Origin of the sequence: Brenneria goodwinii, assembly GCF_002291445.1 — a bacterium.
Classification (GTDB): Bacteria; Pseudomonadota; Gammaproteobacteria; order Enterobacterales; family Enterobacteriaceae; genus Brenneria; species Brenneria goodwinii.
Map to the genome: position 1 here is coordinate 518,916 of NZ_CP014137.1, position 115,343 is coordinate 634,258.

The 115,343-nt window shown below is 54.5% G+C and carries 97 protein-coding genes, 1 tRNA gene, 1 pseudogene and 1 riboswitch (2 of these 100 cut by a window edge); of the genes and pseudogenes, 48 read left to right on the top strand and 51 right to left on the bottom strand.

The window, feature by feature from the left end; all coding sequences use genetic code 11:
* The 7 genes from ACN28R_RS02360 to gap all read left to right on the top strand — a co-directional run.
* On the top strand, positions 1-231 hold the 3' portion of the coding sequence (locus ACN28R_RS02360) for a M14 family metallopeptidase (protein WP_220701791.1). The gene continues 888 nt to the left of window position 1, outside the view; 231 of the gene's 1,119 nt are visible here — the last part of the coding sequence; the start codon falls outside the window, past its left edge; its stop codon occupies positions 229-231.
* A 266-nt stretch (positions 232-497) separates the two neighbouring features.
* Positions 498-1,169 (top strand): substrate-binding domain-containing protein, encoded by a 672-nt coding sequence (locus tag ACN28R_RS02365; protein ID WP_095833468.1) that lies wholly within the window; start codon positions 498-500, stop codon positions 1,167-1,169.
* Positions 1,170-1,222: 53 nt separating this feature from the next.
* Complete coding sequence (locus ACN28R_RS02370) at positions 1,223-1,537, top strand: UTRA domain-containing protein (protein WP_095833469.1); 315 nt, start codon at positions 1,223-1,225, stop codon at positions 1,535-1,537.
* 46 nt (positions 1,538-1,583) lie between these two features.
* Complete coding sequence (locus tag ACN28R_RS02375; RefSeq protein WP_095833470.1) at positions 1,584-2,819, top strand: aconitase X; 1,236 nt, start codon at positions 1,584-1,586, stop codon at positions 2,817-2,819.
* A 1-nt stretch (position 2,820) separates the two neighbouring features.
* A complete protein-coding gene (locus ACN28R_RS02380; protein WP_095833471.1) occupies positions 2,821-3,243 on the top strand; it encodes an aconitase X swivel domain-containing protein in 423 nt (140 codons plus the stop codon).
* Between the two features lie 206 nt (positions 3,244-3,449).
* The gene (locus tag ACN28R_RS02385) at positions 3,450-4,436 is read left to right on the top strand and encodes a GlxA family transcriptional regulator (RefSeq protein ID WP_095833472.1); all 987 of its coding nucleotides are present in this window, start codon (positions 3,450-3,452) and stop codon (positions 4,434-4,436) included.
* A 75-nt stretch (positions 4,437-4,511) separates the two neighbouring features.
* Complete coding sequence (gene gap, locus ACN28R_RS02390) at positions 4,512-5,522, top strand: type I glyceraldehyde-3-phosphate dehydrogenase (RefSeq protein ID WP_095833473.1); 1,011 nt, start codon at positions 4,512-4,514, stop codon at positions 5,520-5,522.
* A gap of 118 nt (positions 5,523-5,640) precedes the next feature.
* On the opposite strand, the gene ACN28R_RS02395 is transcribed toward gap, so the two are convergent.
* The 8 genes from ACN28R_RS02395 to ACN28R_RS02430 all read right to left on the bottom strand — a co-directional run bounded on the left by ACN28R_RS02395 (position 5,641) and on the right by ACN28R_RS02430 (position 17,824).
* Positions 5,641-6,654 (bottom strand): LacI family DNA-binding transcriptional regulator, encoded by a 1,014-nt coding sequence (locus tag ACN28R_RS02395; protein ID WP_095833474.1) that lies wholly within the window; start codon positions 6,652-6,654, stop codon positions 5,641-5,643.
* Positions 6,655-6,729: 75 nt separating this feature from the next.
* The gene (locus ACN28R_RS02400) at positions 6,730-8,193 is read right to left on the bottom strand and encodes an inositol monophosphatase family protein (protein ID WP_095833475.1); all 1,464 of its coding nucleotides are present in this window, start codon (positions 8,191-8,193) and stop codon (positions 6,730-6,732) included.
* A 668-nt stretch (positions 8,194-8,861) separates the two neighbouring features.
* A complete protein-coding gene (locus ACN28R_RS02405; protein ID WP_095833477.1) occupies positions 8,862-9,974 on the bottom strand; it encodes an ABC transporter substrate-binding protein in 1,113 nt (370 codons plus the stop codon).
* A 56-nt stretch (positions 9,975-10,030) separates the two neighbouring features.
* Entirely contained in the window at positions 10,031-11,110 is a 1,080-nt protein-coding gene (locus ACN28R_RS02410) for an ABC transporter ATP-binding protein (RefSeq protein WP_095833478.1), read from the bottom strand.
* Between the two features lies 1 nt (position 11,111).
* The gene (locus ACN28R_RS02415; protein WP_095833479.1) at positions 11,112-12,935 is read right to left on the bottom strand and encodes an ABC transporter permease; all 1,824 of its coding nucleotides are present in this window, start codon (positions 12,933-12,935) and stop codon (positions 11,112-11,114) included.
* Positions 12,936-13,576: 641 nt separating this feature from the next.
* Positions 13,577-15,076, bottom strand: coding sequence for an efflux transporter outer membrane subunit (locus ACN28R_RS02420; RefSeq protein ID WP_375153868.1), 1,500 nt, complete (start codon positions 15,074-15,076; stop codon positions 13,577-13,579).
* Positions 15,077-15,116: 40 nt separating this feature from the next.
* Positions 15,117-16,685, bottom strand: a complete 1,569-nt coding sequence (locus ACN28R_RS02425) for a DHA2 family efflux MFS transporter permease subunit (RefSeq protein WP_095833481.1) — start codon at positions 16,683-16,685, stop codon at positions 15,117-15,119.
* Positions 16,682-17,824: an HlyD family secretion protein gene (locus ACN28R_RS02430; protein WP_095833482.1), complete on the bottom strand. Its 1,143-nt coding sequence runs from the start codon at positions 17,822-17,824 to the stop codon at positions 16,682-16,684. The genes ACN28R_RS02425 and ACN28R_RS02430 overlap by 4 nt, the downstream gene beginning before the upstream one ends.
* Positions 17,825-18,446: 622 nt before the next feature.
* On the opposite strand from ACN28R_RS02430, the pseudogene tsuA reads away from it, so the two are divergent.
* The 3 genes and pseudogenes from tsuA to ACN28R_RS02445 all read left to right on the top strand — a co-directional run bounded on the left by tsuA (position 18,447) and on the right by ACN28R_RS02445 (position 20,796).
* Positions 18,447-19,501 (top strand): annotated as a pseudogene (gene tsuA / locus ACN28R_RS02435) (thiosulfate utilization transporter TsuA/YeeE).
* Between the two features lie 18 nt (positions 19,502-19,519).
* Positions 19,520-19,744 (top strand): thiosulfate utilization sulfurtransferase TsuB/YeeD, encoded by a 225-nt coding sequence (gene tsuB, locus ACN28R_RS02440; RefSeq protein WP_048637947.1) that lies wholly within the window; start codon positions 19,520-19,522, stop codon positions 19,742-19,744.
* Between the two features lie 278 nt (positions 19,745-20,022).
* Entirely contained in the window at positions 20,023-20,796 is a 774-nt protein-coding gene (locus tag ACN28R_RS02445; protein WP_048637948.1) for a DUF3750 domain-containing protein, read from the top strand.
* A 50-nt stretch (positions 20,797-20,846) separates the two neighbouring features.
* Here the strand turns inward: ACN28R_RS02445 and ACN28R_RS02450 are convergent, their stop codons facing one another.
* On the bottom strand, positions 20,847-21,425 hold the full coding sequence (locus ACN28R_RS02450) for a TetR/AcrR family transcriptional regulator (RefSeq protein WP_048637949.1): 579 nt from the start codon (positions 21,423-21,425) through the stop codon (positions 20,847-20,849).
* A gap of 175 nt (positions 21,426-21,600) precedes the next feature.
* On the opposite strand from ACN28R_RS02450, the gene ACN28R_RS02455 reads away from it, so the two are divergent.
* Entirely contained in the window at positions 21,601-22,062 is a 462-nt protein-coding gene (locus ACN28R_RS02455) for a hypothetical protein (protein WP_095833483.1), read from the top strand.
* A 193-nt stretch (positions 22,063-22,255) separates the two neighbouring features.
* Positions 22,256-23,065 (top strand): isocitrate lyase/PEP mutase family protein, encoded by an 810-nt coding sequence (locus ACN28R_RS02460; RefSeq protein ID WP_048637951.1) that lies wholly within the window; start codon positions 22,256-22,258, stop codon positions 23,063-23,065.
* A gap of 21 nt (positions 23,066-23,086) precedes the next feature.
* On the opposite strand, the gene ACN28R_RS02465 is transcribed toward ACN28R_RS02460, so the two are convergent.
* Positions 23,087-23,980 carry a LysR substrate-binding domain-containing protein gene (locus ACN28R_RS02465; protein WP_095833484.1) on the bottom strand — a complete coding sequence of 298 codons (894 nt, stop codon included), beginning with the start codon at positions 23,978-23,980 and terminating at the stop codon, positions 23,087-23,089.
* A 140-nt stretch (positions 23,981-24,120) separates the two neighbouring features.
* Here ACN28R_RS02465 and ACN28R_RS02470 point away from each other — a divergent pair, with 140 nt between their 5' ends.
* The gene (locus ACN28R_RS02470; RefSeq protein ID WP_095833485.1) at positions 24,121-25,494 is read left to right on the top strand and encodes an MFS transporter; all 1,374 of its coding nucleotides are present in this window, start codon (positions 24,121-24,123) and stop codon (positions 25,492-25,494) included.
* Between the two features lie 57 nt (positions 25,495-25,551).
* Here the strand turns inward: ACN28R_RS02470 and ACN28R_RS02475 are convergent, their stop codons facing one another.
* From ACN28R_RS02475 to ACN28R_RS02485, 3 genes are all read right to left on the bottom strand, one after another.
* Complete coding sequence (locus tag ACN28R_RS02475; RefSeq protein ID WP_220701766.1) at positions 25,552-25,821, bottom strand: alpha/beta fold hydrolase; 270 nt, start codon at positions 25,819-25,821, stop codon at positions 25,552-25,554.
* Positions 25,822-26,039: 218 nt separating this feature from the next.
* Entirely contained in the window at positions 26,040-26,405 is a 366-nt protein-coding gene (locus ACN28R_RS02480) for a hypothetical protein (protein ID WP_048637954.1), read from the bottom strand.
* A 156-nt stretch (positions 26,406-26,561) separates the two neighbouring features.
* Entirely contained in the window at positions 26,562-27,353 is a 792-nt protein-coding gene (locus ACN28R_RS02485; protein ID WP_095833486.1) for an NAD(P)H-dependent oxidoreductase, read from the bottom strand.
* Positions 27,354-27,442: 89 nt separating this feature from the next.
* On the opposite strand from ACN28R_RS02485, the gene ACN28R_RS02490 reads away from it, so the two are divergent.
* The 6 genes from ACN28R_RS02490 (at position 27,443) to ACN28R_RS02515 (ending at position 32,312) form a co-directional block, all read left to right on the top strand.
* On the top strand, positions 27,443-28,339 hold the full coding sequence (locus tag ACN28R_RS02490; protein WP_095833487.1) for a LysR family transcriptional regulator: 897 nt from the start codon (positions 27,443-27,445) through the stop codon (positions 28,337-28,339).
* A 250-nt stretch (positions 28,340-28,589) separates the two neighbouring features.
* Positions 28,590-28,916 (top strand): HMA2 domain-containing protein, encoded by a 327-nt coding sequence (locus tag ACN28R_RS02495; protein WP_048637957.1) that lies wholly within the window; start codon positions 28,590-28,592, stop codon positions 28,914-28,916.
* 17 nt (positions 28,917-28,933) lie between these two features.
* Positions 28,934-29,626, top strand: coding sequence for a YtxH domain-containing protein (locus ACN28R_RS02500; protein ID WP_095833488.1), 693 nt, complete (start codon positions 28,934-28,936; stop codon positions 29,624-29,626).
* Positions 29,610-29,924 (top strand): magnetosome protein MamC family protein, encoded by a 315-nt coding sequence (locus ACN28R_RS02505; RefSeq protein WP_095833489.1) that lies wholly within the window; start codon positions 29,610-29,612, stop codon positions 29,922-29,924. The genes ACN28R_RS02500 and ACN28R_RS02505 overlap by 17 nt, the downstream gene beginning before the upstream one ends.
* Positions 29,911-30,210 (top strand): YtxH domain-containing protein, encoded by a 300-nt coding sequence (locus tag ACN28R_RS02510; protein WP_048637960.1) that lies wholly within the window; start codon positions 29,911-29,913, stop codon positions 30,208-30,210. The genes ACN28R_RS02505 and ACN28R_RS02510 overlap by 14 nt, the downstream gene beginning before the upstream one ends.
* Positions 30,207-32,312: a heavy metal translocating P-type ATPase gene (locus ACN28R_RS02515; protein ID WP_236840174.1), complete on the top strand. Its 2,106-nt coding sequence runs from the start codon at positions 30,207-30,209 to the stop codon at positions 32,310-32,312. Before ACN28R_RS02510 ends, ACN28R_RS02515 begins: the two co-directional genes overlap by 4 nt.
* Positions 32,313-32,326: 14 nt before the next feature.
* On the opposite strand, the gene ACN28R_RS02520 is transcribed toward ACN28R_RS02515, so the two are convergent.
* Together ACN28R_RS02520 and ACN28R_RS02525 are read right to left on the bottom strand one after the other, a co-directional pair.
* Positions 32,327-33,352 carry a LacI family DNA-binding transcriptional regulator gene (locus ACN28R_RS02520; RefSeq protein ID WP_095833490.1) on the bottom strand — a complete coding sequence of 342 codons (1,026 nt, stop codon included), beginning with the start codon at positions 33,350-33,352 and terminating at the stop codon, positions 32,327-32,329.
* A 90-nt stretch (positions 33,353-33,442) separates the two neighbouring features.
* Positions 33,443-33,739: a hypothetical protein gene (locus ACN28R_RS02525; RefSeq protein WP_145957954.1), complete on the bottom strand. Its 297-nt coding sequence runs from the start codon at positions 33,737-33,739 to the stop codon at positions 33,443-33,445.
* A gap of 84 nt (positions 33,740-33,823) precedes the next feature.
* Between ACN28R_RS02525 and ACN28R_RS02530 the strand changes: the two genes are divergently transcribed.
* The 8 genes from ACN28R_RS02530 (at position 33,824) to thiD (ending at position 42,766) form a co-directional block, all read left to right on the top strand.
* The gene (locus ACN28R_RS02530) at positions 33,824-35,497 is read left to right on the top strand and encodes an ABC transporter substrate-binding protein (protein ID WP_095833491.1); all 1,674 of its coding nucleotides are present in this window, start codon (positions 33,824-33,826) and stop codon (positions 35,495-35,497) included.
* 282 nt (positions 35,498-35,779) lie between these two features.
* The gene (locus ACN28R_RS02535; protein WP_095835702.1) at positions 35,780-36,733 is read left to right on the top strand and encodes an ABC transporter permease; all 954 of its coding nucleotides are present in this window, start codon (positions 35,780-35,782) and stop codon (positions 36,731-36,733) included.
* 2 nt (positions 36,734-36,735) lie between these two features.
* Positions 36,736-37,626, top strand: coding sequence for an ABC transporter permease (locus ACN28R_RS02540; protein ID WP_095833492.1), 891 nt, complete (start codon positions 36,736-36,738; stop codon positions 37,624-37,626).
* A 2-nt stretch (positions 37,627-37,628) separates the two neighbouring features.
* Entirely contained in the window at positions 37,629-38,666 is a 1,038-nt protein-coding gene (locus ACN28R_RS02545) for an ABC transporter ATP-binding protein (RefSeq protein ID WP_095833493.1), read from the top strand.
* Positions 38,667-39,647: an ABC transporter ATP-binding protein gene (locus ACN28R_RS02550; protein WP_095833494.1), complete on the top strand. Its 981-nt coding sequence runs from the start codon at positions 38,667-38,669 to the stop codon at positions 39,645-39,647.
* Positions 39,648-39,680: 33 nt separating this feature from the next.
* The gene (locus tag ACN28R_RS02555) at positions 39,681-40,856 is read left to right on the top strand and encodes an amidase (RefSeq protein WP_095833495.1); all 1,176 of its coding nucleotides are present in this window, start codon (positions 39,681-39,683) and stop codon (positions 40,854-40,856) included.
* Positions 40,857-41,032: 176 nt separating this feature from the next.
* Positions 41,033-41,128: riboswitch (TPP riboswitch) on the top strand.
* Positions 41,129-41,168: 40 nt separating this feature from the next.
* Positions 41,169-41,963 (top strand): hydroxyethylthiazole kinase, encoded by a 795-nt coding sequence (thiM, locus tag ACN28R_RS02560; RefSeq protein WP_048639839.1) that lies wholly within the window; start codon positions 41,169-41,171, stop codon positions 41,961-41,963.
* Entirely contained in the window at positions 41,960-42,766 is an 807-nt protein-coding gene (thiD, locus tag ACN28R_RS02565; protein ID WP_095833496.1) for a bifunctional hydroxymethylpyrimidine kinase/phosphomethylpyrimidine kinase, read from the top strand. Before thiM ends, thiD begins: the two co-directional genes overlap by 4 nt.
* Before the next feature lie 209 nt (positions 42,767-42,975).
* On the opposite strand, the gene fbaB is transcribed toward thiD, so the two are convergent.
* Positions 42,976-44,025 carry a class I fructose-bisphosphate aldolase gene (gene fbaB, locus ACN28R_RS02570; RefSeq protein WP_048637965.1) on the bottom strand — a complete coding sequence of 350 codons (1,050 nt, stop codon included), beginning with the start codon at positions 44,023-44,025 and terminating at the stop codon, positions 42,976-42,978.
* Positions 44,026-44,564: 539 nt separating this feature from the next.
* Between fbaB and psiE the strand changes: the two genes are divergently transcribed.
* Positions 44,565-44,972: a phosphate-starvation-inducible protein PsiE gene (gene psiE, locus ACN28R_RS02575; protein ID WP_048637966.1), complete on the top strand. Its 408-nt coding sequence runs from the start codon at positions 44,565-44,567 to the stop codon at positions 44,970-44,972.
* A 72-nt stretch (positions 44,973-45,044) separates the two neighbouring features.
* On the opposite strand, the gene yegS is transcribed toward psiE, so the two are convergent.
* The 16 genes from yegS to idnO form a co-directional block, all read right to left on the bottom strand.
* A complete protein-coding gene (gene yegS / locus ACN28R_RS02580) occupies positions 45,045-45,944 on the bottom strand; it encodes a lipid kinase YegS (RefSeq protein ID WP_048637967.1) in 900 nt (299 codons plus the stop codon).
* A 478-nt stretch (positions 45,945-46,422) separates the two neighbouring features.
* Positions 46,423-47,787 (bottom strand): prephenate-dependent tRNA uridine(34) hydroxylase TrhP, encoded by a 1,365-nt coding sequence (gene trhP, locus ACN28R_RS02585; protein WP_095833497.1) that lies wholly within the window; start codon positions 47,785-47,787, stop codon positions 46,423-46,425.
* A 137-nt stretch (positions 47,788-47,924) separates the two neighbouring features.
* Entirely contained in the window at positions 47,925-48,887 is a 963-nt protein-coding gene (locus ACN28R_RS02590) for a glutathione S-transferase family protein (protein ID WP_095833498.1), read from the bottom strand.
* 158 nt (positions 48,888-49,045) lie between these two features.
* A complete protein-coding gene (locus ACN28R_RS02595) occupies positions 49,046-49,597 on the bottom strand; it encodes a GNAT family N-acetyltransferase (RefSeq protein WP_095833499.1) in 552 nt (183 codons plus the stop codon).
* A gap of 33 nt (positions 49,598-49,630) precedes the next feature.
* Entirely contained in the window at positions 49,631-49,903 is a 273-nt protein-coding gene (locus ACN28R_RS02600) for a hypothetical protein (protein WP_220701767.1), read from the bottom strand.
* 246 nt (positions 49,904-50,149) lie between these two features.
* On the bottom strand, positions 50,150-50,404 hold the full coding sequence (locus ACN28R_RS02605; protein ID WP_048637971.1) for a DUF7683 domain-containing protein: 255 nt from the start codon (positions 50,402-50,404) through the stop codon (positions 50,150-50,152).
* The gene (locus ACN28R_RS02610) at positions 50,401-51,903 is read right to left on the bottom strand and encodes an S-type pyocin domain-containing protein (RefSeq protein WP_095833501.1); all 1,503 of its coding nucleotides are present in this window, start codon (positions 51,901-51,903) and stop codon (positions 50,401-50,403) included. The genes ACN28R_RS02605 and ACN28R_RS02610 overlap by 4 nt, the downstream gene beginning before the upstream one ends.
* A gap of 211 nt (positions 51,904-52,114) precedes the next feature.
* Positions 52,115-52,837 carry an envelope stress response regulator BaeR gene (gene baeR / locus ACN28R_RS02615; protein WP_048637973.1) on the bottom strand — a complete coding sequence of 241 codons (723 nt, stop codon included), beginning with the start codon at positions 52,835-52,837 and terminating at the stop codon, positions 52,115-52,117.
* 13 nt (positions 52,838-52,850) lie between these two features.
* Positions 52,851-54,239 carry an envelope stress sensor histidine kinase BaeS gene (baeS, locus tag ACN28R_RS02620; protein ID WP_095833502.1) on the bottom strand — a complete coding sequence of 463 codons (1,389 nt, stop codon included), beginning with the start codon at positions 54,237-54,239 and terminating at the stop codon, positions 52,851-52,853.
* A 7-nt stretch (positions 54,240-54,246) separates the two neighbouring features.
* Positions 54,247-55,650 carry an MFS transporter gene (mdtD, locus tag ACN28R_RS02625; protein WP_048637975.1) on the bottom strand — a complete coding sequence of 468 codons (1,404 nt, stop codon included), beginning with the start codon at positions 55,648-55,650 and terminating at the stop codon, positions 54,247-54,249.
* A 115-nt stretch (positions 55,651-55,765) separates the two neighbouring features.
* On the bottom strand, positions 55,766-58,849 hold the full coding sequence (gene mdtC / locus ACN28R_RS02630) for a multidrug efflux RND transporter permease subunit MdtC (protein ID WP_095833503.1): 3,084 nt from the start codon (positions 58,847-58,849) through the stop codon (positions 55,766-55,768).
* The gene (locus ACN28R_RS02635; RefSeq protein ID WP_095833504.1) at positions 58,846-61,968 is read right to left on the bottom strand and encodes an MdtB/MuxB family multidrug efflux RND transporter permease subunit; all 3,123 of its coding nucleotides are present in this window, start codon (positions 61,966-61,968) and stop codon (positions 58,846-58,848) included. Before ACN28R_RS02635 ends, mdtC begins: the two co-directional genes overlap by 4 nt.
* Positions 61,968-63,197, bottom strand: a complete 1,230-nt coding sequence (locus tag ACN28R_RS02640; RefSeq protein ID WP_095833505.1) for an MdtA/MuxA family multidrug efflux RND transporter periplasmic adaptor subunit — start codon at positions 63,195-63,197, stop codon at positions 61,968-61,970. The genes ACN28R_RS02635 and ACN28R_RS02640 overlap by 1 nt, the downstream gene beginning before the upstream one ends.
* 353 nt (positions 63,198-63,550) lie before the next feature.
* Positions 63,551-64,024, bottom strand: a complete 474-nt coding sequence (locus ACN28R_RS02645) for a NanQ anomerase/TabA/YiaL family protein (protein ID WP_095833506.1) — start codon at positions 64,022-64,024, stop codon at positions 63,551-63,553.
* A 64-nt stretch (positions 64,025-64,088) separates the two neighbouring features.
* Positions 64,089-64,619, bottom strand: a complete 531-nt coding sequence (locus tag ACN28R_RS02650) for a gluconokinase (protein WP_095835703.1) — start codon at positions 64,617-64,619, stop codon at positions 64,089-64,091.
* Between the two features lie 34 nt (positions 64,620-64,653).
* The gene (gene idnO, locus ACN28R_RS02655; RefSeq protein ID WP_048637981.1) at positions 64,654-65,418 is read right to left on the bottom strand and encodes a gluconate 5-dehydrogenase; all 765 of its coding nucleotides are present in this window, start codon (positions 65,416-65,418) and stop codon (positions 64,654-64,656) included.
* Between the two features lie 680 nt (positions 65,419-66,098).
* On the opposite strand from idnO, the gene ACN28R_RS02660 reads away from it, so the two are divergent.
* The 3 genes from ACN28R_RS02660 (at position 66,099) to ACN28R_RS02670 (ending at position 69,177) form a co-directional block, all read left to right on the top strand.
* On the top strand, positions 66,099-67,046 hold the full coding sequence (locus tag ACN28R_RS02660) for a 2-hydroxyacid dehydrogenase (RefSeq protein ID WP_048637982.1): 948 nt from the start codon (positions 66,099-66,101) through the stop codon (positions 67,044-67,046).
* A 183-nt stretch (positions 67,047-67,229) separates the two neighbouring features.
* Positions 67,230-68,546 (top strand): MFS transporter, encoded by a 1,317-nt coding sequence (locus tag ACN28R_RS02665; protein WP_095833507.1) that lies wholly within the window; start codon positions 67,230-67,232, stop codon positions 68,544-68,546.
* Between the two features lie 121 nt (positions 68,547-68,667).
* Positions 68,668-69,177 carry a heme-degrading domain-containing protein gene (locus ACN28R_RS02670; RefSeq protein WP_095833508.1) on the top strand — a complete coding sequence of 170 codons (510 nt, stop codon included), beginning with the start codon at positions 68,668-68,670 and terminating at the stop codon, positions 69,175-69,177.
* Positions 69,178-69,235: 58 nt separating this feature from the next.
* Here ACN28R_RS02670 and ACN28R_RS02675 read toward each other — a convergent pair whose 3' ends face one another.
* Positions 69,236-70,426: a NupC/NupG family nucleoside CNT transporter gene (locus tag ACN28R_RS02675; RefSeq protein WP_048639840.1), complete on the bottom strand. Its 1,191-nt coding sequence runs from the start codon at positions 70,424-70,426 to the stop codon at positions 69,236-69,238.
* 366 nt (positions 70,427-70,792) lie between these two features.
* Between ACN28R_RS02675 and ACN28R_RS02680 the strand changes: the two genes are divergently transcribed.
* Positions 70,793-72,121, top strand: a complete 1,329-nt coding sequence (locus tag ACN28R_RS02680; protein WP_095833509.1) for a D-serine ammonia-lyase — start codon at positions 70,793-70,795, stop codon at positions 72,119-72,121.
* Between the two features lie 107 nt (positions 72,122-72,228).
* Here the strand turns inward: ACN28R_RS02680 and galR are convergent, their stop codons facing one another.
* On the bottom strand, positions 72,229-73,239 hold the full coding sequence (gene galR / locus ACN28R_RS02685) for an HTH-type transcriptional regulator GalR (RefSeq protein WP_095833510.1): 1,011 nt from the start codon (positions 73,237-73,239) through the stop codon (positions 72,229-72,231).
* Between the two features lie 323 nt (positions 73,240-73,562).
* On the opposite strand from galR, the gene galT reads away from it, so the two are divergent.
* From galT to ACN28R_RS02715, 6 genes are all read left to right on the top strand, one after another.
* Complete coding sequence (galT, locus tag ACN28R_RS02690; protein ID WP_095833511.1) at positions 73,563-74,603, top strand: galactose-1-phosphate uridylyltransferase; 1,041 nt, start codon at positions 73,563-73,565, stop codon at positions 74,601-74,603.
* Positions 74,604-74,612: 9 nt separating this feature from the next.
* Positions 74,613-75,782, top strand: coding sequence for a galactokinase (galK, locus tag ACN28R_RS02695; protein WP_095833512.1), 1,170 nt, complete (start codon positions 74,613-74,615; stop codon positions 75,780-75,782).
* Positions 75,783-76,021: 239 nt separating this feature from the next.
* Complete coding sequence (locus tag ACN28R_RS02700; RefSeq protein ID WP_236840175.1) at positions 76,022-78,622, top strand: type VI secretion system Vgr family protein; 2,601 nt, start codon at positions 76,022-76,024, stop codon at positions 78,620-78,622.
* Positions 78,622-80,088: a hypothetical protein gene (locus ACN28R_RS02705; protein ID WP_095833513.1), complete on the top strand. Its 1,467-nt coding sequence runs from the start codon at positions 78,622-78,624 to the stop codon at positions 80,086-80,088. The genes ACN28R_RS02700 and ACN28R_RS02705 overlap by 1 nt, the downstream gene beginning before the upstream one ends.
* A gap of 5 nt (positions 80,089-80,093) precedes the next feature.
* Positions 80,094-81,149, top strand: a complete 1,056-nt coding sequence (locus ACN28R_RS02710; protein WP_095833514.1) for a hypothetical protein — start codon at positions 80,094-80,096, stop codon at positions 81,147-81,149.
* Between the two features lie 7 nt (positions 81,150-81,156).
* Positions 81,157-82,215 carry a hypothetical protein gene (locus ACN28R_RS02715; protein ID WP_095833515.1) on the top strand — a complete coding sequence of 353 codons (1,059 nt, stop codon included), beginning with the start codon at positions 81,157-81,159 and terminating at the stop codon, positions 82,213-82,215.
* A 78-nt stretch (positions 82,216-82,293) separates the two neighbouring features.
* Here ACN28R_RS02715 and mgtE read toward each other — a convergent pair whose 3' ends face one another.
* From mgtE to ppk1, 4 genes are all read right to left on the bottom strand, one after another.
* A complete protein-coding gene (gene mgtE, locus ACN28R_RS02720) occupies positions 82,294-83,718 on the bottom strand; it encodes a magnesium transporter (protein WP_048637992.1) in 1,425 nt (474 codons plus the stop codon).
* Positions 83,719-84,152: 434 nt separating this feature from the next.
* On the bottom strand, positions 84,153-84,368 hold the full coding sequence (locus ACN28R_RS02725; RefSeq protein WP_072065851.1) for a YfgG family protein: 216 nt from the start codon (positions 84,366-84,368) through the stop codon (positions 84,153-84,155).
* Between the two features lie 231 nt (positions 84,369-84,599).
* Positions 84,600-86,132 (bottom strand): exopolyphosphatase, encoded by a 1,533-nt coding sequence (gene ppx / locus ACN28R_RS02730; RefSeq protein ID WP_095833516.1) that lies wholly within the window; start codon positions 86,130-86,132, stop codon positions 84,600-84,602.
* Complete coding sequence (gene ppk1, locus ACN28R_RS02735; protein WP_048637995.1) at positions 86,132-88,204, bottom strand: polyphosphate kinase 1; 2,073 nt, start codon at positions 88,202-88,204, stop codon at positions 86,132-86,134. The genes ppx and ppk1 overlap by 1 nt, the downstream gene beginning before the upstream one ends.
* Before the next feature lie 367 nt (positions 88,205-88,571).
* On the opposite strand from ppk1, the gene ACN28R_RS02740 reads away from it, so the two are divergent.
* The 4 genes from ACN28R_RS02740 (at position 88,572) to ACN28R_RS02755 (ending at position 93,792) form a co-directional block, all read left to right on the top strand.
* The gene (locus tag ACN28R_RS02740; RefSeq protein WP_095833517.1) at positions 88,572-90,737 is read left to right on the top strand and encodes an ABC transporter permease subunit; all 2,166 of its coding nucleotides are present in this window, start codon (positions 88,572-88,574) and stop codon (positions 90,735-90,737) included.
* The gene (pstA, locus tag ACN28R_RS02745; protein ID WP_095833518.1) at positions 90,734-92,389 is read left to right on the top strand and encodes a phosphate ABC transporter permease PstA; all 1,656 of its coding nucleotides are present in this window, start codon (positions 90,734-90,736) and stop codon (positions 92,387-92,389) included. The genes ACN28R_RS02740 and pstA overlap by 4 nt, the downstream gene beginning before the upstream one ends.
* 51 nt (positions 92,390-92,440) lie before the next feature.
* The gene (gene pstB / locus ACN28R_RS02750; RefSeq protein WP_372490455.1) at positions 92,441-93,220 is read left to right on the top strand and encodes a phosphate ABC transporter ATP-binding protein PstB; all 780 of its coding nucleotides are present in this window, start codon (positions 92,441-92,443) and stop codon (positions 93,218-93,220) included.
* A 134-nt stretch (positions 93,221-93,354) separates the two neighbouring features.
* A complete protein-coding gene (locus ACN28R_RS02755) occupies positions 93,355-93,792 on the top strand; it encodes a helix-turn-helix domain-containing protein (RefSeq protein ID WP_048637999.1) in 438 nt (145 codons plus the stop codon).
* 201 nt (positions 93,793-93,993) lie between these two features.
* On the opposite strand, the gene ACN28R_RS02760 is transcribed toward ACN28R_RS02755, so the two are convergent.
* The 6 genes from ACN28R_RS02760 to ppiB all read right to left on the bottom strand — a co-directional run bounded on the left by ACN28R_RS02760 (position 93,994) and on the right by ppiB (position 100,191).
* Positions 93,994-95,361 (bottom strand): L-serine ammonia-lyase, encoded by a 1,368-nt coding sequence (locus ACN28R_RS02760; RefSeq protein ID WP_048638000.1) that lies wholly within the window; start codon positions 95,359-95,361, stop codon positions 93,994-93,996.
* 69 nt (positions 95,362-95,430) lie between these two features.
* Positions 95,431-96,714, bottom strand: coding sequence for an HAAAP family serine/threonine permease (locus ACN28R_RS02765; protein ID WP_048638001.1), 1,284 nt, complete (start codon positions 96,712-96,714; stop codon positions 95,431-95,433).
* A 447-nt stretch (positions 96,715-97,161) separates the two neighbouring features.
* On the bottom strand, positions 97,162-98,232 hold the full coding sequence (gene purK, locus ACN28R_RS02770; protein WP_095833519.1) for a 5-(carboxyamino)imidazole ribonucleotide synthase: 1,071 nt from the start codon (positions 98,230-98,232) through the stop codon (positions 97,162-97,164).
* A complete protein-coding gene (gene purE, locus ACN28R_RS02775; protein ID WP_048638003.1) occupies positions 98,229-98,738 on the bottom strand; it encodes a 5-(carboxyamino)imidazole ribonucleotide mutase in 510 nt (169 codons plus the stop codon). Before purE ends, purK begins: the two co-directional genes overlap by 4 nt.
* 225 nt (positions 98,739-98,963) lie before the next feature.
* The gene (gene lpxH, locus ACN28R_RS02780) at positions 98,964-99,686 is read right to left on the bottom strand and encodes a UDP-2,3-diacylglucosamine diphosphatase (RefSeq protein ID WP_048638004.1); all 723 of its coding nucleotides are present in this window, start codon (positions 99,684-99,686) and stop codon (positions 98,964-98,966) included.
* A gap of 10 nt (positions 99,687-99,696) precedes the next feature.
* Positions 99,697-100,191: a peptidylprolyl isomerase B gene (gene ppiB, locus ACN28R_RS02785; RefSeq protein ID WP_048638005.1), complete on the bottom strand. Its 495-nt coding sequence runs from the start codon at positions 100,189-100,191 to the stop codon at positions 99,697-99,699.
* Between the two features lie 404 nt (positions 100,192-100,595).
* Here ppiB and ACN28R_RS02790 point away from each other — a divergent pair, with 404 nt between their 5' ends.
* Together ACN28R_RS02790 and cysS are read left to right on the top strand one after the other, a co-directional pair.
* Positions 100,596-101,015 (top strand): DoxX family protein, encoded by a 420-nt coding sequence (locus ACN28R_RS02790; protein WP_048638006.1) that lies wholly within the window; start codon positions 100,596-100,598, stop codon positions 101,013-101,015.
* A gap of 230 nt (positions 101,016-101,245) precedes the next feature.
* A complete protein-coding gene (gene cysS, locus ACN28R_RS02795; protein ID WP_095833520.1) occupies positions 101,246-102,631 on the top strand; it encodes a cysteine--tRNA ligase in 1,386 nt (461 codons plus the stop codon).
* 126 nt (positions 102,632-102,757) lie between these two features.
* Here cysS and ybcJ read toward each other — a convergent pair whose 3' ends face one another.
* From ybcJ to ACN28R_RS02810, 3 genes are all read right to left on the bottom strand, one after another.
* Entirely contained in the window at positions 102,758-102,970 is a 213-nt protein-coding gene (gene ybcJ, locus ACN28R_RS02800; protein WP_095833521.1) for a ribosome-associated protein YbcJ, read from the bottom strand.
* A 32-nt stretch (positions 102,971-103,002) separates the two neighbouring features.
* On the bottom strand, positions 103,003-103,869 hold the full coding sequence (gene folD, locus ACN28R_RS02805; protein WP_095833522.1) for a bifunctional methylenetetrahydrofolate dehydrogenase/methenyltetrahydrofolate cyclohydrolase FolD: 867 nt from the start codon (positions 103,867-103,869) through the stop codon (positions 103,003-103,005).
* A gap of 182 nt (positions 103,870-104,051) precedes the next feature.
* On the bottom strand, positions 104,052-105,329 hold the full coding sequence (locus ACN28R_RS02810) for a DUF1835 domain-containing protein (protein ID WP_095833523.1): 1,278 nt from the start codon (positions 105,327-105,329) through the stop codon (positions 104,052-104,054).
* 480 nt (positions 105,330-105,809) lie between these two features.
* On the opposite strand from ACN28R_RS02810, the gene ACN28R_RS02815 reads away from it, so the two are divergent.
* Both ACN28R_RS02815 and ACN28R_RS02820 read left to right on the top strand, forming a co-directional pair.
* Positions 105,810-106,847: a CAP-Gly protein gene (locus ACN28R_RS02815; protein ID WP_095833524.1), complete on the top strand. Its 1,038-nt coding sequence runs from the start codon at positions 105,810-105,812 to the stop codon at positions 106,845-106,847.
* Between the two features lie 482 nt (positions 106,848-107,329).
* Positions 107,330-107,650, top strand: coding sequence for a PTS lactose/cellobiose transporter subunit IIA (locus ACN28R_RS02820; RefSeq protein ID WP_048638012.1), 321 nt, complete (start codon positions 107,330-107,332; stop codon positions 107,648-107,650).
* Positions 107,651-107,907: 257 nt separating this feature from the next.
* Here the strand turns inward: ACN28R_RS02820 and ACN28R_RS02825 are convergent, their stop codons facing one another.
* On the bottom strand, positions 107,908-109,500 hold the full coding sequence (locus ACN28R_RS02825) for a methyl-accepting chemotaxis protein (RefSeq protein ID WP_048638013.1): 1,593 nt from the start codon (positions 109,498-109,500) through the stop codon (positions 107,908-107,910).
* Between the two features lie 781 nt (positions 109,501-110,281).
* On the opposite strand from ACN28R_RS02825, the gene ACN28R_RS02830 reads away from it, so the two are divergent.
* A complete protein-coding gene (locus ACN28R_RS02830; protein WP_095833525.1) occupies positions 110,282-110,959 on the top strand; it encodes an O-methyltransferase in 678 nt (225 codons plus the stop codon).
* 169 nt (positions 110,960-111,128) lie between these two features.
* On the opposite strand, the gene ACN28R_RS02835 is transcribed toward ACN28R_RS02830, so the two are convergent.
* Positions 111,129-111,205 (bottom strand) — tRNA-Arg (locus tag ACN28R_RS02835).
* 377 nt (positions 111,206-111,582) lie between these two features.
* Here ACN28R_RS02835 and ACN28R_RS02840 point away from each other — a divergent pair.
* Positions 111,583-114,027 (top strand): DUF3772 domain-containing protein, encoded by a 2,445-nt coding sequence (locus ACN28R_RS02840; RefSeq protein WP_095833526.1) that lies wholly within the window; start codon positions 111,583-111,585, stop codon positions 114,025-114,027.
* A gap of 213 nt (positions 114,028-114,240) precedes the next feature.
* Here ACN28R_RS02840 and ACN28R_RS02845 read toward each other — a convergent pair whose 3' ends face one another.
* Entirely contained in the window at positions 114,241-115,101 is an 861-nt protein-coding gene (locus tag ACN28R_RS02845; RefSeq protein WP_095833527.1) for a D-amino-acid transaminase, read from the bottom strand.
* Between the two features lie 42 nt (positions 115,102-115,143).
* Positions 115,144-115,343 carry the final stretch of an N-acetyl-D-Glu racemase DgcA gene (gene dgcA / locus ACN28R_RS02850; protein WP_095833528.1) on the bottom strand. Its footprint extends 781 nt past the window's final position, so only the last 200 of its 981 coding nucleotides appear in the window; its start codon lies off the right edge, out of view — the gene reads right to left on this strand; it ends in the stop codon at positions 115,144-115,146.

Genomic DNA, 115,343 nt, shown 5'->3' on the forward strand with positions numbered 1-115,343 from the left:
CAGATTGCCCTTTACGAAATTCATGCCGGCGAAACCGGTTTCCAAATTGTCAATGGCTTCCCCTGTTTGTGCTCCGTGGATGACCGGCATGATGTGCCCATGACGCTGATCACCGAGTATCCGGACGAAACGATTTACGGCGAGGATTTCATCGCCGGGCATACCGTACAGATGGAAACCGTCGTGGCGGCCTATAAGATATGGCAGACGCTGCAGGCGCATATCGCCTGAACTGAAACGTTTTGCCGTGAGCCGGCCGATTACGCCGTCCCTTGGCCGCGTTGCGAATAAGGAACACGTACCCGGCCTGCCGGCACAGGATCTTAATCACCGAATATGGCGTATGCCGATCAAAATAAGCCCGCATAATACAACTTGGCTGAATGGCGGCGAAATGTCTTAAAGGCCTTAATAAGTTTAGGTGAAAAAGATATTTCCCCCCGCGGTTGCCGCTCGATTATTGTCAGAACACCCATTGGTTCGCAACGAGCAGGCAAATGAGAAACGTCATCCCTAACAGATTGATCAAGCACGTCATTTTGCTGATGGCTGGCGCGTCACTATTGCTGTCGGCTTCCTTGGCATGGGCGGAAGGGCGGATTCGTATTGCTTACCAGTTTGGCATTAATGAATTGATGCTGCATGTCGCCAAGGATCAGCGACTGATAGAGAAGCGCGGCGAGGCGCAAGGGCTGAAAATCGACGTAGAGTGGGTGCAGCTTGCCGGCGGTTCGGAGGTCAGCGCGCATTTCGCTAACGCGCCTTTTCAGAACGAAGCGTTGAAACATCCCAATATTCATAAAGTTGTTGATTCATATGAGCTGTTTGGCGGCCCGCAGACCGGCATCGTGGTGATGGGCACGCAGAAATTTCATGATGAAAATCCTCAAACCTATATGGCCTTTCTGCATGCGCTGGAAGATGCGGCAGCGATCGTCAATTCCGATCGCAGCGCGGCCGCGTCGGCCTATCTGCGCAGTACCGGCTCCCGGCTCTCTCTTGCGCTGGTAGAAGAGGTGGTTGCAGATCCGAGCGTGACTTTTACCGTGGTGCCGGAAAACTCGCTGAAGCTGTTGCAGTTTTTACACCGGGTAGGGCAGATAAAACATAAGCCGAAATCCTGGCGTGATTACTTTTTTCCTGAAATCCACGACAGAGACGGCAGCTGATTCCCGATGTCGCGTTAACGCCCGTTTTCATCACTCCGCTTTGTCGCAACGCCATGATGAAGAGATCCGCCGCTATGCCATTCCAGGGAAAACCCTATCCGATGTATGAACAAATCGCCGCCGTATTGAAACGCGAAATCGCCGACATCAGCATCAGCCTGGTGCCGGCTAATCATAGGTACGCGACGCTGCTGGAATTGAAGCCGGGCACGCCCTTACTGTCGATGTATCGCACCTCCGGCCTGTCCAATAACCGCATCGCCGAACGTACCCAGTTTCTTATCCGTCCGGATGAGTACGAGTTTGTGTGGCAGGTCAGCGGGATGACCGCCTCAACGATGCGGCTGGCGCGGATTCGGCAACGTTGACGCCGGTTAGCGATCGCCATTGATATGACATAGAGAGACGCGCGTTATGGAATTAACCCACGATGAACAGGCCATGCTGAATGGTGAAAGCGGCCCGGTTTTGCAGGATGCGCTGAAGTTACAACTGGCGATTGGCGAGTTCTGGGGCGCCCGGCGTTTTGTCGCCGTGTCGAATGTACACATGATGGGGGATATTGAAGTATTGGGCGATGCCGGGAAAAACTTTCTTGAACGGGTGGCGGCGAGCGCGGCAAAAGCCATCTGCCCGACATCAACCAATGCCCGCTGCGTGGATTTCCGTCTGGCCGATCGGTTGCGCCAGGATCCGCGCGAAGTTGCTAAAGAGACGCAGGTGATCCGCCTGCTGCGCGATATGGAAATCACCACCGTCGATACCTGCATCAACTATCAAACTATATATCAGCCTCATTTCGGGGAACATATCGCCTGGGGCGATACCGGCACGGTGATTTACGCCAACTCGGTGCTGGGCGCCCGCAGTAATTTTGAAGCCGGGCCTGCCGCGCTGGCGGCGGCGCTGACCGGACGGACGGCGGAATACGGTTTTCATCTTGATGCGCACCGCAAGGGAAACCTGCAGGTGCAGATAGATTTTGCGCCGCAGGATCTGGCCGACTGGGGCGCGATCGGCAAAGTGGTGGGCGAAGCGAACCAGAACTATTTCACCGTTCCGGTTTTCACCGGCATTCAGCGCCGGATTTCATCGGATGAACTTAAGCATCTGGGGGCGTCGCTGGCGTCGTACGGATCGATGGGCATGTACCACATCGTCGGCATTACGCCGGAGGCCAGAACCATCGATGAGGCATTCGGCGGCAACCGGCCGGCACAGACGATACGCATCACCCGCCAGTGCATCGAGCGCGTCTACGACAGCTATGACGACGGCGGTCAGGCGCTGAATCTGGTGGTTTTTTCCGCCCCGCAGTTATCCGTGCATGAGATGAAATATTTGGCGGAGCTGTTTCGCGGCCGGCGGGTAAGGGCGGATACCCAGGTATTTATTACCACCAGCAATGGCGTCAGAAGCCATGCGGGCCAACTCGGCTATCTGCAAACGCTGGAAGAGGCCGGCGTGCTGATTTTGGAGGGCGTATGCTTTTATATCCTGCAAAATCTGCCGCAAATGCGTGAACAGAACGGCTGGCACAATATTGTCACCAACTCGGCCAAGCTGGCCAATATCATCAGAGCCCATAAGTTTAATTCCATTTTGCGCCGCACCAGGGAGTGCGTCGCTATCGCCACCGAGGGCGTTTGAGATGAACCAGCGGAATGTAATTAGCGTTAATCGCGCCTATGGACGGGTTGTGGAGGGGGAAGCGCTGATTTCCGCAGAGGGATTTAGCCCGCGTTACGATTTGGATCGCTGGAGCGGCGTGATAAGCCGGCCGGGACATGCGCTTGAAGGCATGAACATTCGCGACAAGATCCTCTTTTTCCCTAGCGCCAAGGGCGGAATTGCCGCCGGGTGGGCATTTTATGACATCAAGGCAAAGGGATTCGCGCCCAGAGCGTTGATTTTCGGCGTCACCAACCCGGTAATGGTGCAGGGCGCGATCTTTGCCGATATCACTATTACCGAAGGCTGGGATATCGATCCCGCCTCGGTGTTGACGACGGGGGACTGGGTGCGCGTCGATCCGCAAAAGCGCGCTATTACGGTTATCGGCAACCGGCGGTAACTCGCTTATTTCGCCGGGCGATGCTTGCCACGATCGTCTTGTGGTTGGCCGCGTTAAGTTCGATGTTATAACTGGCGTAATGTCGCTACGGCGACAGGCTATACCGTTGCTCATTCGCACAACCGCGCACGCAAAATGCGTCATTGCATTACTAGGCAAAGGATGGGTAGAATTGGCTTAATTTGTATTTTTATATATTTTAAGCCATGCACACCTTTTTAATCATTGTCCCCGACGGGGGAATGTTATTCGAAGCCGCGGGCGTCGCCGACATTTTGATGCAGGCGAACCGTTTGCAGCCGGCGGATATTCATCAGCCGCTCTACCAGGTGACGATCGCCACCACCCAACCTCATAAAGTGGTCCATGGAATGTCGGGGTTAAATCTTCTGGCGGATCAGCGTCTGTCGGATCTCGACCCTGGGATGCAGCGCGACACCATCATGATCACGGGCAGAGGCGTGACCGAGGAAGAGCGAGCCGATGTCGCGGCTTGGGTTCGCCAAGCCGCCCCTTACGCCAGACGTATCGTTTCCGTCTGTGGCGGCGCGTTACTGCTTGCGCAGACGGGGCTGCTTGATGGAAAACGCGCTACCACCCATTGGCGTTTGCTGGACACGTTGCAAACGGACTTCCCCAAGGTAAAAGTCGAAAGAGGGCCGATTTACGTTCAGGATGGATCGGTATGGACCTCCGCTGGGGTCAGTTCGGGCTTCGATCTTACTCTGGCGCTGGTCGAAAACGATTATGGTTTTCCTCTGGCGCGCGATGTGGCGCAAGATCTCGTCATGTTCCTGCGCAGGCCCGGCGGACAGTCTCAGTTCAGCCGTTACCTGCTCAATCAGGCCAAAAGGCCGGGGCCGATCCGTGACCTGCAGTTTTGGATCCTGGCGAATCTGGCCGACGATTTATCCGTCGACAAACTGGCCGAACGGATTGCCATGAGTCCGCGTAACTTCACGCGCGTGTTTACGCGTGAAGTGGGGACGCCGCCGGCCAGGTATGTGGAAGAGGTGCGTTTGGACGCGGCGCGCCAGCTTCTGGAGCAAAGCACGGATGGGATTGAGAAGGTTGCCGCCGCCGTCGGATTTGGCAGTAGCCTCAATCTACGCCGCGTTTTTGAAAGAAACCTACAGCTGACCCCGACGGAATACCGTGAGCGATTCCATGCGCGAAGTTTTGGCGTAAATTGATCTTTTTATGTCGTTTGCGCCATTGTTATCCTGAGCTAAATTTAGAGCATAGACGGATAACAAAGGAGTTCTGGTATGGTCAATGTAGGTATTAACGGGTTCGGAAGAATCGGTCGCAATGTTCTGCGCGCCGCTTTAGGAAACGATGATTTCCGGGTCGTCGCCATCAACGACTTAACGGATAGCAAGACCCTGGCTCATCTCCTGAAATACGATTCGCTTTCAGGCACCTTGCCGGCCAGCGTCGAAGCCGCCGAGGGCAAATTGATTATTGACGGCGAGCCGGTGCGGGTTTTCTCGGAAAGGGATCCCCGCGCGATCCCATGGCAAAGCGCCGGCGTCGATATCGTGATTGAGGCCACCGGGTTCTTCACCGACAAGGCTCAGGCTGAGGTGCATATCACCAAAGGGGGAGCTAAGCGCGTTATCATCTCCGCGCCGGGCAAGAACGACGATCTCACCGTGGTGATGGGCGTGAATCATGATAAATACGATCCACGCCATCATACCGTCGTCAGCAACGGCAGTTGTACCACTAATGGTCTGGCGCCCGCGGCTTTAGTCCTTCATCAGTCTTTCGGCATCGAATATGGTTTGATGAATACCACGCATGCTTATACCAATAGCCAGGCGCTGCACGATCAGCCGGAAAAGGATCTGCGCGGCGCCAGAGCTGCGGCGCTGTCAATCGTTCCTTATTCCAGCGGCGCCGCTAAGGCGATCGGTAAAGTTATTCCGGAATTGGATGGCCGCCTGACGGGGTATTCGTTAAGGGTTCCGGTGCCGGTGGTTTCCATCGTCGATTTGTCGGTGACGTTGAAGCGTGAAGTGACGGTGGATGAAGTCAATGCCGCCTTTCGTCGCGCATCCGAGTCAGGCCCACTGAAGGGGATTCTCGGTTATAGCGACGAGCCGCTGGTATCGAGCGATTACAAAGGCGATCCGCGTTCGTCGATTATTGACGGTCTGTCCACGCTGGTGATTGGCGGCAACATGGTCAAGATCCTCGCCTGGTATGACAACGAATGGGGTTTTTCCAACCGTCTTATCGATCTGGCGCTGTGGATGGAAAAAAAAGGATTGTAACGACTATTTCCCATTAGGTTTAACCGGGTTATTCAATCAGGCCGTTAATATCGGCGGCCATCGTTTTGCTCTGTAACTCGGCGTTCATCGGATATAGATTTCAATGCGCTGGATAGATTCATTCCGAATGCACCGTTTTACGCCATACCAGCGGCGCCTGAAATAGGCGTTTACCCGGCACGCGCGGCGTTGATGAGGGAAGCAGTAGCGCGATGATGGCGTTCGTCATATCAGCCAGCGGTTGGGAAAAGGTTGTCAGCTGATAGCCGACCCAGCCGGCCTGTTCGATGTCATCAAAACCGATGACGCAGATATCCTCGGGAATACGCAGACCAAACTCATGACGCGCAACATCGATAAAACCGCAGGCAATCAGGTCGGTCACGCAAAATACGCCGTCCGGCCGGTTTGGGTCCGCAAGCAGTTTCCGTGCGGCGGCGGCGCCGGTGGCATAACAGGTGGTTCCCGGACGGATTAATCGGCACGCTTGCTGGGCATGACCGGCGGCTTCGAGAAATTTCGTTTCCCGGATGACCATACTGGGCGATCGGTCGATGGAGGAAACGAGCGCGATGTGCCGACAACCCGCCTGGCGCAGCGTGTGATAAGCCTCCGCCATCGTCGAGGCGTAGTCGATCTCGATGTTGTCGGCGCCCGCAAACTGCCCCATACGGTTAATCAGTATGACCTGCTGACCGCTTTGCAGGCAGGTTTCAATCAGCGACGCCTGCGGCTTGCCCGAGAGTACAATGGTGGCGGCGGCGCGGTAGTTGAGAGTCTGACGCAGCGCGGCATCCGAGCTTTCTTCCCCGCCATCGGTATTGATTACCATGACCGCGCGCTGCGCCTGATGCAGACGCCGGGTGATCTGGTCAAGCAGACTTGCCTGGTAAGGGGCGCTGAGATTACCGCCGAGGATACATACCGGACGGCAAGCCTCTTTGGACAGGCCGCGCGCCAGGTGGTTAACGTGGTAGTTAAGCGCTTCGGCGGCGGCCAGCACTTTGCGGCGCGTTTCGGCCGACACGCTGCTGCCGGGGGTAAAGGTGCGCGAAACCGCCGAACGGGAAACTCCGGCCAGTCGCGCCACTTCCGCTGCGCTGGACATACTTTTACTCGGTAAAGAAGACATCCATTTATCTCTTTATCTATGGGTGACGGATCGCCGGCAAGGCCGGTTTCCCGGCTTGACCATCATCCTCTCTGGTTACCTGGTTTTGGGTTGAGCAACGCTCAAACCCGCCGCCCTTAATGCCTGTTCCATCTCAATGGCTCGCTGCGCCAGTGAAATCAGTTCCGGTTTTGGGGTTTCGTACCACTCATCCGGGTGCAACTGACGTTTATCCCGAATATGCGCGATAGCCGATGCTAATGTCGGATAGCGTTCCGGACATTCCAGATGCATGAATACGGCGACCAGCGCGACCGAGCGGCTGCGTCCGCCACGGCAGTTAACCAGAATATTGCCTCGTTCCCGATTGCGGTAAGAAGGCTTGTCGGGAATTTGCTGCAGCAGGGCGGAGCGCATCAGCTGATAGCCCGCATGCAGCATCGCCGGCGCATTTCCGCCGCCGTCGACCAGTCCGAGCTTGTAGTAGCGGATAGGGCCGGAACCGTGGTTGAGCAGGTGGGCGCCGATACCGGTTTCCGGGGAGGATACCCAGTCGATATCAAGATTGACGGCGCAGTTAATCACAGTCCTGATGTCATACCGCTCCAGCAGCGCCAAGTCGGTTACTCCGGCGCTGCCGCCGATATAGATATCCATGTCCCAGCCGGGAAAATCGGACGCTATCAGGCTGACCGCCGGGCGGTCGTAGCGCGGCGCGGCCGATTTGGCGTCGGTCTGTTCAGCTACAGGCGGGATATCATCGGCGGCGATCGGGATGCCCGTGGCGCGCGCCAACGCATCCGCTACGCCCGGCGCCGCCGCTAAAACCGGCCAGCCGTTGAAGATGCCTTCGCTATCGGTAGGGATGGGGCCGGTGCTGCCGCCGGCTTCGCGCACCAGCAGTAAACCCGCCAGACAGTCCCAGGCGTTCATATGCAATTCGGCGTAGCCGTCGGTACGGCCTTCCGCCACCCAGGCCAACGCCAGCGCGCCGGACGATCCGCGGCGCACGTTGGCGCCCTGGCTGAGTATCGCGGTCATCACGTCCAGATAGCGCCGCTGAGTCACGCGGGTTGACCAGCCCAGTTCGAAGGTGGCGTTACGTGCGTCGTCTGTGTTGGCGGTATGCAACGCCAGGCCGTTTTTCCGCGCGTAGCGGCCGCGACGCGCCATATATAATTCCTGGCTCGTTGGGTTGTAAATCGCGCCCAGTTCAGCGACGCCCTGACTGACGAACGCGATAGCGACGCAAAAGTGTTCGATGCCGCGCGCGAAATTGGCGGTGCCGTCGATCGGATCGACCACCCACAGGCTGGATGCGTCAGCGGTTTGGCTGCCGGTTTCCTCGCCCAGCAGGGCATCTTCAGGAAACGCATCGGCAATGTCCTGGCGGATCTGCTGTTCCACCAGCGTATCGGCTTCGGTCAGAAAGTCCTGGTGGCCTTTAAGCGAGAACTCACCCGGCTGACGCGAACGAAAATGTCGGAGCGCCGTATCGCCGGCGTCGAGAATAATGCGTTTTAACGCGGCCTCACGCCGCTCCAGGTTAATTTGAGTCAAGGTGTGCTCCTGATACGAAAATAATAAACAAGGCGGCAATCGCTCAGACTGCCGGCAAACCTTCTGGTTCTAACCCCACCCCAGCCCTCCCCCTGACAAGGGAGGGAGAAAACCAGACGTCTTTAATGCGTTAGCTCCTCCCCCTGACCGGGGCTGTCTCTTAGTCACATTTTATGCGGACTTGGAGATAGTTTCGTGCGCCACAATGCCGCTATTTTCATGCTGCCTCGCAGCACGCGCCCGACATAGGGGGCTCAGACGCCAGCCCCCTATGAACCCCGGCTTGCGGCTAAATTATGTCGCTGCGCGATGCCTTCGTCGGTATCAGGCTTAACGGACCGCTTGCGACACGGAATACTCGTCTCATCCCTGAGACTCGCCCTAACGGGCCAGCGCAAGCGCTGTTCAAAAACGCTCCCGGCGTTTTTGTCCGACGTGGCGCAAGCTTTCGCCGCGTCCGTGCGGCTCATCCTAAGCCTGCTATCTCCTCAGCATAATTTCTTACGCCGGATAACGGCAAACCCCGTCATAGCCCCTACATTTGTGTATAAGAGACAGCTGACAAGGGGGAGGCAGGGAGGGGGTTGCTAACGGCAAGGTTTCGCACGTTGTCAGCAAACGTTAACCTCGACCTTCCCGCATATCCCCGCCTACTGCCGCGGACTAGCCTATTTGTGGTAGCTCAGATTCCAAAGATCCTGCCAATCCTGGCGGCTCTGCCAGTCGGTTGTCGCCGTCGACGTTTTGTATACCATCAACTCATCACGGTATTTTTCAACGCCGGAGGCTTCATCCGCCGGCAGTTTTACCGTCTGGTTGGTGGACATCTTGCCGTCCACGCCCTGTGGCGCGATGCCTTCGGCGGTCATCAGGTAATGCATAAACAGCTTCGCGGCGTTCGGGCTATGGCTGCCGGTGGCGATAACCCCCATGCTGGGGTAATTCCAGCCGATGAACGGTTTCATGCCGTGGCAGAGGCCCAGTTTCATCCCGTTCTTGTTATCACGGAATTTCGCCGTGGAGACCAGACCGACGAAATCGCCTTTACCGTCCGGCGCGCCAATCGCTTCCGCGGCGTCGTTGTCGGAATGCGTCAGCAGCGGACTATTGGCCGCCAGCGCTTTCACGAACGCCGCCATCGCCGAGCTTTCATCGGTTTCCAGCGGTTTGCCGAATTCCTGTTGATAGGCATCGCGCACCCGTTGATCGTAGTTGGTGGCCATCTGATTGAACCAGTCCGTGTAGGCCGGCTTACTGGTGGGATCCTGCATGGCGACTTTGCCTCGCCACTTCGGTTCGGTCAGTTGCCAGATGTTGGTGATCGGGCAACTGCTGTAATGCGCGGTGTTATAGGCGAAAACATTCGGCGCCAGCACCACCGTCAGCGGATTTTGATAGTGGGCCGGGATATGGGCTTTTATATCGTCCGGCACCCAGCTTTGCACATACCCCTTGCTCAACAACTGCTCCATGCCGGCGGGCGCATCTTCTATTATCGCGACGTCGGCTTTGACGTTATGCGCCTGCGCCTCGCGGCTGATGATCTCGATGACCTGCGGCGCGTCGGCTTTAATACCGACCGCATTCACGCCGTATAGCTTGCTGAACTCTTTAGCCTGCTGGACGATCTTGCCGGTTGACGCGTAGACGGTGATCGGCGCTTCTTTTTTCGCTTGCGCAATCAGTGATTGCAGATCGAAGGACTCCGCCGCCTGTGCGCCGGCAGCACCGGCGGCGCACGTCGCGAGGATGACCAGGCTCGTTATCAATTTGCGGTTCATAACATTTCCTTGGGTTGCGAGTTTGGGGTGGTCTGAGTGAATGTTTATTGCCGCCGTCAGCGCATCGAGAGTTCCTGACGTTGCCCCTGCTGGTTGAAAAAATGCAGCGACGAGGCGGGCAACTGGCAGTGCACTTGCTGATGGGGCCGCCAGCGCGGGCGCAATTGCGTGGAGTGGAGCAGGCGATCGCCGTCTTTGATCAGTTCAATCACCCAACTGCCGCCGGTAGGCATGATGTTGTCGATAATCATCGGCACGCTGTCGGTCTGTGGCTGTTCGGATAGCGCGACTTCTTCAGGACGAATGCCGCAGACATGCATATTGTTGCGCAGGGAAAAACGCTGCTGAATATAGGCGGCCAACGCGCTGGACGGCTGATTGAGCGGGATCATGTTCAGCTTCGGCGTGCCGATAAACTCCGCGACAAATCGGTTGGCGGGCCTGGCGTAGATCTCGTCCGGCGTGCCGACCTGCTGTAAATGTCCGGCGCTCATAACGGCGATGGTGGTGGCGAGGGTCATCGCTTCCCATTGGTCGTGGCTGACGAAAACGATGGTGGTGCCGAAAGTCTCGTGCAGACGGCGCAGCTCCGCCCGCATTTCCAGGCGCAGGGTGGCATCAAGATTGGATAAGGGTTCGTCGAGCAGCAATACGCCGGGATTGACCGCCAGCATGCGGGCCAGCGCGACGCGCTGTTGCTGACCGCCCGAAAGCTGGGACGGATAGCGGGCGGCATACTCGGCGATGCGTAGTTTTTCCATCACATCCCGGCAACGCGCTATGCGTTCCACGGCCGAGACTTTTTGTAATCGCAGGCCAAAATCGACGTTCTGCTCGACCGTCATATGCGGCCACAGGGCGTAACTCTGAAATACCAGGCCGACGCGGCGCCGCTCCGGCGGAACATATGTCGCCCGGGCAACGGAATCCATCACCGTACCGCCAATGGCGATTTCGCCGCCGCTGGCGTGTTCAATACCGGCGATCATGCGCAGGATGGTGGTTTTACCGCAGCCGGATGGACCAAGCAGACACATAAACTCGCCGTCTTTGACCGTCAGGTTGATGGCGTCCACGGCCGGTTTCTGGCTGCCGGGGTAGGTTTTGCTCAGATTGGTTAAGGTAATCTCAGGCATATCAGTTCTCCAGGCCTTCAGCCAGACCGGTACCGGAAATCTTCTGGATCAGTACCGTTCCGGCCCATGAAATCAGCGCGATCATTAACACCACGGCGTTGGCCGCCTGCTGGTAGTTGTAATCAATCAAGCGCAGGGAATAGGTGGTGAGGACGTCAGTGGCGGGGATCGCCAGGATAATGAACAGGCTGACGCCTTTAATTCCTGAAATAAACGGCAGCAGAATGCCGGTAGTCAGCGGCGCCGCCTGAATGGGGATCACAATGCGTCCGATACGGGTAAACCAGCCGGCACCGGCGATCCGCGCGGCTTCTTCCGGCTCTTTGCCTAGCTGGGTCATGGCGGCGATGCCCGAACGGCTGGCATACGGCATTTTTTCCGCGATCAGCGCAATCACCAGTATCAGGGGCGTGCCATACAGCGCGGGCACCGGGCCGCGTGCGACCGCAAACAGAGACAGGAAGGCGGCGGCAAACGCAATGCCGGGAACCAGATAAGGCAGGAAGGTAATCTGGCGAAGAAATCCCCCGACCCAGCGGATAGAACAGCGCATCACCGCATAGCCGACCAGCAGGCCCAGCACGCCCGAAGCGAGTGAGGCGGAGCCGACGATAATGACGGTATTCCATACCGCGCGCCAGAAATCAGGGGTGATCAAAATCCCGTTGTGCAGGGCGACCGTATCCAGATTATGACCAATCCAGAAGTCAAAGGTGAAGTTATCGGCGCTAAAGCGGCCGGGCAGCTTCATGATGGTGGAAAAGAACAGGGTAAGCAGCGGAATAACCACGCCCAGCAGCACGAAAACAAGCGCGATGCCGGACGTGGCGAAACGCCAGCGGCCAAGCTGACGACGGCGATCCATCCCGCCTTTGCCGCTCACGGTTACGAAACGTTTGGCTTCGCGCAGCATGCGCATATCCAGCAGCAGCGTGATCATGCCCATCAGCATGATTACGGCGGCGATCACCGCGGCGACTCCGGTCTGGCGCGATCCCAGCGCGCGGTACAAACCGGTGGACAGCGTATCGAAGTGTACGGGTAAACCGAGGATATAGGGGATGGCGAACTCGCCGATGCAGTCGGCGAAAATCAGCAGGGCGGCCGACAGCAGGGCCGGACGGACCAACGGCACAACGATGCGAAACGCGATGATCTTACGCGATGCGCCGAGTACCCGCGCGCAGTCTTCCAACTGGGTATCCATTCTTTTCAGCGCGTTGCCCACGATCAGGATAACCAGCGGCGCATAGTGGAGCACCATAATCGACACAATCGGAAAGTAGCCATATGCCAGCCAGTCCGGGGTATGGAAGCCGAGCGTTTCCAGCCAGCCGGGTTGGCCGCCCACAGTATGGTTTTTAAAGAGGGTGGTCCAGGCCAGGGCGAAGGTCCAGGATGGCAGCATGAACGGCACAATCAACGCGGTGGCGAACCATTTCCGCCCGGCCATATCGGTACGGTTGACCAGCCAGGCCAGGGTGACGCCGATGACCAGTGCGCCGAATACGGTACTGGCCGCCAGCGCCAGGGTATTGATCAGCGGCGTCCACAGCAGCAGCTCTGACATGCGCGACGTCAGCGTGCGCAGCAGATAGTAGTCGGTAAAGGCGCCTTCGGCGGCGTGTACGCGCGCGCTATCGCCGTTTTGCACCACGATGGCGTCAAGCAGAATGGATAATACCGGCGCCAGAATAATCCAGGTGAACAGCAATATCAGCACGATACCGATGAGGTTCGCCGGCTCGTGGCGCGCGATGGCAAACCGGTGTCGTAGCCTGTACCACCATGAAGGTTCTACCTGGTTAATTGCTTCGGATGTCACGTGGCGTATCTCTTTTCTGGTTTCAAACAGAAAAGGACTATATCGGGGCTTTATTACGGTTCGGTGATCGCTTTGCACATATGTGCAATTATTTTTTTATTCGGTTTTGGGCTACTTGGACGCAGGAGAATTATCAGTATTTTGCGCCAATACCACGCGGCGGCGGAGTGAATCGATTACCCTCACCTGGTCTAACCCCCCTTGTCAGGGCAGTCTCTTAGTCACATATACTGTTAACGGTATATGTGAGTTCAGCGCTATTTCGTGCGCGAAAAGAAAGGGGTTTTTATGCCGCGTCGAAGCACGCGCCCGACGCAGGGCGCTCAGTCGCCGCAGCCCTGCGAACCCTGGCTATCGGCTGAAATTATGCCGCTTCGCGGTGCCTTCGGTGCCCATGACCGCTATTCGAGCCACCAGTGACGCGTTCCCGACGCGGCACTGGTTTTCGCAGCATCCCTGCTGCTCACTCGGCGGTCAAGTTCACCTCAGCATAATTTCTTACGCCGGGTTAAGGGAAAAATTCGTCATGACTCCCTGCATTTGTGACTAAGAGACAGCTTGTCAGGGGGAGGGGTTAACGATTAAAAACGCGGGGTTTTTCTCCCTCCCCTGTGAAGGGGAGATGCCGCCGCTCAGCCATTCTAGCTGACGGCCGGACCGAACACCGGATAGTCGGGCAACTGAACCTGCTGATAGGGTTCCCAGCCGCCGCCCAGCGCCTTATACAAGGCGACCAGATCCAGGCTGCACTGTACGCGCGCCAGCATAGCCTGCTGTTTCGCCTGCGAGAGTTGGCGCTGCGCGTCCAGCGCGTCGATAAACGACGACAGTCCCTTGCGGTAGCCGTCGGTGGCCAGTTCGAATGCGTTTTGCAACGCGGCGACGGTGCGATCGAGCTCTTCCACCTGTTGCTGATCGGTGCGGTAGCTGACTAGCGCGTTTTCCACATCTTGCAACGCGGTCAACACCGTCTGGCGATAGCCCAGCGCCGCGCTGGCCTGCTCCGCCCGCGCCAGCTTGACGCCGGAGACTAACCGGCCGCCCTGAAATATCGGGATCGAAACGGAAGGGCCGAAGCTATAGAAATGGCTGCTCCAGTTATCCAGATAGCTGGCGTCGGTATTACGCACGCCGAACTGACCGGTGAGCGACAGATCAGGGAACAGCTGCGCGATGGACACGCCGATATTGGCGGTCGCGGCATGCAGTTGTGCTTCCGCTTCACGCACGTCCGGCCTGCGTCTGGCCAGCATCGAAGGCACGCCTACCGGCACGGCTTTGGGCAGCGACGGCAGGGATTTATCCGCCGCCAGTTCGCCGTCAAGCGCGCCGGGAACCCGGCCGACCAGCACCGCCAGGCCGTTCATCGCCTGGCGTATCTGCGCCTGATACTGCGGCAGCTGCGCGCGTAGCGAACCGAGTTGGGCGCGGGCATTTTCCACGTCCATCTGCGGCGCCAGACCGTTGCGTTGCCGGCTTTGGGTCAGATCCAGCGTTTGTTGCGCGATCGCAATCTGGGCTTCAAGCGTCTGGCTGGTGGATTGCGCGCCGCGCAACTGCAGATAGGTTCTGGCGGCTTCCGCCTCTAATGAGACCAGCGCGTCATTACGGCTTTCAATCGATTGCTGCTGTTGGGCGTCCGCCATTTCAACCTGACGCCGGACTTTACCCCACAAATCCAGCTCCCAGACGGCGTCGAAGCTGCCCTGATACAGCCCGACCGGCTGGGTCAGACTATCGAGGGCCGAGTGCAGCTCTGGGGCGGATTGATCCACCTGGTTGTAGACATGGTGCGACTCCAGCAGCCCCTTAAGACCCAACTGCTGACGCTTTGCCGACGCGCCGCCGTCGACCGACGGCAGCCAGGCGCCGCGCGCCTGATTGAGCTGCTGACGCGAACCGGCAATACGCAGCACCGCCTGTTGCAGGGTCAGGTTGCCGGCGATGGCCCGCTCGATCAGGCTGTCGAGTTGCGGATCGTTAAACGATTTCCACCAGTTGGGGTCGGTGGCCGCCGCCAGCGGTTTTGACGCGCCGTCCGATGCGATGTCATTGAACTTGCCTGGCGTGGCGGGCGTTGGCGCTTGATAATCGGGCCCGACCGAACAGGCCGACAGCGTTAGTAAGGCCGCCATCAACATGCCGGATCGTGAATATGAAAATGACGGAGAAACCCTCATGTCAGTGTGCTCCTGCACTGCCCTTGCTCTTGATCGGCGCAAGCAGTAAACAAAAAGGAATAAGAAGCAGGGCGATAATACTCAGACCCTTGAAAACGTCGATGTAGGCAAGCATGCGCGCCTGAACGATCATCTCTTTATACATTTGGCCGGTGGCGAGGGTGACGGGGTCGCCCGCCATTGTGGAAAAGTCCCTGATCGCTTGCGCCCAGCGTTCAATCGTCTGGTTGAACGGTTCGTTCAGCGCGGACATGTTATGCACCATATTGGCGCTGTGCACCTGCTGTCGTTCGGTAAGCATCGCCGTGGACAGCGAAATGCCGATCGATCCCGCCACGTTGCGGCACATGGTGAACAGGGCCGAGGCATCTGCATTCAGCCGTCGCGGAATGGTGACGAACGCGATGGTGGTCAGCGGCACAAACAGGAAGCCGAGCCCGATGGTTTGCGCGCTGCGCATCAATACCAGCGTGGTGAAATCGATATTCGGTGCCAACTGGGACGAATAGACGAAAGAGGCGGCCAGCGTGGCGAAGGCGCTGGCGATCATCCAGCGCGTCTGCACCAGCGGCATGAGTTTTAACGCGATCGGGATCGTCAATACCACCAGTACGGCGCCCGGTGAAAGGATCATCCCCGACCAGGTGGCGGTGTAGCCTAAATCCTGCTGCGCCAACTGCGGGATCACCACCGCGCTGGCGTACAGGATCATCGCCATGCCCGCCATCAGCACGCTGGACGCCGCAAAGTTGCGGTCTTTCAGGCAGTAAAGATCCACCACCGGTTTTTTGGCGTACAGCAGCCAATAGACCGCCCCGACCAGACCAATGGCCGTCAGTACGGCGAAGGTGATAATAAAGTTGGAATGGAACCAGTCGTCATCTTCACCGCGATCGAGCATCACCTGCAGACAGCCCAGTCCGAGAGTCAGCAAGCCGATACCGATATAGTCGATGCTTAACTTACCCTTCGCCATCTTGCGTTCCCACGGCGGATCTTCAAGCAACTGGTAGATGGCCAGCACGCTGAAAATGCCGACCGGGATATTGATGAAGAACACCCAGCGCCAGCTATAGTTATCGGTGATCCAGCCGCCCAACGTCGGGCCGAGCACCGGGGCGACGATCACCGCGATCGCCGAGAGGCCGAATGCCTTGCCGCGATCTTCCGGTTTAAAATAATCCAGCAGCACCGACTGTTGCACCGGCTGCAGACCGCCGCCGAAAAAGCCCTGCATCACCCGGAACAGAATGATCTGCCACAGCTCCGTGGCGATGCCGCAAAGAAAGGAGCAGACGGTGAACATCACAATACAGATTAGAAAGAATTGCTTGCGGCCGAACACCCGGCTCAGAAATGCCGAAATGGGCAGCACAATGCCGTTGGCGACCAGATAAGAGGTCAGCACCCAGGTGGATTCGTCATAGCTGGAGGAGAGGGAACCGGCGACGTGCGGCAGGGCGACGTTAACGATGGTGGTGTCCAGGATTTCCATGAACACCGCAAGCGTAACCGTAATGGCCACCAGCCAGGGGTTGCCGGCCGGCCGCCAGCTCTGGCTCTGGCTCATTCCACCGTCACCCTGGGCTCAACCGACAGGCCCAACGGCAGCGGTTTATCCACGTCCAGTCCCTTATCGATGACAATTTTCACCGGCACGCGCTGCACGATTTTCACATAGTTACCGGTGGCGTTTTCGGCTGGGAAGGCGGAAAAACGCGAGCCAGACCCCATCTGAATACTGTCCACGTGGCCCTGTAATTTCATCTCCGGCCAGGCATCAACGGAGATGTCAACTTTGTCGCCCGGCCGCATCCGTTGCAATTGCGACTCTTTAAAGTTCGCGTTGATCCATACCGCCGGCGAAACCAGCGAGAACAGCGAACTGCCCGCCTGCACCAGGCTGCCGACCTGCACGTTACGCCGGGTGATAAAGCCGTCGTAAGGAGCGCGCACTTCGGTGTAGTCGAGGTTGAGATTCGCGGTATTAAGCTGCGCTTGCGCCTGTTGCACCTGCTGTTGACACGCTTCAACGGCGGTTTCCTGCTGGCGGATTTGCAACGCGATCTGCGAGGCGATCTCCACCTGCGCTTTGGCGTTTTCCAGTTCGGCCCGCGCGCTTCTTAACTGCGCGCTGGCCGCATCGATATTGCGTTGCGATGTGGCGCGTGGATCCACCCCCCGCTGCCGTTTGTCGTCCTCCTGCGCGTTGAGAAAATTGGCCTGCGCTTTCGCCAACTGAGCCAGCGCCTGATCTTTTTGCGCCGGATACTGAACCTTGGCAAGATCCAGCGCCGCCTGCGACTGATGTAGCTGCGCGATAGCCAGCCCCAACTGGGCCTGGGCCTGATCGCGCTGGGCGGTGTTGTCGCGCGGGTCGATCACCATTAACAGATCGCCCTGTTTCACGCGCTGGTTATCTTTCACCAACAGTTGGGTGACGTAGCCCGATGTTTTTGGCGCGATGGTAACCGCATCGGATTCGGTAAAGGCGTCGTCGGTGGTTTCAATGTTGCGCGTGGTCAGCCAGAACCATAGCGCCGCGATCAGCATAATCACCACCACTATCGCGAGGATAATCAGGGGTTTTTTGCCAGGACTTCGGCGTTCGGATGGTTCGTTGTCTGGATTATTTTGCTGCTGGTTGCCATCTTGATGACGCAGGTCATCCTCTGACGGTGAAATCGATTGATTAGCCATAGTTCTCATCGTTATACGACGGACTCAAGCCGAGTCCTCTAAATTAACGCTGCTATTTGAGACGGATAACTCATCCGGCATCACCAGGTATAACTGATTGCGGACTGATGTGACTTGTATAGCTTGCGCCGTCTTAATCTCTAATAGCGCTCAAACGCACCTTCCGGCTTTATCTCTCACCGATGGTATTTTCGACCATATGACTAACGGGCCGGTCAATCAAGGTATGACCAGGTAAATGACTGGTAAGAAAATGAAACGATAAACGGCAAAATGTTTTTCCCGAGTTCATTCGATATCACGGGTTTCGGGCGGTTTTATCGGCGCGTATCCGAGGCGGGAGTCCCGGCGCGCCGGTTATATGAAGCGGTAATGTCGGCCGCTTGCCGATAGGCATGAGATCGCGGGGGGATAGGGAAAATAACGACATGGTTTGTAACGGTATTCTTTATTCTCTTCGATCCAATGGCGCGTTGGTTTATATGCGATGACCACGTTGACCGTATGGCAGGAACGGGCGCGCACGGGTTAATGCCATTTCTCTATATATTATTTTTTTTGGTTATTTGCTGGATGGAAGGGAGAGGGGAATACTTTATCTTCCATATAGTTTGAATGCGATCGATTTACTATGCTGCAAATGATTTTCACCGGGCTGTTATGCGGCGCTCTGCTTGGCTTTGTCATGCAACGAGGCAGATTCTGCCTTACCGGCGGTTTTCGTGATATGTACATTGCCAAAAATAACCGTATTTTTTACGCCTTGTTAATCGCCATCTCTATTCAGAGCATCGGGGTTTTCGCCTTAATCGCCACAGGGCAGTTGAACTATGATGCCGGCGCTTTTCCCTGGTTTGGCACCATTGTGGGCGGTTATGTCTTCGGCATCGGCATTGTGATGGCCGGCGGTTGCGCCACCGGTACCTGGTATCGCGCCGGTGAAGGGCTGATCGGTAGTTGGATTGCGCTGTTTGCCTATATGCTTGCCAGCGCCGTTATGCGATCCGATCATCTGGCCGCGTTCAATCGGCAGATAAAGTCCCTGAGCACGGAGCATACTCTATCGCCGCTACGTTTGGCCTGTCGCCGTGGCCGTTTATCGCGCTGCTGGTCGTAGTGACCCTCTGGCTGGTGGCGAAAGAGCTGAAAAAACCGAAGCTGAAGATTGCTTCTTTGCCGCCGAAGAAGTCGGGCCTTGCGCATCTGTTATTTGAAAAACGCTGGCATCCGTTTGCCACCGCCGTTCTCATTGGCCTTATCGCGCTGCTCGCCTGGCCGCTCAGCGCCGCCACCGGACGTGTTTTCGGCTTAGGCATTACCGCGCCCAGCGCCAATATTCTGCAGTACCTGGTAGTGGGTGACGACAAGTTTCTCAATTGGGGCGTGTTCCTGGTGCTGGGGATTTTCCTCGGCGCGTTCATTGCCGCGAAAGGCAGCCGGGAGTTTCGTATCCGCGCCGCCGATGCCGCCACCTCGGTACGCAGTTTTATCGGCGGTATCCTGATGGGATTCGGCGCCAGCATTGCGGGCGGATGCTCTATCGGCAATGGTCTGGTGATGACCGCCATGATCACCTGGCAGGGCTGGGTTGGGCTAACGTTTATTATCCTGGGCGTATGGACCGCGTCATGGTATCTGTTTGTCCGTCCAAAACGCCAGACGCGCCTGCAAACCGTGTCTGTCTGATCAGTAATTGGGGTTGTTATGATTAAAAAACTTGATGTGGTAAACCAGGTCTGTCCGTTTCCGCTTATCGAAGCGCAGGCGGCGATGGCGGAATTGCAGTCCGGCGATGAATTGGTGATTGATTTCGACTGCACCCAGGCAACGGAGAGCATTCCGCTCTGGGCGGCGGAAGAGGGACATACCGTTTCCGATTATCAGCAGGTCGGCGACGCGCAATGGAGCATCACGGTGAAGAAAGGCTGATTCGGCTTTCATTCTCAATACAGTGAAAACAACGGGCTGTTGCGAACGCAATAGCCCGTTGTTGCATTGGCGAAGGCATAACCGCCGGCTCCATTCGGCGCGGCGTTGCGATCGCGCCATTTTTTGCCGGTATCTCTTTTCAATTGTTGTGATAGATTGAAAAAAATACGCTATTAAGTGATGGTATCAGGTAAAGGTTCCGACTACCGGCCCGGTGACGGGATTGAAATGGTTAACATCCTTCATTTTTATTTCTTTTCATTGGGTTAACTGAATATATGAGTTATATCAAGGCGCTGAGTATCGGGTTTATCTGTGTGCTGCTGCTATCGTTTTGGCAAAGTTATGCTAAAGCGACGCAGCGCGGAGAGGCATTAACCGGCCAGAGTTTTTGGCATGCCCGGCGTGATTCCGCGGGGATTGCGCCGGATCCGGTGAAATTTCGCCAGACCGCGATAGTGCAAGTCTATGCGGCGCCCACTTACGGCTGGCGCGGCCTGCTGGCGGTTCATCCCTGGATCATCTTCAAGAAGGCTGGCGAAACCCAATACAGCCGCTACGAGGTCACCCGCTGGGGCGACGATAATGTTATTCGCCGTAACCGTTCGATCCCCGATGGATACTGGTATGGCTCACGGCCTGAACTGCTGGCGGATCATCGCGGGGCCGAGGCCGAGGCGATGATCCCGCGGATTGAAGCCGCGATCAAAAGCTATCCCTATCCGCACACCTATCGCGTATGGCCCGGCCCAAACAGCAATACCTTTATTGCGCATATCGGCAGGGAAGTGCCGGCGTTGAAGCTGGATATGCCGGCTAACGCGATTGGTAAGGATTATCGGCCGTTAACGCGTCCGATTGGCTTACCCCCCTCCGGCAAAGGCGTGCAGCTATCGCTGCTGGGCGTGCTGGGTTTGACGCTGGGCGTGGAAGAGGGGATTGAGGTGAATGTCTTGGGGCTCAATGCGGGGGTGGATATTAAATCCCCGGCGTTGCGTTTACCCTTTATTGGCCGGCTTGGCAGCGACAATTTGAAAAAAGATGAGGGCTGACGGCGGTGTTTATCAAGCGCAGTGAATAGCCGCCGTCTGTCCATCCGCTCTCATGCCTTGTCCGCCAAAAGCAGTTGATCTAGTAACCCGGTTAGCCCTTCCTGTGTGGCGGCGAGCTGCTGTAGCTCAAGATATTCAAACCCGATCACCGCCGCATACAATATTTTCCCGAGCAAGATCGCGCGTTCATGGGAAAAACCGGCGCGAACAAATTGCGCGGTCAGATAATTCAGTCTCTCGGTATCAACTTCAAGCTGGGCTGCGGCGACGCGGCTGTTGGTGACCGACCATTGTCTGATCGCGCTTTCGGATCGTAGCCCTCCATCGGCGGCATTACGCAATCCCGCGATGATACGCACCAATTCCTGTAGACCCTCTTGCGGCGATTTTCCTGACAGAGCCACTGTCGCGATCACCTCTTCGTTCGCCCGCGCCCGCCAATAGGTCAGCATTGCGGTTTCAAAATCGGCAACGTCTTTGAAATGCCAGTAAAACGACCCCTTGGTTGTTCCGAGTTCGCGCGCCAGCGCTTCCGCCTTGAGAGCGGACGCGCCAGATCGGGATAGCGCCCGGAAGCCGGCCAATATCCAGTCTTCGCGCGCCAGTCTGATTTTCTTTTTCTGCGTCATGGCTCAAACCATACGCTGGCGTATTGACATTTTCAAGCCGGCGGGAGATACATACGCAACCGTATGGTTGTGGCATTGCCCGCGGTGGTTCGATCTTCGCCGTGTCGCACTGGACGCCATTTCTTGCTATATCGCCGTTGGCGTTATGGAGAATGAGATTTTCAGGAGAGGATCTATGGCCGATTTACGTGGAAATTCGACGCCTGTACCAGCCAAATATAATGCGTTATTGATCGTTGCCGCCGGGTTGAGCGCCATTGCCGCTGTGCTGCATGTCGTCATCATTATTGGCGGCGCGCCCTGGTATCGTTTTTTCGGTGCGGGAGAACGCATGGCGTCGGCCGCCGCCGCGGGACAGTGGTATCCGCCGTTGGTTACTGCGATCATCGCACTCATCCTGACGATTTGGGGGCTGTATGCGCTTTCCGGCGCTGGCGTTCTTCAAAAACTGCCAATGCTTAAACCTGCTCTGTGCGCCATTACGGCCGTCTATTTACTGCGCGGGCTGGCGATATTTCCGCGTCTGGTCATCGAGCCAGGCCAGATCGCGCTTTTCGATATCTGGAGTTCCCTTATTTGCCTGGTTTATGGCGCGGTCCATCTTTGCGGCCTTGTCCAGGTCTGGCGGCGGATTTGAGTTATTTCAACGTGCCGGCGGACCGGGAAAATGAGCCATAACTATCATGGCGCTATGATCAGTCGCCTCGCGGTAGGTCTGTTTTCCCTATGCTAAGCATTTTTACTTGCGAGCCGGGGGCTTTGCTTCTATTTTGAGCACCGAAGCATGCCGTTGTTAACATAGTAAATGTATTGGCTAACATGGAGGAGCAATGGAGAACGCCGGTAAGATTTTTCGACAGTTACATGAAGGCTCCCGCGCATTTATCATTCCCAATCCGTGGGATATTGGCACGGCTCGAATTCTGGCCGCGATGGGGTTTCAGGCATTGGCGACGACCAGTGCGGGTATGGCTTTCTCGATGGGCGTCAGGGAAGGGCGCGTTGAGTGGGAAAACGTGATAAAGCATTGCCAATCGCTGGTTGAGGCCACCCCGCTCCCTGTTTCGGCGGATCTTGAAAATGGGCTCGGCGACAGTCCTGAAAGCGCCGCCGAGACGATCCGGGTTGCCGCCGGCATTGGTCTTGCCGGATGCTCTCTGGAAGATTTTACCGGGAACGCCGAACACCCTATTTATGATTTCCAACTTGCGGTGGAGCGCATTCAGGCCGCCGCTGAAGCCTGTCGCCATTTATCGCATGACTTTGTGCTCACCGCACGCTGTGAAAATTATCTGTGGGGTAAACCGGACCTCGACGATACCCTCAGACGGCTACAGGCTTTTGAAAAAGCGGGGGCGGATGTGCTTTATGCGCCCGGCTTGCGCGATCTTGCTACTATCCGAACCGTATGCCAGTCACTCTCTAAACCGGTTAACGTCATTACCGGCATTCAAGGGGCAACGTTCAGCGTGGCTCAGTTAGAAGACGTGGGCGTGAAGCGCATCAGCGTCGGATCCGCTTTGGCTCGTCTTGTTTTGGGCACGTTTATCCGGGCGGCCGGGGAGATGAAAGCGGACGGTGATTTCTCATCTCTTGAAACGGCGGTAGGGTTTAGCGAAATCGAGCGTTACTTCCCTTAATGCCTATCGGGGCGCCAGGTTTTATACGGTTTCTTTCATTTTACTGAGCAGCCAGCTTCTCAGGCTGGCGATATCCTCCCGAACGGCATATTCCGGCAGAGTGACAAGATAGTAATTCGCACCGGGAAGCGCATGTGCAAACGGCGCGGTGAGAACGCCTTGCTGAATAAAGTCGTGGGCCAGCAGGCTGCTGACGATCGCGATGCCCTGACCGGCGACTACCGCCTGAATGGCATGGGTTTCATCAGTGAAGTGTAAGCCGGTTTCAATATTCAGATCGGCGGGGCCAAAGCGATTGCGCCAGTTCTCCCAGCTTGGCGAAAGCGCGGGGACATGGCGATTATCGACGTGAAACAGCGTTGCCGATGGCAAATCCCTAAGTTGTTCGATTGCCAGCATCGGGCTGGCGACCAGGATAAAGCGATCTTTATAAAGCAGCGTCGATGTTAATGTTTCCTCTTCTTCCTCACGGTAGCGGATTGCCGCATCCACCGTTTTTCTCGTCAAATCAATTCGTTCCACGCTGGTATGCAAGCGTAAATCGATATCTGGCAACGCCATCTTCAGTTCGGCCAGACGCGGCACCAGCCAGTGAGTAAGAAAGTTCGACGTAGTGGTGATGGTTAACGCCGGCGGCGCGGTATCGGCATGAATACTTACTATGGTGTCCTGTAGTTCGCTGAATACACGCTCTGTGGTGTGGAAAAGTTTTTCTCCGACGGAGGTTAACGTTACGCCTTTGGCGCTACGTTCGAACACTTTCGTCGCCAGTTGTTCTTCCAGTACGCGTATTTGATGGCTGATTGCCGTGGCGGTGACGCCAATCTCATCGGCAGCCAGTTTGAAGCTGCGATGAACGGCAACGGCATTGAAGGCTCTGAGCGCGCCTAACGGCGGCAGACGTTTCTTTTTCACGCTGAATTTATCTCATCTATGGATGAAATCAATGACTTTGAATCGGCTTTATCAATGGATATAAGCTGATTAAACGCTGTATCAATGATGAATTCAATTCATTGTTGATGGTTTGATTTTTTTCCGATGGATAGAGAGCTATGACAAATTGTATTCCAGAAGATGACAACCTTCTGCCGCGTTTATCACTCACGCTGATGGTGCTGTCGCTGGCGCAGTTTGTTATCGCGCTGGATTATTCGATTATTTATGTCGCATTGCCCAATATCGCCAGTAGCCTGCAATTGGCCGATGCGCATGCGCAATGGATCGTTTCCGCCTATGGGGTAATATTTGCCGGATTTCTGCTGGTGGGCGGTAGGCTCTGCGATGCGATTGGCGCTAAAAGCATGTTTATTTTTGCGTTTACGTTGTTCAGCCTGGCGTCGCTGCTGGGCGGGATGACCACCTCCGCCGCCGCGCTGATCGCCGCCCGTGGTATTCAGGGACTGGGGGCGGCGTTTCTGCAACCCGCCATTATCGCGTTGATTTCACACTATTTCAGTCCGGGACGTGAGAGGGCGAAGGCGTTAACCGTATGGAGTGCGGTGGGGGCCGCGGGATTGGTTGTCGGCGTCGTGCTGGGTGGACTCTTTACCCAGCTCAGTTGGCGGCTGGTGTTTTTGGTCAATGTGCCGATCGGGCTGATATGTATCTGGTCTGCTCGCCGCTATTTCCACGCTATCGTTCGCCCGGCGCAGCGCCAAAGACTACCGCTATGGTCATCACTATTGGGAACCCTGAGCGTACTCAGTATCGTGCTGGCGATGACATCGTTAGCCGATCATGGCCTTCACCATATCAATACCCATCGTTGGTTCGGTATGACCGCAATATCGCTATCACTGTTTCTACTCGGCGAGAAATACGGCAAACAACCGCTGGTCGGCCGGGGTGTAAGGCGATTGGTCTCGTTGCAGCGCGGCAGTCTCTCCAGCGCGTTATACATGGCCAGCGTGGGGACCGAACTCTTTCTGCTCACCTTACTGATGCAGGATCACTATGGCTACAGCGCGTTGCAGACCGGGCTGCTTTTCATCCCGTTGACGCTGATGATTATTGTCGGCAACGCCGTAGCTGGTAAGCTGTTTACGCGAATGGCGGCGCTTAGGGTGTTGCGCTGGGGATTTCTGCTTGGGGCCACAGGGTTATTGCTTATCGTTTTCTCCCTCGAAGAACAGATCGACTGGCTTTGGTTTATCCCCGGATTGTTACTGAGCGGCGTGGGGCATGGGATGATCTACACCGCCAAATTCGTTGTTGGCATGCATGAGGTGCCGGATGAGCAGCAGGGGATAGCCAGCGGACTGATGATTACGGCGCAGTACGCCAGCGGCGCGATTGCCCTCGCCTTGATGGTGATCGTTCTCAATCTTCATCCCGGTATGGCCGGCTTTCAATACGGTTTTGCCGCCTTGATCGGCTTTGCACTGCTGGGCGCGCTGCTGACGGAGGATATTGGTAAGAGCGTATGATCCCCGCAGCCATCGCGCCGGTTATTTCGCATTAGGCGTGACTGTTCTTGCGGATAGTCACTCCCGTTCATCGTCTTCGGGCATCAGAAATCGGCTGACGGCTGACAGAAACCGGCCTCTTCCGGCCTCGTCCCGATCGAGGTGGACGAAGTGCGTGGCCGCCGGGATGGTCAGCGTCTGTGCGTTGGGCGCTTCTTGCGCCAGCGCGTCGGCATCTTCCGGGCGGCTCCAGAAATCTCTCTCTGAGCGGATAATCAGCACCGGCATGGTAAGGCGTGACGCCTGCCACTGTTTGTTGCCTATCGCCAGTTCAAAGCTGTCGGCCATAGCGCCGGAAGGCGCTCTGAAGCCGGGCGGATCTCTGCGGTAAGCGGTGTCGTCCGACGCCAGCGCCGCATCGGCATAGGCCTGCGCGACCCGTTCACGCCCGCTTGTGGGGGAGGCACGAGTGAATTTATCTGCATGAATGAAGAGAGCTATTCACGCATCGACGGAAATAGTTCTATGGTTTCGTGGCGTTGAAATTTACCAACCAATTTGATTTATCAACGGGCCAGCACGCTCATCGCCGTGATAATCGGCCCGCCGACGGTGCGTTTTAATGCGCCGATGGCCAAACCTTTCAACAGCGTTTTGGCGCCCTGACGAATCGTACTATCGATGTAGTCTCTGTCTTTGGCAGCGCTCAGCCAGCCGAGCCGTTCAAATTTTTCCAGCAATTCACCGGCGGCGACTTTGCGGCTATCAAAACAGATAGCGACGGATCCGGCATAGAGACGATGGGTTATCTCTTGCACGCCATCCTGCAGATGCAATTCCCTGACGACCCGCGCTACCTGTTTGGGATTCCGCTGTATGTAGTCGGAGCGAACGCGAATACGATTCTGAGTCTGGTGCAGGTAAGGTTTCATGGCGACCTCTGATACGCGAATAACGATCTATATGCAAATAACAATGCGAACAATTTACGTTACCACTATCAGCTTGTCCACTTATCGGCGGTAGAGCGATCGTTTTTTGTGACCCGCCATCCCTGGCGGTCGCTCTTCGGGCCGTGCGGCGCGACGTCACTGACTTGCGGCGGGCGGAGAGGCATCGGCGATGTGAGCCATCAAACCCGTTTGGTTCGGCGCGACATGGCCGGCCAGCACATGGCGATCCTGATAGTCGCCGCCGTTCTGCGGACGGAATGCAACCGGTGCGTCCTCGAACAGCCGTTCCACTCGGCTGCGCCAGGCCGCAGCGGCTTCGGCCATGCCTTTGGCGTCGAGTCCCGCAGCCTTATAGACCGCGAAGGTGGGCAGTACCTGCATACCAGAAAAGAACAGCGTGCCGTGCGTGATGGGAAAAAGCAGTTGCTCTAATGGCCCGTTAATACCGCGAGGCGAGTAGTCGATCGCCGGCCCGCCGACAGAGACTGCCAGCAGCGCCCGCTTTCCTGCAAAGCCGCCCTCGCCGTAACGATAGGCGTTGCCGGCGCCTTGGTAGCCATAGGCCAGGCCGTAGGCCCACACCCTGTCCACCCAGCCCTTCATGATCGCCGGCATGCTGAACCACCATAGCGGGAAATGCAGGATCACCGCGTCGGCCGCCAGGAGCTTGCGTTGTTCATCCGCGACGTCGGGCGTCTGGCAACCGTTGGAGAACGCATGCTCCGACTCTTCAATGAAAGACAGGCGATCCTGATTGACCCGCTTAGGAAAGTCCTGGGCATCGAACACCGCCTTCCATCCCATGGCGTACAGATCAGATTGCATCACCTCGTGGCCCTGATCCTTCAGTACCTGGGAAGCGATCTCGGCCAGTTGATGCGTTACGGACGTCTGCTCGGGGTGAGCATGGACAAGAAGAATTTTCATGGCTGGTGTTCCATCAGTAAATTGATGGAGACACGATAGGTTGGCATTAGATATATTAGAAATGAATTTCTGAAATTTCTGGTATTGCCATGAATAATACCATGAGGCGTCTTGACCTGAATCTGCTCGTTACGCTTGACGCCTTGCTGATCGAGCACAACGTGACTCGCGCCGCCGAGCGCCTGCATCTTTCGCAGCCTACTGTGAGCGTGCAGCTTGCCCGGCTGCGCGAGTTTTTCGGCGATCCGCTGTTGCTGCCCGGTCCTCGCGGCATGCGGCCAACGGCCCGCGCCGACGAACTACGCGAACCGTTACGGCAGGCATTGGCCGCGGTGGAACAGGCGGTAGCCCCCTCCAATCATTTCGATCCGGCTCAGGCCACCCATACCTGGCGCGTTGCGGCCTTTGACTACGGCGAGTTTACGATCCTGCAGCCCGCATTGGCGGGGCTGCGCGCAGCTGCGCCAGGGACACGCCTGGCCATCGTCCAGAGCGTTCCTTCGCAAGTGGCGAGGAAAGCGGAGCAAGGAGACATCGATCTGGCCTTCCTCATTGGTTCCGAGGCGTCGCCAGATCTGCATCGCAGGTCGATGTTCACGGAACGTTATGTCTTGGCCGGCCGCGCTGGACATCCTCGTTTGACACGCCGTCCAAGCCTGGCGCAGTTCTGCAAGCTCGACCATGTCATTGTGTCGCCGGACGGCGGCGGATTTCATGGCGTTACGGATACGGAACTTGCCAAGCGGGGTATGACGCGCCGCGTCGTTTTATCCGTGCCGCATTTCCTATTTCTTGGCGCGGTACTGGCGAGCACCGATCTGGTAGCGATGGTGCCGTCCCGGTTAGTGCGCGGCAATACCGTGTTGCAAGTGGTCGAGCCGCCCCTCGACGTTCCCGGCTTCGAGATGCTCATGCTCTGGCCTGAGCGGGTTCATCGCGACCCTGCGCATCAATGGTTGCGGGAACGTATCGCAAGCTCGGTATAAACGCCAATATCGGGGTCATTTCGCCCAATCTCCCTCGTCCCCCGCCGCCGCAAGCGGCGTTTTTTTCCCGATCGTTTTTTTTTGCGCCGTACTTAACAAAACCCAAAGCCACTTGATGAACCGCAAAGAATCCCCCCTTCATCGGCTGATAATGACAGGGTTGTGTTTTTTTCTTGTCCGCCGTTAATTCTGGGCAGGTTTAACATCGGAATGGACGATGTCCGCCCCGATCGCAGATGTAGGAAGCAGCATGGAGTCAGAAGAGTTAAGCGGACTGATGATGTTACGTCGTTTTGTTACGGTGGAACATCACATACCGGGTCGTATACGTTTACGTTTCACTAACCGGTTGATTCCCAGTCTTGGCAAGGGAAAGCTGGAGAAACTTGAGGCGTTATGCCACCCCGACAATACGTTGCGCAGCTACAGTCTCAATACACATACCGGAAGTTTGCTGCTGGAATATGACGCGAAGCAAATCAATCCGGCGGTGCTGACGCAGCTTTTTGGCGCGGATGATATCGCGGCCCAGCACGCGTTGGAACAGCTGGTTCAGTCGCTCTCGCCGTCATCCTAATCATTAAGGAATTGAATATGAGCAATGATAATAGCAATTCAGCCAATCAGGGGGGCGCCTATTACCCGCCGTATGGCTACCCTTACTATCCGCCAGTTGCTCCGGCTCCAGAGGCCGCCGCCCCGCCTCAGCAACCGACAATGTACTGGCCGCAACCGCCGATGTGGTACCCGCCGCAGATGATGCCGGGCTTCCCGCCAATGGGATACCCTATGCCGCCTCAACCCGGTACGCCGCCACCGGCCATGACCCCTCCGCCATATCCCCATTCCCCCCATCACTCCCATGCGCAGCCGCAGCCCGTTTTTGACTGGAACAGCCAGGCGCAGAATATGGTGGAAAACATGATGGGCGAACAAGCCGGGATACTTAAAAACATCATCGGCACCATCGGCATGGATGATAAGGAGTTCTGGAAAGGCGCGATGATTGGCGCGGCGGCGACGCTGCTGTTAACCAATGAAAGCGTACGCAATATGCTGCTGCAAACCGTTGCCAGCACCGGTGATTTGCTCAAAACGGGGGGCGCCAAGGTTAAAGACGGCGTGAAAAGCGGCGCGGAAACGCTGAAAGAAACCGCGACCACCAGTTCGACGATTTTCCGTGATACGTTGAAAGCGGGAAAAGAGGGCTTCAATGAATCGGTGGAGCGTCATCGCCAGCAAGGACAGCCCGCAAGCGAGGAGCCGCAGAATGAGCAACAATCGTGACAGCCTGAGCCCGGTGAGCCGGGCGGTCATTGCCGGGGCGCTGGTCGGCACCACCGCGTCCTGTGTTGAGCAATGGCGTCGTTATCAGAATGGCGAGAAAACTCTGCATCAGACGGCGGCCGCCGTGGCGTGTGATGCGGCGAAAGGCGGTCTGGTGGGGGGCGCGGTAATGGCCGTCGCCAATGCCACCGCCGGCCGGCCGGTTTTGACCTTGCTGACGTTGTTGAGCGCCGGCGCCGCCGGTATCTACCTGATGGATGCGATTGGCAAAAAGGAGGCCGATGATGAAACAGCCTAATTATCCTTATGTTTATTACCCGTATTACACGCCTTATCCTCCGGCGGCGGCACCGCAGATGCCTTATCGCCAGACCAATGGCAGAGCGCACTTGATTACCGGCGTGGTTGCCGGCGCCGCCATCGCCTATTTGCTCAGCAACCGTGAAGTTCAGCAGGGCATCACGGCAACGGCCAGCAAAGCGTGGGGCACGGTGCGTGGCGAAGTGGAAGAGTTAAAAGAGCGGTTAGCCGATTTACAGGCTGAACTGGAATATTACCGTAACCGTGAAACGGATGCCGAGTGATCGCTCGTTTGCCTGAAACCATCACGTTGGTTCATCAACTGCCGGGGCGGGTACGTTTGCGCATACCGCAAATGCGACGCTACCCGCAAAGTTTGGCCTGGCTGAAACGTCAACTGCTCTCTTTTCGCGGCGTTAATGGCGTGCGCCTGCGTCCTGAAGCCTGTTCCGCGGTCATTACCTACGATCGTCAGCAGACCAAAAGTCAAACCCTGTTGCAGAAAGCGCTGGCGTTGGACTGGCAGGCAAGCACGCCGGGTGATTATGACGCGGAATATAGCCGCAGCGACAATCTGCTCAATCTTGGCGGTATCGTGCTGGCGCAGCTATTGCCCGGAAACTGGGCCGCGTTGCCCGCTTTGTTGCTTACCGCTCCCACGTTAGCCGAAGGTGCGGAAAGCCTAGCTCACGGCCAGTTGAAAGTGGACGTGCTGGACGCCATGGCGCTGGGCTTGTCCATGGCGCGGGGCGATCACCGCACGGCGATGATCACCCAGTCGCTGTTGACGTTGGGCGAGTATCTGGAGCAGGAAACCAGCCGTCATTCCGATGCGCTGCTGGCCGATCTGATGCAGCCCAGAGAACACCCGGTTTGGGTTGAACGGCAAGGGATGCGTGAAGAAATTCAGAGCGACGAATTGGTCAACGGCGATCTGATGCTGCTGGGGCCGGGGGACAATATTCCCGCCGATGGGACGGTTCTGCGCGGCGTAGGGCTGATTAATCAGTCATCGATGACCGGCGAAGGCGTACCGGTTCGCCGGGAGCGCGGCGCCTGGGTCTATGCCGGCACACAGGTGCAGGACGGCAATATCGTCGTTCGCGCCGATCGGGTTGGCGATGAATCCTCCACGGCCAATATCCGGCGTTTTATCAGTGAATCTCTGAGCCAGCGCAGTGAAACGCAGCGCGTGACGCAACAAATGGCCGATCGACGGGTCGCCATCACCATGGGCGTCGGCGCGGCGGTTTTCGCTTTAACCCGTGACTGGCAGCGCCTGGCCGCCGTCTTCCTGGTGGATTATTCTTGCGCCCTGAAACTGAGCACGCCCATCGCCTTTAAATCGATCATGAGCCGCGCGGCGCGCCAGGGACTCCTGCTGAAAGGCGGCAGGGCGATTGAACAGTTGGCCGCGGTCGATACGGTGGTGTTTGATAAAACCGGCACCCTGACGCATGGCGATATGCAGGTGACCGATGTCGTTAGTTTCGATCCGCAAAAGGCCTGGGCCGAGCGTTTGCTGGCGATAGCCGCGTCCGTCGAAGAACACAGCAATCATCCGTTGGCGAAAGCGGTGGTCGCGGCGGCGGCGCACCATGCGTTGCCGCATATTAATCATGGCGAAGTGGAATACGTTATTGCCCACGGTTTACAGTCCGAGATGGACGATCACCGCATGGTGGTGGGGAGCCGTCATTTCCTTAGTTGCCATTACCAGATTGATTTTTCCGAGTTTGAAGATGAGATCGACAGGCTGGAGTCGCAGGGTCGTCACCTGCTGTTTATCGGTCTGGATGAGCGTCTGGTCGGCATGATCGGCCTGCAGGACAACGTGCGGGAAGAAGCCGCGGACGTCATTCAACGGCTGCGTGAACGGGGAATCAAAAATATCGTTTTGCTGACCGGTGATAAGGTCGAGAAGGCGCGGCAGCTGGCGCAGGAGTTATCCATCGATCGCTTCTGTGCCCAGGCGACGCCGGAAAGCAAAGTCGATGTGGTGCGCGATCTGCAACAGCAGGGGCATCGCGTATTGTTTATCGGCGACGGCATCAACGATGCGCCGGTATTAACTCAAGCCGATGTGGGCATGGCGATGAATCAAAGCACCGAGTTGGCGCAGCAGGCTGCCGATGCCGTATTGCTGCGGGATAACCTCGACGGGGTGGTGACCGCCTGTGAAATGGCTCAGGAAGCCATGCGTCTGGTTAACAGCAATATTCGCCTGACGGAGTGGGTGAATAGTTCGATCATGCTGGCGGCGGCCATGGGCTGGCTGAAGCCGACGGCCAGCGCGCTATTGCATAACGGCACCACGCTGGGCGTTTTACTGCGCTCATTGGCGGCCAGGAGCCGCAAACAGACTGATACGAAAGCCACTGATTAATATGCGGGAGTGGATTAACGCGGCCGGCATTGACTGCTTGTCCGGATCGTCATGACGGCGGGAAAACGGTACGACGCCACGCTTTCTCCCGCAATGCGTCGCAGCAGCGTTTCGACGGCCAGATATCCTTGCTCATACATACAGGTGCTGATACTGGTCAGCGGGGGCTGTAAATGCGGAGCCAGAGGCGTGTCGTTATAGCCGACGACCGCGACATCCCGCCCTGGAACCAAACCGCGGTTACGCATGGCGCCGAACAGGCCGATAGCCAGAAAATCATTAACGGCAAAAATGGCGGTAGGGCATTTATCCTGCGCCAGCAACTTTTCCCCGATGGCAAAGCCTGCCGCCGCGTCGAACGGACCGTGGATGATATTGTGTGCGGGAATGTCGATGCCCTGCTCACGGTAGTAATTCAGGAAATACGTTACGCGCTCAAGGGCATTTGCGCTATGGGCTTGTCCGGCGATGATGCCGATCTGCGTATGCCCTTGCTTAAAGAGATGCTGAGCGGCCATGTATCCGCCTTCACCGTCATTCGAAGTAACGGAACACAGCTCCCCTTTACGGCGGCTGACCAGCACCAGCGGGACGCGCCGTTTTTCCAGTTCACTAATGAAATCCTCTTCAGGCATGCAATGCGCATCGCAGATGATTAAGCCCTCGACATTGCGCGCCAGGGCTTTTTCAGCCAGTTGCCGTTGGCGTTCCGGTCGATCGAGCGTATTGGCGACAAAGGCGGTATAGCCGTAATCACAGGCCGCGGCGTCAATGCCTTCATAAATTTTGGCCATCACGATATCGGACAGTTGCGGAACCAAGATGGCGATCTCGCGGCTATGCCGGGTTTTCAGGCTAATTGCGTGCGGATTGGGTTGATAGCCGAGGTTGGTGGCCAACTCGCGAATACGCGCTATCGTTTCTTTGGAGGCGACGCCGGCAATCCTTTCTACATCGCCATTCAACACGCGCGACACGGTAGAGACATGAACTTTCAGTTGTTCAGCGATACTGCGTAATGTAGCGGGACGTTTACTCATTGAATGACCCTCTAAAATTGATAGCCTGGTAAATGCTATAGGCTTGATGATATTTCCGTCACTCAATTAATGAGTAAATGCCATCAGAGTCTATACCCTAAATAATTCGAGTTGCAGGACAAAACGCATGGCGTTTTGAACAGCGCTGGCGGCGGCCCCAACGGGGCGAAGCCCATGGATGGGCCGAATAACAAAGCCAACGCAGATGCAACTTGAAGCATGACGGGTATATCCGATACGCGGACTGCTCCAGATTGGTGAGGCATGCCCTATTTTATTGCAGATTAGGCTTTCTCGTCTTACCCAAACGTTTGGGTTAAATTTTATTTGTTTTTTATTTAAATTTAATTTTTTGATAAAAAACCAAAAATCTTTATTTTTCTTCATAAACGCCATGTTGTGGAGAAAGTTGGTATATACCTTGCGTCTGTTATGGAAAACGACTCTGCCGACGAATAGGGAACAGCCAATATGTTATATAAATCTCACCGACATGCTCCTCGTTTCACCCCTCTGGCGTTAGCAGGCGCGCTAGCTGTAAGCGCATGGGTTCCGTTTTCCGCTTCCTCAGCCAGTACGCTGAGTATTGCGATGACCGCGGCCGATATCCCTCTGACCTTAGGTCAGCCGGATCAAGGCTATGAAGGAAACCGTTTTACCGGCATTACGCTGTATGACTCGCTGGTGTTGTGGGATTTGTCTCAGGGGGAAAAGCCCAGTGAGCTGGTTCCCGGTCTGGCAACCGAATGGCATGTGGATCCGCAGGATCACACTAAATGGATATTCAAACTACGCCCTGGAGTTAAATTCCATGATGGCACGACGTTTAACGCCGATGCGGTGGTGTGGAACGTGGATAAGATACTGAATAAACAAGCGCCGCAATATGCGCCGGCGCAGATCGGCAACACGGCGTCCCGTATGCCGACACTGCATTCCGCGCGCAAGGTCGACGACCTGACCGTTGAGTTAATCACCAGCGAGCCGGATTCCATTTTGCCTTTCAACCTGACCAACTTATTTATTGTGTCGCCGTCGGCCTGGCAAAAAGACGTTGATGCGGTTCCAGCCTCGGTGACGGATCCGGCGGAGCGCTCCAAACAGGCCTGGGCGGCTTTTGCGTTTCATGCCGTGGGCACCGGACCGTTCAAGATGAATAAACTGGTGCCGAGGCAACAACTGACGCTGGATAAAAACGCCGACTACTGGGATGTCAAACGGGTGCCGAAAGTGGATCATGTCATGTTGATCCCGCTGCCGGAGGCCAATGCGCGGACGGCGGCGCTGCTATCCGGGCAGGTGGACTGGATTGAAGCGCCGGCGCCCGACGCGATGGCGCAGATCCAGAGCCGGGGATTTAAAATTTACGCCAATGCGCAGCCGCATATCTGGCCGTGGCAATTCTCCTTCGTCCCCGGTTCTCCCTGGCTGGACAAGCGCGTGCGTCAGGCGGCGAATCTCTGCCTGAACCGCAGCGAGCTTAAATCTTACCTTGGCGGTTATATGCAAGAGGCAACCGGGACCTATGAAAAAGATTCGGCATGGTATGGCAACCCGAGTTTCAAAATCCACTATGACGAAGACGCCGCGCGTAAATTGATGAGCGACGCCGGTTTTAGCGCCGCAAAGCCGGTCAAAGTGAAAGTGCTGACTTCCGCATCTGGCTCCGGTCAGATGCAGCCATTGCCGATGAATGAGTACATTCAGCAGAGCCTGAAAAAATGTTATTTCGATGTGAATATCGTGGTGATGGAGTGGAATACCCTGTTCAGTAGCTGGCGTCTGGGGGCAAAAGATCCGTCCGCCCAGGGCGCCGATGCGATTAACGTCAGCGCCGCGGTGATGGATCCCTTCTTTGGCATGATGCGTTTTGCCAGTGAGAAAACGTTCCCGCCGGTTTCCACCAACTGGGGTTATTTCACTACGCCGAAAATCGAGGAATTGATTAACAAAGCGCGCAACACGTTTGAGCCTAAAGCGCTGGATGGGGCGACGGCGGAATTGCATCAGGAAATGGTGGATGAAACGCCGTTCCTGTATGTCGCTCATGATATGGCGCCGCGCGCCATTTCGCCGGCGGTTCAGGGCGTGGTTCAAGCTCAAAGTTGGATGATCGATCTGACCTCGGTTTCAAAGGGAAATTGAGTGCGGCATCCGCCTGAATGCCGATCGTTCACGGTCCGGGAATAACGGAGTGGCCGCGACGCGAAACATCGCGGTCGTTCCCTTGGCACCGGTGAACGGTATTACGCTTGCGCTGGTTCTGCGGATGATGAAATCCCGGCCTCAGTGAACCGTATTGGTTTCTACCCTGCATTTTTATCAGCGGCGGCGCAGATTGAGGCGGTGAACCGACCGCGGGTCGTCCGCTGGCTGAAATCTGCGGGGATGGATAGCGGTTTTTATTTCCAGTCTGCGAGGTTTGCCATGTTCACTTATATTATTCGCCGCCTGTTGCTGGCGACGCCAATTTTGCTTGGCGTCGCGCTGGTCTGTTTCATGCTGGTTCATATGACCCCGGGCGATCCTCTGGTATCCGTTATGCCGCCGGATGCCTCCGAAGCGCTGCGCCAGCAGTTGATCCAGGCTTATGGCTTCGATCGGCCGCTGCCGGTGCAGTTCGGTCTTTGGCTGTGGCATGCGGTGCAGGGCGATCTGGGCATGTCCATCGCCAGCGGCCGTCCGGTGAGCAGCGAAGTGATGAACGCCGTAAGTTACTCGCTGCGTCTCGCCTTGCTCGCATCGTTCATCGGTTTTGTCTTAGGCAGCCTGTTCGGTTTTGTTGCCGGTTATTTTCAGGATAGCTGGATTGATCGCATCGCCTCCGCCTTTTCCATCTTTGGCGTCAGCGTGCCGCATTACTGGTTGGGAATGCTGCTGGTCATCATTTTTTCTTCCCAGCTAAATTGGCTGCCCGCCACGGGCGGTGGCCCCATGGGGGCGATGGATTGGGCCTGGGATTGGGAACATCTGAAGTTTATGTTGCTTCCGTCCATCACGCTGTCGGTGATCCCGACAGGCATCATCGCCCGAACCGTGCGCGTACAGATCGCGGAAACGCTGGCGCAGGAATTTATTATCGGATTGAGAGCGAAAGGCGTCAGCGAGTTTGCATTATTTACCCATGTTGCGAAGAACGCCGCGCCTACCGCGCTGGCGGTAATGGGATTGCAAATCGGCTACCTGATGGGGGGATCCATTCTGGTGGAAACCGTATTTGCCTGGCCGGGAACCGGATTACTGCTTAACTCGGCGATTTTTCAGCGCGATTTACCGCTGTTGCAGGGCACCATCTGGGTGCTGGCGCTGTTTTTTGTCCTGCTCAATTTGCTGGTCGATATCCTGCAAACGCTGTTTGATCCACGAATAAAGAGGGCTTGATCATGAATCTTAATCTTGCGCGTCCAGCCCTGAGTGTGGATTTGACGGAAAAGTCGCAGGGATACTGGCGTGTGGTGCTCGGGAGGATAATGCGCGATCCTTCGGCGCTGAGCGTGGGGTTGGTGATTTTATGCCTCCTGGTGCTGGCGGCGCTGGGGCCGTGGATCGTTCATGGCGATCCCTACGCCACCTCAATGTTCAATCGTCTGAAACCTATCGGGACACCCGGTTTCCCACTGGGTTCCGATGAACTGGGGCGCGATATGCTGTCGCGGCTGATGCTCGGCACCCGGCTATCTCTGTTTATGGGGATTACGCCGGTGGCGATTGCTTTTGTTATCGGTTCGACTATCGGCATTATCGCTGGCTATGCCGGTGGCTGGCTGAATAGCGTAATCATGCGCACCGTCGATATTTTCTACGCCTTTCCTTCCGTGTTGTTGGCGATTGCCTTATCCGGCGCGATGGGGGCCGGGGTGGTGAATGCCCTGATCTCGCTGACGCTGGTTTTTGTGCCGCAGGTGGCGCGCATCGCGGAGAGTGTAACAACGCAGGTGCGTAACCGCGATTACATTGAAGCGGCGCGCGCCTCCGGCGCTTCCGCGTTTACCATCATCCGCACCCAGGTTCTGGGCAATGTACTGGGGCCGATCTTCGTGTTCACCACCGGACTGATTTCGATATCAATGATTTTGGCGTCGGGCCTTTCTTTTCTCGGTTTGGGAGTGACGCCGCCGGAACCGGAATGGGGATTGATGCTGAATACGCTGCGCACCGCGATTTATACCCAACCGTGGGTATGCGCGCTGCCCGGCGCGATGATTTTCATCACCTCTATCTCTTTTAATATTTTGGCCGATCGTCTGCGGATGGCCATGGCTATACGGAGTTGACTATGGATAACCACGACATCGGCGGACCGGCTCAGCCGCTGCTTATCGGGCGGAAACTGGTGAAACATTTTCCGCTGAAAGGCGAATTGGGAAAACGTGCGCTGGTGCGGGCGGTGGACGGTATCGATTTCTCGGTGTTAAAAGGGGAAACCCTGGGCGTGGTGGGGGAGTCGGGATGTGGTAAATCCACGACCGCGCGTGTACTGATGCAGTTGATCGAACACGACAGTGGCGAACTGATCTTCGATGGGCAATCTGTCGGCGGTCCGCGCTTGCCGCTACGCAATTACCGCCGTCAGGCGCAGATGGTGTTTCAGGATAGCTATTCTTCGCTCAATCCGCGCCTGACGATGGAAGAGTCGGTGGCATTCGGTCCTTTGGTGCATGGTATTAACAAACGTGAAGCCCGGACGCGGGCGCGGGATCTGATGGCGCATGTTGGGCTGGAACCGTCGCGTTTTGCCGGCCGCTACGCCCACGAACTATCCGGCGGGCAGCGCCAGCGGGTAAATATCGCCCGCGCCCTGGCGGTTGATCCGCGGCTGGTGATCCTTGATGAGGCGGTATCCGCTTTGGATAAGTCCGTTGAAGCGCAGGTGATCAACCTGTTATTGGATCTGAAAGAGAGCCTCAATCTGACCTATGTGTTTATCAGTCATGATTTACACGTGGTGCGCTATCTCTCCGATCGCATCATGGTGATGTATCTGGGAGAAGTGGTTGAAATCGGGCCGGCGGAAGCGCTTTTTTCCGGGGCGTTGCATCCTTATACCCGCGCCTTGCTCAGTTCCATGCCATCGATGGATCCGGCGCGGCGCACGCTCAGGTCTCCGTTGAGCGGCGATCCTCCCAGCCCGATAAATCCGCCCGGCGGCTGCCGCTTTCACACGCGTTGCCCGCATGCCGAAGCCGTGTGCAGCCAACGCGCGCCGCGTTTGTACGCTGCAGCGCACCAGCATTCCGCCGCCTGTCTGATGGTTGAACCCGGCGCGGGACACTCGCAGAGTCCTGACAACCTTATCCTGGTTAAGGAGGCATGAATGGCAGAGCAACCCATGGTTGATGTGCGCGATCTTAAGGTCCGGTTTCGCAGAGGTAACCAGACGGTATCGGCGGTAAATGGGGTGAGTCTGGCGGTGGCGCGTGGTGAAGTGCTGGCGCTGATCGGCGAATCCGGTTCGGGTAAAAGCGTCACCCTACGCGCCTTGATGCGTCTCCATCCTGAACGCACCACCACCATCGACGGCCAGATTCATATAGACGGTCAGGATGTGATGGCGTTTTCAAAAAGGCAACTGCGGGCCTTGCGTGGACCGGTGGCGGCGATGGTCTTTCAGGAGCCGTTATTGGCGATGGATCCGGTCTATACCGTCGGGGCGCAGATTATCGAAGCATTGCGGCAGCATCGTTCGCTCTCTTATGCCGAGGCGCGGCAAGAGGCGCTGGACGCGCTGCGGCGCGTGCGAATTCCCAGCCCCGAGCAGCGGCTTGACGCCTACCCGCATGAAATGTCCGGCGGGATGCGCCAGCGGGCGATGATCGCCCTGGCGCTGGCATGCCAGCCCCGGCTATTGCTGGCCGATGAGCCAACCACCGCGCTGGATGCGACGGTGCAAATTCAGATTCTGATCCTATTGCGGGAATTACAGCAGGATCTCGGTCTTTCCATTGTGTTCGTCACGCACGATATCGGCGCGGCTGTCGAAGTGGCCGACCGCGTGGCCGTGATGTACGGCGGTCGTATTGTTGAACAGGCTCCGCTACAGGAGCTGCTGAACAATCCCCTCCACCCATATACCCAGGTGCTGCTGAGCACCCGCCCCAAAGGCGGACTGCGAAAAGGCGAGAGGCTGGTGAGTATTCCCGGCTCACCCCCGGACCTGATGCGTTTGCCTGCCGGGTGCGCTTTTTCTCCGCGCTGTCCGCGGGCCAGTGACAAATGTCATAGCCAATTGCCAGATTCACAAAACGTCATTGCCGGACACCAGGTCCGTTGTCATCACTGGATGACCGCTCACTAAAGCGAGTCGGCTTCATCAATTTAAGGAACCACGATGCAAGATAATGCTTTTGCCTTTATGCCTTACCCTCCGGTCGCCGTTGAGCATGCGCCTCACGGCCCGTTGGCCGGTTTCACCTTCGGGGTGAAAGACCTGTTCGACGTCGGGGGGTACCCTACCGGGGGCGGAAACCCCCATGTGCTCGCCATGTCAGGCATAAAACCGCGTACCGCGCCCACGGTACAGCGACTGCTGGATGCGGGAGCCGAATTTGTCGGGAAAACGCATACCAATGAGCTGGCGTTTTCCATGAGTGGTAAGAATATGCACTACGGCACCCCGCGTAACGGTGCCGCGCCCGATCGTATTCCCGGCGGATCGTCATCGGGGTCGGCGTCGGCGGTCTCCAACCATCTCTGTGATTTCGCCCTCGGCACGGATACCGGCGGTTCCGTACGCACCCCGGCCAGCTACTGCGGACTGTATGGATTACGCCCCACCCACGGCCGTATTTCTCTGGAAGGTTGTCAGCCGCTTAGCCACAGCATGGATACGGCAGGCTATTTTACCCGCGACGCCGGGTTGTTCGTCAGGGTGGGCGAGTGTTTGCTGGGTGAAGACGATGCGCCGCTGCCGGATCAGCCGGAATGGACGATCGGCGATGCGCTGTTTGCGCTGCTGCCTGCCGCGTCGCAAACGGCGTTGCAGCCCGCGTTGGCAAAGATTAACGCGGCCGTCGGCGAACTGTTGCCGCTGTCGGGCGATCTGCCTTCGCTGGAGGACGCCTACTGGGCCTTTCGGTTTATTCAGGGACGCGAAGCCTGGCAAGCGCAGGGTGAAAAAATAAAACGTTATGGTTATGTGCTGGGGGCCGATGTGGCCGGGCGTTTTGCCTGGGGCGAATGCGTGACGGATGAGCAGTACCTCAACAGCTGCCGCAGGCGCGATCATTGGCGAGATGAGTGGCGGGCGCTGGTGGGAAACCGGATTCTGGTCTTGCCCACGGTGCCGGATGTCGCGCCTTTGCTGAGCGCCAATGAGGCGGATATCGAAGAAACCCGTCGTTTATCCCATCACCTGTTGTCCATTGCCGTATTGTGCGGGATACCGCAGGTCAATCTGCCGCTGGCGCAAAAAGAGGGGGCGCCGCTGGGGATTTCGTTAATTGGTCCGCGTGGCAGCGATCTGAGTCTGGTCAAAGCCGCCGCGCGGGTCGCGGCATGTTCGTAACATCGCCGAACCGGGGCCGCTTGCTGGTGACGGCAAGCCCCCCCATTGACCTTGGCCGCCATCCTTTTTTGTTCCGCGCTTACTTGTTTTCCGTGACGCCCCGCATTTACAAGTCATGATGCGGGCAGTATTCTGTAAGCGGCAAGGCGTAAGCCTGCTGTAAAATCTTCTGATTTTTCAACGACTCGGGGTGCCCTTCCACGTGAAGGCTGAGAAATACCCGTTGACCTGATCTGGATAATGCCAGCGTAGGGAAGTCTCGGTATGCCAACCAACCGGTTACCGCCTTCTTGAACGCCGGTTGGGGGAATGATGAATACTCGACCTGTCGATTTACCGGCTGCCCATGCGGCGGCATCGTTAGCGCAATTTCATGCGTTGTCTCCTTTAGTGCACTGTCTGACCAACGATGTGGTGCAATCATTTACCGCCAACGTGTTACTGGCGCTTAATGCTTCGCCCGCCATGGTGGTGGATCCGGATGAAGCCGCACAATTCAGCGCGATGGCCGATGCGCTGCTGATTAATGTCGGAACGCTGGAGCGCGATCGCGCCGATGCCATGTTGGCGGCGGTCAACAGCGCCAATCAGTCCGGTACGCCCTGGGTGCTCGACCCGGTGGCGGTCGGCGGGCTGACTTTTCGTAGCGAATTTGCCCGTGAACTGCTGCAACTAAAACCGGCGGCCATTCGGGGAAACGCCTCAGAGATCATGGCATTGTCCGGGCTAAGTGCGCAGGGGCGCGGCGTCGACAGCGCTAACGACTCGTTTACCGCGCTGCCCGCCGCCCATGAACTGGCTCGCCGTCTCTCCACGGTGGTCGCGGTGACGGGCGAGGTGGACTATGTCACGGACGGTTCTCGCAGTTGGGCGATTAGCGGCGGGGATAAAATCATGACCCGCGTGGTGGGAACCGGCTGTGCGTTATCCGCCGTGGTCGCCGCTTTCTGTGCGCTGGAGGGCGACCGTTCACAGCACGTGGCGACGGCCTGTTATGTCATGTCGCTGGCGGGGAAACGGGCAGCCGTGCGGTCTCAGGGGCCGGGCAGTTTTATTCCGGCCTTTCTGGATGCGCTTTATCGTCTGCGTACGGAGGCTCTGGCATGAAACGACGTATTAATGCGTTAACCATTGCCGGCACCGATCCCAGCGGCGGGGCGGGGATCCAGGCCGATTTGAAAACGTTCTCCGCGCTGGAGGCTTACGGCACTTCGGTGATCACCGCGCTGGTGGCGCAGAATACCCGCGGCGTTCAGTCCGTCTACCGGATTGATCCGGCGTTTGTGGGCGCCCAGCTTGATTCCGTGCTGAGCGATGTGCGTATCGACAGCGCCAAGATCGGCATGCTGGCGCAGGCTGATATTGTCGACGTGGTGGCGGAACGCTTGCGCCGTTACACCATACCTTATGTGGTGTTGGATACGGTTATGCTGGCGAAGAGCGGCGATCCGTTGTTATCGCCCGACGCGGTGGCGTCGATCCGCCGCCGGTTGTTGCCTAATGTCTCACTGATTACCCCTAACTTACCGGAAGCGGCCGCCCTGCTTGATTGTCCACCGGCCAGGAACGAGCAGGAGATGTGCGCTCAGGGACAGGAACTGCTGAGTATGGGCTGTCAGGCGGTATTGATGAAAGGCGGGCATTTAAGCGAGCAAGAAAGCCCGGACTGGCTGTTCTGCCGGGGGCAGGCGCCGCAGCGTTTCACCTCCCCACGCGTCGATACCCGGCATACGCACGGTACCGGTTGCACGCTCTCCGCGGCGCTGGCGGCCCTGCGGCCGCGTTGTGCTGATTGGCCGGCGACGGTCGCCGCGGCGAAAAATTATCTGCAACAGGCGCTTGAGCAGGCCGATACGCTGGAAGTCGGGCAGGGGATCGGTCCGGTGCATCATTTCCATGCCTGGTGGTGAGTTGAGGGGGGAAAAGCGCTGGTGCCGCTCATTAGGGTAAACACGGCGATGAGGTTCACGCAGGGAACCTCGCGCCGTGGTCGCCCCGGATCTCTCGATCCTTAAACGAGCGGTATGCGCGGCGTTAGCCTGGATTTGATGTGATTGTCCGGCTGCGCCGTGCAGGCGTAACCGCGCCAAAATCCGCGAGCCGGACAATCCCTGGCGGGTTATGCGATAGTTATACTTTTATCAAGATAGGTATCCTGCACGGCGTTGATCAGCGCCACGCCCTCTTTCATGGATTTTTTGAATGCCTTACGGCCGAGGATCAGCCCCATGCCGCCCGCGCGCTTATTGATCACCGCGGTGCGTACGGATTCCTGTAGATCGTTATCGCCGGCGGCGCCGCCGGAGTTGATTAGCCCGGCGCGGCCCATGTAGCAGTTGGCCAGTTGGTAACGCACCAGATCGATCGGGTGATCGGTGGTCAGTTTGTCGTAGACGCGGTCATCGGTATAGCCGAATTTGATGGCGCGATAGCCGCCGTTGTTTTCCGCCATTTTCTGCTTCACGATATCGGCGCCGATGGTGGCGGCAATATGGTTGGCCTGGCCGGTAAGATCGGCGCTGGCGTGGTAGTCAACGCCGTCTTTTTTGAAGGCCGGGTTGCGCAGATAGGCCCACAGCACGGTGACCATGCCCAGTTCGTGCGCGCGTTCGAATGCGCTTGAGATCTCTTCGATCTGACGGCGCGACTGCTCGGAGCCAAAATAGATGGTGGCGCCGACGGCGACCGCCCCCAGATTAAACGCCTGCTCAACGCTGGCGTACAGCGTCTGGTCGTACTGGGTCGGATAACTCAGGGTTTCGTTGTGGTTGAGTTTGACCAGAAACGGGATCTTGTGCGCGTAGCGGCGTGAAACCGACGCCAATACGCCATAGGTGGACGCCACGCAGTTGCAGCCGGCTTCGATCGCCAGTTCAACGATATTTTTGGGGTCGAAATAGAGCGGATTGGCGGCGAAAGACGCGCCGGCGGAGTGCTCAACTCCCTGATCGACCGGTAAAATAGACAGATAGCCGGTACCGGCCAGTCGGCCATGGTTGAACAGCGTCTGCATGGAACGCAGCACGCTGTTGGGGCGATTGTTATCGATCATCACCCGATCGACGAAGTCGGCGCCCGGCAGGTAAAGGTTTTCAGCAGGGATAGTGGTACAGCGGTGTTGCAACAGATCTTCCGCTTCCTTACCTAATAACTGTGTAATATCGGTCATGATTAACTCCTGGTTAGGCTTTTTCTTATCGCCGTCTCAGGTGATTGCGCTTGTTATTCCGGGGGTACAGCCATTACGGCCCCTGCGTCAGTCCCAGGATGACAGGTGAAAAATGTTACGGCGTAATGAAAAAGTGATGATGGACGTCGTTGAGGCAGGATGAATAACATCCTGACGATTCAGAAGAAACAATAGATGCGATCGCCGATAAATGCCATTTTGCACCGCAAATTAGCCTCGTTTTGTGAACCTCCAAGGGTTTATCGCCGTGAGTGACGAACAGACGGAACGTTTTGTTTAACGAGAGTAAAAATGGAATATGGAAACCGCCGGTTGACGGAATCGCGGCGTGGCTTTTCACGCGAAGACGGGTGAAGGAAGCCCATGCCGGCAGCGAGAAAAACCACGGGCGGGATATTCGGGATTATTTTCGCTAATTTTGCTTACAAATAAGCAGGTTGTCTCCCTGATAAAACATAAGGGTGATAACCTGTGAACGATAAGGCATGACTGATGTAATTGGATGTGAGGGAATAAGTATGGCGGCTTCAACGCGCAGCATCATGGTTTCAAAAGGACTCCAGACGATACTCAATATTGGATTGCTGATATTGGCTATTATTCTCGTGATTTTTCTGGGGAAAGAGACCTATCATCTAGCGCAAGTATTGCTGATTACCAATGAGAAGGATTCATCCTATCAATTGATTGAAAGTATTGTGATTTACTTTCTGTATTTTGAGTTTATCGCCCTGATCGTGAAGTATTTTCAGTCGGGATATCATTTCCCGTTACGTTATTTCGTTTATATCGGTATCACGGCGATTATCCGGCTGATTATCGTCGATCATAAAAATCCGCTCGATACGCTGATTTACGCCGCCGCCATTTTGATGCTGGTCATTACGCTGTATCTGGCGAACAGTAATCGCCTGAAGCGCGAATAACTTCCCGGCTGCCCCCAACCCGGCTATTCGCCGGGCGGGGACGTGGCGAATATTCGTCAATGGCCCGCCGGATTATCCCAGCAATGGGCACTGCGGCGGCAGGCGGCAATAAATGGCGGCGGGAACCACTTCAATCAGGAACCGTTTGGCGTTAAACGGTTCGCCATCCAGATTAAAGGTCATTTCATTCGGCGCGGTAATCTCTAACCAGGGCAGGGCGGCTGAAATCATATTCGGGTTTTGAGTGCCGGTAAACCATGCTTGTAACATATTGGGCAGCAGCTCTTGCGCAGACAGAATGCTGAGCGCCAACTGACCGTCATTCACTAGCGCATCCGGGCAAAGCTGCTGACCGCCGCCGGCCTGGCGGCCGTTGCCAATCGCCACAACCCAGGTATCGCCCGACCAGTTAAAATCCGGGCCGCGGATTTCACAACGTTCGGATTGCAGCATATCCATACGCAGCAGCGCGTTTAACACATAGGATGCGCCGCCCAGCGCCGCTTTCATTTTGGCCGGCGTTTCTGTGGTAATACGGGTGGCGAATCCGCCCGTCGCCATGTTGATGAAGTAGTGCTCATTATTCACTTTGGCTAAATCAATGGCGGTTGCTCGGCCCTTGATCGCCAGCGTCAGCGCGTTATGCGGGTCGATGGGAATTTGACAACCGGTGGCGAAGTCATTGGCGGTTCCCAACGGAATGATCCCCATACAGGGACGAACCGCTTCGGGCTGTTCCGCCAGTGCGCCGGCAACCTCATTGATCGTACCATCGCCTCCGGCGGCGATGACGTTATCGACTTTCAGTCGTACCGCTTCTTTCACGTAACGACGCGCATCTCCCGATTCCCAGGTCACTCTGACATGCAGTGTATTTCCATCCTTGCGCCACTCGTCAATAGCCTGACGGAGCTGATCATTATCGGTGTTTTTTCCATTAAGAATGAGCAGCGTGGCAGGGGATTGCTCCATGTGGTTCTCCCAATTCGGTGTGTCAAATTAAATAAGTTCTAATCGCAAACCCTCGACGGCGGGCGAGAGATAGCTGATGTTATCAGTGAGCCGTTAAGCGCCATGCGGCAATTGCATTCTAATAATAGTCAGTTAATACAATTAGTCAGTAAAAACAAGGGCTGAAACCAGAAGATTCGGTGAGTGGCCGCGGCTGGAGAATGATAAGGATGATGAAAGGGGAATGATGAGTGACGTGATAAAAAAGAAAAAGCCAGCTCAAGGGAGATTGAGCTGGCCAAGGAGGTGGTTCCTAGTAGTATCACTACGCTTATTTTTCGTTCTACATTTTCTCAGCGGCCTAATAGTAACTATTGGGGTGAGTAATTGATGTGATCTGATTCTAATTTTTGTTTAAAGTCCCAATCTTTGTGTTTGTATCCTGTTTTTTCCAGTTGCAGACGCCGGTTTTGCAACTGGAAACCAAGGGCGGCCAGCGTTATTTCGCGTTTGGGTTGCGGGTGGTCGTGGCGCCCGGCAGATTGCGCAATAACAGCGCATATTCCAGCGCGATTTCTTCGGGTACTGGCAGATAGACGATATGTCCGTTGCCCGGCGCGACATCCGTCGCCTGGCCTTTGGCATTTTGCATCGCTTCAATGGTGAATTGAACATTGCCTTTGGGCGTCATCATTTCTACGCTGTCGCCGCAGGAGAATTTGTTTTTCACCGCGACTTCCGCCAGTCCGTCACGCCGTACGCCGGTGAATTCGCCAACGAACTGCTGCCGATCGGAAACGGAATAACCGTACTCGTAGTTCTGGTAATCCTCGTGCACATGGCGGCGCAGGAATCCTTCGGTATAACCGCGGTGAGCCAGCCCTTCCAGCGTTTCCAGCAGGCTTGGATCAAAGGGTTTCCCGGCGGCGGCATCGTCAATGGCGCGGCGATAGACCTGCGCGGTGCGGGCGCAGTAGTAGAACGATTTGGTGCGGCCTTCAATCTTCAGCGAATGAATCTGCATCTGCGTCAGGCGTTCCACGTGCTGAATGGCGCGCAGATCGCGCGAGTTCATAATGTAGGTGCCGTGTTCGTCTTCGAAGGCGCTCATGTATTCGCCGGGGCGTTGATTTTCTTCCAGCATAAAGACTTTATCGGTCGGTGCGCCGATACCCAGCGCCGGCTCAATATTTTTCACCGCAATGGGTTCATGCTGATGGACGATATTGCCGACTTCGTCTTCTTTCCCCTCCTGCACGTTGTATTCCCAGCGGCAGGCGTTGGTGCAGGTTCCCTGATTGGGGTCGCGTTTGTTGATGTAGCCGGACAACAGGCAGCGGCCGGAATAGGCCATGCACAACGCGCCGTGTACAAAGATCTCCAGCTCCATGTCCGGCACTTTGCTACGGATTTCCGCGATCTCTTCCAGCGACAGCTCGCGGGAGAGAATCACGCGGCTCAGCCCCATCTGCTGCCAGAATTTCACCGTCGCCCAGTTAACAGCGTTAGCCTGAACGGAAAGGTGGATCGGTATCTGCGGGAAGTTTTCCCGTACCAGCATGATCAGCCCCGGATCGGACATAATCAGCGCATCCGGCCCCATTTCAACCACCGGTTGCAGATCGCGCAGGAAGGTTTTCAACTTGGCGTTATGCGGCGCGATATTAACCACCACGTAGAATTTTTTACCCAGTTCATGCGCTTCATTGATGGCCTGCGCCAGCGTCTGATGGTTGAATTCGTTGTTGCGTACCCGCAAGCTGTAGCGAGGCTGGCCGGCATAAATGGCATCAGCGCCATAGGCAAAGGCGTAACGCATATTTTTCAGCGTTCCGGCCGGAGAAAGCAGTTCCGGTTTAAACATGATGTCTCTCGATTCTGATTACAAGTCAGGCTGCCCCCGATGGGAGCAGTAAAGGCGGGGATTCTAGCGCTTATAAATGAAAAAAGCAGCAGACGGCCCACAAAAAGTAGGCCTATTGATTTGGCGATGCGGACTAATCAGCGTTTGGCCGCCACCCGCGAAGCGCCAAGCCGTTTGCGATCGTGCGGACGTTCAAAATCCACCAGCGGACCTAATGGCACGATGCCGGTAGGGTTCAGCCACCGGATGTCATAGTAACCGGCCTTGATATGCCCGATATTGACGGTCTCTTTCACGCCGGGCCATTGATACAGTTCGCGCAGGTAGTTCGACAGATTAGGATAATCTTCGATACGGCGGAGATTGCACTTGAACGCGCCATGATAGGCGACGTCAAAACGCACCAGCGTCACGAACAGACGCCAGTCGGCTTCGGTCAGCGTATCGCCGGCGATGTAACGGCGCGTTGCCAGATGCGCTTCTACCTTATCCAGCGTCGAAAACAGGACGGTCACCGCCTGGTTATAGCTCTCCTGCGTTTTGGCGAAACCGGTTTTATAGACGCCGTTGTTGATGCCGTGGTAAATGGTTTCGTTCCAGCGGTCGATCTCGCCGCGTAGCGTGGGCGGATAGAAATCGAGGTTGTTGTCGGTCAGTCGGTCAAAGTCATCGTTCAGGATACGGATAATATCCGCCGATTCATTGTTGACGATGCGTCCTTCCTGACGGTCCCATAAAACGGGCACCGACACTTTCCCGGTGTAGTGGGGATCGGTTGCGGTATACAACTGATGAAGGAAACGGATAGGGCCAAGCTGTTCGCCCGCATCCTGCGGCTTACTGAATTCCCAGCCGTTATCTCTGATGCAAGGCTCCGCGATGGAAAGCGTAATGACGTTTTCCAGCCCTTTCAGCTTACGGAAGATTAAGGCGCGAGAGGCCCATGGACAGAGGTAAGAGACAAAAAGCTGATAACGTCCGGGCTGTGCAACAATTTCACTCTGACGGAATGTTGTCTCCTGCCGATGAAATGCGCCGTTTTTAATTTCTTCCGCCGCGACGTCGCCGCTAACCCATTTTCCATCCACTAAACCTGCCATTACGCCTCTCTGTTAAATCTGATAATTATTGCCATGCGATAAAGCCTATCAGCCTGAGATAAAGAAAAAATGATAAATTTTTCACTGAGTCAGACAGATTTTTTGACGAGTGGCGAAGACATGGAATATCGCCGGTTACGGGTTATTGACGCGTCGTCTTATCCGCGTTCTGCCGCCAGCAGTCCGTACAGCGCGGAGTCGGATGTTTTTCCATCAACAATCCAGCGTTCCCTTAACAGGCCTTCCTGAACGAAGGACTGGCGAGCCAATGTTTTGGCCGAGGCGATATTTCTGGCGTCGATTTCGGCCTCAAGCCGGTTCAATCCCAGCGTTCCAAAGGCGAAATCAATCAGGCCGGACAGCGCCTCGGCCATATAGCCTTTTCCCTGCGCGTCGGCTGCCAGGCAGTAACCGATTTCCGCCCGTCGGGATGCGGCATTAATATGGAAAAGGATACAGGTGCCGATGAGATGTCCGCCGTCTTTCATCTCTAACCCCAGCTTCATGTATTCGCCGGCGGACAGCGCCTGCCGATAGTTATCAATGGCCTCGAAAGCCTGTTCGATATGTCGCCACGGGAGCTGATTCCAAAATTTCATCACGACCGGATCGGACATAAGGGCGAAAAAAGCCGGTACGTCATCACGGCGCAGCGGGCGTAATAATAAACGCGGAGTCTCAAGCGTGGTTGTTGCGGAAAATGACGCCATAACCGTTATCCCATTAATCGTAAATTATCTTTTTTAGCACAGTTGGCGCGGCCATGAAACGGTAAGGGCAATGACCTGTCTCTCCTGGTTATTCAACGGCCGTTCGCAATACTCGCAACTGAGATATAAGATCGCATCGTTACCGTCTGACTCGCTACTGTATCCGGAATGGGCGGCTATTTCCTCTAATAGCGCTTTTGTCACTGGCGCGGCGTGAAAGTGGCAGTTGAATCCGTGGGAAAAGCCTAACTTGTAGAAAACGACCTTGATTGGCTGACAGAATGTAGTCAGGAGTTGCTCTGTCATTTTCAGCACTGTTCCCATTTCTGATAATGCTGATGGACTTAACTCGCTTAATTCTGTTACCGCTTCTTTTGCCGGGACGATCAGATAACCTGGATAGCGGGCATCCCACCGATGGCTGACCTGCCAACAGTCGGTGCTGAAAATAATATCTCTGAACGTGCGTTCGTCCGGGGCCGGAGGTTATCCCTCTCATAAAATAGGCGCAGCCCATTCGAAACTATTTTATAAATGTGCTGCTCGTATGATTTATTGAACCTCTCCCCCTGATATCTGAATAATGAGGTCGGAGGCGTAAAATTTTTTACCGAGTAAAGTCTCCAGCGACTTTGCTTGCTCTATATTTACATTAAAGCCGGCAATGCCATTTAAAAAGGCTCTTTCAGCATCTGAACTCCACCCCATGATCTTTGAAACCTCATGCACTTTTTCTTTTGGAATTTCTATTTCAGATTTTAACATTTCTGTATGCTTGTCGAATAATTCAACGGAATATATTATCATTTTTCCACCTTTCTGCTGGGATCTGCCGGCTTGGTTTGTTTACCTGTTGTGGGGTCAAATTCACCGATATGTCTGCGGCCTGAACGATCATAAATTTCGACGGTGCCATGTTGAGAATCCCATTCGTAAATTCTCCCTTCAGAATCCTTCCATCTTGCCCTGAGCTGTCCACTGCTACCTTGAATAGGTGTTTTTCGAGGTGCCCTTTTTGCATCAGGAAATGCGGGTAATGGTGTATGCCCTTTCGGAGAAACATGATATTTATGGTCATTATTCAGATAAATATAAATCGGATCAAAAATCCCGTCGGGATGAACCAGAATATAGTCTCTGAACGTGCGTTCGTCCGAGGTCGGCGTTTCCGTTGAGGTTATCCCCTGAATCTCGTCTTCCGGGTGAACCAGTATATTCGAAGGGATATAAACGTCGTCCTGATTACCCGTATGGGGCGGAGCGGTGAATACGGGATTATCCGGCGTCCATACCAATGTCGGTGAATCGGTGCCGTCCTCGTAAAATTCGTAATTTTCGGTTGCCGCATTCTTATGCAACATTCTGACCGGAACCTTACCCAGTCCGCCCTCGGCGCCGACATGATAGCCCTTCGGAGTAAGGACGCCATATTTGTCCGGTTCCCATCGGAATCTGACGCGCGTTTCCGCATCGCCTTGCGTTTTGGCCGCTTGCTCCAGCCGCATCCGATCGATGAAATCCTGCTCGCCGCTGTTAAGTTTGGGTGAGTAAAACATACCGAAGACGAACAGTGTACCCGGATGAGGTGCCAACCATCGCCCGGCGGTTTTCAGGCCGCCGCCCAGGTATTCCAGCGCGGTAAGCAAAGTCTCGCCCGCCGTACCGGCAGTTGCTGTGATGCCGGCGGTGGCCGCAAGGCTTGTCGCTCCCATCGCCGCTGCTGGAGCATACCCAAGCGAAAGAGCGCGTTTATCTTCCTGTTGCGTCGTCTCCGTCACCGGGTTTTTTTGGCGCTTTGCCGACTGTGCGTGCTGAACAGGTTCGGACTCCGGGTGTTGAGCGGCGGGAGATGCTTTCCAGTAACTTACATAGCCAAAATTACGATGAGATTCCGGTTCTATTCCCGCATCCGTGCATCCATTCTCCTTAAGACAGGATTTAGCGTAAACTGGAACAGGACGCATTGGTGTCGTCAGGTTGGAGGACGTGGCGGAAGGTGGAGCGGAAACGGCTGGCGATGATGAAAGCGTTGACCGGGAGGATGACTGGACGTACTGGCGCGTCGAGCCGAAGACAACATGCTGTGGGCAACGGCATGCCACTCTGTCCCCCGTCGCCACAAAAAGTTGATTCTCTCCCCAGCCTTCGGCGGTGCCGATGAGCGGGAACATCCCTTTACATTTATTACACCACGCTTTATCACCGGAAAGCGCAATAGCTTTACTGCCTTCGAACCATGATGAGGTAGCGGAAACAATATAGCCGTAGGTGGTTTTATCCCCGAAACAGGCTAGAGCGCGACTCATAGAAAATCCTTTTTATCCACGATAAGCGCAATGGATGCTACCTTTTTTATCAATACTTTTCTATCCGCGAACTGGGCGTTTTTTATCAAAAAAACGCTTTCCAATCGTTATTCAGAACACATCGGCCAGTTCGATGCACTTCTTCAGTGACTGATTTCAGCATTTCATAACGACCGGAGCGGACACAAACGCGCAAAAAACCAACGAAAGTCTACACCAGTTCGCAGGGGGCGGCTTCCCAGCGATATCCCATACCGTAAACCGTACGGATAAAAGAGGTTTCCCCGTCAAGCAGCTCCAGCTTGCGGCGCAGGTTTTTGATATGGCTGTCGATGGTGCGATCGGTGACGACGCGATAGTCGTCATAAAGTTTATCCAGCAGCTCTTCCCGGGAAAAGACTTTGCCCGGTTCGGTGGACAACGTTTTGAGCAGGCGGAGTTCCGCGGGCGTCAGGTCAAGATTCTGCCCCAGATAGCTGGCCTGAAAGCTGCTTTTATCAATCAGCAGGGGGGATTTATCCGCCGGCTTTTGAGCCTCCGCCTGCCAGCCGCAACGGCGCAGCAGGGTTCTTACCCGCACCACCACTTCGCGCGGGCTGAATGGTTTACAGATATAATCATCCGCGCCGATTTCCAGCCCCAACAGGCGATCGATTTCTTCGCTGCGGGCGGTGACCATAATAATGGGAACGTTGGAAAACTGGCGGATCGTGCGGCACAGCGTCAGACCGTCGACGCCCGGCAGCATCAGATCCAGCAGGATCAGCGCCGGCGGATTTTGCTTAACCCAGTGAAGCACTTCGTTGCCGTTGTTTATCCAGTGGGTCTGAAAATCCGCGGCCTGTAGGTAATCAATCAACAACTGTCCCAGTTTGGGTTCGTCTTCAACGATCAGTACCGGTAACGGGTTAGCGGAAAAAGATTCTGTCATCATTATTTCAGTTCTGTCATGGAAGGTTTCTATCTGGCGAATAATATAAGGGAAGCTCGACGGTAATCAGCAGACCACCCCATGGAGAGTGCTCAGCATACAGTCGTCCGCCGTGCGCCTCAACGATATTGTTACAGATAGCCAGCCCTAATCCTGAACCGCCGCTGGCGCGGTTACGCGAGTTTTCCGCCCGGTAAAAACGCTCGAATATCAGCGTAAGCTGCTCATCGGTCACGCCCGGAGCGCTGTCCTGCCAGGTAATCACCAGCAGTTTCTGACGGGGAACGGCGCGTATTTCCAGTCTACCTTGTTCGTCCGTGTAACGCAGGCTGTTTTCCAGCAGGTTGTTAAACAACTGGATTAAACGATCCGGATCGCCAAAGGTAGCGGCCTGCGCAGGGCAATCTACCGTCAGCGCAATGTGTTTTTTCTGGAAACGCTCATTAAAGGCGGCGATGGCGATGTGCAGCAGTTGTACGACATCCACGGCGCTTTTGCGATAGGTCAGCGTTCCCCGGTCGGATAGAGAGAGTTGGTGGAGGTCATCCACCAGCTTGGTCAAGGTCGTCACTTCCGCCTGTAACGAAAGCAACGAGCCGGCATTGGGTTGGCGGACGCCGTCCTGTAGCGCTTCCAGCTCACCGCGCAATACCGCCAGCGGCGTGCGCAGCTCATGGGAAATATCCGCCATAAACGCGCGGCGCGACTGCTCATTTTTTTCCAATGCGCTGGCGAGCTGGTTAAAATCCTGCGCCAGTCGTCCCAATTCATCGCGCGTGGTTGCGGTGACGCGGGCGCTGAAATCGCCCGCCGCCAGATGGTGTATGCCATTAACCAGCCGTTTAACCGGCGCCAGCAGGCCGCGGGCGGTCAGCCAGGTGGCGAGGATCGCCAGCAAGGCGGTCAGCGCCACGATAAGCCAGCTGGTTTGCTGCTGTTGCCGATCAAAATTGATATCGGCATTGCGCGTCAGGCGTTCGACGGGGGGCGCCACGACCCAGCCGACCGTCTGGCCCTGGACATCAATCTCCCGCCATATCCCTTCCGCCGGGGGCGACTGCGGGGGGCCGAACAGTATTTTTTTACCGGCATCCAGCACCCAGAGGCGAACGCGCCAGCCTTGTAGTGCGTTGTTGACGCCGTCTTCATTACTCTGCTCCAGCGAATGCAGTATCTTGGAGACGAAACGTTCGTTGCTGCGCAAAAATGACCAATCGCCGTGCTGTTGGTATTGTTCCGCCAGCGTATCGCGCAACTGCACCACCCGCTGTTCATTACCGCGTTTAATGTAGTCGATAAATCCGCGTTCAAAGCTGACGCGAACGCCCCAGTGCATGGTGACCAGCACCAGCATGCAGGTGGCGAAAATGGCGAGGAACAGCTTAGCGGTGATGCCGAATTTCATGGTAGCCTCATGACCGACGGGAAAGCGTCGATTGTTTAACGGTATCTGGCGGAACGCGACTAAAGATTAATGCGGGCAACGCAATAATGACCGCCATACTGAGATAGGCATAGAGGAACACGCTGTGGGTTTCGGCGTTTCCCATCGCCATATGTTGTTGGGAAAACATGCCCAATAATAGCCCCGCAATACTGACGCCCAGGCTCATGGACAACTGCATTGTCATTGACAGCAGGCTGTTGCCGCCGCTGGCGAGGGCATCGGGCAGATCTTTCAGCGTCAGCGTATTCATGGTGGAAAAACGGATGGCGTTCACCGAACCGAGGAAAAACAGCACCACGGGTATCAGCCAGATCCAGTTCATCATCGCCACCAGCGCAAATAGCAGGGTAACGAGCGCCAGCAGCAGCGTTGAGGTAATCAGCACCAGACGGTAGCCGAAACGGTTGACGATCTGCACCACTATCCGTTTGATCCCCATATTGCCCAGCACCATGGGAATCATCATTAGTCCGGCATGAAAAGGCGAGAACCCTATCCCTAACTGCAAGAATAGCGGCGTCATAAAGGGCAGCATGCCGTTGCCGATCCGCGCCAGAAACCCCCCGGTCAGCCCGATTGAAAAGGTTTGGGTATTGAACAGGTTCAAATTAAACAGCGCCCGGCTGTTATTGCGGGCATGCAGCCAGTAGCTCAGCAGGGCAATCAGCCCGACGGCGATCAGCGCAAAAATAACAATGGGCGGGATGCCGAGATTGCCGTGCCCGTCCAGCGCCAGCGTCAGGGTCGCCATGCCGATGGCGAGCCACAAAAAGCCGCGAATATCAAAACGCTGGGTTTGCATGGTGTAATTGGGCATCAGCAGCCAGGTGGCTATCGCGCCGGCAATGCCGACCGGCAGATTAATCAGGAAAATCCAGTGCCAACTGGCGTACTCGACCAGAAAGCCGCCAAGCGCCGGTCCCAGCAACGGGCCAATCTGCCCCGGCAGCGTCACGAATGTCATCGCGGCCATATACTGATCGCGCGGCACGATTTTCATCACCGTCAGACGTCCCACCGGCACCATCATGGCGCCGCCGATGCCCTGCACCACCCGGGAGAGCACCAGTTCATTCAGGGTTTCCGCGCGTGCGCATAGCAGCGAGCCAAGGGTGAACAGCAGAATAGCGGAGAAGAAAATGTTTTTGACGCCGATACGATCCGCCAGCCAGCCGCTGGCGGGCAGCATAATGGCAACCGTTAATACGTAGGACACAATCACGGAGTGCATATGCAGCGGGTTTTCGTTCAGGCTGACCGCCATTGAAGGCAGCGCGGTATTCACGATAGTGGTATCCAGCGTCTGCATAAAAAAGCCAAAGGCGACAATCCATAATTGCCAGCGAACGGAAGCGGGCTGAGTCAGCATTATTCAGGATGCTCCTGATTGGAGAGGGCTAACAGAAAAATATGGCGACTTTCACGCACGAAACTTTCCTCAGTGTGACATGTTTTCTTCATGATGGTTGACGACGCGGCATCCTTCACGATAGTGACACGCTTTTTTCCGGCGTCGGGCGCCGCCGCATATTCCGCAGCCTGTCGAAAAACAGATAAACCACTGGCGTGGTATACAGCGTAAGCATCTGACTCATCACCAGCCCGCCGACGATGGTGATCCCCAGCGGTTGACGCAGTTCCGCGCCGTCGCCGCTGGTCAGTACCAGCGGCAGCGCGCCAAACAGCGCGGCCAACGTGGTCATCATAATCGGACGAAAACGCAGCAGGCTGGCCTGGAATATGGCGTCTCTGGCACTGAGCCCGCCGGTACGTTGCGCCACTAGCGCGAAGTCCACCATCATAATGGCATTCTTTTTGACAATGCCGATTAATAGCATAATACCAATTAGCGCGATCAGACTAAACGGCGCGCCGAACCACTCCAGCGCCAGCAAGGCGCCCACGCCGGCGGAGGGCAGGGTGGACAGAATGGTTAACGGATGCACATAGCTTTCGTACAGCACCCCCAGCACGATATATACCGTAATAATGGCGGCCAGAATCAGTATCACCTGTGACGATTGCGTCTGCTGGAAAGTCAGCGCCGTGCCTGAGAACTGGCCGCGTACCGCGGATGACACTCCCAGCGATGTCATGGTTCTTTCAATCGCCCTGGTGGCATCGGAAAGCGTTGAGCCTTCCGGCAGGTTAAAGGAGATGGTCGATGCGGCCGACAGCCCCTGATGATTGACCGACAGCGGCGCATTGATCGGCCGCCAACTGGCAAAGTAGGACAGCGGAATCGGTTTCCCTTCGCTGTTAATGACAAACATTTTGTCCAGCGAACTGACATCCTGCGTATAAGCCGAATCCACTTCCATCACCACTTTGTACTGGTTTAAGGGTTGATAGATCGTAGATATCTGGCGTTGACCAAAGGCATTGTTCAGTAAGGCATTGGCGGTCGACACGCTGATCCCAAGCTGGGCCATGGCGTCGCGATCGTAAGTCAGCGCCATTTCCGCGCCTTTATCCTGTTGATCGGAATTAATGTCCGCCAATTCGGGTAACTTGCTCAGCGCCTGACGAATTTTCGGCTCCCAGATGCGCAGCTCGCTGAGATCGTCTGACAGCAAGGTATATTGGTAACCGGCGCTGGATTCACGCCCACCGGTGCGTACGTCTTGCTCGGCCATAAAAAACAGGTTCGCCCCCGGCTCTTTCGCCAGTTTGGCGCGCAAGCGGCCGATGACCTGCTGGGCGCTGACGTCGCGTTCAGACAGCGGTTTGAGTGAAACAAACATGGATCCGCTATTGGTGCGCGAACCGCCGGTAAAGCCGGTGACGTTATCCACCGCCGGATCGCTGCGCACGATGGTCATGAAGTCCTGGAGCTTCTGCTTCATGGCCTGAAACGAAATGCTCTGGTCGGCTTGAATAAAGCCCATCAGCCTGCCGGTATCCTGCTCCGGGAAAAACGTTTTCGGGATGCTGATATACAGCCAGACATTGAGGACCATCGTACCCAGCAACAGCACCAGCACCCAGCGCGCATGATTGAGTACCCAGTTAAGCGAGCGGCCGTAGGATTGCTGTAAGGCGACCAATACGCGGCCGAAGCCGCGTTTGCGCTTCAGGCTGCGTTTGGGCGCCGCGCGTAGCAGTTTGGCGCACATCATGGGCGTCAGCGTCAGCGAAACCAGCAGTGAAATCATAATGGCGACCGACAGCGTGACGGCGAATTCACGAAACATCCTGCCCGGCAGCCCTTCCATCAGCAGCAGCGGGATAAACACCGCCACCAACGAGAGACTCATCGATAGCACGGTGAATCCGACCTCGCGCACCCCCTGTAGCGAAGCCTGCAACGGCTTCATTCCCGCTTCAATATGGCGTGAAATATTTTCCAGCACCACGATGGCGTCATCCACTACAAAACCGGTGGCGATGGTCAGCGCCATTAACGACAGATTATTCAAACTGAAGCCGCACAGATACATGGCGGCAAAGGTGCCGATCAGCGAGACCGGCACCGCGACGGCGGGGATCAGCGTGGCGCGTCCTGAACGCAGGAACAGAAAAACCACCAGAATGACCAGCGCGACGGCAATCACCAGCGACTGTTCCACCTCGTGCAGCGAAGCGCGGATCGTCGGCGAACGATCCTGCGCGATAGTAAGTTCAATCCCGGCGGGCAGGCTGGCGTGCAGTTCGGGCAATGCCGCGCGGATGCTGTCCACGGTGGTGATGATATTGGCATCGGGCGCGCGGCGGATGATGAGCAGAATCGCCGGTTGGGCGTTTGTCATCCCGGCATTGCGCGAGTTCTGTACGTCGTCTGTTACCGTGGCGACATCGCTCAGCCGCACGACCGAGCCATTGTTATAGTGAACGATCAGCGGTTCATAGGCGGCGGCCGTTTTCAGTTCGTCATTGGTTTGTATCTGCCAGCGCTGCTGCGGGTTTTCAATGTCGCCTAATGGCTGACGAACGTTCCCCTGGCTGATGGCCTGGCGGACGTCATCCAGCGAAACGCCCTGATTAAACAGCGCTTGCGGATTGAGCGCCACGCGCACGGCAGGCAGCGAGCTTCCGCCGATGGAAACATCGCCCACGCCCTCCATTTGGGAAATTCTCTGCGCCAGCCGGGTGGAGGCGTAGTCATACAGTTGCCCTTGACTGTAGGTATCCGACGTCAGCGTCAGGATCATAATCGGCGCATCGGACGGGTTGGCTTTCCGGTAGGTAGGTCGGCTAGCCATACCGGACGGCAGCAGGTTCTGCGCCGCATTAATGGCGGATTGCACATCGCGCGCCGCGCCGTTGATATCCCGGTCGAGATTGAACACCAGGGTGATGCGCGTACTGCCCAGCGAACTGGTGGAAGTCATTTCGCTGACGCCGGCGATCCTGCCCAATGCCCGTTCCAGCGGCGTCGCGACCGAGGATGCCATGGTTTCCGGCGACGCGCCGGACAGCGAGGCGCTGACCGAAATTACCGGGAAATTCACCTGCGGCAGAGGCGACACCGGCAGCATGCGAAAGCCAATCGCGCCGCAGATGGCAATCGCCAGCGTCAGCAGAATGGTGGCGACCGGCCGATGGATGAACAGGGCGAAGAATCTCACTCGATCTCTTCCTCCTGCCGGGGAGCCCGATGGAAATACAGCGACATCCGATCAAACAGCAGATAGATCACCGGGGTGGTAAACAGGGTCAATATCTGACTCATGATCAGGCCGCCAACCATGCAGATCCCCAGCGGCTGGCGCAATTCGGCGCCGACGCCGGTACTCAGCATCAGCGGCAGCGCGCTGAGCAAGGCGGCCATGGTGGTCATCAGGATCGGACGAAAACGCAACAGACAAGCCTGATAGATGGCGTCATACGGACGCATACCTTGTTCTCGTTCGGCGGCCAGCGCGAAGTCGATCATCATGATGGCGTTCTTTTTCACAATGCCGATCAGCAGAATGATGCCGATGATGGCAATCACATCCAGTTCTTTGCCCGCCATCATCAGCGCCAGCAAGGCGCCGACCCCCGCCGTCGGCAGCGTGGACAGGATGGTCACCGGGTGGATGAAACTTTCGTACAGCACGCCGAGAACGATGTACATAGCGACGATGGCGGCGACAATCAGCCACACCGTGCTGCTCAGCGAGGACTGAAAGGCCAGCGTACTGCCCTGAAAACGCGTGGTGATATCCGAAGGCAGGTTCATTTGCTGTTCCGCCTGCGTAATGGCTTCCACCGCGTCGCCCAGCGAATATCCGCTGTTCACATTGAAGGAAATGGTGGTGGAGGGAAACTGATCGAGGTGGTTGATGGATAACGGCCCCAGGCGTTCCTCAATGGCGGCAATACTGCTCAGGGGAATGGTTCCGCCGTCGCTGCTGATTAAACGAATATCGTGCAGAGCGTCCAGCCCGTTATTGCGGGCGGTATCGTGTTCGAGCACCACGCGGTACTGGCTGGCCTGGGTGTAGATCGTGGAGATCAGCCGCTGGCCGAAAGCGTTATACAGCGCGCTGTCTACATCGGACATGGTGATCCCCAGGCGGCTGGCGCTGTCACGATTGACGTTGACATAAGCGACGGCGGCCTGATCCTGCCAGTCGCTGCTGACGTCCGTCAACTGCGGTAGTTTCTGCAGATCGGCCATCAATTGCGGCACCCACAGGCTCAGTTCATCCAGCGACATGGCCTGTAGCGTGAACTGATACTGTGTCCGGCTGATTTGCGTATCAATGGTGAGATCCTGCACCGGTTGCAGATAAAGCTGTATGCCGGGGATCTGCGCGGTTTCCCGTTGCAGCCGGGTAATGACCGCGGCGATCCGTTCGCTGCGCTCGCTAAGCGGCTTGAGGTTGATTTGCAGGCGGCCGCTGTTGAGGGCGGCATTGGTGCCGTCAACGCCGACGAAAGAGGACACGCTCTGCACCGCCGGATCCTTCATGATGATGGACGCGACCTGCTGCTGACGTTCCGCCATGTTACTGAACGACACCGACTGCGGCGCTTGCACCGTACCCTGAATAATACTGTTGTCCTGTATCGGGAAGAACCCTTTGGGGATCCACAGATAGAGCAGAATGGTGAGCAACAGCGTTCCCAGCGCAACGCTCAACGTCAGCCAGGGGTGATTCAGCACCTTGCTCAGCCAGACGCCGTAAGCCTCAATCAGACGGGTGAAAAAACGCTCGCTGGCGCGGGTAAAGCGATTCTGCTTGCGCAGGGATTGGTGGCTAAGCAACCGGGCGCACATCATCGGCGTCAGCGTTAGCGAAACCACGGCGGAAATCAGGATGGCAACCGCCAGGGTAATGGCGAACTCCCGGAACAGCCGGCCGATAACATCGCCCATAAATAGCAGCGGGATCAGCACGGCTATCAGCGAAAAGGTCAACGAAATGATGGTGAAGCCGATTTCTCCGGCGCCTTTTAGCGCGGCATCGAGCGGTTTTTCTCCCTTCTCGATATAGCGGGAGATGTTTTCAATCACCACGATGGCGTCGTCTACCACAAACCCGGTGGCGATAGTGAGGGCCATCAGCGTCAGGTTGTTAATCGAGAAGCCGAGAAAATACATCGCGGCGAAGGTACCGACCAGCGACAGCGGGACGGCAATGCTGGGGATGATCGTGGCGACGGCGTTACGCAGAAACAGGTAAATCACCATCACCACCAGGGCAATCGCCAGCAGCAATTCAAACTGCACGTCTTTTACCGAGGCGCGAATACTGGTGGTGCGATCGGTCAACGTGGAGACTTCAACCGATTTGGGCAGGCTGGCGGTGAGTCCGGGCAACATCTGGCGGATGCTGTCCGTGGTGGTAATCACGTTGGCGCCCGGCTGGCGCTGAACGTTGATAATGATCGCCTGCTGACGATTGGCCCAGGCCGCCAGATAGGTATTTTCCGCCGCCTGTTCTATGGTGGCGACATCGCGCAGACGCACCGGGGCGTCATTGCGCCAGGCGACGATTAACTGACGATAATCCTCAATGGATTTCATCTGATCGTTGGCCGATAGGGTTACCGAGCGAGTCGGCCCGTCGAGACTGCCTTTGGCGGAGTTAACGTTGGCGGCGGTGATGGCGGTACGGATTTCTTCGCTGGTCAATCCGTAAGCCGCCAGCGCGGGAGCATTCAGCTTGACCCGAACCGCCGGACGTTGTCCGCCCGCCAGCGAAACCAGACCGACGCCCGACACCTGCGAGATTTTCTGGGCGATACGGTTATCCACCAGGTCTTGCAACTGCGTCATCGGCATGGCGTTGGACGTGACGGCCAGCGTCATAATCGGCGGATCGGCGGGGTTAACCTTGCTGTAGATCGGCGGGTTGGGCAGATCGCCGGGCAATAGATTGGTTGCGGCGTTGATGGCCGCCTGTACGTCCTGCTCGGCAATATCCAGCGAGAGTTCGAGCTGAAATTGCAATGTGATGACCGATGCGCCGCCGGAGCTTTGGGTCAACATCTGTTTCAGTCCGGAGATTTGCCCGAACTGGCGTTCCAGCGGCGCGGTAATGGCCGACGTCACCACTTCCGGGCTGGCGCCCGGATAGAGCGTGACCACCTGGATTGTCGGGTAGTCAACCTCCGGCAGCGCCGAAACCGGCAACGCGCGGTAGCCGATGATGCCGGCCAGCAGTATCGCGACCATTAACAGCGTGGTGGCGACCGGGCGCAGAATAAAAAGCCGCGAGGGTCCGCCGCCACTGGCGGGAACGGTATTCTGCATCAGGGTTTTTCCCCGCTGGTGGTCGGCGCGGTCGTCGTCGAAGCGGAGGGGATCACCTCGACCCTGGCGCCTTCGGTCAGGCGGTCGATGCCATCGGTGACGACCCGGACATCCTCGCTCAGACCGGCCGTAATCACGATTTGTTGACCATACTGAATACCGGTGGTCACCAGGCGCTTACTGACTTCGTTTCTGTCGTTCATTATCCAGACAAAATGGCCTTCATTACCCATCTGCACGGCCGCCGCCGGGGCGACAATCGCATTTTGCAGCGTATCCACTTTCATGCGGATGTTCACAAACTGGTTGGGGAATAACGCGTCGTCGTCATTCTCGAAACGGGCTTTCAGCTTGAGGGTGCCGGTGGTGGCGTCGATCTGGTTATCCATACTCAGCAGGCTGCCCTGCGACAGCTTGCGCTGATTGGTTCGATCCCATGCCTCAACTACCGGCGGCTGCCCTGATTGCTGTGCTTTCAGTACGGTGGCGATTTCCCCCTCCGGTACGGTAAACACCACGTCGATAGGGTGCGTCTGCGTGATAACCACAATGCCGGTCGTATCGCCGCTGGTGACGTAGTTACCCACATCCACCTGTTTCAACCCCACGCGTCCGCTGATGGGAGCGGTAATTTTACTGTAGGCCAGCTGTAGCTCGGCGCTGGCTACCGCCCCTTCATCGGCCTTGACCGTGCCTTCCGACTGGCGCACCAGCGACAGCTGCGCATCCAGCTCCTGTTGGGAGATCAAATTGGTTTTCACCAGCTTCTGATAACGGGCGAAATCCTGCCGGGCGTTGGCCAGCGTCGCCTGATCTTTCGCCAACTGACCCTGAGCCTGCGTCAGTTCCACCTGATACGGGCGGGGATCGATTTCGGCTAACAGATCGCCCGCGTTGACCTGTTGACCTTCCTGAAAATGCAACGCCATCAGTTCGCCGCTAACCCGGCTGCGAATGGTGACCGTGTTGGCGGCGGTAACGGTGCCCAGCCCGGAAAGATAGTAGGGCACTGCCGCCGATTGCGTCCGCGCGGCCTGAACAGGCGGCTGCGCGCTCATTGCCGCCCGGCGGCCGCTGCCGCCCTGGCGTGACGATTGACTCGCCTGATTATTGGTCTGACCGGCTGTGGAGGGGGATTGAGTAAAATGACGCCAAAGCAACACAGCGGCAATAACGGCAACAACGACAACAATGAATATCAACAGAGGTGAGAGGCGTTTGGCATTCATAATAATGGGATAATCTCTCCAGAGTGCTCAGGCGCGGAGCCGGTCCATGGAACAATTTTTTATCATACAAGTTTAAACAGAATATATCGGACAAAAATGAAGGAAATGTGGAATATATGTCAGGGTTTGTCGGCTTGAACGGCGGTTGCCGACCCAGTTTTCGCGCAGGGGAGATAATGAAATATACCCAATAAATTTCAAGATGCGGGAAGGCGGTTAACGCACCTGCGACTTGAAAGATGAAGAGTATAGAAATGCCGCCTTGTTCCGGCAGGGTAGATAGCAAGGCGGCATTGGCAATGCGTTATCCCCGGCGTCTTTTACGTCACGGTCGGGGCGTTGAGCCGGTGAAGCTAGCCGCGCAGCAGATGCGCGGCGATTTTGACGACCAGCTTGCGCAGCGGGGCAGGCTGCGTCAGCGTCGCCATCGGCCGGTGCAGTTCGCCGGGAAACAACAAGGCAAAATCGCCGGGCGACAACGCCAGCAGCGTCTCATTGCCGATGCTCTGATAGAAGCCATAGTCCCGTTCGGTATCAAATTCCATGCTGGGGCGCTGGCCCTGCGTGCCGGGCGCCGCGCCGATGTATTCACGGCCCTCAATCAGAAAATGGAGATCGATATAGTAGCGGTGCAGTTCCGGCTGCTGTTCGTGCAGCGGTTTGCTCTGGCCGATAATATGATTCAGGTAGATTTCACGGCCTTCTATATCCTGCTCTCCGGCGGGAAGGGTGGCGAGATCCAGTTTACTAATCGCCACCAGCGTCCGACGGATGGCGTCGGGATAGCATGGGTTATCCAGCGCATTTTTAAGTTCGTCAACGATCATAATCAATCCTGTTGTTAATTGTTTATCCGGGTATCGGCGGCCACTCTTTCCCGCGCGGATATTTTCATGCGCACTGCGGCGTGGCGGCTTCCCACGACAGTGCGTCGACGCAGCGGTCAACCACGCCGTCGAATGAGGCGTCGATATCGATCGGTATCACGTCGGTTTCCTGCTTATCGGGCGGCTCCAGCGTGGCAAACTGGCTGGTCAGCAGGCTTTCCGGCATGAAGTGACCGGCGCGCTGTTTCATCCGTTGTAATACCAGGTCATAGTCGCCGTTCAGCCACAGAAAGGTCATGTTGTCATTCCCTTCTCTCAGCCGATCGCGGTAACGCTTTTTCAGTGCGGAACAGACCAGAAAACCGGTTTCGTGTTTTTGTTGCAGGCTATAGGCCACGTCGCTCAGGCGTTCAAGCCAGGGCAGACGATCGTCGTCATTTAATGGCTGGCCGGAGGCCATTTTTTGAATGTTGGCCCGCGGGTGCAGGTCATCCCCATCAATGAATTTGGCATTGAGACGGTTGGCTAACGCTAAGCCGATACTGGATTTTCCCGTACCGGACACCCCCATGATAATAATGCATCTACCGGACATAATATCCTCTTTCAGAGTCAGTGAACGGCGGCCATCACACTGCGACCAGCATGCCGCCATCGACGAACAGCAAGTGCCCGTTGACAAAATCCGATGCTTTGGAAGAAAGGTAAACCGCGGCGCCGATAAGCTCTTCCGGATCGCCCCAGCGTGCGGCGGGCGTACGTTTGCACAACCAATCGGTAAACGCTTTGTCATCCACCAGCGCTTTGGTCATGTCGGTTTTGAAATAGCCGGGAGCAATGCCGTTAACCTGAATGTTGTAACGGGCCAGCTCCACGCACATGCCGCGGGTCAGCATTTTTACCGCCCCTTTGGACGCGGCGTAAGGGGTGATGGTGTCACGGCCTAATTCACTTTGCATGGAGCAGATATTGATGATTTTGCCACGCTGGCGTTTGACCATATAACGGGAGACGGCCTGAGAAACCAGAAAGACCGATTTCTGGTTAACGTTAATCACATCATCCCACTCCTTTTCCGGAAACTCGGTAAAAGGATGGCGGCGTTGGATCCCGGCATTATTAATCAGCACATCAATTGCGCCAATATTGTCTTCGATATACTGGATGGATTCCTGAACGGCATCGTGATCGGTCACGTTAAATGCCGCCGCATAGGCTTGATAACCGGCAGCACGTAATTGTCCAACGGCTTTTTCCGCACGTTCGGCCGTAATATCATTAATAATAATCTCCGCTCCGAATTCGGATAACCCCTTAGCCAGCAGAAAACCAATGCCTTGTGCGGAACCGGTAATAAGCACTTTCTTTTTTGACAGGGAAAACAGATCTTTCATAAATAATTCCTGATGGCTGGTTGAATAACTTTATGGAATGATGATTGATATTAATGTTGGTATTGAAAATAAATAAAACCCATCAGGCTTTACCAAACTGAAAAAAGAATGGCCTGGCGTTTATTTATTTCTCATGTGGCAATAAAAATATCATCGTAAATGACGTGGAATTATGAAACCGTTTTATGCCGGGTGAAACCGTGATGGAGATCACTTTAAATTATGTTACTGCAAGCTGTTACAGATTACGTGACCGTTATCCGTTCAATAGCGTGGAATATTGCCTATCGTAGTCAGGCGCAAAATGAGAATAAACGATTTATTCAAGCAATTTATTGATATATAAGTTTTTTTATTTTATCGGGCATGATGTTACCGCCAGCTGGGTTGCGCGTAACATTTTGGCGAATACGGGGAAAATGTTGCACAAAAAACCAGGATTTTTTACCTGCGAATAACCTATTTAAACAATCCGCATGAGGAAATGTCGGTACGGTCACGTTACCGGTAACGTGATTTCTTAACATGGTTTGCAGTGATGTCTGTCACAAAATTCAACGCCAAAAACAGGTTTTATAACCGTAACGAAAAAAGGCCATACCGGGAAAGCGGCATAGCGTGCCGCCGACCGCTGGGATTGGCGCTTTTATTGATTTAATCAAATATCAGGTGGTTATAGAATGAAAGATGATACTCGCGCCGTTCTGGTCATCGCGCCGATTTTGGCGCATCTGATGCAAAATCTGACTGAGAATTTTGTGGTTCATAAACTCTATGAACAGGAAGATCGGCAGGCCTTTCTCTCACAGCAGGGTAAAAACATCAAAGGCATCGTTACCCGAGGCGATATCGGCGTCGCAAACAGCGTATTGGAACATCTGCCGAATCTGGGGATTATTGCCATTTTCGGCGTGGGAACCGATGCCGTTGATTTGGATTATACCCGTCAGCGGGGCATTACCGTCACCACCACGCCAGGCGTTCTGACTGACGACGTGGCGGATACCGCACTGGGGCTGATACTGGCGCTATCCCGCCGCTTATGCGGCGCCGATAAATTTGTCCGTGACGGTCAATGGCCGCATGCGGGATTCCCGCTGGGTACCAAAGTAACGGGGAAACGCGTCGGTATTTTTGGCATGGGAAACATTGGGCGAGCCATTGCGCGCCGTACGGCCGGTTTTGACATGAAAATCGCCTATACCGATTTGAGAGAAGACACATCGCTGCCGTATCAGTATGTGGCTGACTTATCCGAACTCGCCAGCCAGTGCGACATCCTGGTGATCTCCATTTCAGGGGGAAAGGGCAGCGAAGGGTTAATCAATGCCGATATTTTCTCGGCGATGCCGGAGAGCGCTTTCCTGATTAACATCGCGCGCGGCAGCATGGTTAATCAGCCGGAATTAATTCAGGCGCTGCAACAGAAAAAAATAGCCGGCGCCGGTCTGGATGTTTTTGCTGATGAACCCAATGTTCCGGATGAATTAATAAAAATGGAAAATGTGGTTCTGCTGCCGCATATCGCCAGCGCGACGATAGAAACCCGTATTCAGATGAGTGAAATTGTATTTGCCAATATTCAGGCTCATTTCAAAGGCGAGAAAGAACCAACAGCAATTAAATAATGATATTCAATACATTTAAAAATAGAGAAAACCAACATCTCTGCCATTTGCAAGATGAAGGGGCTATCTGATTTTAGCAAGTGAATACCGCTATTGTTTTTAATTAATTCAGCACGCGGAAACTCTTCTGTTTATTTATTAACAGGGGCAGGTTCTCTCTTATTCTGAAAAGGCGTAATAAGTATGGACAATAAGATCCCTCATGCTCGTTGGTTGCGTGTCATTGTTCCTATCATGATCGCATGTATTATTTCTTTTATGGATCGCGTAAATATCAGTTTTGCGCTGCCGGGAGGAATGGAAACCGATTTAGACATGGGCAGCCAGATGGCAGGATTGGCCGGAGGTATTTTCTTTATCGGCTATTTGTTCCTGCAAATTCCGGGCGGCCGAATGGCGGTACACGGCAGCGGCAGAAAATTTATTGCCTGTTCTCTGCTGGCCTGGGCCGTTATCTCCATATTGACCGGTTTTGTGACCAACCACTATCAACTGCTGGCGCTGCGTTTTTTGCTCGGGGTGTCTGAAGGGGGCATGTTGCCCGTGGTTTTGACCATGGTCAGCAACTGGTTTCCTGAAAAAGAGATCGGCCGGGCCAATGCTTTTGTGATGATGTTCGCCCCACTGGGCGGGATGTTCACCGCGCCGTTGTCCGGTTTTATCATTAATATGCTTGACTGGCGTTGGCTGTTTATTCTGGAAGGCGTGCTCTCGGCTATTATCATGGTGCTGTGGTGGTTTGTTATCAGCGATCGCCCGGAAGAGGCCAAATGGCTGTCTGCGAAAGAACGCGATTATCTGGTGACGGAACTGACCCGTGAACGCGAAGCGCGTATGAACATCGCGCCGGTGACCAATGCGCCGTTAAAAGAAGTCTTTCTGAATAACGGGTTGGTGAAGCTGATTATCCTGAACTTCTTTTATCAGACCGGGGACTACGGCTATACGCTCTGGCTGCCCACCATTTTGAAGAACCTGACCGGCGGTAGTATGGCTTCCGTCGGGATCCTGGCCATCCTGCCGTTCGTTGCAACCATCCTGGGAATCTACACCATTTCCGTGCTGGTGGATAAGACCGGTAAACGCCGTCTATTCATTATGCTGTCGCTATTCTGTTTCGCCGCCGGGTTGATTTGTTCGGTCATCTTCAGAAACCATCCGGTCGCCTCCTATATTTCGCTGGTGGTATGCGGTTTCTTCCTGAAAGCGGCCACCGGACCTTTCTGGTCGATTCCCGGATGTATCGCGGTTCCGGAAGTCGCCGGCGGCGCGCGCGGGGTGATTAACGGATTGGGGAATCTCGGCGGCTTCTGCGGACCTTATCTGGTGGGCGTGGTGCTCTACTTCTTCGGGCAGGCGACGGCGGTTTGCGTACTGTCTGTCTCCCTGGTTATTGCCGGACTCATCACCTGCATGTTGCCGAAACACTGTGATATGGCCGTTGGCGGTCAGGGGAAAAAACGCGGGGTAAAGCCGCTCGGCAGCGTTGAGCGTACCTAACGGGATCCGGCCGCGGCGTAGGACGACTCGCCGCCACGGCCGGGCGGTATGAAAAATCGCCGCTGCGGCGGCCCGAAGGGTAACGGACAGAACGCCCGTCATGATAAATAAGGGGGAGGTTATGAATGTGCAGCAACAATTCGAATTATGTCAGCAACAGCAAAAACTGATTGTTTTACCAGCCTTTAATCGAGAACTGGCCTGGTCATTGGGCGAGGCGATTAAAAATCAGGCGCAGCGCCAGTCTTTGTCATTGGCGATCGATATCACCGTGAATCATCAAACCTGGTTCAGCTATGCCATGCCGGGCTCGACGGCGGAAAACGTTGATTGGCTGCGCCGCAAACGTAACGTGGTCGACCTGCTGGAAATGAGCTCATATGCCGCCAATCTGATGTTACAGACTCGCCAGACAACATTGTCGGCGCGTTATGGCGTGAATGAGCGCGACTATGCCGCCTTCGGCGGCGGTTTTCCGTTACACGTCAAAAATGGCGGGATCATCGGCAGCGTGGCGGTTTCCGGCGCTCCCCACCGGGATGACCACGATTTTCTGGTTGGCGTGCTGGCTCGTTTTGCCGGTCTGGATCCGCAAACCGTTCAGTCGCTGCTATCGTCCGGCGTCGTTTGAGACGCCCGGTTACTTGCCCCATCCCTGGGGCTTGTCTTGTGTACGGGCATGAGGAGAGTTACAGCACCAGTCCGGCGATAGAAGCGGAAAGGATGCTCACCAGCGTTGAGCCGTATACCAGTTTCAGGCCAAAGCGGGAAACCACGTTGCCCTGATGTTCGTTCAACCCTTTGATTGCGCCGGCAATGATGCCGATAGATGAGAAGTTGGCAAAAGAAACCAGGAATACGGACAGGATGCCAACGCTGCGGGGGGAGAGCTCACCGGCGACTTTTTGCAGTTCCAGCATGGCCACGAATTCGTTGGAAACCAGTTTGGTCGCCATGATGCTGCCAACCTGCAAGGCTTCATTGGCGGGGATGCCCATAACCCAGGCAAACGGATAGAACACATAGCCCAGAATGTCCTGGAAGCTGACGCCGAAAATAGCGCTACAGATCGCGTTGATGGCGGCAATCAGCGCGATGAAGCCAATCAGCATGGCGGCAACGATCACCGCGACTTTAAAGCCCGCCAGAATATATTCGCCCAGCATTTCGAAAAAACTCTGGTTTTCATGAATATTGCCCAGTTGCAATTCAGGCTCGCCGTCAACTCTGTATGGGTTGATGAGCGACAGCACAATAAAGGTGCTGAACATATTCAGTATCAAGGCGGCGACGACAAACTTGGAATCCAGCATCGACATGTAGGCGCCGACGATCGACATGGAAACTGTCGACATCGCCGTTGCCGCCATGGTGTACATGCGTTTTTCAGACATCTTGCCCAGAATATCCTTATAGGCGATAAAGTTTTCAGACTGTCCGAGGATCAATGAACTGACGGCGTTAAATGATTCCAGTTTACCCATACCGTTAATTTTGGAAAGGATGGTGCCAATCAAACGGATGATAATCGGTAATACCTTGATGTATTGCAGGATCCCGATCAGGGCGGAAATAAAGACGATGGGGCAGAGGACTTTGAAGAAGAACGAGATCAGGTTTTTATCACTGTTGACCATATCGCCAAAGACAAAATCGGTTCCCTGACCGGCAAAACCAAGTAATTTATCAAACAGAGCGGCAAAGCCTTTTACCACCCCTAATCCGATATCCGAGTATAGGAAAAAATAGGCAAGGAGAATTTCAACAACCAGCAACTGGATGATGAACCGGATACGGATGCTTTTACGGTCGCGGCAAATGAGTAACGCCAAAACAGCAACAACAACCAATGCTAATGCAAATTGTGCAATATGTGACAGGGACATGTTTGCTCCAAAATATGAGGCCGGCCAGGTTTTCCAGGTCATTCTATGTAACGGGTGCACTAAAAATGAGATGAAGAACACAAAAGCGCGATTATATCTTGGATTATTGTGCAAACTAAATGCCGCGTCTTGTTATCGCTACATTTTTATTCATTCATTATTTTGATACCTGCGAATAATGGCGAGATTTCCATCAATACGCACATAAAATAGCAGTCGGGCTTGATAATGAGGGGCGACGCGTCATAACCGAGAGTTATGGATTATTGACGTGGCGCAGTCATTGCAAGCATAGATGCGCGGCGCCGTCCGTTTTCGCGCCGCTTGCCGGCCTACATTGTGAGATTAAAGAGAAAAGCGATGACTAAGACCGAAATTGAAAAACTTGTCAGGCAGTATCCTTTGGTTCAGCGCCTCATCGATCTGGACGACGTCACCTGGTTTAATCCCAATGTCGCCTCGCTGGAACAAGGGCTGCCCTATGTCGGACTTACGGCAGAGGATGTCGATGATGCGCAGGCCAGGCTGCAACGCTTTGCGCCTTATCTGTGTCTGGCTTTCCCGGAAACCGCCGCCGCGCGGGGCATTATTGAATCTGACGTGGTGGCTATTCCTGCGATGCAGCAAGCGATGGAGCAACGCTATCGGCAACCGATTCCCGGTCAGATGTGGTTAAAAAAAGATAGCCATCTGCCGATTTCCGGTTCCATCAAGGCGCGCGGCGGCATCTATGAGGTGCTGGCCCACGCAGAGAAGCTGGCGCTGGAGGCCGGTATGCTCAGCCTGGATGATGATTACCGGATTCTCTATTCCGATCGTTTCCGCCGGTTTTTCAGTCAATACCGTATCGCCGTGGGGTCAACCGGCAATCTGGGCATGTCGATTGGCATCATGAGCGCCAAGCTGGGGTTCAGCGTCAGCGTACATATGTCTGCCGATGCGCGCGCCTGGAAAAAGCAAAAGCTGCGTGATAACGGAGTGAATGTGGTGGAGTACGCTGAGGATTATGGCGTGGCGGTGGCGCAGGGGCGTAAAGAGGCGGAGTCGGATCCTCGCTGCTTTTTTATTGATGATGAGAATTCGCGTACGCTGTTTCTGGGTTACGCCGTGGCCGGCAACCGTTTACGTCGGCAGTTCGAACAGCTTGATAAACCGGTAGATAAACAGCATCCCCTGTTTGTCTATCTGCCTTGCGGCGTGGGGGGCGGGCCCGGCGGAGTGGCGTTTGGTCTGAAGCTGGCGTTTGGCGACCATGTTCACTGTATTTTTGCCGAGCCAACGCATTCGCCCTGTATGTTGCTGGGCGTTCATACCGGGCTGCATGATGAGATTGCGGTGCAGGATCTTGGCATCGATAATCTGACGGCTGCCGATGGTCTGGCGGTGGGGCGGGCATCCGGTTTCGTCGGCAGAGCGATGGAACGGCTGCTGGACGGCTTTTATACCCTGAGCGACCGGGAGATGTATGACTTGCTCGGGTTGCTCAATCATAGCGAAGACATTCAACTGGAACCCTCCGCTCTGGCGGGGATGGCGGGGCCGTTGCGGGTATGCGCCGGCGCAGAATATCTGCGCCTTAGGGGAATCGATAGCCAAGCCCTGCAACAGGCGACGCATCTGGTTTGGGCGACCGGCGGCGGGATGGTGCCCGCGGACGAGATGGCGAAATATTTGGCGATGGCAACGTGATAATCAGCGCGTTAGATTTCGATAAATTGATGAGATATCCGCTCTTTCCTGCCGATAGTGAATGATCGGCGTAATAGAAACGAGTGTAACCGATTTCACTAAAGGCATCATTTCCTGTCGCGCGGCGGGCTGACGGAGTGACGGCGAACCAGCGTCGGACAGAACATGTTGGTCGTTTCTTTCAGCGGTTTTCCCTGATGCAGGGCGATAGCCAGTTCAGCCGCCTGCGTCGCCATCGCGGCAATGGGATAATGCACCGTGGTCAGCCGGGGGCGAAGGTAACGGGCGATCAGCACATCGTCAAATCCCACGATGGACATATCCTGAGGGACGTTGATGCTGTTATCGCTCAGCACGGACAGCGCTCCCGCCGCCATGGAATCGTTGTAACACACCACCGCCGTCATGTTACCGCCATGGCTCAGCAATTCGGTCATGGCTGATTCGCCTCCCACCTCATCGGGGGCGGCGCGGGCGATCAGCCGCTCATCTACCTTCAGGTTGTGTTCGTTCAGCGCATCGATATAACCCTGTAAACGATCGAATGAGTCGGAAATCTGGTGGTTAGAACAAAGGAAACCAATCTTTCGGTGCCCTTCCTGAATCAGATAACGGGTAGACAACCAGGCGCCGTAGCGGTCGTCCAAGGCGACACAGCGGCTTTCATAGCCCGGCAGCGTGCGGTTGATCAGCACCATATCGGGGATGTGGCTCATCAATGTCGCCAACTCCTGATCGGCAACCATTTTGGCGTGAACCACCAGTCCGGCGCAGCGGTGACGGATCAGTTGCTCAATCGCTTTTCTCTCTTGCTCGGCATTGTGGTAGCCATTGCCGATAAGTAAAAAATTGCCGGTCGCCTGGGCGATTTGTTCCACCGATTTCACCATGGTGCCGAAGAAGGGATCGGAAACATCCGCCACCACCAGCCCCAGCGTTTCCGCACTCTGGTGAGCAAGCGCTCTGGCGTTGGCGTTAGGGTGATACTGCAGTTCAGCCATGGCCTTATGTACGGCCTTCCGTGAAGCATCGCTGGCTTTGGGCGAATCGTTGATGACGCGCGAAACCGTCGCGACGGATACGCCAGACAGGCGGGCGACGTCTTTTATTGTGGCCATGTATGTTCCCTGAACAATTGGATGTTGAATATTCCGATGTTACCTACACATCTTTCCCTCTGCGGCAGGCAGAAGACGCTTATGTGATCGATGTCACGACCAGAGTAACTCCCCACTTTCCAAACGTCATCCTGAGGTTTAAATTTAGGGTAAACGGTTACACTAAATGATAAACAGTAAAACACTGTCTATCTAGGGTTGGTTATCTCGATGATTATGCCCGTTATTTTTCACACAAAAAACGGGTGTGAACAGACGCCGTTTACCGCCGGTGAATATTGCCGCGGTGAAAACGGGCTATCTTGTTTTGAGGAGTGGTCTTTATGCTATTTGTACCCACAGAGCACCCGCACCGTCGCTTCAACCCGCTGAAAGGGGAATGGATATTGGTTTCTCCTCATCGGGCTAAACGGCCATGGCAAGGGCAGCAAGATGAGCCCGATCGCCGGCCGCCGCCGCCGCATGACCCAAACTGCTATCTGTGCGCGGGCAATAAACGCATCACCGGTGACGTTAACCCGCAATATCAGGGCACTTTTGTTTTCACCAATGATTTTTCCGCCTTGCTGGAGGATACCCCGGCGGTATCGCCTAATGACGATCCGCTGTTTCGCATACAGAGCGCCCGGGGCGTCAGCCGCGTGATCTGTTTTTCGCCCGATCACAGTAAAAGCCTGCCCGAATTGCCGATGTCGGCGTTGAAAGGGGTGATCGACGCCTGGAGTGAGCAGACATCGGAGCTGGGGCAGCGTTATCCCTGGGTACAGGTATTTGAAAACAAAGGGGCGATGATGGGCTGTTCCAATCCGCATCCGCACGGACAGGTATGGGCCAACGATTTCTTACCGAATGAAGCGCTGCGTGAAGATCGGGAACAGCGCGCTTATTTTGAGCGCTACGGGACTTCTCTGTTGCTTGACTATGTGCAGCGTGAGCAGGCGGACGGCAGCCGTTTGGTGGTGGAAACCGAATTTTGGCTGGCGGTGGTGCCCTATTGGGCCGCCTGGCCGTTTGAAACCCTGCTGCTGCCCAAGTTCGCCGTGCGGCAGTTACCGCAGCTAAGCGAACCGCAGCGCGACGATCTGGCCGTGGCGCTGAAAAAATTGACCAGCCGTTACGATAACCTGTTTCAGTGTTCTTTTCCTTACTCCATGGGGTGGCACGGCGCGCCGTTTAATGGCGAAGACAATGCCCATTGGCAACTGCATGCCCACTTCTATCCGCCATTACTACGCTCCGCCAGCGTGCGTAAGTTTATGGTCGGTTACGAAATGCTGGCGGAAGCCCAGCGCGATCTGACGGCGGAACAGGCTGCCGAGCGTCTGCGTGCCGTTAGCGATATCCATTTTCGTGAGCAAATTTGAGGGCATTTTATGAACCGTATCGATTCATTACGTCAGTCGGTCACATCAACGTTTGAACGCCTATTTGGCTATACGCCGCAGGCGGAGATCCAGGCGCCGGGGCGCGTGAATCTGATTGGCGAGCATACCGATTACAATGATGGTTTTGTTTTACCCTGCGCCATTGATTACCAGACGGTGATCGGCGCGGCCGCCCGGCAGGATAATCTAGTGCGCGTGGTGGCGGTAAACTTCGACCAACAACAGGATGAATTTGACCTGACCCAGGCGATTCAACCACATGCGCAATACACCTGGGCAAACTATGTGCGGGGCACCGTAAAATTTTTGCAGGCGCGCGGCTTGCCGATTAGCGGTATGGATATGGTGATTGCGGGCAATGTGCCGGCGGGCGCGGGGCTAAGTTCATCGGCTTCCCTTGAGGTGGCTATCGGGCAGACTTTCAAGACGCTTAACCATCTGGATATCAGCCAACTGGAACTGGCGTTGACCGGTCAGCAGGCGGAGAACGATTTTGTCGGCTGTAGCTGCGGCATTATGGATCAGTTTATTTCGGCACAGGGGCAGGCCGGCCATGCGTTATTGATCGACTGCCGATCGCTGGAAGGGCGGGCGGTGCGTATGCTGGACGGGTTCGACATCCTGATTGTGAATTCCAATGTGCGCCGTGGGCTGGTGGACAGCGAATACAATACCCGCCGTCGGCAGTGTGAGGCGGCGGCGCGCCATTTTGGCGTCAAAGCATTGCGCGATCTCTCTTTAGAACAGTTTGAGGCGGGAGTGGCCGGGCTGGATCCGCTGGTCGTTCGTCGCGCCCGGCACATTATTACGGAAAACGCCCGCACGCTGGAGGCCGCCGATGCGCTGGCCCGGCAGGACGCTCGCCGCCTGTTTGCCCTGATGGCGGAGTCCCATATCTCTATGCGTGATGACTTTGAAATCACGGTTCCCCAGATTGATACGCTGGTTGATTTGATCCAGACGGATGTCGGCGATCAAGGGGGCGCCAGAATGACGGGCGGCGGTTTTGGCGGCTGTGTGGTTTCGCTGGTCCCTTCCGCACTGACCGACGGCGTTTGCCGCATGCTTGAACGCGAATACCCGGCGCGCACGGGATTACCGCCTTCAATCTACCTCTGTCAGCCTTCTAATGGCGCGGGGCCGTTGGCATTGAATTGAAACTTTCCTTCTGCCATTACGCGGATTGGTTTTCAATCATTTCAATCAAACAGGGTAAACGGCGTTATCCTGTTTGATTCTTCATCTTGAAATAGTGATAAATGTCATTATTTGCATATTATATATATGATTTTTAATGATATTATCACATTTTTTTATTAAAATATCTTGCCGTTCTGTTCGTTTTTTCTGCATAATGCGAGCCTGAAGTTTCTCAATGGATATGAATAGGAAACCGCATGGAACGCATGACTTCTGCCCGCCCGCATGTTACCGCTTCGTCTCATTCCCGCTATCAGTTAACCGTAACCGGCAATGCCGCTCCGTTATCGGTGCTGCATTTCAGCGCCACCGAGGGGCTGAGCCAGACCTATTGCTACCAGATAACCTTTACCAGCGGCAGCGATATCGCCCCCGGCGAGATGCTGTTGCAGGACGCCACCTTTACCTTCAACGCGCCGGGCGTCACGCTCGGCGATGTGGCGCTGCCTGCGGCCTCGGCGCGTGCGGTGCACGGGGTGGTGACGCAGTTTCAGCGGCTGTCGGCGTCGGCGGACGAGGTGCGCTATCAGCTGACGCTGGAGCCGCGGCTGGCGTTGCTGGCCAATGCCGGGCGGCCGGCGATATACCAGAACCAGTCGGTGCCGGAGATAGTCGAGCAGATATTGCGCCGGCAGCATCAGTTCGAAGGCTGGCAGTTCGAGTTCCGCCTGCGCAACAGCTACCCGCAACGCGAGCAGGTAATGCAGTGGCAGGAGAGCGACCGGGCGTTTATCGACCGGCTGCTGGCGGAAGTGGGTATCTGGTATCGCTTCGAGATGGACGCGCGGCTGAAAAGGGAAGTGGTGGTGTTCGCCGACGACCAGCAGTTCTACCAGTTTGACGTGAACCTGCCGCTGCGCAGTCCGTCGGGAATGAACGACAACGGGGTGGAGTCGGTATGGGGGCTGAGCTCGGCGCATCAGGTGGTCAGCCAGTCGGTGCGGGTGAAGGATTACAACTACCGCCAGGCGGGAGACGGCCTGCAGACCGAAGCGGAGGTGAGCGGCGGCGGGGAGAGCACTTACGGGCAGGTGTACCGCTACGGCGACAACTATCTGACGCTGGGCGGGGACAGCGGTGAGTCGGGCGGAGAGACGGCGGAAGGAGGCGATTTCTACGCGCGGCTGCGCCACGAACGGCTGCTGAATAATCAGCATCAGCTGAGCGGGAAGAGCAATGCGTCAACGCTGGCGCCGGGACAGATGCTGGAAATCGCGGGTAGCGTGCCGGCGATATTCGCCAAAGGGATAGTCATCACCACTATCAGCGCCGGCGCGCGGCGCGACAGCAGCTATACGCTGAAATTTACCGGCATTCCCTACAGCGAGACGGTGGGATTCCGCCCGGAGCCAGAAGCGCGACCGAGGATAGCGGGGACGCTGCCGGCGCGGGTAACGAGTATTACCGCGGGCGACACATACGCGCATCTGGACAAGATGGGGCGTTACCGGGTGAAGTTCGACTTCGACCTGGACAACTGGAAGACGGGTTACGAAAGCCTGTGGGTGCGTCTCGCCAAACCCTACAGCGGCGACACCTGCGGCATGCACCTGCCGCTGCTGGCGGGAACGGAGGTGGCGATAGCGTTTGAAGAGGGCAACCCGGACCGGCCGTATATCGCCTATGCGCTGCATGACTCGCGGCACCCGGACCATGTGACGCAGGCGAACAACAAACGCAATGTTATCCGCACGCCGGCCAACAACAAGCTGCGGATGGAAGACGAGCGGGGCAAGGAGCATATCAAGCTGTCGACCGAGTACGGCGGCAAGTCGCAGTTGAACCTGGGGCATCTGGTGGACAGTACCCGTGAGCAGCGGGGCGAAGGATTTGAGCTGCGCACCGACCAGTGGGGGGCGATACGGGCGGGGAAAGGGATTTTCATCAGCGCGGAGGGCCAGCCCGGCGCACAGGGCGAGGCGCTGGATATGTCGGCGGCGATAATGCAGCTGGAGCAGGCGCTGTCGCTGGCGAAGTCGTTGCAGTCGGGTGCGGGGATAGCGAAGGCGGACGAGGGCGAGAGCGGGAGTCAGACAACGCTGGTGCAGAGCCTGAGCGGATTAACGCAGCCGGGATTACTGTTGCACGGCCCGGAAGGGGTTGGGGTGGTGAGCCCGAAGCAGGTGCATATCTCGTCGGGCGAGGAGAGCGTGTCGCTGGTGTCGAGGAAGGATGTGGACATCAGCACGGGCAAGGCGCTGACGGCGGCGTCGGGCGGGAAGGTGAGTCTGTATGCGTCGAAGTCGGGGATGAAGCTGTTTGCCGGTGCGGGGAAGGTGGCGGTACAGGCGCAGAGCGATGAACTGGAGCTGACGGGGCAGAAGGATGTGAGCGTGAGCAGCGTGGCGGGCAGGGTGGTTGTCACGGCGGGGGAAGAGCTGACGCTGAGCTGCGGCGGGGGCTATATCCGGCTGAAGGGGGGGAATATCGAGCTGGGTTGTCCGGGAAATATCCTGCTGAAGTCGGCCAATGTGCAGAAGATGAGCGCCGCCAGCCTGAACATACCACTGCCCGCATTGCCCGCTGTCGGTCCCGCGGTATTGGAGCTTGATCTCAGGGATCTCGATATGTCGCCGGTGGCTCACGCGGCTTATACCCTGACGTTTGAAGGCGGCTCGGTAATAACGGGAAAGTTGGACGAAAACGGCTATGCCCGTCATGACGATGTACCGGACGAACCCGCCAACGTACATTACGAACTGCCGCCGTCCAAGCCTGAGCCGCAGTGGGATCCATGGCGATCTATGCTGGATGAGTCTGATATATGGGTGGGTACAATAACAGGAGGTAATAACTGATGGATCAGCAATTTAATCACGCACTGGCGTTTTTTACCGCCGCGCCCGATAGCTGGTTTTCACAGGGAAAGAAAAAAATTGAAGCCTGCGGCCAATGGATCTGGGAAACGATTCAGGGCGACTTCAATGATAATCAGACCACCGGTCAGGTGGTTACCGGCACGGTGATTTCCATGATCCCCTTTGTCGATCAGATCTGTGATGTTCGGGATCTGGTAGCCAATTGCAGGAAAATCAACGAGGACTCGGACAATACGGCGGCCTGGGTGGCATTGGCATTAACCCTGATAGGCTGTATTCCGGTTTTGGGCTCCTTTGTCAAAGGGGCGTTCAAGGTGATGTTTTTTGGTGCGCGCAAGCCTGTGCTGGGCGCGGCCGGGAAGATAATGTCGTCCCAACTGAAGAAGCGGATCGTAGATGGCGCCATCAAACAGCTGAAGCAGTTCCTTGATATGTCCGCTACGCGAAAGTTTCTTTCTGCCGCGGGGTGCCACAATCCCTATATCGATCTGAGCGTAAAGCTGCGGGAGATGATGCCATCCATCAGTGTCCCGTCGTTGTTAAGCGTGCTGGATGATCTAATAACGGCGACGCGTGAACTGCTAGGGAAAGCGCGGAGTTGGGGGCCGGAGTCGATCAGAAAACCCATCGACGCCACGTTGCAAGGACTGACGGCGGTGCGTGACAAGGCGGACAGCATGCTGGGCAAAGTCCTGACGCCGGTCAATCAATTGCTGGAGGCGCTGGCGGTGCGGCTGCATATCGAAGGTAATACGCTGTACCGCGCCCATAGCGGGCTGAATGTGCATAAACTGCGTAAGCTGCAGGAAATCGAAGAAGCAGAGCTATTGCTGTTCAAACGCCCCGACTGGGTGGATGTGAATGCGGTTGCGAAATATAAAGGGGTAAAGGAACTTTCTGATGTGCATAAAAGACATATTGCCGAAGGGTGGCCAGATGTTACAAATGGTTTTTTAAAAGACAAATACAATACATTTCATATTATGAACGCCGCCTATGCCGAACCGGGAGAGCGATTGTACCGGGTGCTGGATCCTGCCAACGACTCCCTTGATAACGGCGTTTACTGGCTGCGTGAGAAGGATTTTCTGGCGCTGCAAAGTAAGGCCGAGTGGCGTAAAAAGTGTGCAGTATGGAAACATTGGAATGAGAACGGCGAATATGCGGTGTATACCGTACCGCATGACCAACGCATCAAGCTGTGGGAAGGGCCGGCGGCTACGCAAGAAATCAAGAAAGAAACCGCCGATGGCGTACTGGAGGCAACCGTATCGCTGGAAGGCGGCGGCAATCAGTTGCTGATTTTCCCAGGAGACCTACGTCGGGAGGCAATGGGACCGCGTCGGAAAACCGGCTGGGGCTACCGTGATTTGACCGGTGAGGCCAATAGCTTTGTCGGCGTGCCAAAGCTAAAAACCAACTGGTACGATGAGAATAAGGAGTAAACAAGATGGCGATATTACACCCGCAGGAGTGTTATTTACTGGAGCGTTATACCAGCGTTGACTACTACCGCCGGCGCTGGGAGGCCTACAACGCCTTTGTCGAACACTGCGAGCAGCAGGTGGAGCTGTTTATGCAGCATCTGCCCGCCAACCTCCGCCGTCGTCCGGCCTGGGAGCAGATAGATATTATCTGGCAGAACCGGGTGTTGCCCAATATTCGTGGCACCTTATCCGGGCTGACTCGCAGTTATACGCGTTTACAGCATAACGACCCCAATGCCTATATTACCGGCGGGGGGGTTGCCAGCGATAACAAAGGGCTAACTGATTACTGGCCGGAGCGCTGGATGAGCCCGCAGGCGTTGCAACGGTATTCCGATCTATTCAGCCTGGGCAGTATTTACGACAAAATGGTGCATGGCACCGTTAGCTCAAACTGGGATGAAGGAAATTTAACCTATTTATACAGTGACGAGTTTTTTGGTCCGCTGGCTCTACCCGCGCAGGTCCCTCGCTACCAGTTGGATACTTCTGTGGTACTGGGACCGAATGACCCGGTGACGGTGACCGGAATTTACCTGCCGGACGTGGAGTATGCCAGCGCCCAGTTTTTTCATCCCTTTAGCTATCTGCCGCATGTTGCCCCTCAGGGAAAGTCCAGAAGTGACTATATCAGCCCGGAAGGGAAACGGGATTATCATTGGGAGAAAATCGAAAACGTGCCCGCTACCTGGACATTAATTCGCCGGGTGGAGAATGAGTTTATTGCGGTGCCGCCGCAGGGCTTTTTCCCTAATCGTCACCCGGACGAACTGTACCGCTGGCCGGAGCGGGAGCAGGCGTTGCTGGCCGGCAGTAAAAAACACCTGACGCTGCCCAGCGGCACGGTCTGCCCGCACGGCGGACTTTGGAGCACCTATCAGGCCGGGCGTATTGAACGGCAACACTTTGCGCAAGGGGATATTCTACCGCAGTGGCAGGACACTGCCACGCAGAAACGGGCGATTCTCTGGACGCTGCTGGAGCGGGACGACGGCGGCGTTGTGCAGTTTCCGGGGTAAAAGCAAGATGGCGATACTACACCCGCAGGAGTGTTACCTGCTTGAGCGCTTTACTAGTCTGGACTTTTTTCAGCGCCGCTGGCAGGTGTGGCAGGATTTTGTCGAGCACTGCGAACATCAGGTAGCCCTCTACAGTCAGAACTTGCCGCCACAGCAGCGCAGTCTGCCGCTATGGCAACAGTATGATGTGGTCTGGAACAACCGTATTCTGCCCAATATTCGCGGTACGCTTTCCGTCTTGTACAGGGACTATCTGCAACGCCAGCACAACGATCCGAGAGCCTATTTCACCGGCGGCAACGTCGCCAGTGACTGCAAAGGGCTCAGCGACTACTGGCCGGAAGGCTGGATGAGCGAAGCGGCGCTGGAGCGCTATGGCGATCTGCTTGGTCTGGGCAGAATTTATAACAAAGTCATCGAGATTACTACCGGATCGTACTGGGATGAGGGTAATCTGACTTACCGATATAATGAACGTGCCTTTGGCCCGCTTGACTTACCGCCGCAAATTCCGCGTTATGAACTGGACCCTTCTGTGGTATTGGGGCCGAATGACCCGGTGACGGTGACCGGGATTTATCTGCCGGACGTGGAGTATGCCAGCGCGCAGTTTTTCCATCCGCGCAGCTATATTCCACATACTGCAAATCAGGGTAAGGTAAGAAGTGAGTTTATTTCGGATGAGGGAATACACGATTACTCATGGACTAAAATTGAAAAAGTCCCTGCCACTTGGACGCTGATCCACCGGGTGGAAAATGAATTTATTCCGGTGCCGCCGCAGGGCTTTTTCCCTAATCGTCACCCGGACGAACTGTACCGTTGGCCGGAGCGGGAGCAGGCGTTGCTGGCCGGCAGTAAAAAACACCTGACGCTGCCCAGCGGCACGGTCTGCCCGCACGGCGGACTTTGGAGCACCTATCAGGCCGGGCGCATTGAACGCCAACACTTCGCGCAAGGCGACATACTGCCGCAGTGGCGGGACACAGCCACGCAGAAACGGGCGATTCTCTGGACGCTGCTGGAGCGGGATGACGGTGGTGTTGTGCAGTTTGCTGCGCAATGACCGTATAATGGCGAACGTTGCTATTCGGAGACGATGCCCGTAAATCAGGCGGGCACCGTAAAAGCAGAGAAAGGGACGTCAGGGCAACAAAAACAGCGTCGCCAATCCCAGGAAGATGAAAAATCCTCCGGTATCGGTAATTGCCGTAATCATCACGCTGGAGCCAACGGCGGGGTCGCGGCCGAACTTAACCATAATTAACGGGATCAATACGCCCATCAGCGCGGCCAGCAGCAGGTTGAGCAGAATGGCCAGCATCATCACGCCCCCCATCTCGGGGCTGCCATAGAGTGCGTAGGTGATCAGGCCCATAACGCTGCCCCATATCACGCCGTTGACCACCGCCACGCCCAATTCTTTCAGCAGCAGATAAGATTTTCGCCCGTGCTCCAACTGATGCAGCGCCAGCGCTCGAACGATCATGGTGATCGTCTGATTGCCGGTGTTGCCGCCGAGCCCCGCCACGATCGGCATTAGGGTCGCCAGCGCCACCAAATGCGACAGCGTATTTTCAAACAGACCGATAACCCGTGAGGCCACCATCGCGGTACACAGGTTGATGGCTAGCCAGGTCCAGCGATTACGCACCGCTTTGTAGACTGGCGCATAGACATCTTCAGAAGGGGTTAACCCGCCGGAGCGGCGCAGATTACTGTCGCTCTCTTTATTAACGACATCCACGATATCTTCCACCGTCAGGCGCCCCATTAATTTGCCTTTGCTATCCACCACCGGGGCGGAGATCAGGTTATAACGTTCAAAAGCCCCTGCGGCTTCATCCGCCTGATCTTCCGGCTGAAATAGCGTCGGTTGTTTGTCCATGACGGCGGATACCGGCGTTTCCGGCGCATTCAGTAGTATATTAGCCAGCGACAGCTCGCCAATCAGCGTATTTTTACGATCGGTGACGAACAGCTTATCGGTGGAATCCGGAATGACTTTTCGGTAGCGCAGGTAACGCTGAACGGCGGCAAGGGTAACATCGGGACGTATGGTGATGAGCTTGAAGTCCATGATGTGGCCGACGCACTCTTCGTCATAATTGATCGCCCCGCGAAATTGCGCGCGCTGTTTCGGCTCCAGCGAGGTCAGTATCCGCCCTAGCAGATGGCGGGGAAGAATGCGCGCCAACTGGGCCTGTTCGTCAACATCCAGTGTGCGGACGGCTTTCAGAATATCTTTATTGCGCATATCGCTGATGAGATCGTCTGAGATGCTGTCAGAGACTTCGATCAGCACGCGTCCGCGCCGCTCAATGGGAATCAGCCGCCAGAGCGCCAGGCGCTCATCATAAGGCAGGGATTCCAACAGATCTGCCAGGTCGGCGGCGTGTAATCCGATGATTGACTGACATATTTCGGCCGTCTGGTCGAGCAGGACTTTATGGTCTGTGGCGGTGTCGCCGGAGTGGCGGTTGAGAATATCATCAACCAAATCGCTGTTTTCTAAAAGTAAAAGAGAAATATGGCGCCGTAAGGCGGAAACTTTTTTTGCATTCGACATGGGCTTTCTTATGCTCGGTATGGTTTCATTTCTGATGTATCTATATCTCGGATATATCCGTCGTATTTTAAGTCGCGGATGTGTTGTTTTTATTTACCCGAGTAAGCTCCTGGGGATTTACGGCAATGTATTCTTCCTGCAACTCGAATGGGTCGGGGTATCACGCACCCGTTTCCAGTCTGATTTTTATTTTCTGTTTATCTTATCGCGGGGATGCGCTGTCTGTTTCACACACCGGGATAGGCATGTGCTAAACATAGCGCGAAATCAGTGAATTAAGAATAGAACGATTTACGATTAATGCGCGTAAATATTGAAAGGCGTGAATAACAGACGGCAGAAAATAGGCGCGACGAATCGTGGCATGACAAGATGCCTGATAATGGCGTTGCATTCGATATGCGGTCTAAAGCAGTCGTTGATTAAGGTAAGCGCTATTCTTTCTTATTGATGGGCACGTCAGAGATAGTAAAGGATTGTTCGATACGCTGTTGCTGTTGGTTTTGATGGTAAGCAAACGCGCTGATGGTGGAGTAAGTGAAGCGGCCTAAAAGAATAATAAAACTGATAAGTAATACGGCACGAGCAATACGCGTACCACTTCGTCGTGGCCGCATGGATATTCGTCGTTTATGGGTAAGCGTAGACATTACCGGAAAATCTCCTGTGGAAGCGAACATTCGCTGTCATTTATTTATGCACAAGCATCTGGTCAGGTCAATCATTCAGCATAAAAAAATGGCTATCGTGACGGAAAGCGTCCGTAACCGGAGAAGTTAGCGACGATCGCGGCTGTTGAGGGGGGATAAGAAGAGGCTGACAGGAATTGAATCAGCCTAGCCTCTTCGTCGACATGCTCTTCGCGCTGGCGGTCGGTGCGGTTACGCCTCTTCTTCGATATTCAGTTTCCAGCCGGTGACATCCTGCCAGAATTCCTGCTCCCGCTCTAAATCCAACTGGACGAGATTATTCTGGGCGAAAAAATCGCGCGGGAATATCAGCGTCCAGTGGTTATCGTCGGTGCTCAAGCGCAGCGTTTCCGGCGTGGTGGTGGCCTGCCTCTGATTATTCAGGAGCGTGGCAAGGCGCAATAGCTGAATCATGGGCAAATACTGTTTCTTTTTGAACAGATTCAGGCGAGGCAACTCTTCCAGTTTGATGGCCTTACGGTGAAAACGCACGATCAGAGAAAGCAATAGCTGCTGTTCCTGGTTAAAGCCAGGCAGGTTGGTATTTTGCAGAATATAGGCCGAGTGGCGGTGCATACCACTCTGGTTTATTCCCAACCCCACTTCATGCAACATCGACGCCCAGTTCAGCAGCGCTTTAAGCTGCGGGTTAACCTGATTGGCATTTTGTTCCGCCCATTGCTCGTACAGCAACTCCGTGGTTTCCAGTACCCGGCTAGCCTGTTCGCGATCGATATTGTAATGACTGGCAAGGCTTTGCGCCGTGCGGATACGGATATCCTGATGGCGGAAACGGCCTTCCATTTCATACAGAACGCCTTCACGCAGCGCACCGTCCGACAGGCGCAGTTCTTTGATCGATAGCGCGTCAAAGATGCCGCACAGAATAGCCAATCCGGGAACCAGCACCGACTGTCTGTCTTCCGTCAGCCCCGGCAGGCTCAGCGATTTGAAGGACTTGAACTGCAAAATCTGCTCGCGCAGCATTTCCAGCCGTCCCGGCGTAATCAGGCCGTCTTTCTTACCCATTTCCAGCAAAATTTCATGGGTGGCTTTTATAGTGCCAGACGCCCCCAGCGCATACTCCCAGCCGTAAATACGGTATTCCCAGGCCAGCGTTTCCAGCTTTTGGGCCGCCGCCAGACGGGCGCGTTTAAAGTTGTTCTCGCTGATTTCGCCATTGGGGAAAAACTGCTGAGCAAAGCTGACGCAGCCCATGCGGCGGCTTTCGATCAGCATGGGCTCAAAGTCTTCGCCGATGACCAGTTCGGTGGAGCCGCCGCCGATATCAATGACCAGCTTGCGGCCTTTTTCCGGCTGGGTGTGCTCAACGCCCATGAAAATCAACCGGGCTTCTTCATGACCGGAGATGATTTCGATCGGGTAGGGAATAATATCGGCGGCCCGGCGCAGAAACTCTTCTACATTCACCGCCTGGCGCAAGGCATGCGTGCCGACAATCGACACATTCTGTGGAGAGAAACCCTGCAACCGTTCAGCGAACAGCGTCAGACAATTCAAACCACGCTCCATGGCTTCCTCACTGAGCCGGTTTTGACTGTCCAGTCCATCAGCCAGATAAACACGCTGTTTTAAACGGCTAAGCACCTGGAGCGCGCCGTTTACCACGCGGGCGATTACCATGTGAAAACTATTGGAACCCAGATCGACGGCAGCAAATTCCTGGGGTTTTACGACATTGGTCTCTTTACTTGTTAGTGGCATTATTCTGGTTTGTCTCCGGGTTGCTCAAGCGCTTTGATGTAATCATAGACGGTGTTTTGCCCGCGTACTTTACGACGGTTACCGCGAGATACATAACGATTACTCAGCTCTTTATCAATCACACGGGCTTTCACCGTATCGCTGAACAGAATATTAAGAATATCCAGAATGCGATTTTTCAAAATGGGATCGAGTACTTCGACGGCGACTTCAATGCGGTAATCGATGTTACGCGTCATCCAGTCGGCTGAAGAGAGGTAAACTTTCTTATCGCCGCCGTTATTGAACACATACACGCGGTCGTGTTCCAGATAGCGATCGACGATGCTGATAGCCTGAATATTTTCACTTATGCCCGGTAAATTGGGGAGCAGCGAACACATACCACGCACCAGAAGATTGATTTTCACGCCAGCGGCCGAAGCCTGATACAGCCTTTCCACCAGCCCTTTATCCACCAGGTTATTTACCTTAAGGGTAATGCCCGCATCAATATTCGCGCGCGCATTTTCGATTTCTTTATCGATCAGCTTGTACAGTTTATCACGCGAGTTCTGAGGGGAAACCAGTAGATACTCGAAGGACACCGGGCGATAGGGGTTCTCGATGAAATTAAATACGCGGCGAACCTCATTGGTGATGCGTTCATCCGCGGTAATCAACGAGTAGTCGGTATAGATGCGGGCCGTTTTCTCATTGAAGTTACCCGTGCCGATGTGAGCGTAGCGCACAATGTTGCCGTCTTCCCGACGGGAAATCAGAAAGAGTTTGGCATGAATTTTCAGTCCCGGTACCGAGAAGATCACATGAACGCCGGCTTCGGTCAGCCGTTTGGACCACTGAATGTTGGCTTCTTCATCGAAACGCGCCTGCAGCTCCACTACCACGGTGACTTTCTTGCCATTATGGGCCGCATGGATCATGGAGTTAATGATGCGGGAGTCTTTCGCCACACGGTAAATATTGATTTTGATCGCCAGTACGCTGGGATCAAACGAGGCCTGACGCAGCAGTTCCAATACATGCTCGAAAGTGTGGTACGGGTAATAGAGCAGTATGTCGCGCTCGCGGATGGCGTCGAAGCCATTGCGGAAGTGGTTGAACCCGTCGTGGCGCAACTGCGGCAGCGTTTTGTTGACCAGATTGGCCCTGCCGACGTTGGGGAAAGAGATAAAGTCTTTAAAGTTATGGTAACGGCCGCCGGGGATCACCGAATCGTAGGAGGAAATCCCCAGTTTTTCCTGCAGAACGGCGACCATCGCGTCCGGCATATCACGCTGATAGACAAACCTGACCGGTTCCGCCGTCAACCGCTGTTTCAGACTGGAGGACATCAGCTCCAGCAGGCTGGATTCCATTTCTGTCACCAGATCGTACTCGGCGTCACGCGTCATTTTCATCGAATAGGCGTTCAGCGCATCGTAATCGAAAAAGCCTTTGAAGATGTCATTCAGGCAATAGCGCAGAATGTTATCGATCAAAATCATGGTCTTCCGGCGGCGAGGCGCTTCCGCCGGCAGGTTAACGAAGCGGGGCACTTTGTCGGAAGGTATCTCCAGCAGCGCATAATTCGTCTCTTCGCCACGAATAATTTCGACCGCCAGATAGGTGTAGTCATCTTTCAGGAACTGCACCAGGTTGGTGTCATGCAGGATCAGGATCGGAGTGATATGCGGCCGTAAATGTTGTCTGAAATATTCCCGCAGCCACTCCTGCTGATTCGGGGAAACCTGGCGTTCGTTAACCAGAAAAATCTGGTTACGCGCCATTTCCAGTAATAACTCATTGTAAAGGCTATCGAATAACTGATCTGTTTTCAGGACGCGAGCCTGAATTTTTCCCAGAAGATGTCGTAAATTGTCGCCTGAACCTTGCTCTTCGTTAATCAGAATACGTCTTTTCAGATCGGCAAAACGAACTTTATAAAACTCATCGAGATTGTTGGAGTAAATGCCGAGAAAGCGCATACGCTCGATCAGGGGGTTACTTTTATCTGCTGCTTCCTGAAGAACTCGTTCATTAAAGGATAACCAGCTTAACTCTTTCTCAATGTAGAGTTTATCCTGACTCATTTTCACTCCGTTAGACTATGTGCTGAAGGTCTATCTATATCCAATAAACACAAGATGTAGCCTGTCGGCAACCGTACGAATCCCATCAGTTTAGTCAACGCAGTAACCTGGGGATAAATCCGCCAGAAGCGGATTTGAACGCGACATACAGCGGCCTCGAAGGGTAATTTTGACAAGCCAACGCCGCTACAACTCGAAAGGCGAAGGATATAACAGCATTATGGCGCGTTCATGACGATAAAATCCAATACGCAGACCGACTTACCGTTGTCATATTATGAGGGTAAAGGCAACATATGCTACCCCGTTTTTTACGGGGGTGAACAAATAAAGAAACTCTGACGAGTGGGATATCACGGCGAGAGCGATGGAAAACACAGATAACAGATTACAGCACCGGGATCGCCGGCGGGCGTGGATAGATAGCCTGACGCGGCGCATCGTGGCGGGCAGTGGTTTATTGGTGCTGATGGCGTTGCTATCGATTTTTTTCTATCTGCTGTATGTCGTGACGCCGATTTTTCTTTCACCTTCCGTCAGTGAGCAAAAAGCGATCCCGATAAACGCCGCGGTTCCCGCCCTGGCCGTGGGGATCGGCGATAGCGGGCGGATTGGGTTTCGTATTGACCGGCAGGGCTATGGCGAATTTATCGAACTTGTTTCCGGCCAAACGGTGCGGCGTATTCAGTTGGCGCCAGCGGTGGATTTACTGGCGGAAAGTCACGACGATCGGCAGATTTATGCGCTTAGCCAGGCTGACGGCCGGATTCGCATTGTGCAACCGGTGCTGCCGCTGACCGGCAATACCGCCCCGCGGTGGCAATTCCCCTTTGGCGACAAGCCGCTGTCGCTGGGCGTGCCCGCGCAGCCGTTACGCCAGTTGGCCATAGCGGCGAGCACGGAAAAACGTCTGATCGTCGCGGTCGTCACCCAGGACTACCGGCTGGTGGTTAGCGAAATCGGGGAGATGGGAGTACAGCAAACAGCGCAGGTGGAACTGCCCGAAAAAGCGGCGGATCAGTTGCTGATAACGCCGGATGGCCGGCAAATTTATCTTCTCAACGGTACGCAGCTCAGCGTGTGGCAATCGGACGCCCGGTTGATGCTGCGGGAAACGCGTCAGTTGGCTGAACGGGGCGCGTTGCATTTGGCTTTGTTGTCCGGCGGGCGTTCACTTCTGGTTCAGGCTGCCGACGGGCAGATCACCCAGTGGTTCGATGTGCCGACGGAAAACGGTATGCAACTGACGGCAATCCGCCAATTCTCTCAGATGGCGGACGCATCGGTATTGTTAGCCAGCGAATCGCGGCGGCGGGTATTCGCCACGTTGACGCCGCTGGGCGAGCTGTCGCTGTTTGCCAGCAAACAATCGCAGGCGTTACTGAGCCAACATATCGCGCCGGATGCGCGGTCGCTGGCATTTTCCCCGCGTGGTGAGGTCATGCTGGTTGAAACGGCGAATGGCTGGCAGACGTATAAAGTGGATAATCCTTATCCTGACATCGGCTGGCGCGGGCTGTGGCAAAAACTTTGGTATGAGAATTACCCCGAGCCCGGATATGTCTGGCAGTCTACGTCGGCGGATGATTCCTATCAGGCGAAGTTCAGCATGATGCCGCTGCTGCTGGGAACGTTAAAAGCGGCGATTTACGCGATGCTTTTCGCTACGCCGCTGGCGCTCTCTTCCGCCATTTATACCGCCTGTTTCATGTCGCCGGCCTTGCGGCGCTGGATCAAACCGACGCTGGAGATTATGGGAGCCTTGCCGACGGTGGTGATTGGGTTGATCGCCGCCATCTGGCTGGCGCCGCATTTTGCCGCCTATCTGTCCGCCATCCTGGTCATGCCGCTTTTATGGACGTTATCCGTGCTCGGCAGCGGCTGGTTGCTGGAATCCCTGCCCGCCGACTGGCGTAGATTTTTCCCCGCCGGCTGGGATGTGTTATTTCTGCTGCCGACCATCTTATTGACGCTGGTGATCGGCTGTTGGCTGGGGCCGATTCTGGAAGGGCGGATATTAGGCCAGCCTTTATATCAATGGCTGGGGGATGATTTCGTCCAGCGTAATGCGCTGGTGGCGGGTGTCGCATTGGGTTTTGCCCTGATTCCGCTGATTTTTTCCCTGGCGGAGGATGCCTTGTTCAGCGTTCCCGCCCGTTTAAGACAGGGTTCGCTGGCGTTGGGCGCCACGCCCTGGCAAACCCTGTGGCACGTGGTGCTGCCTTCCGCCAGCGCCGGGGTTTTCGCCGCGCTGATGCTCAGTTTCGGCCGTGCCATCGGGGAAACCATGATCGTGTTAATGGCGACGGGCAACACGCCGATTATGGACGCAAGATTACTTCAGGGGCTGCGGTCTCTGGCCGCCAATATCGCCATTGAAATGCCGGATGCCGTCATCAACAGCGGTCACTACCGGGTGCTGTTTATGACGGCGCTGACGCTGTTTGTCTTCACTTTTGTGGTGAATACGCTGGCTGAGTCGATTCGCCAGCGTTTGCGCCGACGCTATCGTGACGAAGGAGAGAATACGTGAAGCGCTGGTTTCAGTCCGGCAAGCCGTGGGTGTGGCTGACGGCATCATCTATTAGTATCAGTCTGCTGGCGATGGCGACGATTTTCGTTTTGCTGGCCGGTCAGGGCATGCGCTATCTGTGGCCGCAACCCGTGTGGCTCTTTACGTTAAAACAAGAGGCGGCGGGCGAGCCCTTTGCGCTTATCGGCGAGATTTATGACCAGCAAACGCTGTCGTCGCAACAGCTTAGGGATGCGGAGCTGCTGTCGTCGCCGCTGCCGGAACAATCGGTGACGCGCTATGTGATCAAAACCGGTCAGCGTGAAATCTATGGCCGGAGTTTCCGTACTCTGCTATCCCGTGATGTTGTCGGCCTTAGCAAACCCGCGGATATTTTGGTGCTGCGGCTGGCGAATAACAGCACGGTTTACGGTTATCTGACGGGAATGTTGGAAGATGGGCAGCCTTTGCTGGCAGACGATCTGCCTGGGACATTGCATCGCCGGGTGAGGCAGGCTCAGGCGTTGTCGCGGATGGCGCAGGATATCCGCTTGGGCGAGATGGCGAAAATCAATCAACAGTTTGAGATGTTGCGCCTGGAAGAGAAAAAACGGCGGCAGGCCAATACGCTGAACAGTCGGGCTCAGGCGCAAATCAACGCTGAACGCAGCGAATTAAATCGGCATTTTACGGCGCTGTCTCAGCAATTAACCGCGCTTAACCAGGATATCGATCGTGATAGCGTGCAACTACGCGATGCGGACGGCGCGGTGCATCTTTTTCCGCTCAGAGACGTCGAGCAAGCCTGGTATCCCAATGTGATGAGTCTGGGCCAGAAAATAAAGCATTGGGCGCAACAGGTCAGATATATGCTGGCGCACTACTCGCCCGACAGCAGTCATCCCGGACATCTGTTCCCGGCAATTTTCGGCACGGTATTGATGGTGGTGTTAATGTCCATTATCGTCATGCCGCTCGGCGTGGTGGCGGCCGTATATCTGCATGAATATGCTGGGAAAAATATGCTGACTCGTTGGGTAAGGATCGCGGTGGTCAATCTGGCTGGCGTGCCTTCGATCGTCTATGGCGTATTTGGGCTGGGATTTTTCGTTTATCTGATCGGCGGCTCGTTGGATCGGCTTTTTTATCCCGAGGCGTTGCCTAATCCGACATTCGGTACGCCGGGGCTACTGTGGGCGTCGCTGACGCTGGCGTTACTGACATTGCCGGTGGTGATTGTCGCCACCGAAGAGGGATTATCACGTATCCCTATGTCGGTACGTTATGGTTCTCTGGCTTTGGGCGCCACGAAAGCGGAAACCTTATGGCATGTGGTGCTGCCGATGGCGATACCCGCGATGATGACCGGGCTGATTCTGGCCGTCGCGCGCGCAGCCGGGGAAACCGCGCCGCTGATGCTGGTGGGGGTGGTGAAATCGGCGCCGGTGCTGCCGGTTGACGATCTTTTCCCTTATCTTCATCTGGAACGGAAATTTATGCATCTGGGATTTCAGATTTACGATCTGGCGTTCCAAAGTCCGGACGTTGAAGCGGTGCGGCCGTTGGTCTATATCACGGCTCTGCTGCTGGTATTGATTGTTGTCGGGTTGAATCTTGCGGCGATGGGGATCCGCCACGTGTTGCGTGAAAGATATCGTACGCTGTCGCTCTGAATTTAGGATGAGGTTATGGGGCTTATAAAACAGGTAAAGGCATTGCCGACGATGGATAGTCCCTCGTTCAGCGACGATCGGGTCGCGCTGGCGGTGGATCATCTGAATTTGTACTACGGCGCTAAGCAGGCGCTGAATGATATTTCCCTGCGTATCGCCAAAAATCAGGTGACCGCGCTGATTGGGCCGTCCGGCTGCGGCAAATCGACGTTGCTGCGCTGCTTTAATCGTATGAACGATCTGGTCGATGATTGCCGTACCGAGGGGAATATCTGGCTGGATGGCATGTCGATTACCGATCCGCAGTTGGACGTGGCGGTATTGCGCCGCCGGGTAGGGATGGTTTTTCAGCGCCCGAATCCCTTTCCCAAGTCTATTTACGAAAATGTCATTTATGGGGTGCGGCTGCAGGGCATTCGGGACCGGCGTTTACTGGATGAAGCGGTGGAACATGCTTTGCGTGCGGCGGCATTGTGGCATGAAGTGAAAGATCGGCTGGGAGATAACGCGCTGACGCTTTCCAGCGGCCAGCAGCAGCGCCTGGTGATAGCCCGGGCCATTGCCATTAAGCCGGAAGTGCTGTTGCTTGATGAGCCGACTTCGGCGCTGGATCCTATTTCAACGCTGGTTATTGAAGAGTTGATCGGCGCGTTGAAGCAGCATTTTACGCTGGTGCTGGTGACGCATAATATGCAACAGGCGGCGCGAGTCTCTGATTATACGGCATTTATCCACCAGGGGAGGTTGATAGAATATAACGAGACGGATGATTTATTTACTTCCCCTGCTCAACGGCGAACGGAGGATTATATTACCGGGCGATTCGGTTAAAAATAACGGCGATTAATACACGGTTTTATGTGTTCGATCAAGATAATGAAAACTGTGCGGTAATTGTCCGTGCCATTTGAAAAAGTGATGGTAAAATGTGCAGCAATTAATCAGGCAGGTGAATGGCAGGAAACATGAGATTTAACACCATGAGCGAAGGCGAAATTATTACCGAACTTTGCCGGCGAATAAAAGATGCTCGCATCCAACAACGTTTATCTCAGGTTGATCTCGCGGAACGGGCCGGTTTGGGAATTGCGACGATTAAACGCGCGGAAATGGGCGAGTCGATAACGCTTAGCAGTTTATTGTGCATTTTGCGCGGACTTAATCGGCTGCATCAACTGGAAGGTATTTTATTTGATGCCGAGGTTGAATCCTTTAATGCCCAGGTGAGCGGCGAGAAGAAACATACGCCGCTGCGGATCCGTAAGAAAGCGGTTGCTTCTCCTGCAAAAACAACCAGTAAACATGAAAAGATAAAAGAAAAACCGGCCAGTACGGTTGACTGGTATATTTCTGCCGCTGAGAATAATATTGTTTGGTCTCTGCCGGATAATGGAAAGAAATAGTTATTTTTATCAACGCGCCATTAGTTCGATTATGAATATTTATTTATCTGTTTGATTCTTTCTTTGCAAGAAACCGGCTAATGATTTGATCAATGCATTAACCGGCGTTTGATAAAGCGATAAGGGAATATCAGATATAAACGTCGTTATCCTGATTCATTTAAATAATTATGAAAAGTTTTTTAAATAGTCATGAGTTTATTATTCACATAACACGACTTTGATGGCCAATCCCCCCCGCGACGTTTCACGATATTTGGCGTTCATATCCTTACCGGTTTCATACATCGTTTCAATGACCTTATCTAATGAAACGCGCGGTTCGCTAGTGCGGCGCATCGCCATACGGGCCGCGTTAATCGCTTTTACCGACGCGATGGCGTTACGTTCGATGCAGGGAACCTGAACCTGACCGGCGACCGGATCGCATGTCAGCCCCAGATTGTGCTCCATCCCGATTTCAGCGGCGATACAGACCTGTTCCGGATTGGCGCCCAGTAACTCAGCCAGGCCCGCCGCGGCCATTGAGCACGCCACGCCGACTTCCCCCTGACAGCCGACTTCGGCGCCGGAAATGGAGGCGTTCATTTTATACAGCAGGCCGATGGCGCCGGATGCTAAAAAGTAGCGCAGGTAAGATTCGGGCGTAACGGGCTGAATGAAATGGTCGTAGTAAGCCAATACGGCAGGAATAATGCCGCAGGCGCCGTTGGTTGGCGCGGTGACGACGCGACCGCCCGCGGCGTTTTCCTCCGCGACCGCCATCGCGAACATATTGATCCAGTCCATCGCATCCATGGGATCGTTAGAAAACCGATCGTTGATGAATAACAAACGGTGCAGGGCGGACGCGCGGCGCGGCACGCGCATCGGGCCGGGCAATACGCCTTCGGTGTTCATGCCGCGATGAATGCCATTCTGCATGGTCTGCCAAACATCGGCGAAATAGCGTTCTATCGCTTCCCGTCCATGCATCGCTATTTCGTTTTTCATGACAATCGCCGATACCGAGAGACAATTATCATGGCAGTGACGCAGTAACTTTTGCGCCGAGAAGAACGGGTAGGGCGCGCGTTCGGCCTCCACGTTGGTTTTACCGAAATTCTCCTGATCGACGACAAATCCGCCGCCGATGGAATAATAGGTTTTACTGTAAACCAACTCCTGGTGATGGTAGGCGCGCAGGGTCATGCCGTTTTCATGTAACGGCAGGTTTTCCGGTTGGAAACACAGGGCGGTTTCTAACGGGAAACTGACCTCGTACTGACCATTGAAGATTGGCAGTTTGTGGGTATCTTTTACTTGCTGAATAAACGCGGGGATAGCGTCGATATCCACGCTATCCGGCAGGTTGCCGGCCAATCCCATAATGATGGCGATATCCGTGTGATGACCTTTACCCGTCAACGACAGCGAACCATAAACATCAACGGCGATCCGTGTGACCGATGAAATAAGCGCTTTACTGACCAGGTCATCCGTGAACATTTTGCCAGCTTTCATCGGGCCAACGGTATGTGAACTGGAAGGGCCGATACCAATTTTGAAAATTTCAAATACGCTGACCATAGCGACTTCCTTTAAAAAACGCCAGTACAGTACTGGCGTTGATATCGATGGCTAATGAGATTGTCTGGATTAACCTAACAGGCTGTAAACGATAGCGGAGATAGCGATCAGCCCCATGACGGTAACGAATATGTTGCTGATGTGGCCGCTGTATTTTTTCATCGCCGGGACTTTCTGAATGGCGTACATCGGCATCAGGAACAGCAGGCAGGCGATAACAGGGCCGCCCAGTGTTTCAATCATGCCCAGAATACTGGGGTTCAGCGTCGCCACAATCCAGGTGGTGATCAGCATGAACAGCGCGGTAAGCCGGTTCAGTTTGCTGCTGGAAATGGTTTTACCCCGGCCGCGCAGTGATTTCACAATCATGCCGTTGAAACCTTCGCTGGCGCCCAGATAGTGGCCCAGGAACGATTTTGAAATGGCGATGGTGGCGATAACCGGCGCCAGATAGCCCATCATCGGGTTGTTAAAATGGTTGGCCAGATACGAGAGAATGGAGATGTTCTGTACTTTCGCTTCCATCAGCTCCGTGGGGGACAGGCTCAGCACGCAGCTGAACACGAAAAACATCACGGTAATCACCATCATGATATGGCTGTAAGACAGAATGCGGGAGCATTTCTTCTCTGCCGCTTCGCCGTACTCTTTACGCTTGGCGACGGCAAACGAGGAGATAATCGGCGAATGGTTGAAGGAGAAAACCATCACCGGGATCGCCAGCCATAATGTCGCCAGCAACCCATTGCCGGTTACGTTGTTGGATAAAGAGACATTTTCAAAAACGGACGTATTCCAGTGGGGGACTAAATACAGAGCCAGAATCATTAACACCGCGACAAAAGGATAAACCAGAATGCTCATTGCTTTAACAATCATCACTTCGCCGAAGCGAACAACAAACATTAATCCCAAAATTAATATTAATGACAACAGAGCTCTTGGCGGCGAAGGTAAATGCATTTGGTGAGTAATAAAGCTATCCACCGTATTGGTAATTGCCACGCTGTAAACTAACAAAATGGGATAAATTGCGAAAAAATATAGCAAAGTGATTAGTTTACCCGCGCCAACGCCGAAATGTTCCTCAACAACTTCGGTGATATCTTCGCCACCTTTTTTACCTGATAATACAAAACGACATAATGCACGGTGAGAATAATAAGTCATCGGAAAAGCAATAATGGCCATAATAATTAATGGTATAAGGCCGCCAATACCCGCATTTATCGGTAAAAATAATACACCAGCGCCAATGGCCGTGCCATAAAGGCCCAACATCCAGACCGTATCGCTTTTACGCCAGCCGGAGGTTCGTTCTAATACCTGGCTGCTATCTTGGATTGTGCTCATGCTAGTTTCTCCTTAGTGAACACAGTGTATAAAAAATACAGTACCGGCAAGTTGCCGTTACAGGATAAAAAATGAACAGGACATGTAAAATATGTCGATGGGGCATACTGTTTTGTGGCCGCATTCTATATCGTGGCGGTTGGGAAATAATATTGAGGAGATCACACAAATGAATTAATTAGCATTATTTTAATAAACATTTAGAAAAATTAAAATATCAAGAATGATACTTTAAATTTATTATTTTTAATGGCTCTTTCATGATGCGTTAATTAGAGTTGAAAGGATGAAAAATAGCCAAAATATTAATGGGCAGAAAATAAGCTGAAATAAATAGTAAACTCAAATTTAGAGATGTCACGCTGAAAGTCACTTTTTTTATACGGCGGAACCGGTGTTGGTCAAGCATACGCCATCGTATGCCTGACCGAGATAATGTCCGATCGGTTAGGCTGATAACTTCTTCTGCGCCCAGATCAGACCGGGGTGGTATTCATCCGTCAGCATGGCCGCCAGCGACTGCAACGTTTGCCGTAGCTGAGCGCTATCCTGCGCCTGTAAATTCAGATGTCCGACCTTGCGTCCGGGACGCACCTCTTTTTCATACCAGTGCAGGTGCACCAGCGGCAGCGACAGCCAGTCGATGTTGACCTCCGTTCCGATCAGGTTGACCATCACCGACGTGGTATCGACCGCTGGGGCGGGCATCGGCAGATCCAGGATGGCCCGCAGGTGCAGTTCAAACTGGCTGATGGAGGCGCCGTTCTGCGTCCAGTGACCGCTGTTGTGCACGCGTGGCGCGAGTTCGTTGATCAACAGACGATCGCCGACAACGAAACACTCCATCGCCATGACGCCAATGTAGCCCAGCTCATTCATAATGGCCGACAGCATCTGTTCCGCCTGCTGCTGCAACTGCGGCGCCGGATGGGGCAGCGCAACGCTGGCGCGCAGGATCCCGTCCTGATGCAGGTTATGCGTCAGAGGATAGAACACGCAGTCGCCGTGGACATTACGCGCGCCGACCAGCGATACCTCGCCGGAAAAATTGATGCCTTGCTCGACGATGCATTCGCCGTAGCACTCAGCGGGAAGCGTATGCTGCTCGCCGTCGCGCAGGCGCCATTGCCCCCGGCCGTCATAGCCGCCGACACGGCGCTTAACGATGGCAAGCTCGCCGAGCCGGGCGAAAATCTGCGGCCATTCGTCGGCTTTGGCGAGTAATTGCCAGGGCGCCGTAGCCAGATTCAGGGCGTCCAGCAGCTGTTTCTGCGTGAAGCGGTCAGCCAGACGCGGGAAAATATCGCGATTAACGAAGGCGGTATGCCGAGCCAGTTCTCGCGTAAGCGCGGTTTCCGGCCAGCGTTCGATTTCCGCGGTAATCACGCTGTTCTGGAAAGGAACCGATTCCGGTTCCGCATTCAATCCAACGGGATAAACCGCGATACCCAAGGGTTCGCCAGCCTGACGTAACATTCTTCCCAACTGGCCGTCGCCTAAAACGCAAACCGGTTTCATGCGTCCTCCCGCGGATCAGGATGGGATAATACCTCATCGGTCTGGCTTTGCCGCCACTCGGCTAAACGAGCGGCAAGCGCATCATCATGTAATGCCAGAATCTGCGCCGCCAGCAGTGCGGCGTTGGCGGCGCCGGCTTTACCGATGGCCAGGGTGCCGACCGGAACGCCGCGCGGCATTTGCACAATCGAATACAGGCTGTCAACGCCGCTTAACGCGGCGCTTTGTACCGGCACGCCCAATACCGGCACCAGCGTTTTGGCCGCCAGCATTCCGGGTAAATGCGCCGCGCCGCCGGCGCCCGCAATAATCACGTCAAAACCGTTCTGCGCGGCCTGCTCTGCGAAACTGAATAGTTTATCGGGCGTCCGGTGGGCAGAGACGATCTCGACATGAAAGGGAATATTCAGCGTCGTGAGGATTTCGGCAGCAAACTGCATGGTGGCCCAGTCACTCTTTGAACCCATGACGATGGCGATTTTTGCCGGGGCGGCGTTGGATGACATGCCTGTAAAACTCCTGTGATTTACATGATGGTGACGTCGATGGTGTCGCGTCGGCCAGGCGCTGCGTTGGTGTCCGCCTCGACGTTAAAAATCGGACGAATAACGTTGGGCTACCAACAGGGCTCTGACTTTGAGGGCGTAGAGCATATCACGACCTTATGGCGAGGAAAACGGTTGCGTCGATTGGAAAAACGAATCATGCGCTAAAATAGCGTGAGGAAATGGCTAGAATGGAAATGAAATCAGTTCGATATCCCGATCGGTCACTTTGATCATCGATCCTTCATGATGCCAGGCTCCCAGCACCGCGCGTCGCGCGCTGAAGTCATCGGCGACGATCTGATGAATTGCCGGGCGATGGGTATGGCCGTGGATCATTGTGTCAACCTGATAGTGCCGTAAGCGATTGATAACCTGTTCAGGATTGACATCCATAATCTGCATTGATTTATGCTGGTTCGCCTGCTGACTGGCTGAACGCATGCCGGCGGCGATCCTGAGCCGGATAGATAACGGCAACAGCAGAAAAAGACGCTGTATCAGCGGATTGTGCACCCGGCGGCGAAATTTCTGATAGGCATGGTCGTCGGTGCATAAGGTGTCGCCATGTAAAATCAGTATTCGTCGGCCGTACAGATCGAGTACCTTCTCTTCGGGAAGCAGCGTGAGGCCGCTTTGTTTGGCGAAACGCTTGCCGAGCAGAAAGTCGCGGTTGCCGTGTATGAAATAGCAGGGAACGCCTTGTCGATGTAACGTCAACAGGGCATTGGCGATGGTCGTATGCAGCGGCTGGAGGTCGTCGTCACCAATCCAGGCATCGAACAGATCGCCCAGAATATAAAGGGCATCCGCATGCACGGCTTCATGGCGTAAAAAACGCAGAAAACCGGCGGTAATCGCCGGTTCATGAAGACTTAAATGCAGGTCGGCAATAAAGAGCGTCGCCATGCGACCGCAATTATTCGCTAACGGTAACGGAGTTGATCACGACGTCTTCTTTCGGCACATCCTGATGCATACCGCTACGGCCCGTCGCCACGCCTTTGATTTTATCAACGATATCCATGCCTTCGACGACTTCGGCGAATACGCAGTAGCCCCAGCCGTCAGCGCGTTCTGAACGGAAGTTCAGGAAATCGTTATCAACAACGTTGATGAAAAACTGTGCGGTGGCGGAATGCGGATCGTTAGTGCGAGCCATTGCCAGCGTGCCGCGGGTGTTTTTCAAGCCATTGTTGGCTTCATTTTTAATCGCAGCTTTAGTGGCTTTCTGCTGCATACCCGGTGCAAAACCGCCGCCTTGGATCATAAAACCATTGATAACACGGTGAAAAATCGTGTTGTCGTAGAAGCCGCTACGGCAGTAATCCAGAAAGTTTTCTACGGTAGCCGGTGCTTTGTCCGCGAAGGTGTTGATGACGATATCACCGTGGTTTGTATGAAACGTGATCATAATAATGAACCCTACATAGGCGTAATACAGTAATGAGGAACGATGCTCACAGAATGCGGTGAACAATCAAGAGCGCACTTATAACATAACTGGCTTGCTGAGTCAGTATGCCCCGTATCTTTCCATTCGCTTCTCTACATTCTCCGATATTGCCGGATCGCTGGCTGAAATCTCTTGGCGCGATGAAGAAATAGGGTGCCGTGAAAAGAAGGGAAATTGGGGCGAAATAGACAGATATTCAAATAAACTGATTATCTATCATTATGTTACGTGATTTATTTGAATGACATTTTTGTTGAGCCAGATCACTATTTTTTACAATATGCTTGTCCTTTAGTTGCAAGCAGGATTAGTCTGAGAGTGATTCCTATTACCCTAAAGTGTCACTAACAGATAGGTGAATTATGCTGGACAGTATCAATCGAGTATTCGATAAGCCGGATTTCGGCAAGCTGTTACTTCGTTTGTCTTTTAGCATCTTAATGTTGTTTCACGGCTGGCATAAACTGCATGGCGGTATTGGCGCCATAGAAGGAATGCTGACCTCCTCCGGTCTGCCTGCTTTCATCGCATATGGCGTCTTTGTGGGCGAAATAATCACGCCGGTGCTGATGATTCTGGGGATTTTTACTCGTCCCTCCGCGCTGATCTTCTCTTTAACCATGGTGGCGGCCACGTATCTGTCGACGCCGAATTTATTCTTATTGACTAAAACCGGCGCATGGATCGCCGAGCCGGCCGCGGTATTTTTCTTTGCCGGTCTGGCCATCGCCTTCCTTGGCAGCGGTAAATATTCTGTGATGTCCAACCCGCGCTTGCGCTAATCGCGTTTTTTCAAAATATTGCGCTTTTATTCCAGGCCCGGATAATTCCGGGCCTTTTTACGCTTATTCCTTACCGATTATCTGCTTATTCCGCCGCCGCAGTCTTGCAATAGCGCAGGGTTCAGGTTTCAATACGCCGTTAGGGGTGCAAAACCCCAAGTAAATCGATGTTGCTCACGCATACAGCGAACAATGTTTCACCTATCCTGCGAATACCATGGAATGCCCTGATGCTAAAGATTTTCAATACGCTGAGTCGCCAAAAAGAGGAATTCAAACCTATCCACGCTGGTCATGTGGGGATGTATGTTTGCGGCATTACCGTTTATGACCTGTGTCATATCGGCCACGGGCGTACTTTCGTGGCATTTGACGTGGTGGCGCGCTATTTACGGTATTTGGGATATTCGCTGAAATACGTGCGTAATGTGACTGATATTGATGATAAAATTATCAAGCGTGCGGCGGAAAACGGTGAAACCTGCGATCGGCTGACCACCCGGATGATCGCGGAAATGCATGCCGATTTTGATGCGCTGAATATTCTGCGCCCGGATGCCGAGCCACGCGCTACCCATCATATTGCGGAGATCATCGAACTGGTTGAAATACTGGTTGAACGCCGCCATGCCTATGTCGCGTCTAACGGCGACGTTATGTTTTCCGTTGATACCGCGCCGGGTTATGGCGTGCTGTCCCGTCAGGATCTGAATCAGCTCCAGGCCGGCGCCCGGGTCGAGATTACGGAAGTTAAGCGCAACCCAATGGATTTTGTCTTGTGGAAGATGTCCAAACCCGGCGAACCACATTGGTCCTCTCCGTGGGGGGAAGGCCGTCCTGGCTGGCATATCGAATGTTCTGCGATGAACTGCAAGCAGTTGGGCGAACATTTTGATATTCACGGCGGGGGCTCGGACTTGATGTTCCCGCACCATGAAAATGAAATTGCCCAATCCACTTGCGCGCATGACGGCCCGTATGTGAACTATTGGATGCACTCCGGCATGGTGATGGTTGACCGGGAAAAAATGTCGAAGTCGCTCAATAACTTTTTCACCGTGCGCGACGTCCTGGCGTATTACGATCCGGAAACCGTGCGTTATTTCCTGATGTCGGGCCACTATCGCAGCCAGCTCAACTACAGTGAAGAAAATCTGAAGCAGGCGCGTTCGGCGCTGGAACGTTTATATACCGCGCTGCGCGGTACGGACGGCAGCGTGGAAGCAAAGGGCGGAGAAGAATTCGAAGCCCGTTTCCGTGAGGCGATGGACGATGATTTCAACACCCCGGAAGCCTATTCCGTGTTGTTCGACATGGCGCGCGAGGTTAATCGTCTGAAATCGGAAGATCTGCACGCGGCTAATCAACTGGCGTCGGCGCTGCGTAATCTGGCAAAAGTCCTTGGTCTGCTGGAGCAGGATCCCGAATTGTTCCTGCAAAGCGGCGTGCAAGCGGACGATGATGATGTTAAAGAGATCGAAAGGCTGATTAAGCAGCGTAAAGATGCCCGTCAGGCAAAAGATTGGGCGTTGGCGGATGACGCGCGCGATCGGCTCAATGAGATGGGCATTATCCTGGAGGATGGACCGCAGGGAACCACCTGGCGGCGTAAATAATAATCAAGCCGTTGCCATGCCTGTGGGGAAGACTGCGGGCGTGAGTGACGGGTTCTGGTTGCCCGGCGTAAAGTCTAAATACCGTGGATGGAATCAACCCACGGTATTTTTATGGCGTGATGCCGATCAGGCGCTCACTTCCACCGTCGCGCCGTTAAATTGTACTTTCTGTCCGGCCACGATTTTGCAGCGCTTGCGCGTTTCTGTTTGCCCGTCCACGGTGACTTCGCCTGCGGCAATGGCCAATTTGGCGGCGGCGCCGCTTTCACTCCAGCCCAGCAGTTTCAATAAATCGCACAGTTCAACGTGCGGATGCTTATCGAGATGAAAAATTTCCATAATTTCCTGACTGTTATTGCGTTGAGCGCCGCTTATTGCGTAGCGCTATCGTGATATTCCTCGCAAGCCTGCAAGGTATTCTGAATTAGGGTTGCCACCGTCATCGGCCCTACGCCGCCCGGTACCGGGCTGATATAAGAGGCTCTTTCCTGAGCGACATCGAACTCAACGTCACCGACGACTTTGCCGCTGTCCAGACGATTAATGCCGACATCGATCACAATCGCTCCCGGCTTGATCCATTCGCCGGGAATAAAGCCAGGTTTACCCACGGCAACCACCAGCAAATCGGCGTGTTCAATGTGGTGACGCAGATTTTTAGTGAAGCGGTGGGTCACGGTGGTGGTACAGCCGGCCAGCAGCAGCTCCAGACTCATTGGCCGGCCGACGATATTGGATGCGCCAACCACCACGGCATTCAGACCAAAGGTATCAATATTATAGCGTTCCAGCAGCGTGACGATCCCACGCGGCGTGCAGGCGCGTAAACGCGGCGCTCGCTGGCAAAGGCGCCCGACGTTATACGGGTGGAATCCATCGACATCTTTATCGGGAGAAATGCGTTCAATCACTTTGGTGTTATCAATACTATCAGGCAGGGGAAACTGAACCAGAATACCGTCAATCGTATTATCCGCATTGAGCTGGTCAATGAGGCCCAATAGCTCAGGCTCTGTTGTGGTGGCGGGTAAGTCATAAGAACGTGAGATGAAACCAACTTCTTCGCAGACTTTGCGTTTGCTGGCGACATAAATCTGTGATGCGGGGTTCTCACCAACTAAGATAACTGCCAGACCCGGCGCTCGTTTCCCTTCTGCCAAACGTTGTTTTACTCGTGCAGCGACTTCGTCTTTGACCTGCTGCGCAATCGTTTTACCATCAATAATCTTTGCTGCCATCTGAGATGAGATCCATCAATTTTAAATACGGAGGGAGTGGCGCTATTTTGTCAGATGCTGGGCGTGCTGTCAGGTTCTGCGTCAATATAATCGTCAGAGTGGTGGCAAATCAGCCAGTTATCTTGCGTGCCGTAATCCAGCACGCTAAATCCGTCAGGGATATTTTGCCACCACTGCGTTAGCTAGGCGGTCAGCACCAACCGTTGCCGTTGTGGATGCCAGCGCCAGCAGGGGCGGCTGCCATCAATACGTACGCCGCCAAGCCAGCGAATGGCCGGGCGGCATTGCATCCAGTCCAGACTGTTCGCCAGCAGAGCCTGACCTATCGGGGTCAGCGACAGGGTATTTGATGCCGTATCCCGAAATAGCGCGGGTTTAGGCGCCAGCCGCAGGCCGTCGATAATATCATCCAGCATGATATCCCCCAGCCAGGGCAGAGGTTCATGCTGTTCCATCAGCCGATGAAAGAGCTGTTTATAGTTGCAGGGCCGTTCAGCCAGACAGCGCAGCACCAGCTGTTCGGTCAAGCCTAATCCATTTTTTACACAAGGAAATTCCTGACAATGGCGCCGCAGCGCCTGGGGGAAAAAGGGCAGATCGTCTGCGGCTGCGTCGGCTAAAGACAGCAGCGGCGCGGGATTATCTGCACGCAGTTGCTCCCAGAGTTGATAACCCTGGCGGCATTGCCGGGCAGTAACGGGGCGGCGCGCTTGCCACAGCAGCAGCAGGGCCTCCGCGGGCAATTGCCCGAGTCCGAGAAAACGTCTGCTGCCCGGATAACGATCGACCGTAACCATCTCAAGCCGTGGGGCTGGGTGGGTATGAAAATGAGCCAGACAGCGCGCCAGAATCAACTGATCATAGCTGTCATGTTCAAACCACAGCACGATGCGTTGATAGTGATTGACCGCGGACAGCAGCGTACGTTCTTCCTGCTCGCGCTGCTGTAGCAGCTGTTGCTGGCTGATCCCCATCCGTGAAGCGTAGTGCGTGGCAAGAAACTCCACGCGTTTTAACAGCCAGTCATCGCTGGCGAGCACCGGTCCCTGGCAAAACGGATCGCTGTAGGCCAGATAGTCGCCTTTGAAACCCGCCTGCTGCAGGGCATGCTGGATATCGGAACCACAGCGGATATGTAAGGTGGAAAACGCGCGATCCGGCGGATTGCTCTGAGTATCAATCGCCGATTTCGCCTGTTCCATCGCGGCGATATGCGCTTTCAGTTTCGGCCAGCTTGGCAGCCCCAATTCCTGGGCGATGATCCATTGCGCGTCGCTCAGTTGCCCATATTGCCGGACCAACTGCGCCGGCGTCAGGCCGGGATGGTAGCGTTGAAAACGGGCAATAGCATCAGGCTGAGATTGCCGGATCGCATTACGTAACGCTTTTGCGCGTTTACGCTGCTGTTCAAGGTTAATACGAAATGGCGAGGAGTATACAACAGGCTGGGATGATGTCATCGTCGCGCCCCTTTTCCAAGGTCTGTGCCCGCCAATCAGACAGAAAAGGGAAGGCCGTTAAGGCATACCGTTTCATCGATCATGGGCGCAGCCCTTTCCGCGGACGAGGCGGCGTTGATCACGCCATCCGCACGTTAGCAAAGCCAACCGCCGTTTTCAATGGTTATCATGACGTCAGACGGCCCTGGCCTGACACTGTTATTTGAAAATTTAATCAATTCATCTAATCATTATTATCTTGATTTATAAATCATGGTTACTATTTTTAGATGTGAGTAAATGTTCGCCTTATAATGAAATGTGACTTGATTGTTGAAATTCAAATATATGTATTTTCATATTTTATTGTTTAGGTATTTTATCTTTTTCACTCATCTCTTGTTCTTTTTAAATAACGACTATACTTCATTTGTTTTAATGTTTTGTTGTTCCATAACATGCTTATTGCTTAAGCAATATGGCATATAAAGGAGTTGGGGTATGAGCGTTACGAATGAACTACAGCTGGCAAAAAAAATATCATGGGGGAGCATTATCGGCGGTGTCGTAACGGTATTAGCGGTTTCGTTATTACTGTCTACGCTTGGCACAAGTCTGGGGTTTTCGATGGTTGATCCATTGTCCGACGAGCCGGTTAACGGTGCCGGGACCACCGTCCTGATTTGGTCCGCGATTTCTATTATCATCAGCCTGGCCGCCGGGGCGTTTATCGCCGGCCGACTGGCTGCAATGGATGGCTTAATTCATGGATTTTTGGTCTGGGCAACGTCGCTTATCGTTGCTGCTATTCTCGGCAGCGCCCTGTTGGGTGGCGCGATGAAAGCAACGGGCAATGCGTTGGGGTCGGTGGCGTCGTTAACCGGGAACGTCATATCTGGCGCGGGGTCTGCTGTAGGCGGAGGCTTACAGGGGATTGCCAATATGGGCGGCAGGGCGTTTGATAACCTTAACCTGGACACCTCGTTACAGCCTGAAGCAATGAGCAACGAAGTGGCTGCCGCGTTACGCAAAAGCAATATTGCCTCGTTGCAGCCGGAGTATATGCAAACACAGTTAGAGGGAGCCAAGGCTGAAATTGGCGAAGCGATAAAAGCGATCGCCATCAACCCAAAAAGCAGCGATGAAATTATTCAGACTCTGACTGACAAGCTGAAAAAACGCGGCGAAGCGCTGTCGAAAGATGTCGATCGCGATAGCCTGACCAAGGCGTTGTCTGACAATACCAGCATGACGCAGGAAGAAGTCAATAAAACCGTCGATAACCTGATTGAAGCCAAAAACAAGACTGTCCAGGTGGCCAATCAACGGCTGAATGATATTGAAGCCAATATCGAACAGGCGAAACAGCAATATGCCGAGCTGAAACAGCAGGCGCGCGAGGAAGCTGCTGCTGCCGCTTCAGCATTGGCTCATGCGGCGCTGTGGTCATTCTTTGCCTTGCTGATTGGCGCGGTTATCAGCGCGCTGGCAGGGCTGTGGGGGGTGAAAACCTGCAACAGATATCTGGGCGCCAGGTAATATTGACGGCTAGTTAAAAAACGCAGCTATACCTTCGTTTTTCAAGCTGCATCTGCGTTGGCTGGTCAAATTCGTTTCCGACGCGTTTGTTTCTCGGCCGCCGCCTGATGCAACTCGAAATCTATTGGGTATAGATAGGCGCCACCATGTTTTGCATTTAAACATGTGGCGCCTTTTTATTATGTATAGGAAAAAATCGTTGTCCTCATTCGTTCCCTCTGCTATCAAATTAAATGCACTATACTATTTTATCCTTCCCGTATTCAGGCGCCGCGTTGCGATGAGTACGGATGCTTTATTTGAGTAAGCGCCGTTTGTTCTCATCTATTCGGATTCCTTGTTTTTTATCGTATTTTTGATGTTTCTCGTTTATCTCCTCCATTCTCTGGAAAGTTGTGAATAAATGGCAGGTATATAAAAGAGGAATAACAGCGATTTTTACTTCAGGAAACAACCAAATAAATAAGCCGGAGGTAAATAAAATGGATATAGAAACGCGAATGATAGAGCTGATCGTCCAGTCTGGGGAAGCGCGTTCCTATTCAATGGAGGCGTTGCGTGCTTCCAGTAAAGGAGAATGGGATCGGGTAAACCAGCTATCGAAGATGGCGATAATCGCTATTCGCAAGGCTCAGGCGATCCAGACGGAATTTATTGGCGGTAATAAAGAAAAAATCAATCTTGATCTCATCATTGTACATGCACAGGATCACCTGATGAATGCAACACTATGCCGTGAACTGGCGGAAGAGATTATTGCTCTCAGAAAAGAGTTGCATGCAGCGAAGATCAATAATAGTTAACGCATTATCACGCTGATTTTTATATTAATTTATGTAGCGTACATTACGCCGTAAAAAATTTATAGCGTAATTTAAATAAGAATCAGCTTTTGATATGGCGGGTTTTTATTGTCATTTCCTATTAAACGATAACCTAGTGGGCGCAACAGACGCCAAATAACAGATTACAGCTGCGTTGCATTTTTGCGGGCGCTCAATCCGGCGCGGGTTGTTCCGTTTTTGACCGAACGGAACAACCGCATCCAGAGAGCACGCGATCAGGCTTGGGTAATACTCAGTGGGGAATCTGACTGAGCATCGACCTTAAACGCGGCCATGGCCATAACTAACTGTTGGGACTGCTCTTCAAGCGAGCGGGTTGCCGTCGCGGATTCTTCCACTAAAGCCGAGTTTTGCTGGGCAACCTCTTCCATCTGATTAACCGCGACGTTGATCTGATCGATGCCGTGGCTCTGCTCTTTAGACGCATTGGAAATTTCTTTCATCAGCACGTTGATGTTGATGATCTGCTCCGCAATCGCGGACATGGTTTCGTCGGCTTTGGCCGTGAGCTGAGTGCCTTCGCTAACGTGCCGGTTGGAGTCGGCGATCAGTCCGTGGATCTCTTTTGCCGCTTGGGCGCTGCGCTGCGCCAGTGTCCTGACTTCATTGGCGACTACGGCGAACCCGCGACCCTGTTCGCCGGCGCGGGCCGCTTCAACCGCCGCATTTAACGCCAGTATGTTGGTTTGAAATGCGATTCCATCAATGACGCCAAGAATACCGGCGATGCTATTGGCGCTTTGGGAGATCTCTTTCATTTTATCCATCGCGTCCCGCACTACCTGATTACCCTGTTTGGCTATCTTCGCGACGTTTTCCGCGAGTTCATGCCCCTGTTCCGCATTATCTGCGTTGTGTTTAACGGTTGCGGTCAACTGTTCCATGCTGGCTGCGGTTTGCTCCAGCGATGAGGCGGAAATTTCCGTACGACGGGAAAGATCGTCATTGCCTAATGCAAGTTCACGGCTACCTACGTCAATTTGCAGGCATGCATCACGAACGCGGATAACTGATTCGGCCAGAGATTGCTGCATTGTCTGCAAGGCCGCATTGAGCCGGCCCAGTTCATTGCGGCTTGGCGCGGGCACCTCTTGGGTTAAATCGCCGCAAGATACGAACTCCAGATGGTGAATAGCCGTATTGAGCGGCATAAGCAACATTTTCCGCAATACCATCCAGGCAAGTAAAATCAGAACGAATGTCAGCAGACAGCATAGCCCAATCATCAGCAGCATCTGTTTTCTGTCGCTACTGGCCGTTTGCAACTGTTCCAGTCCCGCTTTTTGGGCGTACTCGAAAAATGTTTTATTGGCGGTATCAAATTTTGTCCCCAGAGGGGGCAGGCGGTTTTCAATTAACCAATAGTATGTCTGACTATCCTGTTTATTCAGCGCATCCAGCATGGGTTGGATGCCTTGCGCAACATATTCCTGATAGGCTTGAACAATTTCATTCGCCAGCGCCTCTCCCTGACCGGTTCCTTTAGCCGCGGCGAAAAAACGCGCTAGATCCTCTTTCGCCGCATTGGCATATTGTGCCGAACGTCCTGCCGCCGCGGCCGCATCGTCAGGCTTATTCACTTCCATGTTGCGCACCGCAAGCGAAGCGGCAACGCGAATGCGTTGCATATTGGTATTACTGCTGGCCAGATTACCTAACTGAATTCCTTGAGTCAGGTTTACTGCGTTAAGCGATTGGTAGCTCTTATTAATAGCAATAATACCCATTGCGCTGACGCTAAGTAATAAAAAAGCCATTAACGCCAATAAAATCAATAAACCAGTACGGATAGATAATGCTTTTAACATGGTGACACCTGCCTGGATGCGATAATAGAACGGATATGAGGAAGCCTTAACCATTTCATCGACGTGCGGAGGAATAACTTTAGTTAATAATATTAATGAATGCCGACGTTTAAAAAATCAAAAATAAATTTATATCTATTTGAATTTTAATGAATAAATATATATAACTGATTTTATTTCTATAGATTTTTTGCATTTGATTTTTCCTTCAAAATAGTATCCACCGCAGAAGGAGTAATTCGGGGCAGTAAATGGCAATGGGAAACTTATGCTAAATCCAAACAATCACTGCCAAAGAATGAAGGGTAACTGATGTTAACAATTGCTCATTTTTTTTTCTTAGAGGTGAGGGCATTTCACTTTTGGTTGCGGTGACGCCAAATTGACTCCGAACGATTCGTATTCTCTCCCATTTCCTGCGGCATCCACACAACCCGCAACGACCTGTGTTTATGCTAATTGTATGTTTTAATTATTAAATTATGTTTTTAACAGATTGATTTAACATGATTTTTCATCTATTTGCCTTTTTCGGCATCTAGGCGTGACGCTGGCTAAAGAAGACCGGTTTCACCGGTAAAGTATAAAAGTTCAGTTTCCTGACGTCTTTTCTCTAATAACACGGTTTATTTTCGAGTTAGGTAACCTAATGATCAAAAATAAAAAGAAATCAAGAGGAAGAGAATGGGAGATTGAAAAATAAGGTTTTTAGGTTATCATCACATCGTAATATTCTGTCAGTATATCTTCTCAAAATATGTAAAATATAAAAGGTGTAAAAATGAGAAAACCAGATTACCCATCAGATAACCACAACCAATGGTCCGCCGTTGATTGTTATTTCTCGAATCTCTTCGCACCACAAGATGATATATTTATTAATACGCTAAAAAATAATAAAAAGAATGGGCTTCCTGAACATGATGTATCTGATACTCAAGGGAAACTACTCTCTTTGTATATCAAAATGATAAAGGCGAAACGGATATTGGAAATTGGCACTCTTGGCGGGTATAGCACGATTTGGATGGCGAGATCTCTTCCTATTGATGGAAAAATTATTACGATAGAAGCGAATGAACATCATGCCTCTGTCGCCAAACAAAATATAGAAAAAACTGGGCTAAAAGATAGAGTCGAAATCCACATCGGCGCTGCGCTAAATATATTACCATTGCTTACCGGGCCTTTTGATTTGATTTTCATTGATGCGGATAAGGCTAATAATCCACTTTACCTAAAATGGTCTCTTGGTTTATCTCGCCCCGGAACGGTGATTATTGGCGATAATGTTGTACGTGGCGGAGCGGTTATCGAAGAAAAATGCGCTGATGAAAGTGTTATCGGCGTTAGAAAATTTCTCCAAATGATGTCGGAAGAACCGCGTTTAACGTGTACGGCAATTCAGACTGTAGGCGAAAAAGGATGGGATGGTTTTGCTATTGCAGTCGTTGAGTGATTATTCGGTCTTAATGATGCTTAATATCCGGCATTCAGTCAGCATATCGGTTTCGTCGGGTACACAGATGGTCGTTTCGTGATAATCGAAAGTTTTCATTACAGCACCCGTTAAAGCCCCTGTATGTATAGGGGAAATGCGAGAGTGTAGGTTAACTTATTGAATTATATGGTACGCCCTACAGGATTCGAACCTGTGACCTACGGCTTAGAAGGCCGTTGCTCTATCCAACTGAGCTAAGGGCGCGTTGTGAAAGGATATGGCGATCGTTGTAACAACAGTGGGCTGGATTATACCCACACGTCTCGGTGAGTCAACGGATTGGCGTTTGTTTTACGCCATATGGTGAATCCCTGTACAACCAGGATGGATGCCTCTCACTTGTTGTCCGTTTTTTATACTCTTCACGATTGCGAGCGCCATTCACGTTACACGGCGATGAGAATGAATATTTCATCTTTGTCTGCTGCACTTATTCAGTAATTCTTTGTATGTTCTATACGGGCGTGTTCGTTAGAACCTGCCATTGATATACTGCATTACTGGTATAATTTGACCAGTCAGGCGCGTCGTTGTTGTTTTGAAATCAGTTATGTCTGTCGAACTTGGGAACCTTTCAATTTATGCGTACTTTGCTATCTGCACTATTGCGTATTTTCCTGTTGGCGATACTTGGATTGTCTGTCGGATATGCGGCCGCAGCGGATTCAGATCCACAGTCAGCACAGGCCGAAGCGCCGGTAAAAATAAATGCTGATGCTGAACTGGTGAGTCTGCAAAAGCAGCTGGACAGTATTAAGCAGCAGGTGTCAAGCGCCGATAGCGACAGTAAATTTGGGGCATTGAATGATACTACGCAGCAATTGGTCAGCAGTGCGGACGATCTATCTGCGGCGGTTGCTCCATTGCGCGCGCAGCTACAGGCCCAACTGGATGTTTTAGGGCCGGCGCCTGAACCAGGCTCCAACATTAGTGAAACGAATGAGGTGACGCGAAAGCGCAACAGTCTGAATGCCCAGAAGGCAAAGATGGATGCGCAGATTGAACAGATTCAGGCTCTGCGTGCCGGTGCGGCCAACCTTTCCGCGCAGATTATTACGCTGCGGCGTAATGCGTTGAAAACGCAGCTGGCATTAAATTCCGGCAGTATTTTTGGCACGCGCTTTTGGTCGCCGATTGTGGCGCCACAGGCAGAAGATCTGCGCAAGCTCGGCGCATTCCAGACTCAGCTAAGCGATGCGTTTATGGCTTCCTGGCAGCCTGAATGGCGGTATGGTTCGGCTTTTTTTCTGTTGATTGCGGTCGTATTGGTTACCGCCGGCCGTCGTTATATGGAGAAATACTTGGCCTGGGCCGGGATCCATCTGCTGCCGGAAGGGCGTTTAAGACGAAGTTTTCTAGCGACGGCAAGCGTCATCTCTACTGTGCTGACTATCGGTATTGCCGCGAATTTACTGGATTTCACATTTACGCGCCATGGTGAATCGGTCGAACGGGTGGAAACGTTTTTCGGTACCTTGACGCAGATGTCTATTTTTTGTTCGATGATTGCCGGGCTGGGGAGTGCATTTCTCTCGAATCAGCGGCCTTCCTGGCGGCTGCCGGCAATCTCCAACCCGGTTGCCAAGGCGATGAACCCTTTCCCGGTGGTTGCCGCACTGCTCATTCTACTGTTTGGCATCATTGAGCAAGTAACGGCCACCGTGGGGACATCTGTATCGGCTACCATTATGGCGAACGGTTTATCCGCACTATGCCTGGCGCTGACCGTAGGCACCATCGCGCTGAAAAGCGATCAGGTTCGCCGCCAGATGGTGCACGAGGGGGTACAACCAGAAGCTCGCTCAACGTTGGCCGGAGTGGTTCATCTGGCCGTGTTGGCGACGTCGTTCTCTGTTTTGGTTTCGCTGGTGATTGGTTATATCTCGCTGGCTCGTTTCCTGACCTATGAAATGGTGTGGATTGGCATGGTTTTTTCGTGCCTTTACCTGTTCTCGACGTTTATTACTGATATTTGTGAAAGCGTTTTTTCTCCCAACAACGCCAGCGGACGGCGAATCAAAAACTCCCTCAACCTCGACGATCGGCATCTGGCGCAGGCAACGGCGTTGCTCTCCGCCTGCGGAAAGGTCTTTTTGATTTTGATGGCCGCAGTCGCTTTACTGAATGGCACCTTCGGCACAACAACGCCGCTGGAGCTGGTACAAAAGGCGATTGAATTATGGGGCGGCAAGGGTCTGGAAACCGTGAGCATAGTGCCGGCCCATTTAGTGAACGCGGTGCTTTTTCTGCTTATCGGGATATATGCCCTACGTTCTTCAAAACGTTGGCTGGAGGATGAGTTTCTTCCCAAAACGACGCTGGATCGGGGGATTCGGGCGTCGCTGGTGACGTTATTCAGCAATATTGGCTATATCCTGATTATTCTGCTGACGCTGGCTACGCTCGGTATCCAGTGGAATAAGCTGGCATGGATTGTCAGCGCGTTGTCGGTAGGTATCGGTTTTGGCTTGCAGGAAATCGTAAAAAACTTTATTTCCGGTTTGATTCTGCTGACCGAACGCCCGGTTAAGGTTGGCGATCTGGTGAATATCAGCGGCGTAGAAGGGGATATCCGGCGAATTAACGTGCGGGCGACGGAAATTCAGCTGGGCGACCGTTCCACGGTCATTGTGCCTAATTCGCAGTTTATCTCGCAGAATGTGCGCAATATTACCATGGGGAATGCGCTTGGGGTGGCGACGCTCGCGCTGACGTTTCCGCTGGATATCGATCCTGAAGAAGTCAGAACCATCCTGATGGACGCCTATACCGAACATGAATCGATTCTCGACTCGCCTGCGCCCTCCGTCACCTTTAGTCAGTTAACGCCAACGGGGATGGTGCTGAGCGTGACGGGCTATGTCAACAGTCCGCGTCTGGTTGCCGCAGCGAAAAGCGATCTGCTGTTTGATATTATCAGACGGTTAAGAGCATCCAATATTCCATTGGCGGTGCCGCAGAGGATGGTGTTGGAAAATCCAATGGCTGGCCTGCCTGAAAATATTGATGTCGAAGAGAAACCGTGATGTGCCCATAAGAAGCGGCGAGGCGGTGGAAAATATCCAGCGATAGCCATTTAAGGCACGGAAAGCCGTTATTGCATGTTATTCGCCTTTCGTTCGATAGTGTTGTGTTTGACGATGTAGCCGCATTCGGGAATAGGGCGATTGCCGCTGAGATATGAAGTAAAAAGGCTCCGGTGTGGGGGCCGGAGCCTTTTTAACCAAAGCGGTCTATTGTTATTTGACCTGCTGTTTCACCATTTCAATATAAATTTCTCTCAGGCGGCGAGCTACCGGGCCGGGTTTACCGTCGCCAATAGTTTTGCCATCAAGCGTGACCACGGGTAAAACAAAGGTCGTTGCCGAACTGATGAAAATTTCGCAGGCATGATAGGCTTCTTCCGGGGTGAAGAGACGTTCTTCCAGTTTGATATGATCGCTAGCCGCCAGTTTCAACAGCGATTGGCGGGTAATACCGTGCAGAATGTCGTTGCTTAACGGGCGCGTCACCACGGTTTTATCGTGCAGGACGATATAGCAGTTACAGGAACTGCCTTCGGTAACAAATCCATTTTCTACCATAAATGCATCATCGGCATGCTGGGCATGGGCGAACTCTTTCGCCAGGCAGGCGGCCAGCAGGCCGACCGTTTTAATATCCCGGCGATGCCAGCGAATGTCCGGGCAGGTTACGACATGCAGGCCGCTGTCCGCTTTAGGATTTTCCAGGACGGCACGGGCCTGGGTAAACAGCACCAGCGTGGGCTTCACCTCGGCCGAAGGAAAATGGAAATCGCGATCGCCCGCATTACCGCGGCTTAACTGCAGATAGATCGCGCCTTCTTTCAGGCCGTTTTTTTCGATCAGGGCATGATGGATATTTTTTAGTTCGGCCGGAGTAACAGGCAGCGTGAGCGACAATTCACGGCAGGAGCGCTGTAGGCGCGTCATATGGCCGTCAAACTCGGCCAGTTTGCCATTCACAACAGCCGTCACTTCATATACGGCATCGGCGAAGAGAAAGCCACGGTCAAATACCGAAACTCTTGCCTCGCTTTCCTGCACATATTGCCCATCAACATAAACAAGACGTTGCATTACAACACTCCTCAATAGTCGTTTAATGCAGCTTAACGCATTTTAGCCCCACAGCGCCGATTCTGACGCGTGTATTTGGCTGCCGTCATAACGCAGCCCGTTGGGGCGGTCACGCTGTAGTAACAGGGGACCATCCAGATCGACAACCTGCGCCCCTTGCGCCACGATAAAGGCCGGCGCCATTGACAGCGAGGTACTCACCATACAGCCGACCATGATCTGCATCCCTTGCGCCAATGCGC

Excerpts from the sequence above, each read along its gene's own strand:
- ACN28R_RS02825 (WP_048638013.1), bottom strand. The coding sequence starts at position 109,500 with ATGTTAAAAGCATTATCTATCCGTACTGGTTTATTGATTTTATTGGCG.
- thiM (WP_048639839.1), top strand. The coding sequence starts at position 41,169 with ATGAATACTCGACCTGTCGATTTACCGGCTGCCCATGCGGCGGCATCG.
- ACN28R_RS02385 (WP_095833472.1), top strand. The coding sequence starts at position 3,450 with ATGCACACCTTTTTAATCATTGTCCCCGACGGGGGAATGTTATTCGAA.
- baeR (WP_048637973.1), bottom strand. The coding sequence starts at position 52,837 with ATGATGACAGAATCTTTTTCCGCTAACCCGTTACCGGTACTGATCGTT.
- ACN28R_RS02375 (WP_095833470.1), top strand. The coding sequence starts at position 1,584 with ATGGAATTAACCCACGATGAACAGGCCATGCTGAATGGTGAAAGCGGC.
- ACN28R_RS02550 (WP_095833494.1), top strand. The coding sequence starts at position 38,667 with ATGGCAGAGCAACCCATGGTTGATGTGCGCGATCTTAAGGTCCGGTTT.
- ACN28R_RS02660 (WP_048637982.1), top strand. The coding sequence starts at position 66,099 with ATGAAAGATGATACTCGCGCCGTTCTGGTCATCGCGCCGATTTTGGCG.
- purE (WP_048638003.1), bottom strand. The coding sequence starts at position 98,738 with ATGTCATCCAACGCCGCCCCGGCAAAAATCGCCATCGTCATGGGTTCA.
- galR (WP_095833510.1), bottom strand. The coding sequence starts at position 73,239 with ATGGCCACAATAAAAGACGTCGCCCGCCTGTCTGGCGTATCCGTCGCG.
- ACN28R_RS02495 (WP_048637957.1), top strand. The coding sequence starts at position 28,590 with ATGGAGTCAGAAGAGTTAAGCGGACTGATGATGTTACGTCGTTTTGTT.
- gap (WP_095833473.1), top strand. The coding sequence starts at position 4,512 with ATGGTCAATGTAGGTATTAACGGGTTCGGAAGAATCGGTCGCAATGTT.
- ACN28R_RS02635 (WP_095833504.1), bottom strand. The coding sequence starts at position 61,968 with ATGCAGAATACCGTTCCCGCCAGTGGCGGCGGACCCTCGCGGCTTTTT.
- ACN28R_RS02590 (WP_095833498.1), bottom strand. The coding sequence starts at position 48,887 with ATGGCAGGTTTAGTGGATGGAAAATGGGTTAGCGGCGACGTCGCGGCG.
- galK (WP_095833512.1), top strand. The coding sequence starts at position 74,613 with ATGAACCGTATCGATTCATTACGTCAGTCGGTCACATCAACGTTTGAA.
- ACN28R_RS02815 (WP_095833524.1), top strand. The coding sequence starts at position 105,810 with ATGAGCGTTACGAATGAACTACAGCTGGCAAAAAAAATATCATGGGGG.
- ACN28R_RS02500 (WP_095833488.1), top strand. The coding sequence starts at position 28,934 with ATGAGCAATGATAATAGCAATTCAGCCAATCAGGGGGGCGCCTATTAC.
- ybcJ (WP_095833521.1), bottom strand. The coding sequence starts at position 102,970 with ATGGAAATTTTTCATCTCGATAAGCATCCGCACGTTGAACTGTGCGAT.
- ACN28R_RS02510 (WP_048637960.1), top strand. The coding sequence starts at position 29,911 with ATGAAACAGCCTAATTATCCTTATGTTTATTACCCGTATTACACGCCT.
- ACN28R_RS02680 (WP_095833509.1), top strand. The coding sequence starts at position 70,793 with ATGACTAAGACCGAAATTGAAAAACTTGTCAGGCAGTATCCTTTGGTT.
- ppx (WP_095833516.1), bottom strand. The coding sequence starts at position 86,132 with ATGCCACTAACAAGTAAAGAGACCAATGTCGTAAAACCCCAGGAATTT.
- ACN28R_RS02700 (WP_236840175.1), top strand. The coding sequence starts at position 76,022 with ATGGAACGCATGACTTCTGCCCGCCCGCATGTTACCGCTTCGTCTCAT.
- ppiB (WP_048638005.1), bottom strand. The coding sequence starts at position 100,191 with ATGATCACGTTTCATACAAACCACGGTGATATCGTCATCAACACCTTC.
- ACN28R_RS02545 (WP_095833493.1), top strand. The coding sequence starts at position 37,629 with ATGGATAACCACGACATCGGCGGACCGGCTCAGCCGCTGCTTATCGGG.
- ACN28R_RS02605 (WP_048637971.1), bottom strand. The coding sequence starts at position 50,404 with ATGATAATATATTCCGTTGAATTATTCGACAAGCATACAGAAATGTTA.
- ACN28R_RS02370 (WP_095833469.1), top strand. The coding sequence starts at position 1,223 with ATGATGAAGAGATCCGCCGCTATGCCATTCCAGGGAAAACCCTATCCG.
- lpxH (WP_048638004.1), bottom strand. The coding sequence starts at position 99,686 with ATGGCGACGCTCTTTATTGCCGACCTGCATTTAAGTCTTCATGAACCG.
- ACN28R_RS02505 (WP_095833489.1), top strand. The coding sequence starts at position 29,610 with ATGAGCAACAATCGTGACAGCCTGAGCCCGGTGAGCCGGGCGGTCATT.
- ACN28R_RS02760 (WP_048638000.1), bottom strand. The coding sequence starts at position 95,361 with ATGGTCAGCGTATTTGAAATTTTCAAAATTGGTATCGGCCCTTCCAGT.
- purK (WP_095833519.1), bottom strand. The coding sequence starts at position 98,232 with ATGAAACCGGTTTGCGTTTTAGGCGACGGCCAGTTGGGAAGAATGTTA.
- ACN28R_RS02365 (WP_095833468.1), top strand. The coding sequence starts at position 498 with ATGAGAAACGTCATCCCTAACAGATTGATCAAGCACGTCATTTTGCTG.
- ACN28R_RS02640 (WP_095833505.1), bottom strand. The coding sequence starts at position 63,197 with ATGAATGCCAAACGCCTCTCACCTCTGTTGATATTCATTGTTGTCGTT.
- ACN28R_RS02535 (WP_095835702.1), top strand. The coding sequence starts at position 35,780 with ATGTTCACTTATATTATTCGCCGCCTGTTGCTGGCGACGCCAATTTTG.
- ACN28R_RS02490 (WP_095833487.1), top strand. The coding sequence starts at position 27,443 with ATGAATAATACCATGAGGCGTCTTGACCTGAATCTGCTCGTTACGCTT.
- ACN28R_RS02650 (WP_095835703.1), bottom strand. The coding sequence starts at position 64,619 with ATGTCCGGTAGATGCATTATTATCATGGGGGTGTCCGGTACGGGAAAA.
- folD (WP_095833522.1), bottom strand. The coding sequence starts at position 103,869 with ATGGCAGCAAAGATTATTGATGGTAAAACGATTGCGCAGCAGGTCAAA.
- cysS (WP_095833520.1), top strand. The coding sequence starts at position 101,246 with ATGCTAAAGATTTTCAATACGCTGAGTCGCCAAAAAGAGGAATTCAAA.
- ACN28R_RS02475 (WP_220701766.1), bottom strand. The coding sequence starts at position 25,821 with ATGGCCGACAGCTTTGAACTGGCGATAGGCAACAAACAGTGGCAGGCG.
- ACN28R_RS02380 (WP_095833471.1), top strand. The coding sequence starts at position 2,821 with ATGAACCAGCGGAATGTAATTAGCGTTAATCGCGCCTATGGACGGGTT.
- ACN28R_RS02755 (WP_048637999.1), top strand. The coding sequence starts at position 93,355 with ATGAGATTTAACACCATGAGCGAAGGCGAAATTATTACCGAACTTTGC.
- thiD (WP_095833496.1), top strand. The coding sequence starts at position 41,960 with ATGAAACGACGTATTAATGCGTTAACCATTGCCGGCACCGATCCCAGC.
- fbaB (WP_048637965.1), bottom strand. The coding sequence starts at position 44,025 with ATGACCGATATTACACAGTTATTAGGTAAGGAAGCGGAAGATCTGTTG.
- ACN28R_RS02460 (WP_048637951.1), top strand. The coding sequence starts at position 22,256 with ATGGAGAACGCCGGTAAGATTTTTCGACAGTTACATGAAGGCTCCCGC.
- ACN28R_RS02405 (WP_095833477.1), bottom strand. The coding sequence starts at position 9,974 with ATGAACCGCAAATTGATAACGAGCCTGGTCATCCTCGCGACGTGCGCC.
- ACN28R_RS02765 (WP_048638001.1), bottom strand. The coding sequence starts at position 96,714 with ATGAGCACAATCCAAGATAGCAGCCAGGTATTAGAACGAACCTCCGGC.
- ACN28R_RS02725 (WP_072065851.1), bottom strand. The coding sequence starts at position 84,368 with ATGTCTACGCTTACCCATAAACGACGAATATCCATGCGGCCACGACGA.
- ACN28R_RS02845 (WP_095833527.1), bottom strand. The coding sequence starts at position 115,101 with ATGCAACGTCTTGTTTATGTTGATGGGCAATATGTGCAGGAAAGCGAG.
- ACN28R_RS02540 (WP_095833492.1), top strand. The coding sequence starts at position 36,736 with ATGAATCTTAATCTTGCGCGTCCAGCCCTGAGTGTGGATTTGACGGAA.
- tsuB (WP_048637947.1), top strand. The coding sequence starts at position 19,520 with ATGATTAAAAAACTTGATGTGGTAAACCAGGTCTGTCCGTTTCCGCTT.
- ACN28R_RS02555 (WP_095833495.1), top strand. The coding sequence starts at position 39,681 with ATGCAAGATAATGCTTTTGCCTTTATGCCTTACCCTCCGGTCGCCGTT.
- ACN28R_RS02530 (WP_095833491.1), top strand. The coding sequence starts at position 33,824 with ATGTTATATAAATCTCACCGACATGCTCCTCGTTTCACCCCTCTGGCG.
- ACN28R_RS02420 (WP_375153868.1), bottom strand. The coding sequence starts at position 15,076 with ATGTTGATGGCGGCCTTACTAACGCTGTCGGCCTGTTCGGTCGGGCCC.
- ACN28R_RS02520 (WP_095833490.1), bottom strand. The coding sequence starts at position 33,352 with ATGAGTAAACGTCCCGCTACATTACGCAGTATCGCTGAACAACTGAAA.
- ACN28R_RS02395 (WP_095833474.1), bottom strand. The coding sequence starts at position 6,654 with ATGTCTTCTTTACCGAGTAAAAGTATGTCCAGCGCAGCGGAAGTGGCG.
- ACN28R_RS02450 (WP_048637949.1), bottom strand. The coding sequence starts at position 21,425 with ATGACGCAGAAAAAGAAAATCAGACTGGCGCGCGAAGACTGGATATTG.
- ACN28R_RS02740 (WP_095833517.1), top strand. The coding sequence starts at position 88,572 with ATGGAAAACACAGATAACAGATTACAGCACCGGGATCGCCGGCGGGCG.
- ACN28R_RS02830 (WP_095833525.1), top strand. The coding sequence starts at position 110,282 with ATGAGAAAACCAGATTACCCATCAGATAACCACAACCAATGGTCCGCC.
- ACN28R_RS02810 (WP_095833523.1), bottom strand. The coding sequence starts at position 105,329 with ATGACATCATCCCAGCCTGTTGTATACTCCTCGCCATTTCGTATTAAC.
- ACN28R_RS02470 (WP_095833485.1), top strand. The coding sequence starts at position 24,121 with ATGACAAATTGTATTCCAGAAGATGACAACCTTCTGCCGCGTTTATCA.
- ACN28R_RS02645 (WP_095833506.1), bottom strand. The coding sequence starts at position 64,024 with ATGATCGTTGACGAACTTAAAAATGCGCTGGATAACCCATGCTATCCC.
- mgtE (WP_048637992.1), bottom strand. The coding sequence starts at position 83,718 with ATGTCGAATGCAAAAAAAGTTTCCGCCTTACGGCGCCATATTTCTCTT.
- ACN28R_RS02670 (WP_095833508.1), top strand. The coding sequence starts at position 68,668 with ATGAATGTGCAGCAACAATTCGAATTATGTCAGCAACAGCAAAAACTG.
- ACN28R_RS02715 (WP_095833515.1), top strand. The coding sequence starts at position 81,157 with ATGGCGATACTACACCCGCAGGAGTGTTACCTGCTTGAGCGCTTTACT.
- pstB (WP_372490455.1), top strand. The coding sequence starts at position 92,441 with ATGGATAGTCCCTCGTTCAGCGACGATCGGGTCGCGCTGGCGGTGGAT.
- ACN28R_RS02455 (WP_095833483.1), top strand. The coding sequence starts at position 21,601 with ATGGCCGATTTACGTGGAAATTCGACGCCTGTACCAGCCAAATATAAT.
- ACN28R_RS02710 (WP_095833514.1), top strand. The coding sequence starts at position 80,094 with ATGGCGATATTACACCCGCAGGAGTGTTATTTACTGGAGCGTTATACC.
- ACN28R_RS02610 (WP_095833501.1), bottom strand. The coding sequence starts at position 51,903 with ATGAGTCGCGCTCTAGCCTGTTTCGGGGATAAAACCACCTACGGCTAT.
- ACN28R_RS02485 (WP_095833486.1), bottom strand. The coding sequence starts at position 27,353 with ATGAAAATTCTTCTTGTCCATGCTCACCCCGAGCAGACGTCCGTAACG.
- ACN28R_RS02595 (WP_095833499.1), bottom strand. The coding sequence starts at position 49,597 with ATGGCGTCATTTTCCGCAACAACCACGCTTGAGACTCCGCGTTTATTA.
- ACN28R_RS02840 (WP_095833526.1), top strand. The coding sequence starts at position 111,583 with ATGCGTACTTTGCTATCTGCACTATTGCGTATTTTCCTGTTGGCGATA.
- ACN28R_RS02445 (WP_048637948.1), top strand. The coding sequence starts at position 20,023 with ATGAGTTATATCAAGGCGCTGAGTATCGGGTTTATCTGTGTGCTGCTG.
- ACN28R_RS02820 (WP_048638012.1), top strand. The coding sequence starts at position 107,330 with ATGGATATAGAAACGCGAATGATAGAGCTGATCGTCCAGTCTGGGGAA.
- ACN28R_RS02790 (WP_048638006.1), top strand. The coding sequence starts at position 100,596 with ATGCTGGACAGTATCAATCGAGTATTCGATAAGCCGGATTTCGGCAAG.
- ACN28R_RS02705 (WP_095833513.1), top strand. The coding sequence starts at position 78,622 with ATGGATCAGCAATTTAATCACGCACTGGCGTTTTTTACCGCCGCGCCC.
- ACN28R_RS02665 (WP_095833507.1), top strand. The coding sequence starts at position 67,230 with ATGGACAATAAGATCCCTCATGCTCGTTGGTTGCGTGTCATTGTTCCT.
- ACN28R_RS02410 (WP_095833478.1), bottom strand. The coding sequence starts at position 11,110 with ATGCCTGAGATTACCTTAACCAATCTGAGCAAAACCTACCCCGGCAGC.
- ppk1 (WP_048637995.1), bottom strand. The coding sequence starts at position 88,204 with ATGAGTCAGGATAAACTCTACATTGAGAAAGAGTTAAGCTGGTTATCC.
- psiE (WP_048637966.1), top strand. The coding sequence starts at position 44,565 with ATGGCGGCTTCAACGCGCAGCATCATGGTTTCAAAAGGACTCCAGACG.
- yegS (WP_048637967.1), bottom strand. The coding sequence starts at position 45,944 with ATGGAGCAATCCCCTGCCACGCTGCTCATTCTTAATGGAAAAAACACC.
- trhP (WP_095833497.1), bottom strand. The coding sequence starts at position 47,787 with ATGTTTAAACCGGAACTGCTTTCTCCGGCCGGAACGCTGAAAAATATG.
- idnO (WP_048637981.1), bottom strand. The coding sequence starts at position 65,418 with ATGAAAGATCTGTTTTCCCTGTCAAAAAAGAAAGTGCTTATTACCGGT.
- mdtD (WP_048637975.1), bottom strand. The coding sequence starts at position 55,650 with ATGCTGACTCAGCCCGCTTCCGTTCGCTGGCAATTATGGATTGTCGCC.
- baeS (WP_095833502.1), bottom strand. The coding sequence starts at position 54,239 with ATGAAATTCGGCATCACCGCTAAGCTGTTCCTCGCCATTTTCGCCACC.
- ACN28R_RS02600 (WP_220701767.1), bottom strand. The coding sequence starts at position 49,903 with ATGACAGAGCAACTCCTGACTACATTCTGTCAGCCAATCAAGGTCGTT.
- ACN28R_RS02425 (WP_095833481.1), bottom strand. The coding sequence starts at position 16,685 with ATGAGCCAGAGCCAGAGCTGGCGGCCGGCCGGCAACCCCTGGCTGGTG.
- ACN28R_RS02430 (WP_095833482.1), bottom strand. The coding sequence starts at position 17,824 with ATGAGAACTATGGCTAATCAATCGATTTCACCGTCAGAGGATGACCTG.
- galT (WP_095833511.1), top strand. The coding sequence starts at position 73,563 with ATGCTATTTGTACCCACAGAGCACCCGCACCGTCGCTTCAACCCGCTG.
- ACN28R_RS02525 (WP_145957954.1), bottom strand. The coding sequence starts at position 33,739 with ATGAAGAAAAATAAAGATTTTTGGTTTTTTATCAAAAAATTAAATTTA.
- ACN28R_RS02480 (WP_048637954.1), bottom strand. The coding sequence starts at position 26,405 with ATGAAACCTTACCTGCACCAGACTCAGAATCGTATTCGCGTTCGCTCC.